A 115343-nucleotide genomic window follows, 5' to 3' on the forward strand; every position below is an offset into this window, starting at 1 on the left:
CGAATGGAATTCTTACATTAAACGCTCTTTTGTACACGATTTTTATCATACCTGGCATTATCATTCTTTAGACAATAGTGGTAATCCTATACTCTTGATTTATGAAGAAGGTGAAAATTTCATAGCCTTTCCGTTCCTCAAAAGAGTTATCCCTGATTCGCCATTTTTTGATCTAAGCTCTGTGTATGGATATCCTGGACCAATTGCAAGTAAAAAATTCGAACACCTGGATGAAGGATTGATCGATAATTTTAAAAAGTCATTTTTAAAATTTCTGAAAAACGAACAGATAGTCTCCGTATTCTCCCGATTGAACCCTTTTTTTGATCAGTATATTTTGATGAAAGAATTTGAGGGGGTTCATGAAAATGGACTTACTGTTGCACTCGATCTGAATTTACCTTTAGATGTTCAGCGTAAAAAGTACGATCGGTCTGCCAGTAGAGCGATCAAAAGGTGCCGGAATAAAGGATACTTCGTAAAGGAATCAAAACGACAGGAAGATATTGATACATTCATTGATATCTATACAGAAAACATGCGTCGAATCGGCTCCACTGAATACTATTTATTTGATAAACAATACTTTATAAACCTAATTCATTCAAAAGAGTTTGACTGCAGATTATTATTGGTTTATTTAGGTGATGAAATAACATGTGCAATGATTATCTCTTTTTCTCACGGTATTATTCAGGCACATTTGGTTGCTACTAAAACATCATATTTAAATCAATCTCCTGCAAAATTTCTAGTTGATGAAATTACTATTATTGGACGGGAAAGGGGAATGAAGTTTCTTCATCTAGGTGGGGGGCTCGGCTTTAAAGAAGATTCCCTGTTCCGATGGAAATCGGCTTTTTCAGATCTGTTCTTAAACTATAAAAGTTTCCGGTTCATTGCAAACCGCAAAGCATACAACTATTTGCTTGATAAGCGAGGAATTGATAAAAAAATAGCAATCGACTATTTCCCTTTATACAGAGCTTTCATTACCTTATTTTCCTCTCTATTATTTATCTAAAATTACGCTTATTATGAAAAAGTTATTATTTAGTAACAAAGTACATTCAAGATGGCTGATATTATTGATCGATCAGTTAATCGTAATCTGGACACTCTTTATGTCTTTATTGCTGACAAAAAAAATTGAATCTGCTGAATTGTTTTACACCAGCGATATCCTATATATAGGACTTTACAGTGTGATCTCTATTTACGTGTTTATCAACATGAGAATTCATACAGGAATCATAAGATATTCCAATACAGAAGATATCTTCCGCGTATTCATGGCGGTGCTAATAAGCAGTATTGGTTTTATGCTTATCAGTAATTTGTTTGTTGCTCCATATTTTAAACTTCCGTGGAAATGGTTTGACAAAGTACTGTTATTGAACTTTTTTATTTCTTCATCCTTGTTAATTATTTTGAGAATAGCCGTTAAACACATTTTTGGATATTTAAAAGATTTACAACCCGGAAATATAAAGGATAATATTTTAATTTATGGCACTGACAACACCTCAATTCTGGTGAAACAAGCATTGGATACCTGTCAGGAAACACCTATAAATGTGTTTGGTTTTATTGATGATGATCAGGATAAAATAAACAAACATATAGAACAAAAAAATGTATACCCGTCATTTTGCATAGAAACACTTAAGAAAAAATATGCTATCAATAAAGTTTTATTAGTTGGCAACGATCTAAATATTAATGGAAAAAAGAAAGCAATTGAAAAATGTATAGAACTGGGTATTAAAGTAGTTACAGTGCCGTCTTCTGATAAATGGCTATATGGTAAATTAAGTCCTAATCAGATACAGGACTTGAAAATTGAAGATCTTTTACAACGGGAACCTATTATCCTCAAAAAGAATAATGTATCAAAAGAGATAAGCGGAAAGAGAGTTTTGATTACCGGAGCAGCAGGCTCAATAGGCTCCGAAATTGTACGTCAGGTTTTAAACTATAATCCAGATTATATCATCCTCTGCGATCAGGCAGAAACACCTTTACACGAACTTCAGCTTGAAATTCAAGATTATTATCCCGAAGGTAAAACCAAAATATTCATGGCCAACATCCAGAACAAAAGCCGAATGAAAACACTGTTTGAAGAATTTAAACCACAGATTGTTTTTCACGCAGCGGCTTATAAACATGTTCCGATGATGGAAAATAATCCTGCAGAAGCTATATTAACCAACGTATTGGGTACGAAAAACATATCCGAGCTTTCGATAGATCATGAGGTAGAAAAGTTTATTATGATTTCTACAGACAAAGCTGTAAAACCCACTAATATTATGGGAGCTTCTAAACGTCTTGCAGAAATGTATATCCAATCGCTAAATAACAATAATATATTATCAGCTTCGGAGAATGTTAGAGCAAATTTTAAGAGTTTACTTAAACCAAAAACTAAATTTATTACGACCCGTTTCGGGAATGTTATGGGGTCAAGCGGATCTGTCATTCCGAGATTTAAAGCTCAGATAGAAAAGGGTGGCCCAATAACAGTTACCCATCCCGAAATAACCAGATATTTTATGACTATTCCTGAATCTGTACAATTGGTATTGGAAGCTGCAGCAATGGGAAATGGAGGTGAAATCTTTATTTTTGATATGGGAGACCCGGTTAAGATTGTTGATCTGGCAAAGAACATGATCAAACTTGCCGGCATGGCGCCTGATAAGGATATCAAAATTATTTTTACCGGACTACGCCCCGGAGAAAAGTTATATGAGGAGTTACTCCTTTTGGAAGAAGAAACTATTCCGACCCATCATCAAAAGATTAAAATATCTAAAATTATTGATTATAGCTTTAATTATGTTCATCAGGTTACAGAGGAATTATTGTGCTTAAATAGCATGAACAATGACTATGAAATGGTAAAAAAAATGAAAGAAATTCTACCAGATTTCATCAGTAATAATTCCAAATATGAAGAGCTAGACTTGTGTGGGGACTAATTAGATCAACTTTTACATTTTTTTATTATGGGCATACACTTAGGAAATATTCTAAAACAGGTTCTTCGAATGGAACGTATTGGGATTAGCGAATTATCCCGAAAGCTTAAAGTAAGTAGGAGAACAATATATAATTGGTTTGAACAAGAAAATTTGAATCTTCAAATTCTCTTAGAAGTTGGTAATATAATTGGACACGATTTCACGGCCGAACTACCTGAAACGTTAGTAAAAAACCATCGTCACGTGCTTAGTGCACAAGATGCTTCTTCTATAAAAAATACAGATGCCGATAATAATTCTGTTTATTTCTGGATGAATAAATATATTGGCTTGTTAGAAAAATATAATGATCTATTAAATCTCAATTCAGAGAACTCACCTTCAAATAAGAATTCAACAGGCAAAAATGGTTATTTTTTATTGTAAAGATGACCTGAAGCCTACCCTCCTATTGATAATTCTCTGCACGAATAATTATATTTTATGGGATTACTGATATTATCAATGTCCTATCTCAAAAATCATGTTATAAGCGAGAAGGAAAAAACAAACACTCAATAAAAAGGCCCCGAATCAATACTGATTGAGGGCCTCACATATAAAGCTAAACAAGTCGCCACCTAAGACTTTTCAGCTTTTATATCATTGCTTTATAGTTCCACAATCCGAATGGCAAAGCCACCACCAGGTGCAGACTTTTGCTTTAACTTACTTTTATTATTTATTTTAAGTTTTTTAATCACATAAGCCTGAGGATTGGTTTTATAATGGGCATCTGGAGCATCGGCGTAGATCGTAGCTTCATATTTTTTGCCTGCTGCTAAAAACCCAAAATCCAACATGGATTCATGTCCTTTCTCCCCGCTGACATTCCCGACAAACCATTCATTTTTACCTTTTGATTTACGGGCTATCGTTAGGTATTCTCCCGGTTCTGCTTCAAGATATAGGCTACTGTCCCAATCGACGGCGACATCTTTGATAAACTGAAAAGCATCCATAAAACGCTCATAATTCTCAGGGAGGTCGGCTGCCATCTGCAGAGGACTGTAAATGGTCACATACAAGGCCAGCTGGTTGGCTAAGGTAGAATTGACATAGGATGTATTCTTTGGATTGATTTTTTGGATGTCCATCTCAAAGATGCCCGGTGTATAGTCCATCGGTCCGCCGATAAGACGTGTAAAAGGTAAAATGGTAACATGGTTTGCACGGTTACCCCCGAATGCCTGATATTCTGTACCACGTGCAGATTCATTACCGATCAGATTTGGCCAGGTACGCGATAAGCCTGTCGGACGTACGGCCTCATGCGCATTGACCATGATCTTATACTTAGCAGCTTTCTCCAAGGCGTATTGATAATGGTTATTGATCCACTGACTATAATGATATTCGCCTCGGGGAATAATATTGCCTACATACCCACTTTTGACAGCATCATAACCATTGTCTTTCATAAATCTATAAGCGCTATCCAAATAACGCTCATAATTGCGGACTGCTCCCGAGGTCTCGTGATGCATAATCATCTTAACGCCCTTTTGCTTGGCATAATCCCGGATGCCTGCCAGATCAAAATCGGGATAAGGCGTCACAAAATCAAACACATGATCTTTGGCATTGCCAAACCAATCTTCCCAACCAATATTCCAGCCTTCAACTAATACGCCATCAAACCCGTGTTTTGCGGCGAAATCAATGTAACGTTTTACATTCGCCGTCGTAGCACCATGTTTGCCATGAGGCTTCACTTTGCTATAGTCCGTTTCACCTAGGTGTACACTAGGAAGATCATAGGTATAGGACCACTCGCTCTTTCCGGTAATCATCTCCCACCATACACCTATATATTTAGTAGGCTTTATCCACGAAGGATCTTTAATTTTAGTGGGCTCATTGAGGTTGAGCGTCATCCGGGACGCCAAAATATCGCTGGCATCATCACTCACCATAATTGTGCGCCAGGGGCTCCGAGCAGGTGTCTGCAAATTACCCTTGGTTCCATTGGCATCGGGTGTCAGCCAAGATTGAAACACAAAATTTTTGTCATCCAAATTAAGATGCATACAGGCATAATTGATTAAAGCCGCTTCGTGGATATTGATATATAGCCCGTCGTCACTTTTCATCATCAAAGCCGTCTGTACACCTGTCGGGGAAAATGGGGTCTGCGAGGCATTGGGAGTAATCGCTTTGGCCATCAATCCTCTGATCTCAGACAGACGAGACTTGGTATAATCATACTCTTGGGTATCGTAATCTCCGGGGATCCAAAAGGCTGTATGATCGCCATTCATCGCAAATTGTGTTTTTTCCTCCTTTATAACGAGATAGGCCATCTCCTTTTGTTCGGGGAATTCGTAGCGAAATCCCAAACCTTGGTCAAATAATCTGAAACGGACTACAAGTTTTCTGTTGGACGTTTTCTGTTGCAAGCTAATAACTAGTTCGTTGTAGTGGTTTCGAATCTCACTTTCTTCGCCCCAAACAGGATTCCAGCGCTCATCAACATGTTTGCTTTCTTGTGCCGTTTGTTCAAACTCGTCATACAGTGAACTGGATAACTGTTCTCTATTGCCTTCTCCCGCCGCTGAAAATTCAACTTTCTTGGTATTGCCGGTCAATTCTAGTCCCAACTTACTGGGTTTAATTACAGCTTTGCCTTTATAACTCAAGGTATACGTCGGTGCACCTGATGCATCCAGTGAAAACTGAAGACTCAATTTTCCCGAAGGCGAAAGCAGCTCTTGGGCCTGAAGTCCCAAAGTGATTAAAAATAAACTCATCAAGAGTGTAGTTTTCTTCATTTTTTATGATAATTAGTGGATTTTTATATTTTTCGGATTTCGATTATCCGTTAATTTAATGGTACAGCCCCCCTGCTGGGCATCCCATGTCCAGCTCGGCTCATTGTTCTTTAGTGTTGACGTTTGATTATTGTCCGCTAAGGCGTAGGATATGGTCTTACCATCAATGGTGACGCTATTGGGCCTGCTGTCAAGATGATAGCATAAGTAGAGCTGTCTTCCTTTGGCGGGTATGTATTCTTTATCCAGAGGCTGAATAGCTGTTTCAAAATCTCCTTCTGCTAGGGTTGTGCAGGTAAAGCGTGTCTTTGAACCAATACCTTTGAGGTAATCTTGTGTCTCACCATCGTCTTCATAAAGTTCAAATGTAGCGGACTCGCCTTCATAATTGGGGAAGATATGGATATAAAGCGGATGTAATGGATCCTGACCGATATATTGCATGATCGGCATCATGGGTACGATAGCACCTTTTTTGACAAACATTGGAATTCGATTTAGAGGTGCTCGGTACGCAATCTGTTGCCCGCCCAGATAGACCGTCTTTTTGTCATTGAAATCAATCCATTCGCCGTCGGGCAGATAGAGTTTTTTCACCCGTTCGCCTTTTTTCAGCACAGGTGCCACTAGGATTTCCTGACCAAACATAAACTGATCATTGATCCCGATAACTTGGTCGTCTTGTGGAAATTCCATAAACAACCCCCTTAATATAGGTAGACCTGTCTGATGCGCTTTGTGTGCATAGGAATAGAGATATGGAAACAATTGATATTTGAGTTCAATTGCTGTCTTGGCATTTTTTTCGGCGACCTCACCAAATAACCAGGGTTCGACTGCATTGTTGCCCTCGTGATGAGCACGGCTCAATGGATTAAAAACACCAAATTGCATCCAACGTGTATACAACTCTGCCATAGCAGGGTAATCAGTAATGTCTCCACAGTAACCTGAAATATCTGTTGTCCAGAAAGGAATACCGCCAAGACCCGCCGATAATCCGACCGCAACCTGATTGGCCAATTGGCTCCAGCCTTCGGTCACCTCGGTACCACTGCCACTATCGCCAGACCAACCAAAGGTATAGCGCTGAAGTCCGGCATAAGCTGCGCGTGTCATCTGAAAGATCCGCTTGTTGGGATTACGCTTGTCAAACTGCTCTTTCACCACCTTATCCCAAGTAAGGCCGTATACATTGTGGATCTCGGCGTGCGTGCCCAGCTGATGTTGCATATGAAGTCTATCAACATCTTCTTCATTGCTCCAGGCAGGCTCACCCATATCCGTCCAAAAACCACACACACCATCAGCCAGAGGCTTCTGCTGGAGCTGCCCCCACCAGTCGGCCACAGATGGATTTGTAAAATCAACGACACCACAATTACCGCCCCATGGCCAAGGCATATCATAAGATGTACCCGTACGACGGTCCTTGACAAAATATCCTTTTTGATGGGCCTCCTGCCACTGACTTTTATTTGCTTGCGACACCACTGGATCTTGTGAAAGAATCATCTTAAAGCCTTGTTCATTCAGCTTTTTGAGCATTCCTTTAGGATCTTTATAATTTCCTTTACGCCAGTTGAAATCTTGCAGCTCCTGTGTCCAGCCTATATCCTGATAGATGATATCACAGGGAATTTGGCGCTTTCGAAACTCGGAAGCAATCTCCAGGGCTTGATCTTCCTGTGTATAGAGTCCACGGCTCTGCGCAAAACCAAATGCCCAACTCGGCGGCATAATCGGCCTTCCGGTCAATGTGATATAGTGCTGCTGAATTTCCTTATAGTCTTTACCATAGATAAAATAGTAGATGAAGGGGCCATCCGGTGCTTCAAAGGAGTAGGATTCTGTATTGGTGGTTCCAAAGTCAAAAGCCGTTTTATAGGTATTGTCCAAAAAAATACCATAATGGTAGCTGCTCATGAAAAAAGGGATACTTTTATACAATGGATCTTCTTGACTGCTATAACAGGGTTTGTCGCTATTCCACATCTTGTAAGATCGGCCTCTTCGATTGAGTGGCCCAGTCTTTTCGCCTAGGCCAAAGAATTGTTCATCGGGACGCAGCACTTTGTGTGCCACGGTCTTGGTACCGCTCGTGCTGTGTCCAAGACTTTTATAATCACTGAAAACCAACTTTTGCCACTTATCGTAAATCAGCAATTGCATGGGATTCTTGTTGAGACGGACACGCAGCTTTCCGGTGAAAATTTCGAAGGTTGCCGGTTCGTTATTCACCTTGATTTCACCGATGTCTTCAAGCTGTTCGTGAACTACTGCAAAGGAAGAATTCTTCCTTTGCAGTTTGCCGCTGGCATCATACCAGATCCGAACAACAGAACTGCTGCAAAAATAAAGCTCCAACTTAGCACCATCGCTGCAATTGAAAATCACCTTTCGCCCCTCGATCTGATAATCTTGGCATTGTATCACTTTCGTCACCTGTCCTGATGCTCCATGAATGATGGAGATAAGGCAAAACAGCATCAAATAAAAAGAGTTTAGTTTATGCATAATAGATTTTTAATATTCGATCACAACCATGTCCCAATACTTGAGCCCCGGCAGATCGATGGTCAATTTATTTCCTGTCTGCGCTTTAGTAAGCGAAATAGCGACGCCCCCTTGCATATCGGGCGATGCCAACCATACTCGCTTGACAGTACGTATTACGTCGAGGTTGATCTGTAGGCCATTGATATTGGAGGGTTCCTGTTGAGTCCCGTTGGTATCGCGCCATTCCATTGTATTGGCATCCTTAAAATTGATTAAATGGATCACATCGCGGTTAGCAAAATGTCGTCCATAGCTGGTAATACTGCCTGAGATTGCTTTACCATTGCTGATAGTCAAAGCGTTTGTACCGGTGACACTAAAGACCGTGGCGGTACCACCGTCTCGCAATACGTTTTGGTAGGCGACCATAAAGTCATAATATTGGATCAGCTTTTCCTTTGTTGTTCCTTTAAGCTGCAGATTGTTATTTGCAAAATATTCATTGGTCAAATAATGTTCTCCCATTTCAAGGTGAGCCCCTCCATTGGCAAAAATGACCGCATTGGTCAGCAACACACCTGGCTCATTGACAAAGCCTGCCTGATTGGACTTAGCATAGTTCATATAAGCTGCTAGTACGGTGTTCTTATTGTAGTTGCCAAAACGGTCATTATCTTGGATAATTTTCACCAATTCATCGTATGATTTGTTGGGATCCCAAACTTCGGTATATAAAAAATCAACAGCAGAAGGTGCTATTCCATACTCCTGACCGTATTGATTAACTGCATTCATCACATGATACTTGCCCGGAAAAGCCTTCTTTGACGCTGCAATGAATGGGGCGTAGCTCTGGTCTAGTTTCACTTCTTTGCCACTATAGTCATATAGTTTTCCGCGGTCTCCCAACTGATCGATGTGATAGCCGTCAAAATTATAGACCGCAAATACATCTTGATGTCTTTTGTTAATATAGGTCTGCCAGACGGAGTTGCCGGGATCGACCAAATAGATATTGCTGCGAAAGGGTGCATTCAACGGATGCATATCTTTCTCTTGATGTTGATTATCCTTAAAAAGGTACCATTGTTCGGATACCCCATCACTTGCCGCATTGGACAAAGCGCCATACAACAGGTTGTAGAACATCGCTTTCATCCCTTTATCATGAGCGGCCTGAATATAGCCATCAACGGTAGATTTGTAATTGGTCCGACCGATAAGATCCAGCCAGGAATCAGCCGGATTGGATACAGAACCGGCCAAAGGTTTATGCTGATCCATCTGCCAGTCATAAAACTGGATTCCATTGATATGGAAACGGTTGAGCGTTTCGACATTGCGTTGTATTGCCTGCTGATCAAGACGTCCGTAATTGGATACAAATCCATACCGTGGAAACTTGCGCCAGTCGGAAGATACATCCACGGCTATGCTGTAGAGCGGCTTTTTAGTTATATCACCAGTTTTAAAAAGATAGACCATGTAGCCCCGAAAATCTGTCGTAGGTGGTATCCAGGTCCAGCTCGACTGTGAAAGCGGCTCCTCTTTGATCAATTCGCCCAGATAGGTATAGGCGACACTTAAATTATTGTCGGAGATAGCAGCTGTAAATGTAATCTTTTCCCCAGGTTTATAAACAGCCTTATCCGTATTGATGACAGGCTTAAAATAGGTCTGCCCATAGGTGATCGGGGCTTTGTCAATATCGTAATAGTTGTTGCAGCTCACGCTTAGAAGCATCCCGCCGGCAGCCAAAAGTCTGAATATTCGTTTCATCTGTAAATAATTATATCATGTACTCTTAAGCTTATTCCTCCATTTTGCTGATGAGGAACAAGCTTAAGATTGATTTATTGTTTGACAATTGTGACTGTTTCCTGTAGCTGATCCAGTGTGATACTGTAGGTACCCCCAGTGGTCACTTTCCACTTATTATCTGGATTGGAGCCCGATTTGCTAAAGATCATCTGCTCGGTCTGCCCTGACGGTGTCTTGCCATTTTGTGAGGCCAAAAACCATGCGCCATTCCAATCGGCCTGTTTATCGCAACTGAACTTTAATTCCCCAGCTTTGAGTGTTCCAGACCAGGTAAGTCTGTGGGGTGTATCACCGTTGACCATCGGGGTTGCTGTGGCAATATCCCAACCATTGGGCGTCGCATCGCCCACAAGATAAATAGCCGGAAACGGTGTAAAAGGAGCAATGGTAATTTTATTGGTCCGTAGATCCAACCTGATCTTATAGGTTCCTTTATTAATACGCCATTTATAATCATTCTTATTTTCACTTTCGGACCACTTGACAACAGGTAGGTCTGTTCCAACGCCTTGTTGATCTGTCTCTGGTCGCAAAAAGACAACGCTTGGATCAAAATCTGGTTTCGTTGCAATCTTAAACTCGTCTGTGCTATTACTAGAATTCAAGACGGCATGATACATAAAAATAAAGGGATCATTCGGGTCTTTCACCATAGGCTGAAAGGACCAGCCGGTAAAGCCACCCACAAACCACAATGCATCATACATGGCTCCTTCAATTTCGGTAATGGCAATAGATAGGTCGATCAGATTGACTTTGACTTGATATAAGCCAGATTTGGCAACAGTAAACGGAACATCATAAGGATCTGACTCCGACTCACGATAATAGAGCTTTTCATTGCTTGTTCCTTTATTGTACGAAGGAATAAAATTGCCCAAGGTGCTGATAAATTTAAATTCGCCCGGGCTCAATACGCCTTGCCATATAAAGGCTCCTGGTGTACCCTGTATTTGATTCATCTTACTTGCTTTATGCGCATCCCAGCCATTGCTGGTAGCATTGCCCAACATATAGAGGGTTTCGGTGATCGGCCTATAGGTTTTGACTTTTAAACTAAGTATTTGAGACAGCTGTGTTGCGCTTTGTCCGCCTTGGATCTCTGCAGTAACACGAGCTTCCAGCTCTGCTCCGCTTCCTGGTGTGATGCCAAGCTTTTCAATTAACAATTGATTAAAATCTTTGGTAACATATCGTTGAGACCGCAATCCTTTCTCAAAAGTAGTGCTAATGGAAGGCTTAAAATCCTTACCTTTTTCACCGATTTCAAGGGTATACTTGATGGCTGCATTCGTTCCAAAATTAGAACCCGATGTCCAGTCGAATACGACAGCTTCCTGCTCCGGGGCGGCAACATTCAATACAATATCTGATGTTGAGACACTGAGTTCTAAAGGACCATCGGGATAGATGACATTGCCAAAATCGTCTTTACAGGACTGACAGAACAAGGACGAAATCAAGATCAAATTGATAATATAATATAGTCTTTTCATCTTTTTAAATTTGTTAGTTGGTTAATTACCAAAGGGATTTAATAACCTGGATTCTGCTTCAAATTTGGATTGGCGTCAATCTCAACTTGAGGAATGGGTAACAACAAATGTTTTGCGGTCGCATTGAGCTTGCCGATGCTGTGCAGAAAGTTAAGCGCATACTGTCCATTGTCCCAGCGAATCATATCAAACCAGCGTTTTCCTTCAAAAGCAAGTTCTATTCTTCTTTCGTGACGGATCTTGTCACGCATATCAGCTTGGGAAAGTCCTGTAATTGACTTTTTGTCGGTCAAACCTGCTCGTTGGCGCACCAAATACAGGGGATCCACCGCTTGAGCCGTATTGCCAAGTTCATTGAGTGCCTCAGCCTTCATCAATAGCACGTCTGCATAACGTAACACAACGATATTGGCTGCATTGGTATTGTAATCGGGTGAAATGGACAATGGAACCAAAAATTTGCGCACGTTATATCCTGTGGACGACATATTGGATTTGTAGGCCTTACCGTCGAAAAGTGGTCCTCCTTCATACAAAACAGTTTTATCTTTGCGCAAGTCTCCAGTTTCGTATTGGGAGACAAACTCAGCCGTTGGCTGATTCCAACCGTAGCCACCGCCCACCCAGCCGGAATTGCGTGGTCCCATATAGGTACTCAGCCAGTTTGCCTGATTTTCATCATCCCAAAATCCGGCCTTGGTAAGTCCATAATATTGTACTTCAAAGAGCGATTCGGCTGTATTTTTATGACGAGGCTCAGCCCCAAAACAATCACTATAGTCTGCATTAAGCACATACCCCAGCGACTCGACTTGATTGCATTGATCAATGCACAACTGATATTGTTTTAGCGTGAGGTAAACTTTTGCCAAAAGGCCTGCCGCAGCTCCTTTACTGACGCGTCCCTTATCCTGATCGGCATATTCCTCACGACGTGGTAACAGTGTAATGGCTTCCTTAAGGTCTGGTACTATAACTTCCTTATAGATGCGTTCTTTGCTCACGCGAGCCGGTTTAAGATCATCTCCAGGTTTTGCAGGTACCAATGAAAGTGGCACATCGCCAAACAGCTGAACCAAAATAAAATAATAGTTCGCTCGGAGGAATTTGGCTTCACCGATCAATCTGTTTTTCAATTGGAGATCTATATCCATCGAAGGGACATTTTCCAAGACGGTATTACAATATAAAATACCAGGATTGGGTCCTCGCCAAAGATCAACCGCCGAGAAATTGTCGGGGCCAGTGGAAAAATTGGACAGTTGGATCGTTTCTATTCCGTCATCGCCACCACCTGCGCCCACGGCACTATTCCCGGCCATAATGTCTAATGACCATATCCGCATATTGTATAATTTGGGTCGTTGGAGTGGCTGATATGCCGCATTGATCATTGCAACGGCAGCGGAAGCATCCTTGACGGATTCGGCACTGGGATCCTCAAGAGGTTCTTTATCCAAAAATTTTGAACATGAGCCCAACAAAAGGGGCATCGCCGCAAGAGCCATATAAAATATTTTTTTCATCATCACGAGTCTAATTGGTTAAAATCTAAGGTCCAATCCCAAGCTAAAGTTTTTTGTGATCGGGTAATTACTATTATCAACACCTCCTATCACTTCAGGATCAAAGCCAGAATACTTGGTCCAGGTGAACAAATTCTGTCCTGAAAAATAAAACCGCAACCGTCCTGCATGCAGACGTTTGGCTACAGCCTCAGGCAAGGTATAACCTACGGTCAGATTTTTCAGACGCAGGTATTTTCCCTGCTCTATAAAACGATCTGAATTACGTGTATTTTTATTGGGGTCGCTGTAAATCGCTCTGGGCACCTCGTTACTTGTTCCCTCAGCGGTCCAACGATCAAGAACCTTAGTCGTCTGATTTCGTATGGTATACATACCCTCCAAGGTAACCCTATTGGCATTATAGATCTGGTTTCCGGATACCCCTTGAAAGAATACTTCAAGATCGATATTTTTATAGGACAACTTATTATTTATGGCAAAACTCCAACTTGGTGTTGGATTGCCCAAATAGGTACGATCATAGTCATTGACGACTCCATCTTTATTGATGTCCCTAAATTTGATATCGCCGGGTGCCGTACTATTGGCTGGATCAGCCCCTTGGTATTGATAAGCATAACTATTCACTTCGGCCCAGTTCTGAAAAATACCATTGGTCAAATAGCCATAAAATGATCCAACAGGCTGTCCAATGGTATGGGACTGATAACCATAGTAAATAGGTACATCGCCATCAAGTCTAACGACCTTATTTCTATTATAGGAGATATTGAAATCGGTATTCCAAACCAATTCTCCTTGTAGGTTTTGGCTACGTAAACTCAATTCCCAACCCTTGTTTTCTACCTCTCCGGCATTGATCATTGGGGTGTAGCTGTCTGAATATCCTGTCGTAATGGGTACGCTCATTTTGACGAGCATATCTGAGGTTTTTTTGATGTAAGCATCCATCGTTAACTGGATCCTGTTTTTGAAAAAACTTGCATCAATTCCAACATTCTGTTGTTTGATCGTTTCCCAGCGTATACCTGGGTTAGGCATAACGAGTGGGTACAATGTCGAAACGGGAATACCATTGAAAACATATTGACCAGTTTTTAAGCGGGCTGATGCAGCATAATTGTCCAACACGGCCTGATTACCGGTAACTCCATAACCGATACGGAGTTTAACATCGCTCCAAAAATCATTTTTGTTAAAAAAAGACTCTTCAGAGATACGCCAGGCGGCAGAAAAAGAAGGAAAAGTCCCCCAACGGTTGGCCGAAGCAATTCTTGATGTACCATCACGACGTATAGTGGCGGTAAGGAGATAGCGATTTTTAAATGTATAATTGGCGCGTCCAAAGAATGACAATAGCGCCCATTCATTGCGGCTCCCACCTACGGTTGGATCCAACAAACCATTGTTTAACTGGTTATTATTGTCGGAAAGAAATTCCTTGATACTTCCATTCATGTAATTATAATCATTGTTTTGCGCACTAGATCCTATCATCATATTGACTTCGTGTCCACCCTCGAAAGTATTTGCATAAGTGAGGGTATTGTCCCACAAATAGGTTAGGCTCTTGTTGAAGCTTTCACTCCGATAGGAATTGGGAACAGGGATGGGTTTCCAATTGTATTTAGGCGAAAAGGTCATATTGTCCCAAGCCTTATAATCAAGGCCAAGCAAAGTTTTGAAGGTGAAATGTTTAAAGAAACTTGCTTCCGCATAGATATTTCCAAGAAGATTATAGCCTTTCGTTGTATTTTGTTCGAGCATGGCGGTACCGATTGGATTGCGCAGGTCGCCATAGAATATAGCTTCATTTCCAGGGCCTGAATAGGTGCCATCTTCATTAAAAATTAGCTGTGTAGGCAATGAGGCCAGCGTATTCAATACACTATAGGAACCGTTGTGTTTTATATCATGGCTTAGCGTGAGTGTATTGCCCAATTTGAGCCATGCTGTCTGTTTAGCTTCATTGTTAAACTGAAAATTATACCGTTTGTATTCGGTGTTTTTCACGATGCCATCCTGATTGAGTATACCAGCAGAGACATAGTACGTATTCTTTTCGCCACCACCGGAATAACTAAGGGCATAATTAGCCAGTTTACCTGTCTGTAAAAGCGCATCCAACCAATCTGTTCCCTGGCCAAGCAATGTAGGATCGGCAAAATCCGGTCGTTGACGGTTATTGTTGTTGGCCATCATCTCATTGTGCAGCGATGCAAACTGTTGTGCATTAAGCATTTTGGGTAGGCTGGTTGCCTGCTGAATCGCGTAGTTAGCACTTGCTGTAATACTGCCTTTATTTTTATTACCCTTTTTTGTTGAAATCAATACAACACCATTGGCTCCTCTAGAACCATAAATGGCAGTAGCAGAGGCATCTTTGAGGATATCGATTGTCTCCAAATCATTCGGATTGAGCGCGTTGAGAGACAGATCCGTTGGAACGCCATCAATCACTAACAATGGTGCGCTATTGTTGATTGACCCCAGACCCCGGATCTGTATGGACACATTGCTTCCGGGCGCGCCTGAGTTAATAACTTGTACACCAGAGGCACGTCCTTGAAGTGCTTCGCCAACATTTGCCACAGGCTTATCTTTCATTGCCTCAGCACCCACAGATGCTAAAGAACCCGTCAGATCTTTCTTTTTAACGGTCCCATATCCGATAACAACCACTTCGTCGAGTGCTGTGTTATCCTTGACTAGTATAATATCATAAATTGATGCATTGTCGACTTTTACTTCTTGAGTCTTGTAGCCGATATAGGAAATACTCAAAACTGAACCATGTGCAATGGTCATTTTAAAATGGCCATTTCGATCTGTCTGTACTTGTTGGGTTGTCCCTTTGTTGCTGACGGAAACAGCTTCAATAGCTAGCCTGTTTTCGTCTTTTACAGTACCCTGAATCTCCCTTTGTTGTGCAAATGAATTTAAACTGATCAAAATCATTAAAAGCATGAGAATGGGATACGTAAAACGTAATCGCCCCTGGTTTTTCATAAAATTTGATTTTTACGTATTACTTATAATTGTTATTTAATTTCGACTTGGAAACTAATGTCAAATCGTCCCCTAACTGGTTTATCCAAAAATAGGAGGATCAGAGGGCAGATAAAAGGGCTGTGTCAGCGAATATAGAAACAACAAAAACGTAAAAACCTAAAAAACAAGTAATTATATAAAATATCGTAAAGAAATATATAGAAGATCAGCTTAATAATTTAGGGCTTTTCGACCTATTTTTGTGACCAATTCATCAAAATCTTCGCGCGGAACAGCAGCTTTATTTCTGAATTTGGTCCGATAGGTATAAATGGTATTGGTTGAATAGTGCAGAAAACGGGCTATCTTTGCACTATCTGTAATACCCAAACGAATCAATGCAAAAATACGGAGTTCGGGGCTCAGTACTTCATTTGGCTTCAAGACAACTTGCATATCTGCGACTAATAGTGCATTGAAATCTTCCACAAAGTTCGGATATAAATGCAAAAATACATGATCAAAAGTGGCATATAATTCTCTTACTTCATGGTCGATCATATCGCGTGATTTAAGCATCTGCTTGAGCTCTTCGATCTTCTTGGCCATGACCATTTTGTTGAGCGAAATCTGGAATTTTTCGAGCTTGTCAATATATAAGGAACATAAATTTAGGAACTCGCCGATATAGGCTTCTTTGATATGATTGGTTTCTGCTAACTCACTATTCATAGACAGCACTTCGCTATTGGTGGTATGAAGCTCGTCATTGGTTGTATTCAATTGCTGATTTAGCTCCTGCAATTTTTGATTGAGTTCGAAGAGTTCTCTACGGACGCGATTTACCCGCTTCATCTGTCTATATATCAAAATAACTGCTATGATGAGGCACAACGATAGGATACTGACAATCGCTAGAAAGATTGTCAATTTTGCCTTTTGTTGTAATTCGTTTTCCTGATAGGCTGAGTTTATAATCGGGAATATTTGTGAGGCCTCATACGTCCTAAAACGAGCATTGCAAAATATAGCATCCTCCATCGACGATTTGATACAACTATAGGCTTCTTCAATATGATTTGTTTTATACAATAAAGTCGCAAGTGCCTGCATCGAGGCGTTCTCTTTGATGGCATTTTTAATGTCACTAATAGCAGACAGCGTCAAATATTTGCGTTGAAGGTCAACATTTCCTTCCTTTTCGTAGATATTGGCCAGGGCATAACATAAGATAGCATGTTCATGATCTTCTTTTCGGGAAAGATCAAGCATATACATCAACGTCTTTTTCGCTTCCTCAAATTTCCCTTCATCATGGAGCTTTTCAGCATAAACAATACGGTATTGACTACTTGTCGTATCCAGTTCACTTAAAAGCGAATCGCGATAGCGGTCACTCCGAATGGCATACTGCCGATCATCAGTGTTTGAAAATGAATAAAATTTATAGAGCCTTTTCCACGCATCGTAATACTTGATCAATAGTTCTCTAGGAAGCTTATTTTTCTCTGCAGTAGCCAATATCTTATAGGCGTCAATATACATACCTGCTGTGAAATAAAATGAAGCAAGATCCAGATTACTATCATTGACTTGAAAGGAATCGCCACTCGTTTGCGCTAACTTTACATTTTCCCTAGCATATATAATCGCAGAATCTAGTTTATATGAAGCATATTCTTGGTAAAGGAGCTTGTTTAATTCGTATTGTCCGGAAGTGTTATTTGTTGATTTCTGAAGCTGTCGTACCAAATCGTCTATTCTGGCTTCTTTAATGGCCATAAATTCTTCCTTTTTGTCGATCACCTGAAGCAGTTGTATCAACGAAGTATCTTGTCCGATTCCTGCTTTACAGAGAATGAACGATATTGCAATCAACAACACACAAATGACACGTTTATACATGATAGCTTAAACAAAAGTGACGAAACGCAATAGTAACATTTTCTAGGCTTAAAACAAAACTAGTATATATTCTATATTTCAGAAAGAAAAAGTCAAAAAATCCAATATATAAGCTGGCATTGGCTAGATGATATTAAAATCTTTAATTGACTCAAGTCCATTATTAGTGAAAAACAGAGCTAATTTTATTTAAATTAGACATTAAACATTGCCGTCCCATTAAAGCTTAAAAAGTTTTCTGAAATACAGTTAGTTACAGAAATTTTTCGATTAAACGGATCATATTATGCTATATTTTAGCTCATATTACCATAAAAAGCCAGAAAGGATGGAGCAATTTTAATTTTAGTACCATGGATTCCCATTCCGCTTTATTTGAAGATATCCAAGTGATACGAACGGCATACCGCAACAGAGATGGATATTTTCTCAGAGCTGAAAGTTTTTATAATGTTGCCACGGCAGTAGATCAATATGAAGCCCAGAAATCCTATGGTGGATCGCTACACGAACGTTCTCACGGTGAAAGCTTTCTATCGTTATTGCATCATCGTCTAAACGGAAACGGACTCTATATTTTTGATGAGCCAGAATCAGTTCTGTCTATCATAAGCCAACTAAATATGCTAAGCCGAATAAAACAGCTTATAGAACTCAGATCGCAATTAATTATTGCAACACACTCCCCTATCCTAATGGCCTATCCCGAAGCAGATATCTATCAAGTATCTGAAAATGGAATAAAGCTGATTGCATACCAGGATACTGAACAGTATAAACTGATGAAGTATTTTATGAATAATCATGAACGGATGTTATCCGAACTAGGATTTGATCTGATCCTTTAACGCTGGACAAGAACCTACAAAGAACAATAGCCGAGGTGAATTACCATATCCATACGGGCCCACTCGATCAGATGCCAGTTTTAAATTAAACTGGGTTTTCAATTCATTGACCAACGTTTCGCTTGTCAATAAGCCCATCGGATTTCGGGACCTCACATCAGATAGCCCTTCAGATTTTTTCACTGAACCAGTGGCGTTAACAGCTGCTAAATTTTTTGATGCATGGGGAGTTTTTCGAACACATAATTGTTCCGAAGCCATTTTTTTATGATATCAGTTCGATTGAACGTAGTATTATTAAGTTTCTTTAATATTCGGAAAAATAAAGCGTTAAAAAAACTTTCAGATTCAAACTCTACTAGCGTATAAGCCCGATGTTATTGTTCATCGCTTATATAATCCCGAAAATTGATGACTGAAATCACTACGTTAAAAATTGCTAAATAATAGAGGGACAAGGCTATTGGTTTTATAATTTTAATTATATTGTAAGTTCATTAATATTCGAAAAATATGAAATGTCCAAACTGTAACGAAACACTACTGATGACGGAACGTCACCGAATTGAAATTGATTATTGCCCAAACTGCAGAGGAATATGGCTGGATAAAGGAGAACTGGATAAATTGCTGGAACAAGCCAGCAATAATATGGACAACAGTAGCCAAGCTCACAATAAAGATGTTAGCGATTACAATAAGTACGAAAGAGAAAACTATCAATCAAAGCAATCCTACCGCGAAAATGACCACTATACGGACAATCACAAATATCCACATGGGCGAAAGAAGAAATCTTTCCTCTCCGATCTCTTTGATTTTGACTAAAAAGAGTGTAAAAGAGTTTGCCATTAATAGATGATTCAGAACAAAGAAAGTAAGTACAAACATAACTGTCTGAATGATAAATACAGGGTAAAGTAGATCTCCTTCGGCATAGCGATATCCAAAACTTACAATCGGTACCGGAAATGTAAATACAAGTCCAACAACAAACCATTCGCTATAAAACGTATCGTCAAATGGGATAAATCTGGCAGGATAGTCATATCGGAAGCCCAGAAATAGATAAATCCACATCTTATTAAATGTGGATTTATTATTTATCCTAAGCCTGTTGTGGAGATTTTGATATCATTGACCAATTAGATCAGGCGATAGCGGCTTCAATTTCTCCCGTCGCCAATAACATATTTTCGTCCTTAAGCCCAGGCAACATCGTACCCTCTGTCTTGAAGACCTCTACATCTGATATCCCGATAAATCCAAAGAAAGTGCGAAGATACATTTCCATATTATCCACGATTCCATTGTCATAGATACCGCCAACCGCAAAGTTAAGATAGACCTTTTTATTTTTAAGAAGTCCTTTTACATGACCATCAGCATACGAAAATGTCTTTCCAGCGATCGAAATATGGTCAATCCAGGATTTCAATGTCGAAGGGATACTAAAATTAGTTGCAGTCACCAGTAGCTTTCCTTGTCAAACAACTAATTTGGCTTAATAAGCCATATATCCTCTCATCGGACGATTATTATATTTTCTTTTCAAAAATTTATTAATTTAGCTATGGCTCGTAGCATTGTCCAAGGTTTGTGCTAAATTGAACTTTTAGTCCAATTTAGCACAAACTATTGCCAAGCTGTGAACCGTTACCCATACTACTCAATCGACCGATATGACAAAATACTTTCCCGAAATACTAACCAATGAAAAAATTAACGACAGACACATTGAGTTTCGCAATGCGTTATTTGATTTAGACAAAAATGTAATCAGCGTAGAAAATTCACACTACCTGACAAATATTTACTACTCCACCAAACAACTTGACATTAGAAATAAGATTTTAAAACTTTTGTATGACTTTAATTTTGCGACATTGAAAGAATTCTTTGCAAATGCTTACAAGAAAGAACGATATTTAGATATGAAAATCTATGCTTTGCGTGGGCTTTCAAATTTTATGGAAGAGAAAGAGATTGCTAAACTGCTTGATAAGTTTAATCAAACATTAGCAAAAAGGCAAGAAACGACACCATATAATTACCAAGAATACGAATTATTAAGAGGGAAAAACGCTTTGCCTTTTTTAGTCGAAAAATTTGGATATAGCTGTTTCAAAGAAACCTTGGAACAAGTGAAGAAACAATATGATGCAATGCCAGATGCATTCAAAGGACATTTTACGACAGACGAAAACGGAGAAAGTGTCATGCTGAGAAAACCGGAAGAAACTAAAATTATGATGGATAAATTTTGGGAAAACGCAAGAAAGTAATACACAAAATGATACTGCTGATAGTAAAGGTTTGCTATCATCAATTAGAAAAGCTATTCCACAACTCAACTATTAATGCCTTTGCAAATATCTTTAATTCTATCTCGCTATAAAAACCTATATAGTACAACGATCGTCCAAAACTATCAAACTCAGCTAGCTCATTGCCATTTTCAAACCGACCTCGATACAACAGGTCAATAGTCCCAAATTCCTCAGAAACATCTTTGTCAAAAACAAATAGGCATGTATCCATAACGGCATCAATAAACACTACATCAACTAGATTATAGTTAACATCAGTTTCTAGATTGACACGTTTAAAAGTAAGGCGAAATTCGTTATATGCTGCATTGTATACCAATTTAATGCAGTCATAGTCGTTATGTAGATCAAGATGAGCATCATCCAAATCTACCGGTATAATATTTTTAAATAATTCAGATTTTGGTAAAATAATCTTCCTCTTTATTATTGCGCTAGCCATGTACTTACAAAGGATAATAAAACCTATCTCAACATCAATCCCAAAAGGTACATATTAGGTTTTCCATCATAGTGATCCCTGATACGTTGCTCAACATGGATCGCATTCCAAGTCGCCAATCTTTCAAGTCCAAAACATTCAGACTTAGTCACTTGATTTCTTATACCATTATAATCGATCCAACATAAGTCATCATTACCTATTTCCTGCACGAAAAAAGGAGTTGCAATTTTGAATTTCTCCTCCAGCGGCTTAATAGCCAAAACTTTCCATCTTTTAGAAGTTATAGCAGCCCAGCCAACATGAATGGAAAATAGAATATTCTTTTCTAATAGCACATCCAAGTCAATATCTTCCTTTGATGATTGGAAATCAAAGAAAACAAAAATATAATCTTCAATGATTCTTCCGAATACATAATAATCCTCTAAATCGACAACAAAATATGTTCCTAATTTAATTGGTATTTTCATTCTCTATTTTCAATAAATGAACGTTTCGATTACTTTTCGCTGACATCTCATTCTCCATTCGTTTTTTTAATTGTTCGAGTTCATTTTCAGAATAGTATCCGCCACAACTGACTGCTGATACACCATTGGGTATCGGCGCATTTACAAATGGAGCATCTAAAAGTACATTATCCACAATAAAAGCTATACGGTCTCTGTTTCGACTCGCTTTTTCTGTTGCCGCCGCCCATTTCAGAGTTCCAATTTCATCGAATTGCATAGCAATGGTTTTATCTTTTGTAGCATTTTCACTTATCGTGACAGATTCAAAATTTGAAACTGTCAGAATAGGAACGCGGTGTAGAAATAAGATTGCGGTGGATTTATCCAGCTGCTTTGCGATAGCATTCGGGGCACCTTCTTTCACAACAAAGTACCAACCAGTGGAAATAATTGTATCCTGATCACCGCTAGAAACCTCATTCTTTTCTTGATTTTGGGAATTAACATCCAATGACTGATTATTATTACCTGAGGCTGTCAATATTATCATCAGGTTTATCAAAAATACAAGGATACATTTCATAAATAGGCTTAACAATAATTTAAAAATAATAAATATTTTATGAATGAGTGAAAAGTATTATTGATGATGATCCCAAGTGGTGTTTTTGACTCACCTTTGAGCTATAGCATAACCTAAATCATCGATAGAAAGTCGAATGAAACTATTTCCAATCCGATGATCTATTCGTATTTTTTCCTTTTTTGGTTTTAGATGTAGATTTCGGATAAACTGGTTCTTCCCCACTTTTGGGTGTCAATATAAGCGTAACCTCCAGTAAACAAACACTATAGATTATTTACAATAATAAGATTAAAATTTCTTTTTGTTTAGCCGATAACGTATTTTTGTATAAATGAGCACAATAAAGGATATATCACAATTTCTACCCAAGTATTTATTTTGGGATGTCGATCCAAAGAATTTAGATATTGAGGATGATAAGGATTTTATTATCCCGAGAGCTCTTATGGCCACAACAGCTGAAACATTCGCAAAAGATATACAACCATTGGAGCAACTTTATAGTAAAACCCAAATTGTTGCTGAGCTTAAAAAAACAAAAGAACGCATTAGTAATGAAGTTTGTAAGCTAGTTGCCCATCGCTATCATGTAAAGCAATTTCTACGTTATAAGTAATGTCAGCCATTTCTTCTGGTCTTTTAAAGACTATTCATGAACTACAATCTTTCCAAAGCTTTCAAGGTTCGGCACTTGGCGGGGGTACTAATTTAGCTATTCGTTATGGTCACCGTATCTCAACAGATATAGACATTTTCTTCCCTTATATTATAGGCAAAGCTGGATATGAATCAATTGTAAAAGAGGTGAAAGAATATTATGACAGTCGAGTATTCGGTATTCAAACTGTATAGACAACGATGCGATCTCTTAAACGAGTTACTAAATGCATAATTGGGCGAGATAGTTAATATCAATAAGCCAAATGGAGGTATGGCCTTATGGGGCAATTTCGATTTTCCTTTGTCAAAAATCATAAATTTCGCATCTGCAAAAGGAATTAAATTTAATGGGACTATTTACAATCTAGAAGATGGCGGTCATTATAATGCCTTAAGATTTGGATTCGCGTCACTTCAAGAAGAAGAGATTATTAAGTCTATTGATATCATCAAAGATGCAATACGTACCTTAAAATAATTATTATCTAATTTAATATTTGTTGTACTGCAATTTAATAATTGGAGATTGAACAACGAATGATTTATATTTAAAAACTGATTATTTTGTGACATAAAATTAGCGTTCTATGAAACGTAGTATTGCTGTATGGCAATTTATATTGGGTGACCTCCGGATCAAGTGGTTGGGACCATCGCTACCGGTCAGTTAAAACAATTGTGCCAATCTTGCTGTTTAGCAACAGCAGTATAATAAAGAATAATCAATAGTAATTCTTAAAGTAGATGAACTAAATTTGAGTTTTAAATTGCGAAGCATGCCAAAAAGTGATTCTATTTTATTGAACAGAATGGATTCCAGCAGCAGTATTGCTGTGGGAATATGGGATGGTTCAACTCCTGGCATTGTAAAAGCGCAAAACCCCCACAGGCATGACCATTATACCTGTATGCTTGTTGAAGTTGGACAGTTGGAGGTCCTATTTGATCTTGACAATTTAACTATGCCTGCCGGAACACTTTTTGTCTGTCCTCCGCACCAGGTTCACCAGATCACCAAGTCTGTTGGGACATCTGGTTATTATATCTCTTTTGAAGGCCACCACCTTACGCAATCAGCAAAGGATATGCTTGATGCATCTTTAAATGAAACTATTATCTTATCACTCTCCGAGCTTGAGCACCAATGGTTCACGTCAATTCTGGAGTCCCTAAAAAATTTGGACAGTATAAATATTACTGCGAGCAGCGAGGTCCAACAGCCCTTGCTGTCAGCTTTTATAACTCAGACGGTAATTTGTCATGAGCGCACATTGACAGCTAGCTCCACAAGCCATAGCCTCAGGGTAATCAGCATAACCAAAGAATTCAGGAATTTCGTGCGGACCGATTACCGTAACCTCAAACGCCCCTCAGAATATGCCGAAAAGTTAAATATCTCGGTAGCACACCTGAACGATGTTGTTAAAAAGGTGACCGGCTTATCCGCATCAGCACTGATCCAGAAGGAAATACTGAGCGAAGCACAGCGCCTACTCTATTATTCGCAATTGAGCGTTAAAGAAATTTCGGACCAGCTAGGCTATAAAGATACAAAGTACTTCATCAGGCTTTTCACAAAAAAAGCTGGCCGGTCACCGGGTGATTACAGGAAGACACTACGTTCAAATCCGGAGCAGGATTAGACAAACCATCCTATTAAACTTAATTACTATTCCATTTTTTGTCCACCTTTTACCTTTGTTTGTCAGTTTTCCTGCATTTATTTTTTGATCAATTTTGTACTATAGTTAACTGTACAGTATAGTACATTTTTTAATATAAATTCTTAGGTCTTATGGAAGGTCATAATTTAATAGAATATCCAACTTACAAATTATCAACCACCCCTGAAGGTATTGTTGATTCTCTTTTGGATCATTTTAATTCCAGGAATATTGAAACTATGCTCGGCTTCTATGAGGATGATGCCGTCATTATCAGTAGCAATGGAGAACCCAGACGCGGAAAAAAAGAGATCGCCCGTGAGCTGCAGCAGTCATTCGGATTCAGCCTGCCAATAAAAATTACTGGTAGGAAGATCTATTCTACCGATAATTTGGCCTCATTGGTATTGGAGTGGAAAATCGTTGGGACAGGCAATAACGGCGAAAAAGTAGATATTACTGGAACTTCGAGCGATTACGCAAAGAAAGGATCTGACGGATATTGGAGATGCTGGTTTGGAAATCCATTCGGTGTACAGGTAAGCAGCTTATTTTAATCAATTTCACAATTTATATAATTCACAAATGAAAATCTTAGTAATCGGTGGTACAGGTCTTACTGGAAGGCTGGTCACAAAAAAACTGGCAAACCTTGGTCATCAGGTGGTCATTGGCTCGCCTTCACATGGAGTAGATATCATAACAGGAGCAGGTCTTTCCCAAGCATTGGAAAACACTGAAGTGGTTATAGATCTATCCAACTCTTCCTCTCCTGAAGAAGAAAATGCAATCCATTTTTTTCAGAACGCAGGAAAGAATCTGGTGCAAGCAGAGCTGGCTGCAAACATCAGACATCACCTAGTTCTTTCCATTGTCGGAACGGACGATGCACTACAGATCGGATATCTTCGCGCAAAGAAATATCAAGAAGATAATATCAAGAACTCAGGAATCCCATATACTATAATTCGTTCAACACAGTTTCACGAGCATACCGATGCGATAATCGCAGTACAGGGAAATGAGGAGGAAGTATTTGTTTCCAAGATCGACTATCAGCCCATTGCGCTGGAAGATGTAACAGATTACATTGTACAATTTGCACTCGAAGAGCCCAAAAATGGCACTGTCGAGATTGCGGGGCCTACCCGGGCAAATATGGATGATTTTGTTGCAAAATATATCGAGATAATCGGAAAGCCTATAAAGGTTGTTTCTGACGAAGAGAGCAAATATATGCATCTTGTTGTCCCTAGATCACTGCTTGTTCCTGCTGGACAATATAATGCAGGAAAGACTCATTTTGAGGATTGGGCACTGCGTACTTTGGAATTTAAGGAATAACAATTATCAGTTCTTTAAATGATTTTTGATAAGTATTTATCTTAAATGCAGGTCTGTAGCAACCTGCATTTATTTTTTGATTAACATTTGAATATTAGGGTTTGAATTTTAATATAAGAAAGGGCGGACAAGCCAAACCATATGATTTAGCTTATTTACTTCAAGTGTATTTTTTTGAAAGATCTTGTTTCTGCCAACAGATTAGCATGGACTATGGATAGAAAATATACCGTCTAAATTTCTCAAGTACATCTCTGGTTAAGGTAAAATGAAGTTCCCCTGAATATGCATGATCATCATTAAATGCCGTTTGAAATTTGTTTTGCTACTTCATTTGGAGTTTTCCCGAACTCCTTCTTGAACGCAAATGAAAAATGCGACAGATCTTCGAAACCTACCTCTAGGTACACTTCACTCGGCTTCCGGGATTGCTCAGCAAGCTGAAAATAGGCCTCCTGTAACCTTTTCTTCTTGAGCCAGATGCCGGGAGTGGTTCCAAAAGCTCTTTGAAAATCCCGCTTGAACGTTGATAAGCTTCTTCCCGTGAAAAATGCAAATTTCTCCAGACTGATGTTGAATCTGAAATTTTTGTTCATATATTCCTTTAAGTTGATTCTAAATGGCAAAGAGAAACTGAACAAAATATCGACTAGGTCAGGATCAGATTTCAATAAAATCAGGAGTAGTTCTTCTCTTTTAATATCAGCAAAATCCGCACTGATCTCAAGGTCTCCGGTGTAATAGGGTTCGAGCGATGTAATAAAATTCTTTATAAGCTTATTTTCTGGTATAAATATGTATGAATCTCCAATGACAGAGGGTTTTGCTTCATAAGCATGCCGTTCAAGGAACCTTTTCAGAAATGCTTCATCCAGGGTGATGATAATTTTTTCAAAGGCATCATTGTCCTTATATTTCGTATAACGTACCAAATGATTTTTCCGGGCGATACAATAATCGCCCGGTGTTATTGTGTAGCTTTTCTCGCCGTCATAAGCCTTCATGCTTCCTTTCAATAAGTATAGGAAATAATTTTCCGCTATGAAATTTTCGGGTGAAATCTCCGGACCGAGGTGACAGGATTGGATATTGTTAACTTTCATGCTTTACCAAATATACTAAGCCACAGATTAATTCTGGACATTACTGAGTTTAAAGCTGTCCACGCTTGCAAGAATTGCTTCTTCTTTTGGGCGGGGATGCCAACCCAGTGCTACCGTTGCTTTTTTGTTTGACATCACTGTATACTGATCTGTCGGAGTTGGCTGCATAGGGGCTATGTTTCCGGACAGCTGCGGTCGCTCCTTTCTGATCAGCTCAGCCACATCATAAAAACTCATCGCACCTGTCGATGTCGCAAGGAATCGCTCACCGGCAGCATCGGGGTGCAACATGGCCTTAATGTGGATATCGGCAACATCGCGTACATCCACCACTCCGAAGGTAAACGGTGCATTTTCCTTGATGGATCCCTCAACAATTCCTTTAACGACAGTATCCAGGGAGGCTGAAGAAATTCCACCCAAGATGGGGCCAAATATTCCGACTGGATTAATGACCGTCAATTCCATGTCAGAAGCATGATTCTTTATAAATTCCCATGCGGCCTTTTCCGCTATTGTTTTTGATTTTATATAAGGCTGTATAAGTGCATTTTCATCCGTCCAGTCAAGTTCCGTAAAAACATGATTTTTGGGATCAATGCTATAACCAATAGCCGCAAAAGAGGATGTAAGCACGACACGTTTAACCCCCGCCTTTTTCGCAGCTTTCAACGCGCGTAAAGTACCTTCCCTTGCGGGGATGATAAGTTCATTCTCATCTTTGGGCTGCTCCGCCACAAATGGTGATGCTACATGTAGGACGTAATCACAGCCTTTCGTAGCTTCATCCCAACCGTTATCCGATAGCAGATCGGCCTGATAAAATGAGACCTGATCAAAAGTACTAATCCCACCTTCGCTCAGGGCATCCAAGATTTCGTTCTTACGTGAAAGCGTTCGCAGCGTGGTTCTTACGTTAAATCCTCTCTTCAATAATGCAAGAATCGTATTTACGCCTAAAAATCCGGTACCACCGGTTACTAAAACTCTCGTATTGTTCATTTTGGATTGGATATTAAAATTTATAGGTTAACTGTGTGGCATTTTCAGCATAGACCCAGAGCTTATTTGCAAGAACTTCATCTTTCATGGCCGGGGTGCTGTGGACTGACAGCGCGGGATATCCTGCATATTCTTTTTCTCCGTCCGGGCCATAGAAATCCCCGCCCTTGACCGATGGATCAGTGGCTGCGAATAAGCTAGGAAGGGCTCCCTGCCAAGGTTCCATGACCTGGTCAAAGGAGGCAAACATCCCTTCTAGGTTCTCACCCGGGATATTCCGCTGTAGATCAGTTCGCGTAACGCCAGGATGTGCTGCCACTGAAATGGCTGAGATACCGGCATTTTTGAATCTTCTGTCCAGCTCGTAGCTAAACAGGATATCTGCCAGCTTGCTGATAGCATATTCACGCCATTCATCATAGTTTTTTTCAAGCCTGAGATTATCAAAATCTATCGTATTAACTAAAGTGGCTGCGCCGCTGGAAAGTGTTACCACCCTGGAATGCGATGTTTTTTTTAGTAGTTCCAGCAAATGTCCTGTCAAGGCAAAATGACCGATATAGTTTACCCCGAATTGCAGCTCAAATCCGTCAGCTGTTTTGGAAGCTGGCGGAACCATCACCCCGGCGTTGTTTATAAGCAGATCAAGGTTCGAGTGCTTTTGCATAAAGTTTTCTGCAAATTTTTTAACACTGCTTAGATTGCCAAGATCTAGCACTCCAAAGCCCAACTCACCTTTTTCCACTGTCCCGGACCGGATTTTTTGAATGGCCATTTGAACCTTCTCAGGATCTCTTGCTGCTATGGTCACGCGCGCGCCCGCTTCATACAGTGCTTTTGCCGTTTCAAATCCTATACCGGTATTTGATCCGGTAACAATGGCTACTTTTCCTGATAGATCAGGGATATCAGTTGTTGTCCACATAATCCTATATTTTATTTCTGTACAAAATTCGGGGAATTGCTTTTAAGAAGTTTTGTTGTGGAGTTCAATTTAACTTTGTTGTGAGGGTCATGTTATTTCGCTGTTTTCGCCATGGCCGCATGATTTAGGATTTAGGGAGCTAATGAACGACTTCTTGTCCTTTTCATTAGCTCCGCTGTGTGGTACACATTTAATCTTCTATTTCAAGATGGGTGCTCAAGGCGATCCTGTTCCAGCCATTGATGGTCACAATAAGCATAATGATCTGAGCGATCTGGTTTTCAGTGAAAAATTCTGATGCCTGGCGGTAGGTATCTTCACTCAGCCCGCTGTGGTGAATAAGCGTTATTTCTTCTGTCATGGCCAATATGATCTGCTCCTGTTGCGTGAAGAATTTGGTTGCTTCTCTCCATGCACTTATCAGGAAGATACGTTCAGGGGTCTCACCATTTTTGATGGCATCTTTGGTATGCATGCTGATACAGTAAGCACAGTTGTTGATCTGTGACGCACGGATTTTGACTAGCTCTTTTAGCGTTTGTGAAATATCAATTTTTGAAAGATAACCTTCTAATCCTAACATCGCTTTGAATGCCTGTGGTTCTACCGTGCTGATGTTGATTCGTTTTTCCATTTTTCTTTTGTTTTAATTTGATACTACAAAATTGGAAAATTGAAATCGGGAAAAACTTAAACGGGTTTAAGAAAAATTCTTTTTACGGATTTCGCTCAGATATTCGGGTGTGAAGCCGAGATAGGAAGCAATCAGATATTGTGGGACCCGTTGCAGAAAAGCCGGATAATTTTTGAGAAATTGACGGTATAATTCTTCCCTGGAATGTTCATAAAGCAACTTGACGCGCATCTGTGCGGCGGCGTAAGCTTTCTGATAAATGCAGCGGAAATACTTTTCCATGACCGGGTGTTTTTCCAATAGCTCATCGTAGGCCTTCTGGCGGATTACCAAAATCTTGGCCGGCAGTACGGCCTGGATGTAAAATTCTGTTGGTATCTGGTTGATGTAGGAGAAAGTCTCTGTCATCCACCAGTTTTCAACAGCAAATTCAGTGGTCTGCTCGACACCTTTTTCATTGATAAAAAATTTTCTTAAAATTCCATCCAGCACAAAATAACTTGCTTTGCAAAATTGGCCTTCTGTTAGCAGGTTTTCCTTTTTTTTGAAAGTCTCCACCTGAAAATATCCGGCTATTTCCACAAATTCCTCATCGGAGACACAAATAAACTTCTGAATGTGTTTTTTGAATTGTTCGAGCATTATCTTAAGTCGGTTTTCACTATGATCTGCGCCTTTAAGATAATAAAAAATAGTGATCAATTAACTATTTTTTATTGCTCTATATCAATGATATGACTATCCTAAAATTTATATTGCTTGCACTTATATCAGCTGTTTGGTCACTGCGTTCTGCTACTGCGCAAAACACACTTCCTAGAAATCTAAAAGAAACAGCTTTATTCTTAAATCTTAACGTTTCAGACAGTCTAAAAAATGTAATCAAGCATATTGATGAGGAAGAGTTACATGAATTAACCGACAACGAGCTCGAAAGTGCATTTGAATTGATTGACTCGCTCCTTTCGTTTGGTAAATCTCCATTATTTACATATTTGAATAATAAAGGAATCCACAACTTAAAAAAGATGTGATATTAAAATACTATAAACAGCTGCTCTCAGCTAGTTATTATGTAAAAGAAGATTCTCTCCTTAAGGCATTTAAACCTAAGGAAAACAAATTGAAAAAGGAAATTAAAGAGCGAATGAATGCGGACACAATTGCCGGTATTTATATTCCGATAAAATACAGATAGCAGTCAATGCAAAAACAAGCATTTGACTATGCTACTGTTGAAGATGATTATGCTGGAATCTTAGATTTTTGTAAAAACGACCCATTACCTATGTTTTAACTAACCTATGATTACAATCAATTAAAAACAACTTTTGATAAAATAGTTTTGATTTTTTTCATTACCAGCTATCGGTCCGAAACGGTGAGGCCAGCAGCTGTTCCCTGTTGATCAGATTAGCATTCTCCGGATTATCACTCCAGGCATAGCGTACCGCCAAAGGGTGGGGTATATCCCTATGACTGACCACCACGGTATTGCCCTTGATAACAGCGTCCGCCCAGACAAACTGGCGATCCTCCCCAGCGATGGCAAAGTGTCTCAGTACCTGCCCGTCTCTGCTTGCCAGTCCAGTGCCTGCATCCTTAAAAAAGAGTAATATCCTATTGTGCTTGATTTCCATGCGCTCATAGGCGGGTCCTGTGCTTACCAAGTTTTCACCGTACACTAGTTTGCGGGCAGCCAGCAGCAACCGGGCAGCAAGGTCTTTTTTATTCAGGGGATGGATATCGTTCCACTCGCCAATATCATAGTTGACCGTCAGCGCTGTATAGGGGACCTCACGGGATACCTTAAACTGCGCTTCACGTATACCGGCCCATCCCGATTCAGAAGGACGCTCCTGTTTGCGCATATAATTAGGCAGCTGCACCAGCAAAAAAGGTAGCCGCGGGCGCTCCAGCGTCAGGCGCCAGTCTTTGATCAGCAGACGGAGATACTGCTCGTAGGTCTGCGGATTGCCAGTATTAGCCTCTCCCTGGTACCAGATCACGCCGCTCACTGCGACATCTTTTATCGGATAGATCATACCGTTATACAGCTTTGATCCCACTTCATTTATATTTTGGAGCCGCGGCAGATAGCTTTTGACCAGATCGGAATCCATACCCACCTGATATTTCCATGCTCCAGCCAGATTGATCTCGTTGTCATTGACCTGCAGCTTATAGGACTTGCCTTCCACAAATCCCCCATGACCGGTGTTGGACCGCAGGCGTATCGTCACGGTATTGTAACCTGCACGCAGGATACCTGCGCGTACAGCGTACTTGCGAGGCGGATACATATAGCCGGTGGCACCTACAAAGTGGCCATTAACAAATACCGAATCACTGTCGATCAGCGTTCCCAGATACAACATGCCGTACCGGCCCGCCAGTTCGGCCGGCAATTCAAATGATTTTCTAAAATAGAGCACTCCTTTGCTATCCAGCTGTTGATCCCGCCACCAGCCCGGCACGGTAAAGGTAGGCCAGCTGCTGTCGTCCCAGTCTGGTTTTATCCAGTCCCGGATACCCCGGTCCTGCTGCGCCAGCTGCATGCTGTCCAGTGCGGAGCGGTCGAGCAGCAGCCTCGGAAATTCTTTGAGCTGATCCTGGCTGATCCAGCTTTCGATGTTCGAGCCGCCGAGGCTCGACACGAGCATGCCCACGGGTACGCCGGTATGGGTGTAGCTCTGCTGTGCATAGAAATAGGCCAACGCCGTCCAGTTCATGACTTCCGAAGCCACAGCGGAGTACCAGCGCCCGCCACCGGCTATTTCGCTGCGGCGTTCCAGCACGCTCTGTGTCGGCACCTTAAAATAACGGATCATATGGTTATTGGATGAATTGATCTCCGGAAACCGTTCCACCAGCCTTTCTATCGGTGTCTCCATATTGGACTGCCCTGAGCAAAGCCACACATCGCCGATCAGGACATCGCGGACAGCGATCTCATTGACCTGCAGCAGATAGGGGCCTCCGGCTTTTTGTGCCGGCAACCTGATGGCCCAGTTACCGGCCGCATCCGCCTCGGTCTGGTAGCTTTGGCCACGAAAACGTACCGTTATTTTTTCACCGTTGACGGCCCAGCCCCAGATTTTCAGTTCGGTATCACGCTGCAGCACCATGCGGTCCGCTATCAGCGCAGGCAACCGCACTGCTGCGGACGCTAATGCAGCGTAGAGGAGCAGAGCTAAGGTCAGGGTAAGAGCACAAGCTTTTCTTTTTTTCATCTTCATAGATTGCAAATTCCACAAATAGCGGTGCAGGACTGCTCATCCTGTACAGATGGCATGTCCTGCAGTCCTATTAGTTATATCCCGGATTCTGGTAAGCTGCTTTTTCGGCTGCCGACATATCCATGGCATCCAGCTGTCCCTGCGGGATAGGCCGCAGGTAGTGGAAGGGTTGTATCGACCGGGTGAAGGTTGCTGGCGTGTGGTCACCTACATTCGAACCGGCAATACGATAGGTTTTAGCGATGTCGGACCAAGTCTGTGTACGCACGAGGTCATACCAGCGGTAGCCCTCACCATAATACTCACGCGAACGTTCGGCCAAGATGTAATTGAGCGTGATCTGAGCCGGCGTCGCAGCCAGCATTTCGGCACGGTGGTTGGCTTGCTTGGCCGTGTTGCCGTTGTTGTCCCAGCGCCATACCCCCGCGCGGCCGCGGATCACGTTGACCAGGTCGCGTGCGCTCTTGCCGGCTTTGGCCGTCGCACCCTTCACTGCCGCCTCGGCAGCGATAAAGTACAGCTCGGAAAACTTGGCAATATTGAACGGCCGCGTACTGCCCGCATTAGGTTGTCCCAGACCATTGCCATTGTCGGTGCGGTAAGGGCCCAGTTTCCACAGTCCAGGATAGACACGTCGACTGATGCCCTCCGGAGAGATCACGTAGTCGGCCCGGCCGGGGACTACACCCGCACCGATACTGCTCTTGTAGGTTTTGTTGTCATAGTTGATCGGCGTCTGTGGCTCCTCATTCAAAAAAGTCAGGATGGCCTCTCCCGGTTTGACGGGCATGTTATTGGCGTTGAACAGCGAAGGGTTGCTGATATTTGCCTTGTTCCAGTTACCGCGGTACACCGTGGTAAAGGTGCCGTCGTAGCGCGAGTCGTTGGTTTTGTCGGCAAAAGTCTCGGTCACCACATTAATCGTCGGTGCCATCCGTGTCCATGGGCGTCCCAGTGCCTGTGCGGCCTCCCGCTGTACCGAGTTCACTAGATCGGCGGTATTCCAGGCCGTTGTTTTGGAACTCGTGATCGACGTGTAATTCCAGGTCATCATCCAGCCCGCAAAGTTGTCGGGTGCACCACCACTGCCATAGCTCAGGCTGCCGCCGTTGTACAGTTCGCTGTCTTCGGTATGGTCAGCAAAGAGCAGAATCTCGTTGTTGCGGTCATTGGTCCCGACGTTTACATCGTAAAAGGTGGGCTGCAGGCCATACGGTCCTGGGTTTTCAATAGCAGCCACGGCCATGTCGTAAGCCTGCTGAAAATACCAGGCGCTGGTCTTACCGTCGGGATCCGTCCGTGCAGTCTCCGGATAAGTCGGTATATTTTTCGGATTTTCCAACCACCAGGCGTAGGTCAGATAGGCCTTTGCTAGATATAAACGGGCGACCGTTTTGCTGACGGCTCCCTTTAAGCGCGGTGCATCGGGCAGATCGCTAATGGCCTTGATCAGGTCGGGAAAAACTGCCTGGGTATACACCTCGGCCACGGTATTGCGTTTGGACTTACGTTCCACGGACGTGCTGTACTTGAGTTCGCCCCCACCCAGGTCGAGCGGCACACCCCCGAAAGTCTGCAGCAGCAGGAAATAATCAAATGCGCGGAAAAAGTGTGCTTCGGCGATGATCGCGGGCGAAGTGCCTACTGCCGGCGCATTCTCGATGATGCCCGAGGCCATGTTGATGTTGGGCAGGGCGGCCTGCCATGCCACATCCGCCCTGCTATTTACAGCCGTCATCGTACTGAGACCTGTAAGGTCCATCACCTGAAAGTTTTCGTCCGCGCTCTGCGCATAGGTCACTTCATCGGTCCCCGTCAGGCAGGCATTGTAATAATAAGCCTGTCCATAGATGTTGCGCAGGTGGGCATAGAGTCCCACAATACTGTTGTTGATACCGTTTGGTGTCTTAAAATCCCCCGGCGTAAAGATTCCTCTGGGCTGTTCATCTAAAAATTTGGAGCAGCTGTTCATGCCGAGCATCAGTGAACCAACGCAGAGCCCTATGATAAGTTTTGAATTGAAAGTTTTCATGCCTGAATGTTTTAAAATGAAAGATTGAGCCCCAGAATATAACTTCTCATTGCCGGTGTATTTGTACCGACCACCAATATCCGTCTCAGGCCACCCACGGCGACATTCTCGTCGCCATAGGAATTGGGTTCCGGATCACCGCCTGATTCCTTGTGGTAGGGCGAGAATAGGACGAATGGATTTTCCACCGTTGCATAGAGGCGCAGACGGCCGATGCCCATACGTTCCACCCACTTTTGTTTAAAGTTGTATCCCATCGTGATCGTACGCACCTTCAGATAGGACGCATCGAAATAACCCAGCGTACTGCCGTATTTAGGGTTGTCACCGCTCTGTATGCCCCCCGGTTTCGGATATTTGGCGTCCGTACGATCTTCACGCCAATAATCGACGCTCACATTGTTGCCCGCGCGGGTATTCAGCTGGTTAAGGTAACCGGTACTTCCGTAGAGCGAACTGATCAGCGTGCCCCCAATCTGGAAGGTACCCACCACATTCAGGTCGACATTTTTGTAGGCCAGACGCGTATTGAAACCACCCAGAAAATTGGGCTGGATATTGATGATCTGTCGGTCCGCAGCACCGATCGCCCGTGTAGGCACGCCATTTTCGTCGTATTCACCGGTATACTCCACTTTGATCATCCCCGCATTGCCACCTGGCTCGAGGATATCCCTATACGGATCGTCAGCCTGCCACAACCCGATTTTCTTGTAGTCAAAGATCACGTCGATCGGATGGCCGACAAACCATTGGTTGCCTTCATCGCGCTGGCTTCCGGAGGTCAGTTCGACGAGCTTATTGCGGTTGGCATACAGGTTAACCCCCACATCCCATTTCCAGCCGTTTTCATTGTCGATCACCGCACCGTTTAGGGAGACTTCAAAGCCTTTGTTCTGCGTCTTTCCGATATTGGCCATGTAGCTGCCGCCGCCATTAGTAGGTGGCAGTCCCACGCGCAGCAATATATTGTCGGTATTCTGCACATAGTATTCCATGGTACCGCTGACCCTGTTGTTGAAGAGACCGAAGTCCAGACCGTAGTTATAGGTCTTGGAAAACTCCCAGCCCAGCGAAGGATTGGGCAGTTCGGACATATAGTAGCCTGTCAGGAACTGCGTATCGAAATTATATGGTCTTGTACTCAGCAGCCCCAAGGTCTTGTACGGATCAACTGCCTGATTGGACGTCTGACCATAGCCGAGGCGCAGCTTGAGCTGGTTTATCCACGGCAGGGCGGACATGAACTTCTCGTTGTGGATGTTCCATCCTGCCGAAATCGCCGGATAGGCGTGCCATTTATGCCCCGGTGCCAATCGCGAGGAGCCGTCGCGGCGCATGGTCATCGTTAGCATGTAGCGGTTGTCAAAGGTATACATGGCGCGCCCCATAAAAGACATCAGGCTGCTCTTGGCATAGCCCTGCTGGTCCGGGTTGACAATAATCTCCCCCTGTGCGCGGCCGATATTATAAAACTGGAATGCATCGATCGGAATATCGCGGGCCGATATCAGCGTACTGTTGGTAGTGTTCTGCTCGGCTGAATAAAGCGCCACCAAGTTGAGGTTATGCTTCTGCGCAAAAGTACGATCGTAGGTCAGCAGGTTTTCCATCACCCACTGTACCGTTCTGCCGTTTGCGACCGAAGCTGTGGACACATTGTCGGGGGTACCGCTGAATACGCCTTGTCCGGTATAGCTGCCATCATTGTTCTGACGGAAATTGAGACCAAGGTTGGTGCGGTAGGTCAGCCCCCCCACGCCGGGAATCCGTATCTCCCCGTACATGTTGTTGTACGAACCGAACACGCGCTGCTGGTTGATATAGCTGTCCCCCAGCGCCTCATAGGACTCGCGGGTATGCACCCACTGCTGACCCGATGTCTGCTGCTGGATACGGGATTTTAGTGTGCCATCCGTATTAAAGGGATTGGCTATCGGCGAAGCGCTCAACACACCATACAGGCCTAGGTTGTTGCCATTGGTAATGCTATAGTTCTGGTTGAGGTTGAAGCCAAATTTAAATATTTTGCCCACCTGCTGGTCCAGTGCAGCACGGAGATTGTAGCGGGTATAGTTCTGCAGGGGAATCACGCCTTCATCGCGGAAGTAACCGGCACCGAAGTTGTAATTTCCTTTTTCTGCCCCGCCGTTGACACTGATATCGTGGCTATTGACCATTCCATTTTTGTAGAAGAGGTCCTGCCAGTCCGTATTGGTGTCGTCCGACTCATCGAGAGTATTCTGGAACTGTCCCACATAGCGGCGCATTTCGGCAAACTCCGGCCCCGACATCATTGGATATTTGGCAAATACTGTACGCAATCCGGTAAAACCGTTGTACGCCAGCTGCGCTTGCTGCCCCATCCGTCCCTTGTTAGTGGTCACGAGGATCACGCCGTTGGCACCACGCGAACCGTAGATTGCCGTTGCCGAAGCATCTTTGAGCACATCCACACTCTTGATGTCCGCGGGGTTGATATCTGAGATGGAACCTGCAAACGGAATTCCGTCGAGCACGATCAGCGGATTGTTGTCGGCGGTCAGGGAGCGTGTACCGCGGATCCGGATCTGCATCGGAGAGCCCGGCTTGGACGAATTCTGCTGCATATTGACCCCCGCAATACGGCCCTGTAGGGCGCGGCTGATGTTGGCTGCTGGCACTTCGTTCATCGTCGAACCGCTCACCGAGGCCACCGAACCCGTCACGGCTTCTTTGCGCTGCGTACCATAACCAATGACCACCACCTCTTCCATGGCAATATCATCGGATTGCAGCGTCACCTGCACGCGGTTATTGGCGCCTACCGGCACTTCGGCTGTTTTGTAGCCGACATTGGTTAAGACCAGCACAGCGCCGTTGCCGGCCTCAATGGCAAATGTGCCCTTACTGTCTGTTGTCGTACTCTTGGTGCCGCCCTTGACGGATACGGTCACCCCCTCAATGGGCTGTTTCTGCTGGTCTGAGACCAGCCCATTGATCAGTTTATCCTGTGCAAAAGCCAGCTGCAGCGCTGCCAGCAAAAAGAGCAAAGACAGTATTCCATACTGTAGCCATCGTTGTCGTTGCACGGGAATCGTAAACTTCATTATTCTCATAACTTAGGGATTTAAGAAAATTTTGTTTTCAGTTGTGTTTATAATCGTCATTTCAATAGTCTTTACGCATTCAGCTGTCTATTGGATCCTGTTCGCTGTCGTGCTGTACAGGCCGATCAGCGCGCCCGTGAATCCACCGGCCACGTCCGTCGACAGAATGTCGCCTGACACAGTAGTGCCGATTTTCCGGAATGGCCCCTTCCCAACGGCATAGGCAAACTGATAGGCGTCGCCGGCGGCTTGTACCTTCAGCTGCACCTTCGCGTTTAGATTGATTTTCTCTTTGGCCAGGATCCGGATGCTGCCGTTTTCGTTTTTGGCAAGGACGATATGGTCCTCGTTATCGAGCTTGGTGACGCCGAGCACATAATGGTACTTTTCACTTTGCAGACAGGTGATGCCCGCCAGGTCCGAAGCCGAGGCCGGCATGTAGTCCAATGATACGCTACTCTCAAAATTTTTGTGCTGTTGCCGATAAAATAAGGCCGAAATTGGTTTTTGCTCACTGATATCCACGGCATACGATCTGAAGACGATGCCCTTGTCCGTGGCCTGCAAAAATTTCTCGCGGGCACCACGCAGGGCGACCCAGCGGTGATCTAGCGCTGCGGTGGTCAGCGGATCGGTGAACGTAAAATTGCCATTGGGAAAATAGCCCGGGGCATTGCTCCTGTTGTTGGCGCCCGCAGGCATCCGCACGCTCGGTTTGAGCGCTTCCATCCCCCCTTCAAAGATCGGCCATTCATCCGACCAGTCGACCGGTAGAATAAAGGTTTCGCGCCCCGTGTTGACCCGTTTCACTTCGTTGGGTCTGACGCCCAAAAATACGCCATACCAGGATCCATGCGGTCCTTCGACCAGATCCGCATGTCCTGCCCATTCTACTGGGTTGGGCCTATTTTTGTCCAGATGGCGCTGGGAGAGTATCGGATTTTTGGGTGCCGGGCTGTAAGGTCCGGCGACATGGTCACTCGAGAAGATCACTTCACTGTGATCACTGCCCGTGCCGCCCTCGGCACACATCAGGTAGTACCTGCCATCCTTTTTGTAAATATGCGGTCCTTCAATCCAAATGGGATTTTCATCCGGATGCACACCACCGTCCACGAGGATCCGGTCACTTCCTTGGATGACCTGATCCTTTTCGGTATCATATGCCCAGAGTTTAATCACGCGGTGGCCCTCATAGCGTTGTTTGCCTTTTTCCGGCGCATCGTTATGCACGACATAAGCTTTGCCGTCATCATCAAAAAACAGGGCCGGATCAATGCCGTCAAAATCCAGCTTGACCGGGTCGGACCAGCTTCCCGCTTTGGGGTCTTTGGTCTTGACGACCATATTCCCGATGCCCGAGGCGATCTGTGTCGTGATCATGTAAAACGTGTCGTTGTGCCGGTTGTACACGATATCTGGGGCATATATTCCCGCACTGATGCCTGCCGTCTGCACTTTCAGCTGCGATTCACGGTCCAAGACATGCCCCAGCTGGGTCCAGTTGACCAGATCCACAGAGTGGAAAATAGGCACCCCCGGAAACATCGAAAAGGAGGAATTCACCAGGTAATAGTCATTACCTTTGCGTGTAATGCTCGGATCGGGATAACATCCCTGTAGAATGGGCGAATAGAACTGCCCCGGTTTTAATGGATTTTCTTTGTAAACTGCATCTTCGCCTTTATAGACAAAATCCGAAAATACAGGTTCAGAGAGGCGATCTCCCTGCAATTTGCGTTTATGCTCTTGTGTACTGAATGCTGTTAATGTAGCCAATATCACTACAGACATGCCCAGCATCGTTTTCCCCTTCCGCTTTAACATGATTGGTTTATTTATAATTTGGTTTATTTGCCTACAAACATAGTTTTAAGTGTATAGGCAACAATTAAAATTTGTAACAAAAACATTTCAATTTGTTACCACATCCTTTCTTCTTTCTCCATTGCCCTTTTACGGCATTCTGGACGGTCTCTCGGTAAAAAAAAATGCGCCCGGGGCCAGCTAATTATGATGCTTGAGGTCCAGCCTGATTTTTTTCAGTTCGTCCAGTTCATGCACGGGGCGTTCCAGTGCAGCCGGAATCGGCATCTTGGAGAAGGTTTGAAAATACAGCAGGCAGGCATCACGCCACCATACTGCGTCCCGTGCCTGAATTTTTAGTTTGGACTGCACCTCTTTGAAGCGCTGTGCATCCATTTTCCCTTCCAGGCTATCCCATTCCCGCTGAAAATTCCGCACCTGATCAACGCCCAGCTGATAGGTATAGCAGAGGTTGTCCCATAGGGAGCGGCCGTTTTTCATGCGATGGTTCCAGGGCACATGGTGAAACCAGAGCAGGTATTGGTCGGGGCAGCTGCCGATCTGGCCAAACTGCTCCCTGAGCGGGCTGCGGTATTGTGCCACGGCATTGCTCCCTGTGGCCGTACGGTCAAATCCGATACCCAGCGAATCTGCGTTATGATAGTACCAAGGCATCCAGTCCGGCCTTCCGCCAGGAATATCGCCCCAGGGTTGCGGCCCATAATGATGCTCAAAAGCAAAAATATGGTGCAAGCCCAGCGGCATCATATAGTTGACCACAGCCTCTCGGGATTTCACCATCAGCTCCGACAGCGGATTGACTAGGGTCGGATCCGGTGAGAAGGTCATCGAGAGCCACTCCCGCGCCAGGCTATCGCTGGACAGGTCGGTATTCCAGGCTAGCCTTCCAAAGGCGTACCAGTTGGCCTGGGCAAAGTGATGGCCGCACCAGTTGCGGTCCTCCCCTATATTGGCCACACCCGCAATGGCCGATATCGGATGCGGCCCCCGCTGCGTTATCCCCGCTACCGTGCCTGCCTCGGGGCGGGAATAAGTCTGGGCATCCAGCGTTTCCTTAAACAGGGGCGCCAAGTAGACCAAGTGGTTGGAGAAGCCCAGGTATTCCTGTGTAATCTGGAATTCGACCATCTGACTGGTTCTAGGCATCGCACCGAACAGCGGGTTAAACGGTTCACGCGGCTGGAAATCGATGGGGCCATTTTTGATCTGAAGGATCACATTGTCGTCAAACTGGCCATCCAGGGGTACAAACTCCTGATATGCCTGTTTGGCCCGGTCTTCCGCCGAGGGGTTGTATACAAACGTCCGCCATAAAACGAGCCCCCGGTGCGGTCTGAGTGCTGCGGCTAGCATATTGGCTCCATCGGCATGCGTACGGCCATAATCCTGCGGTCCGGGCTGCCCCTCCGAATTGGCTTTGACCAGAAAGCCGCCAAAGTCCGGTATCAGCCGGTAGATCTCATCGGCCTTGTCCTTCCACCAGCCTGCCACCGCCGGACGGAGCGGATCCGAATCCGGCAGATTTCCCAGCAGTGCGGGAGCGGAAAAATTAATGGACAGAAACACACGGATCCCGTAGGGCCGGAAAATATCGGCCAATATCTTTACCTTCTGCAGGTAGTCGCCGCGCAAGATCAGCGGCGATGCATTGACATTGTTGAGCACAACGGCGTTGATCCCGATCGAGGCATTTGCCCGTGCATACTCGCGGTACCGCGGTGAAATTACACCGGGGAGCTCTTCCCATTTCCAGAGCGAATGCCCTGCATAGCCACGCTCGACCGTGCCATCCAGATTATCCCAGTGGTTGAGCATCCGTAGTGCATAGCTGGGCTTTTCGCTGATGTCGAGTCCCTGCAGCGCCGCGCCCTGCTGCTGTAGCCGCAGCAGGTGAAAAGCCCCGTACAGGAGCCCAGTGCTGCTGCCCGCACTGATCACCGTTTTGCTGCCCAGCGAGCGGATCCGGTACCCGTCCGGCTGGCGCTTTGGCCACTTTTTGTTCAGCTGCAGATCCACATCTCCCTGGCGCCAGTAATTCTGCAGCTCCGCCGCTGCCGTACTGGCCACCGCATCGTGGTACGGGCAATGGATCTTGCGGAGTGCAGCCTCATTGGCGGTTACCCTAGCATAGCACAACCAAAGCTGGCTGCCGTCCTCGGCCTGACACAGTTGATGGCAGAGAACCCCCAGTAGACATACGATATACCAGATGACATTCCCCATCAGCTGCCCTCCACAGTTAGGATACGACCATCCGCGTCGTAGTCGATCTCCACCACTTTCATGCTACGCAGCCATGTCCGCCCGTCCGAAGGCACCGAATCGTGATGAAACAGATACCAACGCCCCTCAAACTCGAGGATACTGTGGTGAGTGGTCCAGCCCACTACCGGCGTCAGAATAACACCCTGATAGGTAAAGGGACCATAAGGGTTGTCCCCTATCGCGTAGCACAGCAGGTGGCTGTCGCCCGTGGAATAAGAAAAATAATATTTACCCTGATAGCAGTGCATCCACGAAGCCTCAAAAAAACGGCGGTCGATATCCCCCTGCAACAGGGGCTGGCCCCTTTCATCGAGGATCAGCAGGTCCCGAGGCTCCTCGGCGAACTGCAGCATATCGTCCGACAGACGCACAACCTTGGGACATAGCGCCGGTTGCCCTACCTCCGGTAGCTGCCCGGGCATAGTCAGCTTGTTGTTGCGGTAATACTGCAGCTGCCCACCCCAGATGCCACCAAAATACAGATAGTGCTGTCCATTGTCCTCAAAAGCACAGGGATCGATGCTGTAGCTGCCGCGTATGGGATCCGGGCAAGGTACAAACGGCCCCTCCGGCCGATCACCGACGGCCACGCCAAGGCGGAAAACATCATTCTTGTCCTTTAGCGAGTAGTAGAGGTAGTACTTCCCGTCCTTATGGGCCACATCCGAATCCCAGAGCTGCCTTCCCGCCCAAGGGATGTCGCCCACGGACAGGATACACCCGTGGTCGGTCGCCTCGGCATCTACCGAGCTCAGTGAAAAGGCATGGTAATCCTGCATGTCAAAATGGTCGCCATTATCGTTTTCGGCGATCCCACTTTCACGGTCGTGGGACGGATAAATATAGATTTTACCCTCAAATACATGCGCTGACGGATCAGCCATATAGTCTTTAGGAAATAAGTAACGTGCTTGCTTTTTCATGTTTATATCTGTTCAGTTCATTTATATTTATTTGGTGGCCATGTTTATCAAGTCCTGCACAAAAGACTTGGGCTGATAGTTGCGGTCAAACAGCAAGGGATAATCCGTACGTCCGGGCACCGGCCAGTTGTTTTTCCAGGAGTCGCCATCTGTGACACCCCAGACCGTGACGCGGTCGATTTTGTCACGATGTTTGAGAAACAGCGTAAAGAAATCCTTGTAGCGATGCGCTAGCTGCTGTTCCTTATCCGCGGGTAGTCCCTTGGCGTATGGGTTCAGCTGTTTATCGTATTTGAAATGGGTGCTGACCTCGGCTCCCATGGTCTGTCGCGGCGAGGGAAGCACCGAGATATCCATTTCAGTAATCATGACCTTCACACCAAGGGCGGCAAAAGCCAGAAGGCTATCTTCAAAGTCGGACACCATGGGATAATCGATATTCAGATGGCCCTGCATGCCGATGCCATCGACCTTGACCCCTTGCTGCTGCAGCTGGCGAACCATACTGACCACGCCTTTGCGCTTTCCTTCCAGGAACATGGAGTAATCGTTGTAATAGAGCTGTGCCTGAGGGTCTGCTTCGTGGGCAAACTGGAAGGCCAGCCGCACAAAGTCCTCGCCGATGATGTCATAAAACTTGCTCCTGCGCCATTCACCGTTGTCGAGAATGGCTTCGTTGACCACATCCCAGCCCTTGATCCGTCCCTTGTAGCGGGACACAACGGTATGGATATGCTTGCGCATGCGTTCGATCAGCACCTCGCGGGATACGTCCCGGCCGTCTTCGCCTTTAAAAAACCAGGCCGGTGCCTGCGAATGCCAGATCAGCGTATGGCCGATCAGGCGCATGCCATGCTTTTCGCCATATTCCACAAAGCGGTCGGCATCCTTGAAGTTAAACTCGCCCTCACGGGGCTGCAGGTACATGGCCTTCATGCAATTTTCGGCGGTAAGCGCGTTAAACTGACTTTCGATCAGTGGCATAACCATCTTGTCCCGCTCATAAATCTGTTTGAGGCTGAGCGCTGTGCCGATGTCAAACTTGTCAGCAAAAGCAGCTTTTAGCGTACCACGCTGCGCGGCCTGCTGTGCCAACAGGCCCGGACCCGACAACAGCATACATCCCGCGATCAGCATCGCCAGCTTTTTTGTTGTATTCATACGTAAATTAGTTATTTGATCAGGTGTCCGCCTTCATGTGTATTCATGAAACGTTCACCCTGTTATTCAATTCAGTTCATTTCAAATGTTTGTCTGAGCGCAGAGCCCAGCTATTTTTTAAGATTGTTCAGGGCTTTTGCTGGCTGATGTGCGCCGCAGATGAAGCTCCGCCTGTAAATCTTCATTCACCTGCTTGGTAATCGGATAAAACAGCAGGGCCACCACCCCGACCAGAAAGGTCATCGCGGGAATCACGCTGGCACTCAGCCGGATGCCCAGTATCGCCTGTTCATTCTGAACCGTGTTTGCCACAAAGCCGAATGCGTCGATAAACGAGCCGCAGAGCGCCCCGCCAATACCCAGTCCGGCTTTTAGCGCAAAGACAATTCCGGCAAACACGAATCCCGTTGCTCGGCGGTGGTTTTTCCACTCCGAGAAATCCGCCACGTCCCCCATCATCGCCCAGAGCAGTGGAATGGTCGGTGCATAGGCCAGGCTTTTCAGGATATTGATCACAAACAGGCTGCCGATAGCATCAGCCGGCACCAGAAAGAGCATAGCCGTAAAAATGGCGGTCAATGCCAGGCAGACGATAAAGACATTGCGTTTCCCGAAGATACCCGACAGCCAGCGGGACAAGAAGATCACGCCCAGCAGCGTGACCAGCTGGCCCGCCATATTGAAAAAGCTAAAGCCTACAGCAAATACCTGTCCGGGACTATAGACAATCAACCCGAAGGCATCCAATATGCGGTGTCCAAACCCCGTTTCAGCAGCCGCATCCCTGGCCAGACCAACCTGTGCCATAAAGGCAAACAGCGCTTCCTTATCCACATAATAATTGAAGAAGTAAGACATGCTGCTTCCCCAGAGCGCCAGGGTGATGAACAGGAATAAAGTCAGCACAAACATCGCTTTCCAGGGGCGGCAGGAGAAGATATCGCGAAAGTCCTGACGGACCGAACTTGTCTGTCCCGCTGGCGGGGTGATGCGTTCGCGTGCCGACAAAAAGGCCAGCAGCAGCAGGACAAAGGCCACTGCTGCGTAGATCATGATGGTATACATCCAGCCACTGGCCACGTCGCCATCACCGAGCTTGGCCACCAGAGGCAGGGTGAGTCCCTGGACCACAAAGGTCGCGATGGTCGCCGTCACAAAACGTATGGACGATATGCTCGTACGCTCCTTGATATCGCTGGTCATCACGCCACCAAGCGAGGCATACGGCGTATTGTTGAACGAATAGATCGACATCAGCAGCGTGTAGGTAATGCCCGCATACCATATTTTTCCACGTTCCTCCAAGTCAGGTGTTGTAAAAGAAAGGACAAAAAACACCGCAAAAGGCAGCGCAGTCCAGAGCACCCAGGGGCGGTACTTGCCCCAGCGGGTATGCGTGCGGTCGGCGAGAATACCCGCCAGTGGGTCCACAAAGGCATCGAAGACTCTTGCAAACAGCAGTATAAATCCAGCTGTGGTCGCTTTTATGCCGAATACATCGGTATAAAAAAACAGCTGAAACATCATCATCATCTGGAAGACAAGGTTGGCTGAGCCGTCTCCCATGCTGTAACCTACCTTTTCCCAGAAACCAACCTTTTGTGTTTTTGCATTCATATCTTAAGTCATGTATATAATCATTCATTTTTAACAGGCATTTGCGCTGCCTGTGCTGTTTATCCCTATCTGTCCCTAGTTCTCGGGACTTTGCGCCGCACTCTCCCGCGGTCCCAGGTAGGAAGGCTTGAGCCCGCCCAGGTCGATAAGGATGCGCTGCAGGACAATGCCCTGATCCAGGAAGCGGATTTTAAGCGAATGCTCCCCCGGAAGCAGGCTGTGGGTCGAAACACTTTCAATGATGCGGCGCGCCTGCCACTGCCCCAGTTCCCCCTTGTAGTGGCCGTTAAAGTTGACCAGCGTTTCGGGGCCACCGTCTATTGAGATGGCATAGCGCAGCCCGCGGTTTCCATTGAAATTCAGCGTGGGCGACAGCAATGCGATGACTTTTGCTTCGCGCTTTTCTTTCACGCGTATCCTGTATTCCAAGGCCGTATTGCCCCCCAAGTTGGCCGTGACCGGCAGCGTTGTCATAGCCGATACGGTCTTTCCGAGATCAGGGATCTCCGTCCATATGACGCCCGGAGCGCTGCTTGATGCTGCATAGCTTGCCGCTTCCATGGCGATATAGCCATCCGCCTCGACAAATACCCTTGGTACAGAGGCGGTAGCGGGTTCCGGCAGATAGCGTACTGTGGGCATGACCGCCCGTGGTGGCTCGTTCCAGCTGCTGTAGCCGATACGCACCTGGTCCATCATGTGTTGCCATTTGCCGCCGGCAATCTTATGGTTGTAGTGGTCGCTGAACAATGAATCTCGGCGGAAGCAGGCTTTTACCTTGTCGGCCCAGTCATTTGCCTTGCGGTCATTTCTTACATAGCAGTACTCGTTCATGGCTTTGGCATGGTACATTTCATACAGGTTGGCGCAGGCATTGATCGGAAATACCACAAGCTGGTCAAATGCATCCTTCAGGGAATCCGGTAGCAGGTAATAAAGGCGCGAGGCTTCCATTGCCAGCGTTTTATAGTCGTTGACGACGCTGTCAAACTCGCTATAATGTGTCAGACTAAATGTCTTTTCGTTCAGCAGTTCGGGTGTGACCCGATGGTTGTATTTGCTATAGCGATTGATCAGTCCGGCGGCTTCGGCCGCATAAGCCTCGCCAAACTGCTGCCGGCACCACTGCTCGGTATAGGCCATCAGGTTGCCGGCGTCAAAGCGATCAGGATCCCATGCCATGTCCAGAAAAAATGAGATAGGAAATTCCATCGGCTTGAGATCGCCGACGTTGACGATCCAGATGCGGTCCACGCCGTGCCGGTACGTCAGGTTCATCTGCTCCCAGACACGCTGTATCTGCGATACATTGATCCATTTGGAATTGCGGGGGCCGCCTACGTAATCAAAGTGGTAATACATACCATAACCGCCTGGGCGTGGCTTAGCATCCCGTTCGGGTAACTTGCGGACATTGCCCCAGTTGTCGTCACAGAGCAGCAGCGTCACATCGTCCGGTACGCGCATTCCTTTGTCATAATAGTCCTGCACTTCTTTGTAAAGGGCCCATAGCTGCGGTGTTTCAGCAGCCGGCCGGCCCGTTGCCTTGCCGATCAGGCGGCGCTGGTCCCTGACGATCTGCTCGAGCAGTCCAACATTCTGCTCTTCGCTCATGGGCTCATCCCCGTCGCCGCGCATGGCGATGGTAATGATGGACTCCCAGCCCCGCGCGCGTTGCATACCGCCGCGCCAGAACTCCTGCAGGCCCGCTTTATTTTTGGTATAATCCCAGCTGCCACCATTTCCGTAGCGTTTCCATTCGGCCTGAGCCCTTGCCATCGGTTCGTGGTGCGAGGTTCCCATCACGATACCCATCTCATCTGCCAGCGTTCCATTGCGGGGATCATCATCGTAAAAGGCGCTCCCCCACATGGCCGGCCAAAGGTAATTGGCTTTGAGCCGTAGCAGCAGTTCGAACACCTTTTCATAGAAATCCGCGTTAAACCCACCGAATGTAGCTTTAGACCAACCACTTAGTGCCGGAGCCTCATCGTTCAGGAAAATACCGCGGTACCTGACCTTTGGCTCCCCCTGTGTATAGACTCCGGGCTTGATATACAACTGTGCCGCTTTTCGGACCGGTACATCCGCCCAGTAATACCAGGGCGACACGCCAATCTGAGCCGACAGTTCGTAAATGCCGTAGATGGTGCCGCGCTTGTCGCTGCCGGCGATGACCAGGGCCGATTCAACCCCGTCCAGGGGCTGCCTGACCACTGTCATCACAAACTTTTCCCGCTTTCCAGCCAGCTCTTTGCTGTTCAGAAGGCCTTTACGGACAAGGCTGTCGATCAGCGCCGATTTGCCATAGGTGCCGATAATTATTTTGGAGCGGCTCTGTTGCTGCTGACCGGGATTATGGCCCGTGACGCGCAAAAAGTCTTTTTTCAGATTATCGAAGGCCCGATGTACCCCCTTATGGTCCTGGGGATCGACGAGCATGGGCAACGGCAGGCCATCCCTGACCAGCGGCAGATAACCCGGCTGGGCATCCCGGACCACCAAGCCTGTCGTTACCGTATCCGCTGCATTATGTGACATAGCCCGGGTATTGCCTGCACAGCAAAGCAGCACCGTCGCTGCCAACAATGCCTTGCCGTAGCGGTACCCAGTCAAAAGACCGGTACAGATCCGTGTAGCGGATAACTTCATTTTATTCAATAATAACATGATGACCTTATTTACAATTGGTATTTTTCCCTTTCCTGGGCAGCACAGACAGCAACCTATCCCTGCACAAGGCGGATCCCTGGGTTGCAGTACATTCCCCTATTCTGGAAAATCTAAAATTAGTAGTCCCGGGCAGTAGCGACATTCGTATCTGTTACATTCCCTTTGGCGTTTGTTGCAATAGCACCCAGTCATGTTTCATATTTATTTCAATTTGTTTCATCAGCGCCAAAAACAGCGTTTACTGGGCCGCAAACGTTTTTTTCTTTTCAAGGTTGCGCAATAATATGTATCTTCAACACCTAAACCAATAAAACCAATGCGGAGGGATTTTTTTTCGACAGTCATCCTATTATTTGCTTTTGTACTCAATGCACATGGACAGGCCACGCGTATTTATGACAATCGGGACTATGGCTTTGGCGAACTTTCTTCTAACCTGACCAGCAGTATCAGTCAGGACAAGCACGGTTACATCTGGACCGGCACCGAATATGGGCTCAACAAATTTGACGGCACCCGTTTTGTGCAGTATCTGCATGACGTGCAGGACAGCACCTCCATATCCAGCAACAATATTATCATTCTTTATCTGGACCATGACAAAAGGCTGTGGGTAGGTTGCAACAACGGTTTGCAGTACTATGATGAAAACAGCGATCAGTTTGTGCGCATCCGTTTTCCCAACCAGATCGCGCCACACATCACGGATATCATCCATAAAAAAGACGGAAACATCTGGGTGGCCACTTCGGGTTGGGGCATCTTCGATATCCAGGCCAGCCGCAGACAGGCTGTATCGCTGCCGAGAATCAATGCACAGGTAGGTGGCATGTTTGCCCGCAGCATCTTTGAAGACCAGCACCGCGCGACCTGGGTAGCGGTGGACCGCGTGGGCGTATCGCGTATCTCGGCCGACCAGAAACAGGCCAAGCGACTTTTTTCCGACCTATTGCCACAGCCCAAGGGTGGCAATTACGACATCGTCGAGCAGACCGACGGCAGGCTCGTATTTGCCTCACCCTCCAAAATATGCCGTTATGATGCGGTGAAAAACAGTTTTGAAGCCGTGGACTTCAAGGAAAAATTCCGGTCTACCGTGACAGGGATCCAGCTTTCCAAAACCGTAAAAAACCATTTGCTGATCAGTACCGAGGAGGACGGCCTCTGGTATCTGGATCTAGGACGGGCGCCGTTGATCGCAGCACCTGCCGAACTGCCCAATCTGGACAACGACTACCGGCGGGGGCGTATCCGTACGATTCTGCAGGACCGCGAAAACAACCTCTGGCTCGGCTGGTTTCAGCGGGGGCTGGTCTTTATTCCGGGGCAGAGCAAGCAGTTTGAATTCTGGCGCATTCTGAGCCGTGAAAAAACTGATCAAAAGAACATCACCGCGATCACCCGGGATCGGGACGGCAACATCTGGTATGCCCTGGAGCACGGCGGCATATTCAAAACTGATCCACAAGGCAGCTCACATCAACAAATAAATACCATTCAGGATGTCACCAAACTCGAAACTGGGGCAGACGGCACGATCTGGTTCAGCTCGTACGAAAAAGGCTTAGGACGCATTGATCCGCATACCGGTAACACTGATAATCTAAATATCTGTTCCAACAAACAGGTCAAAGCATTTGCCCTGGGCAGAAACAACAAAATCTACATCGCTACTTTCGGTACCGGATTTGTCGAGTACGACAGCCATACCGGAGTATCTCGAATTTTCAGCATGAACACCGCCAATTCGACAAAAGGTGCACTGGCCAATGACTGGATCTCGGCTGTCCTGTGCGATCAGGATGGCCTCGTGTGGTTGGGTCACCATAAAGGTATCAGCTGCTATGATCCTGTCCGTAACAGCTTCTCCGGACAATTTACCGACCATAGGCTCTCCGAGCAGATCACGATCTCACTCCTCGAGGACCGAGCCGGCCATATCTGGGCGGGAACCTACAATGGGCTCTATCAAATTAACAAAAAAAACGGCAAGATCCGTAGTTATACCAGCAACAATGGCTTGTCCAGCAACGTGATATCAGGTCTGGGCTGGGACCGCAGGGGCCATATCTGGTGCAGCACCTTCAAGGGAATCAACTGTCTGAATCCAACGTCGGGAAAAATCGTAAGCTATTATACGGGGGATGGGCTAGTTGATCGGTCCTACAACCGCAGCGTTTTCTTTCAGGATAATGATGGAAAAATATACTATGGCGGCAGACAGGGCATCACATCTTTTTTTCCCGAAGAGATTCAGTTGCAGACCTACTCCTACCCGGTGCTGATTACCAACCTCTATGTCAAAAATCAGCCGATCAAACCGGGTATGTCTCCCAGCGGCAGCGTCATCTATCAGGGCGACCTGATGGCTGCCAATGCGTTCTTTTTTCACAACAACGACGACAGTTTTACCTTTGAACTGTCCACTATGGACTTCAACAGCCCCGAAAACGTCCATTACGAGTACCGCATCAAGGGCATCAACAAAAGCTGGAACGCCACGCTGCCCGGAGTCAATCTGATTACCTACAACAACCTGTCTTCGGGGGAACATGAGCTCGAAATACGGGCCTGTAAATTTGGCGCCTATTCGCCGAGCCGTACGGTGTTACTGCATATCCTGCCGCCTTGGTACCTCAGCGGTATGGCCTATTTTGTGTATTTCCTGCTGATTGCCGGTCTCGTCTTCCTGATCAACAAATACCTGCGCGAGCGGCGGCTCGAACGCCTGCATGCTTTCAGGTTGCAGCTCTTTACGGATATCTCCCATGAAATCCGCTCTCCGCTGACCCTTGTGATGAGTCCGATCGACAAGCTGATCAGACATGCTCCAGATCCCCAGACGAGTTCGACGCTGCAGAATATGAACCGCAATGCACAGCGGATCCTCGGTTTGGTCAATCAGCTGCTCGACATCCGCAAGCTCGAAAGCGGACACCTGAACCTCAAGTTTGCCCCTGTCAATGCTGTGAACTATGTGAAGCAGGTCATCAGGGCCTTCGAGGATCAGGCGCTGGCCCATCAGATCGAGCTGTTGGTACACAGCGAAGCCGATGAGATCCCGTTATGGATCGATGCGGGCAGCTTTGAAAAGATCATCCACAATATCGTGTCCAATGCGTTTAAGTTTACGCCTGACGGCGGAAAGATCAGCCTTTCGCTGGCTGTCCAAGCAGGGAAAAACGGGGGCGAAAGTTTCCAGCTTGTCGTCAGCGATACGGGGACCGGTATACCCGAGAACGATATCCGTCATGTGTTCAAGCGGTATTACCAGTCCACTGCGGACGGTGCCGCCCAGCGTAAGGGATCCGGCATCGGCCTCCACCTGACCAAAGTACTGGTCGAACTACATGGTGGAAGGGTACATGCCGAAAATAGAAAGGACAGCAGTGGCTGCTGCTTTGTGATCAGCCTTCCGATGGGCCATAGACACCTACGCAAGGAAGACTTGGTCGCCTTTCAGCCACTGCATACGCCTATCGATCAACAACCTGAAAAAGCCGTCGTTAGTGATCAGCAGCCGCCCAAAAACGGCTACCAGAAGACAGGTTATAAGGTTCTGGTGATCGATGACGACTGGGACATCCTGCAGTTTTTGCGTCAGGAGCTGGCCTGTGGCTATAAGGTTCTGGTTGCACAAAATGGCAGTGAGGGATTTCAACTGGCCCTGGCCGAGCAGCCCGACCTGATTATTTCTGACGTCGCCATGCCGGACATGGACGGCTATACCCTGGTCAAGAAAATTAAGAGCAACAGTACCACCAACCATATACCGGTAATCCTGCTGACAGCGCGCACCACTACAGAAGACCGTATGGAAGGCATCGGCCTGGGTGCAGATGCCTATCTGACCAAGCCTTTTATGGTTGACGAACTGCATCTGATGGTCGGCAACCTAATCAAAAACCGCATGAAAGTGAAAGGGAAATTTTCGGGGGCGCAGCAACAGGATGGCAAGGTAAAGACGATCAGCTTCAAGTCCAGTGATGAACAGTTGATGGAACGTATCCTCAGAACGGTCAACCAATATCTGGAAAATCCAGAGTTCAATGTGCAGTTTCTGGCTGACGAAGTCGGGCTGAGCCGCGTACAGCTGCACCGCAAGGTAAAGTCCCTGACCGGCATTTCAACAGGAGAGTTTATCCGAAATATCAGGCTGCAGCAGGCTGAAAAACTGCTGCTGGAGAAAAAGATGAATATTTCGCAGGTGGCCTATGCACTTGGCTTCACTAATCAGACGCATTTCACCACGTTATTCAAGAAGATGTACGGACTAAGTCCGACCGATTATATCCAGCGGCACAGCTACAGGAAAAGTTGAAGTGTTATAGGATTGCCATCCTTGGTGCGTAAAAAATAATTTGAACTGCATTTCTCGCACAATGATCATCGTTAATTTGGCTATCAGAAAACACCTATGTAATTCGTATCTTATTTACTCATCCCTCAAGCTATTCACTGGATTTGCCAAAGCCGCTTTTATGGACTGATAACTAACTGATAGGAAGGCTATAAAAATTGCGCTTAACCCTGTAAGAAAAAATATATTCCAACTTATGTTTGTCTTATAATCAAACTTTGATAAAAATTTATCCATCAACCAATAAGCAATTGGAAAGGCTACAACACAAGAAATCAGAATTAAATAAATAAATTCTTTGGACAATAGGTTAGTTACAGATAATATAGAGGCTCCTAATACCTTTCGGATTCCAATTTCTTTGGTTCTATTTTCAGCCATATATGCCGATAAACCAAATAATCCTAAACAGGAAATAAATATTGTTAATCCTGTGAATAGATTTGCTAATAATCCTAACGTTTTCGTCTCCTCAAATTTCTGCGCATAGGCTTCATCAACAAATTTGAATTCAAAAGGGTAATCAGGGTTATATTTTTTAAATATTTCTTCTGTTTTCTTCAAAGCCTCTTGCGTAGGTAGCTGAGGATGGAACCTAATATTAGTAAATGCTGACCAACCATATGCTCCTTCAATAACCATAGGTGTTATTGAACCAAATGGGGATTCTTGAATATAATCCTTAATGACACCGATGATATGCCAATCTCTGCCTTCGTCGTGAACAATCTGTCCAATGGGATCCTTAAAATTCATTTCTTTTGCCGCAGATTCATTAAGTATCATCGCAGAGGAGTCAGTTGGGAATTTTTGAAGATCAAAATCCCGCCCATTAATTAAGGTAAGACCAAAGGTTGTTATGAAATCTTCATCCGTAGAAATTCGATTAAATTGGGTTGTATTGTCAATTGGTTTGCCTTCCCACTCCATTATATTTCCACTCCAATTTTCAGTAATTGGGCTTTTACTCCGAGATACAGATGTAGCTATGCCTTGATCTAATAACTCCTTTTTTATTTTGGAATAGTTCTTTTTCAAATCTCCATCATCATTGATGTAAATAAGTTTTTCTTTGTCAAATCCTGATTCTCGATGTAGGCCGTGTTGGATTTGTTTTGCTGCAATAATTGAAATCAGGATGAAAACGATGGCCATAGTAAATTGGAAAACCACTAATATTTTTCGAGCATTCATCCCTCCAGCAATTTTTTGTAAACCTCCCTTTAAAATCCGAGTAGGTTTAAAAGAAGAAAGAAAAAATGCTGGGTAACTACCAGCGAGTACCCCAGTGAATAATGAGAATAAAAAAATAGAAATCCATAAATAAGGGGATTTTAAATTAAAACTCAGTTGAGTGCCAATCAAGTCATTAAAATATGGAAGTATTATTAGAAGTAGGATTACTGCTATAAAACTTGCAATAAAAGACATGATTAAAGCCTCAACTAAAAATTGGGTTATCAAACTGCTTTTAGTCGCTCCCACTACCTTCCTTACCCCTACTTCTTTTGCTCTTTTCTCACTCTGAGCAGTACTCAGATTCATGAAATTAATACATGCAATTAGTAGGATAATGCCTGCTATAGATAAAAAAATAATGACTAGATCAACCCTCCCTCCGATTGCAATTCCATTTTCAAATTTATTATATAACCAGCTTTGGGAAATTGCTTGCAGATAAACCTCATTTTTAGTATCTCCGTGTTGCTGGTAAAACCCCTTTATTTTGTTTTGAAAGTCTATAAAATTTACACCTTCGTTAAGTTCGATAAAGGTTTGTGTCGAATTGTTTCCCCAATTCTGGTCTGACCAGCCTATTTTTTCAAGAAATTTCCATGACAGAAAATAATTATGATTTCTAAATCTTGAATTAGATGGAATATCCTTTAAAACTCCTGAAACTGAAAGCATCTCTGTACTATCAATTCTAATCATTTTACCTACAACATCGGTGGATCCAAATATTGATTTTGCTAGTTTTTCGGTAAGCACAATTTCAGAAGGACTTTTTAATATAGTTGTTTTATCTCCTGATAAAAGAGGAAGCTCAAACATCTCAATAAACGACTGATCAACAAATGCACCATTCCCCGGCTTCAATTTCTTGTCACCGACAGTCATCAAAAAATTCTTGCTAAATTCTAGTCGTGAAATACTAGCAATCTCTGGAAATGCCCCCGAAGCTGCAGGACCAAAAGGCTTAGGAGTAGAAAAATAGACTCTTGTAATGCCATCTAATATGCCTTTATTCCCAACAACGTAAAGCTGATCCGTTTTTTTATAAATACGATCATAACTTATTTGATTGTATGCCCAAAGCATAATGAGAAAAGATGAAGCCATTCCAATGGCCAATCCTATAATATTTATCGCGGTAAAGCCCTTATTCTTCTGAAGATTACGGAAGGCAATTTTTATGTAGTTGGTCAACATAAGGTGAAATTGAAATTCTAGTACTAATTATGATGTTTCAATTCGTCTGCCAATCCTATAAACAGTTTAATATCAATACAATAAAAATTTTAAAGTTAAATAGAATTGTTCAATTTCGAACATTTTTTTGTTCAAAACTGAACAGAAACCTATAGCGTTCCTTTTTCAGCTCGTGTAAAAGTAAGTATGAAAAACACATAATTGGAAAGACGGAGACTTTTTCATTTCTGGTTCGCTTCGAAATAGAAATACAGTTGAATACCTAGGTATTTGGAAAAGCATTTATACCCCACTTTCTATTTATGGCGAATTCGCCATGAATAAAAGTCAGGCAAGACTTACCGGTTATAAAATCAGTATTTAAAAATTGGGTTGAGCAGACAAATGCCATCGGCTTAAAAGCGACCGTAGGACGTTAGAAACAAGGAAACAGTATACGGAAATACGGGCTATAACCATTTAATCTGTCTCAAAAATAAACGCAGAGGTAAATAACGAAATCATTTGCATCTGTACCACCGATTATCGTGTGGCATAGCCCCCATTTGCAAAAATAGTCTGTGAATAATATAAGTAATCCGTAAAGATGATTACGACAGAAAATGTTCAGTAATAAATTTTACTGACGAACTCAATTTTAATAATTAGGTATTAAGTTATGGCAAGATAAAATAAAAATGATATATTTGATCAAAGCAACCGATTGCATAAAACTAAATTATTGTACAATGAAGCCTCATATCTTTTTAATTGTGATGCTGCTGACCTTGTCTGGGATCACGTTAGGGCAGAAACCTACTCCCATAAAGCCCCCTGTTCTTATTAGTACAGACATTGGTGGCACAGATCCAGATGACAATCAGTCCATCATTCATCTATTTATGTATAGCGATAGATTTAATCTTTAAGGCTTGGTCTCCTCACCCTCATACGGAGAGGGAAGTAAAGAGGAGATATTACGAATGATCAATCTCTATGAGAAAGACTTCCCTAAATTAATCAAGCATCAGAAAAACTTGGCTACTCCACAATTGCTGAGATCAATCACAAAACAAGGGGCAAAGGGCGCTACGGCCTTTAAGGGTTATTTATCTTCCACCGAAGGTTCCAACTGGATTATAAAAAGAGCAAAAAAGAAAAGTAAAGATCCACTATGGGTACTAGTTTGGGGTGGCTTGGATGATCTGGCTCAAGCCTTGCACGATGCACCCGAAATTCAGAAAAATATTAAAGTATTTTGGATCGGCGGTCCTAATAAAAAATGGAGCGCAAATAGTTATGCCTATATCGTAGCTAATTTTCCAGATCTTTGGTTTATTGAAAGTAATTCCTCTTATAATGGATTCTTCTCGAAGAATACTGAAAACGATATTTCTAACAAAAATTATTATAATAATTTTATTAAAGAGGCAGGTTTTTTGGGCAAAGACTTTCGTGCAAATCGTTATAATGGAAATGTAAAAATGGGTGATACTCCATCTCTCCTTTACATGATGGATGGAGATCCCAATAATCCGCAGAAAGAAAGCTGGGGTGGCAGCTATGAAAAATTCACACGAAGTCCTCGTGAAGTATTTGAAAGAAATCTAACGATTAATGATACAGTCGCAGTTTTCTCAATTGTAGAATTAAGGTTTAAAGGGTCCAAAACCGACATTAACAAAGACAAGCCATGCTTCAAAATGGTTGTAAAAGCAAAAATCGGAGAGCAAAGCTGGGATGGCTTCTATATTGGAGATGGTAATTATGCAGTACGTTATATCCCTAAACAAACTGAAACTATAAACTATGAGATAAGATCCGATATCCAAGATTTAAAAGGTCACTCCGGACAGTTTTTCGTCAGCAATATTTGGCCAGGAAAGAAAAATGATACGGATTATTTATTAGGTTCCAATTATTACACAGATAAGCAAGCCCCTGATTTGTACGACGAAAAATGGCAGGGCGGTAAAACTGTCCTGAAATGGCGTTGTGATGTCCTGAGAGACTGGGCAGAGAGATGGAAATGGTTGCAGTAGGCCTCTTGAACAGGAGATCAACCTCTATCGCTGAACGAGTATTTACATGAATTACTTGTAGTCGAACTAAAAGATATTCTAGAGGCGGAAACAACTTTTAAAAAGTTAAAAAATAAGCAAAGCAGCCAACGAACAACAAGCATTAGTCGCTGGCGTGCTATTGGTATTACCAGAAATGGTTCTTGATACGTTCGTTATTCAATTTTTTGAACAGATCTACACCAACATGCCGTCAAGCCAAGCTGCAACAAAACTCACCGCTATGATGATGACAATAACAATCGTATTTTTATAGTTTTTCTTTTGCTTTTAAGTTCCTGATTTGTCCCAACCTTTATGCTGTTCGAGCTTGGGATTTAACTGAAGTTCTTGTCTCGGAATTGGATAGTAGTAATCTTTTTCCTCTGTCCATTTTTTAAGGATATCCGGCAAATTGACAATACGGTCCCCGCTCTTTCCTTTTTCTAAAACGAGCTCACCTAATTTCTGATATTGGACACCGGGCTTTTTGACTGGTGCAGTGCCTTCATAAATAACCAGATCTAATTTGCTATCCCGATCTAGGTCATACTCCCCGTCCCCGGAAAATACATACCGTAAAAAGGCCTGGCAACTTGCGCTCCTATCTATTTTAACATTTTGCGATAATAAACAACTTTCCCTGTTTCTGTTAGACCTTGTATGGTCAGCCACACACTTCTACTAAGACTACTATTATAAAAAACAAATTCTTTAACATTTTCATTCTGTGTAAAATCGAAAAATGGATCCCAATAAAGTGTCAAACGTGTATCAAGTCCTGACGATAACTGCGATGCACTAGAAGGATATATTTTATTGCTATATTTTTCAATGGGCATATATCCAGCAATAGTATCTAAGTATTCTGCAGCTCCTAGATCACGATTTATCTCCGCTGGGCTATAGCTGAAAATAACAAGCACATTTTTACCAGCCCCACTTTCAGCAGAATTATATGTACGATAGAATTTCATACAAGGATAGTTAGAAACATCTTCTTCCAAAAAAGACAATTCAAGCTCATGATCCAACTGAGATAGCTTATCCTTATTATTACCGCGAAAAGAATTGACAGCTTTACCATTTAAAATGATACTGACATCTTTAGCCATAATATTTCTATTAATATATTCTTTCAATGACTGACTTTGCTTAATAACGACACTGTCCATTAAAGGCAATAAAATAAGATCCGGCTCGTGCACTGTGAGAGGTTCCATCGATTTGAACCTCTTTTGCAGCCGGTCTATCTCGCGCTGCCTTTTGGTCCGCGAGACCTCAACTACTTGCAAAACACGGTTGCCTAGAGCGTCTATGTTAAAATAATCTGAGCGTATCCCTCTCCTATTATTAACCTCCTTTATCCTTCTTTCCGTATTGCCTAGAGAAATTAGGGCTGGGTAGCAAAAATTACGCTGATTCGCAAATTGATACTGAACGGTAAAGGGTGTAAACTTTAACTTACGATAAACTTGCATCACTTTGGTTAGTAAAGAATCAAATACAATCAGGCCTGGAACCTCAAACTTTCCATCCCTATCAAATTTCAATTCACTGTATTGCATTCGGTTTGCGTCAGGATCCTGATAACCAAATGAAATCCCTCTAGCTGGAAGGTTACGTTTCCTGCCTTTCTTGACCTCTTCTTCATAATCTGCATAGAACTTTCTCCAAGATCTATCCTTCAACTTGATCTGACCACGGATCGTTAATAACGAGTCCGAAATAGCCAACCCTGAGGTTGGGCAATAACTATAATCCCAGTCTTGACTCTGTACAAAGAGATTTTTATCTTTAGTATGTTTCCATAAAACCTGTGGATATAACATCTGTTGTGGACTTAATGGCTGGAAATAAATATCGCTAAGAATATTATTTGATGAATCCACCTCAATTTGCGCATCAATTACCGCAACCGAAAGTTTGGCAATTCTTTCGCCACCGGGCAATGTTACACGAACTCGGCCTTCAGACTTTTCTTTAAATGTACTGCTGATGGTGACAATAGGACTAATCTGAATCTCTTTTCCCCCAACAAGTAAACTATTCCGGGATATCACTTGCTGTTGGTCGTTTAAAACATGCGCTCTTAAAATACCGTATTCCAGATCCGTTTTCTTTAAGGGTATATTGACTTTCTTATTCTTTATGAGCGTAAGCGCCTGATCAAACAAATGCCTCTTTCCTAGGCCTGCTACTACTCGGATAGTCTGCGAAGCCAGATTGGTCTGGAGCTGAACAAGTATCTGAGAACCCTGTTCTATTAGTCTAACTTTTGTTCCCATTATGCTCCGTTGGATTTCATTTTGGTGATTTGCCCCACCAGCATCTGTCCAGTGAAGAGTATATCGTCGTTCTCCGCTAAAAGTACATTCAATTGATGCTAATCCAGCCGAATCTGTTTCAAAATTACTTAACAAGCTTCCCTTATCATCTACCAATTTACCTTTGGCCATTGAAGGATATCCCCAGCTATCTGAGCTTCGGATAATTAGCTTATTTTCCAAATTAGATAATAGACATCCTCCTTCGGCATAGATGGATATATTAAATACAGCTGAGTTATGCAATATAGACTGCGTTATAATATCAGAACTATGAAATCCAGATTGTGACAAGTGCAATATCCCAATTTTTTTAAAATATGGTCGACCATCGGGACAGGAATCTAAAAGCGTGTTGGCATTGATAAAGATCTCCGAACCACTATATTCTGGAGGTATCCGAAAATAACTTGCTGTTACACCATCGTTAATCAGGGCCACAGAGCGCCACATTTCATTGCCTTCATCGTTAATTAACTTGATATACATATTATGTAGGTCCCTAGCTATAGCGCCTTCTTTTAGGAAATATCCTTTAAACCAAACAGTATCCCCAGGTAAATAATAATCTCGATCTGTATGGAGGTAAATATTACTGGATTGAGCATAACAATTGTCCAATCTCATTAATAAGAAACATAAACATAGCAGAACATTAAATATATTTCCTTTCATTGGATAATCTTTATCGTTTCAACTGTGGTAAATATTGCAAATTAGGTTTTTAACCAAAAAATGGCTAATCTCATCGGCTAAAAAAAATACATTTATAAATTATATTAACTAAAGCATTTTTTCAACATATCCTCTACAAGGATGATCTCATAAATCGCGTAAGTTTTATAACTTATAATAACTGGTTGTACCCTAAAATTAGGGATAAAAAAAATAAACGAAAAGTGTAATTTTATAACAATCGATTGCGTAATCTAAAAAATTTACTGGCCCTAAGCTGGTACTCCTTACAGAATACAACGGTTAACACCCGAAATTATTCCCAGGCATTTAGGTCTGAAACTGTTTGAATTTATTGAAGCTTAGTGATCAAAGGGAAAATAGAGCTTTCAACATGAGCTTTTTCGATCAGACTACGTAATTCCATTACCTTTTTTGGATTGTCGATAGCAATATTATGCTGCTCTTTTGGATCTTTCTTGAGATTGTACAATTCCATTGTTGGTGAACCGCTCATAACTTTCTGCAAAATAAGTTTCCAATCACCTTTACGGACGGCCTGACGTCCTCCATCCTCATGGAACTCCCAATAGAGATAGTCATGCTGCTTTTGCTTTTTACTATTACCCAACAATGTCGGCACAAAAGAAATTCCATCCGTATACCTTGGATGGTCTGTTTTTGCTAGATCAGCCAACGTTGGCATAATATCCCAAAAAGCACCTAAATAATTTGACGTTTTTCCTTTGGCAATTTTACCTGGCCAATAAGCAATAAACGGCGTCTTTATCCCACCCTCATAAAGATCCCGCTTCGTCCCCCGCAATCCACCCGAGCTATTGAAAAACTTTGGATCTGCTCCGCCCTCTTTATGTGCCCCATTATCACTAGTGAATATAATAATTGTATTATCAAGCAGGTTATTTCGACGTAATCGTTCAACAATTTGTCCTACATATGCGTCCATCCGACTTACCATACTGGCATACATCGCATGGGGCTTTTCGACACTGTTGTACCCCGGGACTGTTGCTTTGGGACCATAATCGTTTCCTCGGTAAGGCTTTTCATCAAACTTTTGAGCGTATTGCTTATAGTACTCATCCTCAGGCCCTGCGAGTTCGGCATGCGGTAGTACCGTGGGCACATAAAGAAAGAAAGGTTTATCTTTGTTGGCATCGATAAAAGCGAGGGTTCTCTCCTGAATCAATGCCGGGGCATATTCACCCTGTGCCATCAACCCATTGCCATCAAGCTCTATGCGCTTTGTATTGTGCCAAAGATGAGTAGGATAATAACGATGGGATTGACGTTGACAATTGTATCCATAAAATTCATCAAATCCTTTCTGGTCAGGTGCAGCAGAGGTACCTACCATGCCCAATCCCCATTTACCAAAGGCTCCAGTGGTATAACCGGCCTTTTGTAGTAACATGGCGATGGTCTGCACTGAATCGGCCAATGGCTCTTGACCCTCTGGTTCAATCTCTTTATTGCCCCTGACGTAGGTGTGCCCTGTATGTTGACCGGTCATCAAAGACGAACGTGATGGCGCACAGACGGAAGTGCCTGCATAAAAGTTGTCAAACTTCATACCTGAGCTGGCCAATGAATCTATATGTTTGGTTTCAATCCTAACCTGCCCATAGGCCCCGAGATCGCCGTAGCCAAGATCATCGGCCATAATAAAGACAATATTCGGTCTTTTACTTCCATTTTGTGCAAAAATACTACTTGTTGTTGTTACCAATAATATAGCTAGGAACGCTTTCTTCAGTGCAATAAATGTTAGTGCTTTCATGTGTTCTAAATGAGTGCTAAAATATGAAGGTTAGGATATTATTTACCAAACCTCGTTCTGTTTTAAATTTTTATTCTGTACCAATTGACCTTGACCAATAGTTCTCTTGGAAGCTTGCTCTTCTCTGCGGTGGCCAATATCTTATAACCGTCAATATATATACCTACTCCAGCTTATAGGAAGTATATTCTTGATAAAGTAGCTTGTTTAATTCATATAGCCGAGAAATAGTCTTATTCCCATCTCTTCTTTATTTTTGAAATGATAGTAAAAGGCCCCCTTGGTCACATGTGGCGTAGCCAAGATGTCATCAATACTTGTGGATTGAAAACCTTGCCTGTATATTAATTTCATTGCTCTTCTGAGAATATCTGATCTTATTGCCTGTGTTTTTGACATAAACATACCAATTAGTAAAGCGAAATTCAAATCTGGATAAACAATTACAGCAAAATGGTAGAGCGGGCATTACACTTTCTGCCAGTGAAAAAAGCAAAATTACAGTCTTCTTAACAACCTTAACATATAAAGATTTTTTAACTGATCCAAGATTTCAATGGCCATGAAAGCGTAGAGCAAGATTGCCGCAATTTAATATAATAAATTATCTAAATACCATAGCACTCCTTCCTTCTAAATGTATAATGATTACTTACCTGTTACTCCGCATATTTAATGAACTAGAAATTCCCTGAATTATCCGCTTGGATGGAGACGGACAGGTTCAGGAAAGATCATTGCTAATTTGTAAAAAAGAAAAAGCTTATGATCAACTTAAAAACTTTCTATATCGCGATACTCATTGCGGTAAGTTATTTCAACGCAGCAGCACAGGTAAACTCCAAAACAAATTCCAATACCACCATTGCGCAACTGCATAAACAGCTCGAAACCGTTATACAAAAGGAAAACATCCCGGGTCTGATGGTCGCGATTGTTAAAAATGATAGCATTCTTTATTCTGGCGGACTGGGCTATGCAGACCTTCAGAAACACCGTCCCGTAGATCAGCTCACCCAATTTCACTTTGCCTCCGTTACCAAATTTTTCGTGGCTATGGGCATACAACAATTGATTGCTAAAGGAAAGCTTAAACTCAGCGACCATATTCGCGATATAGCACCTGAAATTCCATTCAGCAATCGTTGGGAAGATACAGATCCAGTTAGGGTGGTTCACCTCCTAGAACATACAGCAGGCTTTGATGATGTGCAGCTCAATAGTATGATAAACATAAGCGAAAAACCTCTACTTGGTATTGACGCGATCAAGGCTGTCAGCAATTCACTGACCGTTCGCTGGAAGCCCGGAACGATGATGTCCTACTCAAACCCGGGTTACAATGTACTGGGCTATATCATTGAAAAAGTGACGGACATGCCTTGGGATAAGTATCTACACGAGCAGATTTTTTTGCCACTGAATATGCACAATAGCTTATTTGATCGGAATGGAGCACGCAGGCCTAACTTCGCCATAGGTTATGATTTTCAAGATGGTGAATTCAGGCCAATGCCATTCTATCAGCCAGGTAGCAATGGAGCTGGAAGTGCACTGGTATCAAATGCCCATGATATGGCCAAATTTATGCTTTATCTGCTCAATGGCAATGCCGACAGCACACTACTAAATAATGCTTATTTAAAGGAGATGGAGACTATCCACAGTACTTTAGCCAGCCAGGCGGGATTACAGACTGGCTATGCCCAGGGAAATGATCTATTTCCGAATAATAAAAAGGTTAGCCTGCGAGGCCACAACGGCAAAGGGGAAGGTTTTGTATCCTGGCTATTTTTTAACCGTGAAGCTGGTTTAGCCTATGCCATAGCAGCCAATAGTGTCGTCAATATGTGGCCAATCTCACAGGCTATCGAAGAATTTCTGACAAAGGACATTGCCGCTCGGAAACCAGTCAGTCTACCAATAGATAAGCAAAAAATAAAACCGCTATTAGGTTACTACCAATTTATGAATCCCAAAAATGACCGTTGGGAATTCTATCGGCGGATCTTTGGCGGCATTGAATTAAGGGAGATCAACAAAGATCGACTCCTCGTCAAAAAAGAGAATGGACAGATAGATTCTCTTGTCCATCTGGGCAATGGCATATTTCGCGCAAAAGATGATATTCTCCCTTCTTTTGTATTAGCCAAAGATTCCAATGGTCAACCTTTCTTTCAAGGTTATGGCAATAGTTTCTATCGAAAAGTGTCCCGGACTTCCCTTTTAATACAAAAGATTCCTATCTATCTAGGTTTTTGTGCCATTTCGATTTATATGATCTTTAGTCTGGTGGGAATAGTGCTTACACTTTTTCGAAAAATGAACCTGATGGACCTCGGAATTCCTTTATTGCCAACAGTAGGGACCTGTTGTTTTATTGCAGCCTATCGTCTCATGGGATTGACAGATGCCAGTCACAAGGAATTGTTTACCTTTTGTAATGCAACAAGTTTTTCCATTTTCCTGGGCATGCTCTTATTTGCAATATTAGTTATCGTCAGTAGTTTACTCCTCTATAAGCGTTGGTTTCAACTAAGCCCGAAATGGTTGCGTCTGCTCTTAGCGCTTTGTAATTTCTTTTTATGCTACCTGGTTGCACTACTTTCTGTAAATGGTTGGATTGGTGTGCCGATCTGGATGATGTAGTTCCTTTTGATTAATTATATTTAAATTCACGGTACAAAGATAGGTTAATACAAACCATGGTCAACATACTCTATACTTTTCACGCTTTTTCAGCGGGTGCGCTTTGGTTGCTCGGAACTTTAATCTTTATGGGGGTCAACAAAACAGGTATCCGGGCCGATCGCTGGCTGGGCACATACTATTTTCTGTTGGCATGTTTATTTACCCAGCTCTTTCTCGAAGGTTTTCACATCGACAACGAAGCGTTGATCCATGTCCTTGAACTACCCCGCTGGGCCACCCTCCCCTGCTTTTATCTTGCGGTTCATTACATGGTCAAACCGACGAAACCGATTCGGTATTGGGGATTACATTTTGTTCCTTTCCTGGCTTTTCTGCTTCTTTCTGTTATTTACTTAATACCGGGGCTTTTTAATAGTCACATCCATCCGCCTCAATTACCGCAGTGGATCATATTTGCCGTTAAATATTTCTTCTTTGCTCAATGTATCTTTTACTGGCTTGCTTGCTACAGACTCTTCAAAATACATCAGAATAACATTCGACAGTTATCTTCTTACACGGAAAAGATCAACATGATCTGGTTGAAATATCTATTGATCGCTCTATTATTTATGATCGTTGTCCGCTTACTGGCGTTGGCTCATTTCGCCTTTAACTCCTTTGCGCCAATCCTATATTTTATGGGCACAGTGGCACTTGGGTACGCAACTTTAACACAACGGTCAATATATACTGTTGAATCTACCGATAATCTGATTGATGAAAGTGATACAACAGAGAAAATTAAAACCGAAGAGCGGTTGACAGAACAACAGGTAGACACATTAAAAGAAAAACTCGTGCAGAAAACAACAGCTGAAAAGCTATATCTCGATCCGGGATTAACCCTCTCATCCCTCGCAGATCATATCGGCATCAATCCGCATGATCTTTCCTATATTATAAACAATGGATTGAAAAAAAACTTCTATCAATTTATTAATGAACTCCGTACGGAGGAAGCCAAAACACTGCTATTATCAGCAGAGTCAAAGCGCCTCGATATGTTTGGGATCGCGATAAGCGCAGGCTTTAATTCAAGAACAACTTTTTATAGCAGCTTTAAAAAGGCGACCGGTATTACGCCGACAGAATATATGAAAGTCCATGGTAAAAAATTAACTTAACGCATGGCAAAGTGAAGTTTGTTCGATTGCATCCATTCGGACGTTTAGCCTATCAAAAAGACTTATTCTTGTATCATATCAACAAAAAAAATTATGATACAACAAATTAAACCACGTATTCGCTCGAAAGCGATACGCCAAATTTCTAAAGCAACCTTCGGTCTACTAGTGGGAGCATGTTGCTTTTTAGCCTCCAATGATACGTTTGCACAGATCAGCTCCACAAGTGCCTCCTACCAGCAACATCAGACTCCACTGAAATCATTTCAGGGCTACTACCAGCTACCCAATAAAGTAGCTTTCATTGCTTTCAACGAGCAAGATAATACGCTACATGCGACACAGCTATGGGATCAGAAAAAAAGATATCAGCTCGTCCGTAAAGATGATACGCATTTTGAATCCAAAAATGAAGGCTATGCGATAGAGTTCTTAAAAAATAGCGCTGGAGATTTTAGACAAGCCAAGATCCTTGGCAGAATTGTATGTGAGCGTGTACCGTTTGACCCCAATAAAATTGTAAGTCTAACCGCATCTCAACTGAAACAGCTTACCGGAACTTACCTTATGGCCAACGACAACAATTTAAAAATTACCATAGAACCTTCAGCACAAGGCATAGTCCTTAAACAATTGTGGGACAACAAAACAATTTCATTTACCCCACGTTCGGAACTTTTCTTCCTCAACGAAGATGGTACCTTTCCTTTGACATTTTCTGTTTCTAATGGAAAGGTGGAGCAGATGACATGCTTTGAAAAAGATCTTTGGCTGAGGGCTGATTAATAATCCCAATAAAAAAATCGTATGAAAAGGATGATTGGCTGCTTATCCATTATACTGATGGGTATAGCACAACTAAAGGCGCAACAGGTAGCTGATGAACAGTTTCATTATCCCATTACCGATCCGCACCATCAGGTCGGGAATGGGCCTCTGCTTCTGTTTGACGAAGCGCACAACAATCCGGTTACTTTGCGAGGAGCTTATGCTGCCTTTTCAGATCTCTTAAAAGCTGACGGGTATAGCCTCCGAAGTACCAAAGAGAAAGTTAATTTTGAGAGCCTGAAGGAGGCAAAAGTATTCATCAGCGTAAATGCGCTATATGATCCAGAAAACTGGAGCCTACCAGCCCGTTCGGCTTTTACTGATAAGGAAATCGATCTCCTTCGTCAATGGGTATCTGACGGCGGAAACTTATTTTTGGTCACAGACCATATGCCCTGTGGTGGTTCAATACAAGCTCTTGCCGCCGCATTCGGCATTCATGTTATCAATGGTTTTGCGCTACGCAAAGATGAGCAGCCCGAAATTTTTTCAAGAGATAGAAAAACACTTTTGCCCAATGAAATCACAGCTGGATCAGGTAAAGAAATAGACAGTATAATGTGCTGGGGCGGTACGGGATTTACAGTCCCTTCAACCGCACATATTATCTCGTTGTTGAACGAAGAATATGAGATTTATCTACCGAGCGACGCTAATCAGATAAAAAGACCCATTCCAGATGATATCCCCCGGATATCGGGCAAGGGATTTGCCAATGGTGCTTATCTTAGGTTTGGGAAAGGAAGAATCGTGCTATTCGGGGACGGCGCTCCTTTTTCGGCACAACTCCATGGCATCAAAAGTAAAAAAAGGGGTATGAATCATCCTTATGCTTACCAAAATGCACAATTGCTACTTAATATCGTTCATTGGCTTGACCAATGAACGATCAATCAATCCCAGTAACACGATATTGAAAAATTTCATGTCAGTTCCTATATTGACAGGCTTATTTTCATCTTTTATTCCGGAAGTTCAGGCATAGCAATCCGACGTTGCGTTGATGTACTTAAAGCCTGTAGAAAAGCTATCACAGCATCAACTTCCTGTCGCGATAAGTTCAATTTTTTTAATAATGGTGAATGTATAGGTCTTGTCTTTTCATCAATTTTCACATGCCTTTGTATAGGTGCCGGATTGCCCAGATTATAGAGTTCGACCACATCACGCAAGGTTGGAAAGTTGCCGTGATGCATCCAGGGACCTGTCAGACCTGTATTTCGAAGCGATGGTGTACGGAATGCGCCAATATCTTTCTGATCTCCGGTGAGCTGGTAGTGGCCAAAATCCTGTTGTTTGCTTCCGTACAGTGTCTGTCCATCATTATGAAAAAGATTATCCGAGAACAAAGGTGTGTTGTGGCAATTTATACACCGTGCCTTTGTACGAAATAAATGCAGGCCGGTAAGTTCCTGATCGTTCAGCGCATCGGCCTGCCCCTGCACAAATCGGTCAAACTTTGTTGGATAGCTTACAATACCACGTTCAAAGGTTGCTAGTGCTTGTTGTATTCGGAACAGGGTAATCTGTTTATCCCCAAAAGCCTGTTCGAAGTATGCCGCATAGCCAGGCACAGCTTTTACATGCGCTATTAAAGTATCTAACGGCGTATTCATTTCCAAATGGTCCTGTGTCGGCAACAAAACCTGATCTTCCAGACTCTTAGCACGGCCATCCCACATAAAAGATTTGTAAAATGCGACATTGTATAGCGTCATCGCATTTCTTTTTCCCTCTCGCCTTCCATGACCGTGCGCAAGGCTTTTTCCATCTCCAAATCCCAATTGCGGGTCATGACAACTTGCGCATGATATTTGCTTCGATGCCGAAAGTCTGGGGTCAAAAAACAATAACTTTCCGAGCAATGATTTTTCCTTGCTATAAGGATTATCTGCCGGATAGCTTACCTCGGGCAATACCCCGATATCCACAAAATTAGGTCTCACAGCTGAGTCGATATGTGGTTTGGGCCATAGTTCCTGGCGGCCGCTACTGTAGCGTTGGCGCAATGCCTGTAGATCTTCCTGCTCGTCAGTACGATTTGCAAATGCCGAAATCAACAAAGGTGCAATAAAGATGGCGATAACAATCAGTGTATTCTTCTTCATCAAGGTCCACTTCCTAAAATCCATATGCTACCATTAAATTCACTTGTTTCCGGGTGGTCCCTATAGGGGCAAGATTCTCGCGATTCAGATCAGATAAACGTCCCACTTTTTGATAATTGTAGTCTGCTATCAAGTGAATGAAATTCCCCTTTCTTAAGCGCTGTTTGAAACCCAATTTTACTTTACCTCCATATAAATTTGCACGACTGTAAAGGACATCATGATAAAAAACATATTGGTGGAATACATTTTCATTGATTTGTGGTAACGACCAGGATGTTCCTATATTTTGGCGAAGAGAACCTGTGAGACCAAATTCTATTTCTTGATTCGTAGCGGTTATATAGGTCCACGCTCCATTGAGTTGATAGTTTAAATGCTCGTAGTCCAGACTTGTACCAGTGCCACCATCCCTTCTGATTTCATTCAATATACTAATTTTGCCGCCGTAATAGTGTTGCCACTTCTTCTTCGCTAGCATATAAGATAAATTCAATGCGCCATTATCATTCTGGTAAACATAATTCTGTGCGTTGCCACTTTCCGTTACCTGATCCTTTCCACGTGTGCTCGACCAATCAAACGATGCCATATAGGAATGAACTCCTTTGGACAGCTGCCATACCAAATTATAGTCTAGTCGATTTAAATTATACTGACTGAGTTCATTGATGCGGGACTCGTTGCGCAGCGTTTGTCGATACTTCTGTTCTTCACGCAAATAAGCTGCATTGCCATAAAAGTCACCTATTGAAGAAGTCCATGAAAAGTAAACCTTACCACCAAAGCGCTTCATGTCATTCTGATAGAACATCTTCTGCTCCAGGAGCCAGTCACTGACCTTCCATCCGTAACCTCTGATAATATAGTTCATATAGGGTGACTCCACAGCGCTTGTGGCCGTATTCCCATTTTTATAAGCTATTTCAAAATCCTCCTGTCCATAACCATACTTCCCTTCGATACCAATATCAAAATCTTTGGCTATACGCATGCTACCACCCGCTGTACCGTTAAGTTGCGCTACGCGGATGCTACCTCTCGGATCATTATTGCTAAAATGATTGCCTACCTGGTAATCGAATCCACCAAAAACAGCATATTTTCTGTCTGCAAAATAACGCTGTCCGCGTGTCTGGATACGATAGGTCGTTCGTTCATAATGATTGTAACCATAGGAGCCAAAATACCAGGGGGAAGAAGTGTTTTCTCTGGTCTGATGGGCAAACCTCGTACTGTCCTCGACAGATCTCGTATAATTGAAACGCCCCCACAAGCGTACATCTTTAATAGTAACAGCTCCCTCCGAACTAAAATTCAGCGTATTTACCCGCTGTGCGTCCTGGGCGCGGTGATAATCGCCCGAGGTGGAATTGTATCCCATACTAATCAAACTGTAACGCTGCAGCACCTTCTTTTCCAGCCACATCGGGTTATCGACAGCATACTGTCGTAAACGCAATTGCATGCTATCCTGGTCAATATATTGAATATAGGGTATGGTATCTTGTCTTGCTATCGCTTTGGCCGGAAGCTGGGACAACGCCCCAACAATTAGGCATAAGGTAACTTGAATATAATTTTTCATTTTTTTTTCGCTTAATCAATAAATCCCTTTGGATTTGCCTTCATTGACACAAAATCATCACTTGAGTTATTAGAATCCTCCAGTATTCTTCTTCCATTGATAATCTCTTTTGTTTTCCTAATCACTGAATTTGAGGAACGCGCACCTCCGTCTACAGCGATAGACCCTGCATCGATTTTTGCCGTAAATCGTTTAGGATATTGTGTAGAGGTTGAGGACTGAATTTCCACACCATCCAAAATATTTACTATCGGAATCTGGAGGTAATCTGTGCCCAAATTTTCCCGTCCATCAGCATATGGCGGCATATAGCCCTTCCAACTGATTACCGGTCCCATGTTCTGATCACGGAAAATGATCCAGCTTCGTTGGCCCGCTTGGTTCATAATCATGTCAGCACCAACACCCCGGTTGATCAGCCTTATATTGGGAACATTTGGATTATCGATGTCAGATGCCAAAGGTTTGGTACTTCCAAGATAGGGTACATAATAAGCTTCAAAATCTGCCTTGCTGAGGTCGATGGTGAGGCTCGGATTCTTTACGGAGATCGCGACCCCGTCAGCTCCTATATAGGGCGACTGATGGTTAGCTGCTGTTGAGGCGACAACAATACTCTCGCCCGGCANNAATCATACTGTCCACTATTGGGCTGGTACACATAGGTCGTACTCGCATTTGTCGTACCAAAAGCTTCGGCTATATAGAGACTGTCTGCATAACGGACCTGATCGGAATTATTATAGATTTCGATAAATTGATCCCTAAAACTAGCGCCTTGATTGGCGTCTGAACCTGCGTAATAAATCTGTTTGATAACCAAGCCCTCCTCATTACTATTACCGGTCAGGAGAGAAAGGTCCCAATGTGTCGCCGCCGACCCTTTGACGACTTCGATCCGACGAATCACCGAACTAAAGGTAACCTCACTGTCTTCACGCTGCCCTGTTAACTGGTTGAATTCTGCAGCACTGAATTTTTTCACGACCTGAACATTATACGTATTAGGCGCCAGATCCACGAACTCAATTACACCATTTTCATCAGATTTTACCGTCAACAACAGTTTGCCTTTCAAGGTGTAAAGGTTTAAAGTAATATCATCCAACGGCAATTTATTGGCATAGGTTTCACTTTCGTAGGACGCACTCAACGAGATGTCTACCGATCCATTTTCGGCATAGCTATCTTTTTGACAGCCGCTAAAAAGATAGCTGGAGCCAAAGATTAAAAGTATAAGTTTAATGATGATTTTCATGGCGTTATAGTTTAAGTCTGAGTTGCGCACCGTAAGTAGGTTTGCCATTCGGAATGATCATGGAATTATCAGAACGTTTGTACTGTGGACGATAATTAAATACGTTATAGACATGAAAAGCCAAGCTTAGCCGTTTACTGATTTCCTTCGATACATTTAAGTGGAAATTTGTATAGACAGCAGGCTGGTTCTGATTGTTGATTTCTTCTATTGGCTTTAGCGTATGCGCATAATTGACATTGTCACGATCAAAATTGTCTATGGCATGGTAGGCTCCATCCTGCGTATAATAACCGATAGGTATGCCGTCGGACGCATCGGTATTCGTTTTATTCATGAGGTTAAATTCGGTCGTAAAATTGATCAACAGTTTAGCCTTAGGAATATGCGTACTTGAAGTAATTGCCGCATTGCTTACCGTAGTCGTCCTGCGCTGTGTTGGATATATTGCAGATTCTGCACGATTGGGATTGTCGGTGTTGTTGGGAAATGTCGCCATATTCTGCAAGGGTCTATAGGTTGATTTGGTCAATCCCGCCCTTAGATTAAATGAGGTAGCGATGGCCATCCATTTTGGGGTCGATAGCATGAATTCGATCCCCTGAGTTCTTTTGTCGTCAGCATTCATAAATTCAAATCGCGATAGCCTATATTGTTTTGTCCCATCAATAATATAGGGAACTTCCGCATTGGGATCGGGATTATCGTTGTATTTGTCCAGCACGATTTTCTCAAAACTGTTGACGGTAACGACATCTCTGTAATTCCTTTTATGATAAAGGTTCACCCCCCATTTAAAATCTTTATATTCATAGGTGGCTGAAAATTCGAGCTGTTCGGACAACGAAGGCTTAAGCTTACTATTATCCGGTGTAAATTTATCTACATACATCAGGTAAAGGCTATTTGCCTCATCGACACTTCCCCCATTAAAAGCGGTATGCTGAAATAAAGGAATCTCATAAAATACCGGGCCCGGATACAATTGCGCCAATGCGGGCGCTTTACTTGCCCAGCCATATGCTACCCCCACTGTCAGCGCAGGGGTAATTGCATAGTTAATATTCGTACGTGGTGAAAATGTAATATATTTTTCAAATTTGTCCAACCGTGTACCAATACGGACGTTCAGGTCACGCTCAGCGATTTTCGCCGTAAAGAGGTCTTCCGCATAAAATCCCAGCTGTTGTTGTCCATGGATACGTGAGACATCATAATAGCGTTCTTTGCGAATATCAGCATTTGCTGCGATGGTATTATTGCGTGGTCTGGACGGGTCGACAATCTGTCCCTTTCCTATATTTTTTGAGTAATTAAAAAATGAACCAAAATTCACTTGATGCAGTAGGTCGCCGGTCTGGAATGTGCCCGTCAGATCCAGGCGTGCTGTTAAATCGATGGGTTTACCCTCAATATTGGTTACCGCCTGATAAATCCCGCTTGCATATTGGCCTTGATGAACTCCTATTTCTGTGGCATCTGAGTAGATGATATAAGTACCGTTGACGTCCTGTTCTTTATATGTATTCTGATAAGTTTCGCTGTAACGGACATTCAACCCGATATTGGAAAGAAAACCTCGGTCAATCCGATAATTGGCGCGGCTTCCGATAGCGAAATTATATGATTTGAAGCGCATGACCGCAGCCGTTGGATCATCACTATCACGACGGACTTTATCCATGTTGCGGCCATAATCTATGGATAAGGTATTGGTGAAAGCTTTTTCTTTTCCGGCGAAAGTGCTCCACATGATATTTCCGCCAACACGATCGTAGGATTTCATCTTATCCCTGTTGTCTTCAAAGGAGCGCGTGAAATTTCCACCAACAGTGAAAGCTCCAAACTTACGGGTATCAATACCTTTACTAACTCCGTAAACGGTTGCATTATCGCGAAGTTGAACATTAAAATTGAGCGGCGTTTTTCCTGCAATACGATTGATGATAATCGCACCATTTGTCATATCCCCATACTTCACGGAGGGTACGCCGGCAGCAATTTCTATACTTTCGATATTGTCTGTGGCAATCTGGCGGAGATCGGTACCTCCAAAAGTATAATCACCGGTATAATTATCTGTACTGGCATCACTGCCACTCAGCCCAGATATCTTGCCACTGACGTAGGAATTACCCATACCATAGATTCCCGCATTTAAGGTCTGCATATTGGCGTTGTTGGACAATGCGATACCATCCATGATTAGGGCTACACCAAAAGAATTATTGAGTGCAAATGGATCTTTGTTGGAAAAAGAATTTGTGCCTAATGTTGCACTTCTTAAATTAGCTTGCTGGACCTGTTGTAAAGAGGGTGCGGCAATCTTTTGTCCAGGAATAAGGCTCAATAAATCATTGATACTTAATGCGCCCGACTGTTCGATCACTTCGCGGTTGATATAAAGTGAACTATTGCTTTCCAGTCGCCTGTTAGTCCGGGGAGTGACGGCTATTTCTTCCAGCCCTACACTCAATGTTGGTAATATGATGTCGGCAATAGCATTATTTGTTCCATTTAAAACAGTTGTAATGGAAGTCCCTTGTCTTCCGATCATGGAAAACTGCAAATTTGCTGACTTCAGCCGATGGGCCGGAAACTGGAATTTAAACGAGCCATTATTATCCGTAAAATAGTACTGGTTCAGTTCTTTAAGATGTACGGTTACCAATGGTATTCCTTGCCCATTCTCATCGACAACTCTACCCGATAGCACACCCAAAGAAGCCTTACTGATCAAAATATTCTTACCTGAGACCTGCAATTTGAGATAAGTTAACTGTTCCAGCTGATTTAAAACCTGTGGAAGGGCCCCATTTACCTCGATATTGATACGGCGCTCCACATTGATCTGAGATTCGTCATAGAGAAAGCTATAACCCGATTTTTCTTCAATCTGCTTCAAAACAGACCTTAGTGGTTGATTTTTGCTTTCAATCTTCAGTTGTTGTGCATCTACAACTAACACCTGAAAAGAAAGAAGTACACCAAGAAGCAGGGCGCTTCTATTGATGGATTTAGAAGACATAGATATATGATGTTATTTTTTGCGAACGATAAGTGTATTGGATTCGATGTTGAACCGGTAGTCTGTTGTCATGGAAAGTTTTTCAAGCACCATTTCCAATGGCTCGTGTCCTATGGTCCCTGAATACATCAGTTTGATATCTGGTCGGTCCTGCACGATGATTCCATATTTTCGGTTCAGCTGTCTGGCTATTTCGCTGAAAGTGGCCCTCTCAAAATGCAAAACACCCGCCATATTTTCCTTTTCTTTCGCTGGATCAAAGGATTCTACCGCAAAGGTCGCTTTGTTTTTATTATATACAATAGCCTGACCTGGATTTAGCTGTAATCTCTGGGCTCCCTTTAAAACCTCCACCTTCCCCGTAAACAAAGCTATTTTTGACAGTTCATCATCTTCAAAAGCGTGTACATTAAAAGAAGTTCCCAACACTTTGATTTCAAGTTCACCTGTTTGAATAATAAAAGGCTTATGGCTGTTATGAGTAACTTCAAAATAGCCTTCCCCATTCAGGCTAACTATCCGCTTATCTCCCGTGAAATGCTTCGGATATCGCAGTGTAGACGTTGGGCCGAGCTTCACTTTGGTACTATCGCTCAAAAGTACATTCATATACTTACCGGTCGGTACCAGCTGGCTGACAAGCTCAATTTGACTGGCATTTTCCGCTAGCGGCAATTGTCTTTTCAAAAATAGCAAACCCATGGATACGAATAAAAGACTGACAGCGGCATAGCCGATCCACCTGTAGTTTCGTAAACGATGTACTGGAGTGTTATTTTTATGGATAAAGGCCTGAAGTCGGGCACGCTCCTCAGCTATCTCGACCGGACTTGGACCAGCCTGCATCAGTTCGACTAATCCTTTCGCATCTTCTATAAGCTGCCGATGCTGCGGATTTGCCTCAACCCATTGTTTCCAATATTCCATATCCTCAAGCCCTGCTTGCAGACAATAATTGATAAAGGATTCATCACAGATCAGTTTTTCCAAAGTAGGTTGTTCCATTGCTTGATGTTGCGTTTATACAATAGTGCAGCAAAGTCTCTTTTTTTACCTATTTTTATTTGGAAAAATTTAAAATAACAACAATAATAACTGATAGTGAGCCTTTTAATTTTTTAATCGCTTCATGAACAACGTTGTAAACTGTTCTTAGTGCGGCATTTTCCATGTCCGCGATTTCCTCATAACTCTTATTTTGAAAAAACTTTAGATCAATATAGCGATGCTGTTTTTTCGTCAGGTTGTCCATCGCTGCACGCAGCGCCTGATCCCGTTCCAACGTTTCTTCAATTATGATTTTTTGCGATTCGATAGAATCCTCTATCGGTGTGTGCAACAGGTCTTCCAGTGGTATATTTTGGTAAGTATGCTGTTTGTAGATCACGCGTTTTAGCCATACAAAGAGATAATATTTTGGATCTGTAGTTAGCATGGGTAATTTTTCCCGTTTTTCCCATAGGTCACAGAATAAGATATGGATNNTAGTGCATCCAAGTGCGCAAAATAAACAATTATTTAGATCTATTCCAAATAATATTAAATCTTTAGTATTCCATCTTTTTCACTTAGAATATGACCTCTCCAAAAGAACTGGATTATTTAAAAGACACCATCACTACCCAACGATTCATAAATCTCATCTTGCGAATTGTAAGTCCATTCATAAACAAATACAAACCTCTATATATTTAAAATTTAATTAAAGATGACTATGTTGAGCAAATACAAATTCAGTAAAAATCCACTGCATTATATTTATGCCCTGATCTGGTTGGGGGTGTTCGCTACTTTTGCTTTTTATCTCTTCACTGGGGAGATGTTCAGGCCGGAAAACGGCAAGATCCATATTGTAGCAATTCTTATCGCTTGGGTTGTACAATATCTTGGCCTTACACTGACATGCCTGATCATCCTATTTTTAGGGGTATACAAAGCATTACGAACCGTTTTAGACAAGAAAGAAATTGAATCTTAATTAGTTGATACGCATGGTCAAAAATACTAAAGGCAAACTGTCTCTTCAGCAAGTCACAGCATTACCATTTGTTAAGACATACGGTCATGAAATTTTTTGTGATTATTTGCGTTACCGTTTTTTTTCCAAAAACTTTTGAAATAAATACGCTGTATGTCAAAATCGGGATTGTCTTTCAAAAATTTATATATGGCAGTGGCGTTTTCCGAATCGCCCAACACATAGGCGACTGTATTTTTGCTATCTTTTGGAAAATAAATGTTGATTAGGTCTAAAATACTTTCGGAATCTATTGGCCTTAAAATATAATATTTTAAAGGAAAACTATGGTCAATATCCGGGAATACATCCTCTTTGCTCCCTGCATAAATCAGACTGTAGACCTCTTTACTGACTGCAAGTGCCCGGTTGATCTCGTACAGATGCGATAAAGCTGTGATGTCACCAATTAAAAAATAATTTTCTCCGGATTGATCTATAACTAAGTCGCCTGAAGGTTCTTTGAAAAATATCGTATCCCCCTCCTGTATGCCTTTTACCCAGTCTGTACCTTCGCCGTTTGAGAATGTATTAATGGCAAGATCAGCTATGTTATGGACCGGTTCGTAATTCCAGAAAGAATATTCGCGGGAAACGCTGTGTGGATTATAATAAGGGTTGGAAAGAAATACATCCGTAGTAAAGCCTGCAACATATTTAATTTTGGAAAAATCAGCACTCTGGATTTTGATATGAATAGTATGTTCGGCTATCTTACTTTTTTGAAGAATAATGCCGGTAAAGATTTCTGAAGTTGTACCCTGATTGCTCATTGTCTGAAAATTAATGATGTAAATTTGCTAAGACCTGTATCCTAAAACATTGACTTGAGTCAAAAAATGAAAATCAAAGCTTAGATTTCAACCGACTGAGTGTTTCCTGTGATATATTAAGATAAGACGCTACCATTTTGTTGGACAGCCGGCGCACTATAATAGGACTTTCGTCCAATAACTGACGGTATTTTTCCAATGCATCCTGAATAAGAAATGACATCAGTCGTTTGGTATTGTTAACGTAAGCAATTTCAAGATAAATTCGGTAAAACTTTTCCCATTGTGGTACAATCTCCAAAAGTTGGTAAAAATTTTTGTGCGTGATATAATAGACTTCTGAATCTTCTACTGCCTGAATAAATTCCTCGGAAGGTTCCGAAGTTATAAAACTGACTAAAGCAGTGGCAAACTGATTTTCAAAAGCAAAATACCGTGTAGAATCCTGTCCTTCTTCATTAATAAAGAAAATACGCACGCAGCCCTTTACCACGAAAAACGTCCGTTGGCTGGATTGTCCGTGCGTAAGAAGCAACTCATTCTTCTTCGCTTTCATCGGTTTGAAATAAGAAAGAATAGTCGCTAATTCCTCATTTGTTACGGATATTTTGCTTTTGATATAGGAAATTAAAAGTTCTTCCATTCCATTGAAATCAGTCTCAGTCAAATTTACCATTAATTGATAAAACGTAATATTGCCTCGATTTAAAATTTATCGTTCAGATGGTATTTCATCTTCTGATGCTCCGGCTTTCCAATAACTGCATGTGTAAATGAGATGCGGATTCCATTCCATTTCCTTTCGGAAATAGTTACGCAGTTCTTTTACCGTTTTATATTCCGCAGCAACATAAATGTAAGTATCTTTTTCATTATCTGAAAAACTATTCAATAATGCCTTTTCTGCTAAATGACTTCCGTTTTCAGGATTGGTGTTATGCAACCATTCCACTTCAACATTCGCAGCCGAACACAGCAAAATTTCATCTTCTTTGCTGTGGACTTCCAATATAGCCTTTGCTGACACTTGCCAAGGCAGCTGTTCTAAAATTACTGTTATCACAGGGACAGCAGTGGCATCACCCACAAAAAAATAAGCATCTGCTTTAGGAACTAATGCTCTTTTGCTTTCTTTCATCCCGATTCCCAAAGGGTCGCCTATTTTTGCATTGATTGCCCAGGCAGAAGCTGGGCCATTTTCCCCGTGAGCTACAAAATCAATCGTCAATTCTTTGTTTTTCAAATCGATTTTGCGGTTGGTATAGGTTCTAGTAACAGCGGAAAATTCCGTTTTTATTTGCGAACCACCTTCTAGAAAATAGATAATGTCCACATTCGCCGGTGGTATAAAAATTTTATTATTAGAACCTTCCTGCACATTGGACAATAATGGCATTTGTTCATCTGAAATTCCGAACACCACGCGGATAAAGTGCGGCGTAAGGAACTCTTTTCTTTTGACGGTAAATACAGAGCGTATTTTCCGTGTATTGGTCTGATTTATCATTACACATTTGTTTTATAAAAACATCTCAGTTTTCAGTGGGAATTCCACTGTATGGTATTTTCTGTACGCAATAATATCCTCAATAGATAAAACCATCAAGTTATTTTTACCGGCGAATTCTATAATCTCTGGCAGGCGTGACATTGTGCCATCATCATTCATTAATTCGCATAAGACAGAGATCGGTTTTAATCCAGCCAGTTTCATCAAATCAATACTCCCTTCAGTATGTCCGTTTCTGGCCAAAACACCGTTATCACTGGATCTTAGCGGAAATATATGTCCGGGACGTACCAAATCGCCGGGTTGGGCATTGTCTGCGCATGCTGCCTTGATGCTTGCAATTCTGTCGGAAGCAGAAAGGCCGGTTGTAGTTCCTTTTTTCGCATCAATAGAAACCGTAAATGGTGTATGAAACGGACTGGAATTATCATTCACCATAAAAGGTAACTCTAATTCATCTGCTTTTTCATTGGTAAGGCAAAGGCATACGACACCACTACAATGCCGAATCATCTGTACCATATCTTTTGTATTCATTTTTTCGGCGGAAAAAATAAGGTCGCCTTCATTTTCCCGATCTTCATCATCAATTAATAATACGCCCTTGCCAAATTGCAATTCTTTTATAGCGTTTTCAACTCGTTCTTTTGCGTTTGCACCGAATATTTCTAAGGTGTTTTTCATTCTTAGATTTTTTTACTTTTTGTTAAACATTAAAATTATAATCGACAAGACACAGCTTATACCCCCGAATAAATATACTGCCTGATAATTGAACCATCCTGCTATCAGCCCCGCCATCGGACCGGCAATACCCAACGATAAATCAACAAATGCAACATAAGCTCCAAGAGCCGTTCCTCTCATTTGAGGTTTCACCTTTTTGATGGCTAATACACCCAAGGCTGGAAATACCAAAGAAAAACCGATACCGGTCAATCCGCATCCGATAATAGCAGCGGTTTTGGAAACAGAAGTCCAGATGAATACCTGCCCCACAACTTCTATAAACAAGGATATTAATGCAATTTTGTAACCTCCAAATCTGTCGGGAAAAGATGCAAAGAATATCCGCGTCAGTACATAGCACGCTCCAAAAACCATAAATGCTGGAGAGGCATCTCCCCAGTTTTTCTCAGTAAAGAACAAGGCGATAAATGAAGCAATACACCCAAATGCCAAAGAAGAAAATGCAAGACTTAATCCCTGACCAGATATTGCTCCGATTACTTTGTAAAAAGGTGTTCTGATATGGTCTTTGTCTATCGGGATTGCAGGAAGTTTTGCCGTGGCCAGCCAGCTCACAAATGGCAATACTATAATCAGCAAAAATGCCGGTAAATCCGCGAAAGATCTTTCTAACCAAATACTTAGTGGCGCTCCGATTGCGATACCCGCATACATTGCAATACCATTCCAAGTCATTACTTTGCCGGAATTAGAATGACCAACCAAACCGATACCCCAAGTTAAAGCACCGGTTACTAAAAAACTTTCCCCAACACCGTGAATAATCCGCGCTAAAAGTAGTAATACCAGAGCAAGAGCTCTGTTAACCTGAAAATAAACAGCCAAAACGTAAACAACCCCGGCAATGACAGCCAAAACAACACCTGACATTTTGCTTTTCTTCGCACCTTGGGTATCTGTAATTTTACCCGAATATGCCCGGGTTATTAAGGTTGAAACAAACTGTAAACCGATAACGAGACCGACAATGATACTGTCGTAACCGAGATTGCTCTGCACAAACTTTGGAAGTATACCTAATGCAATCCCTATGGTAAGGTACACCCCAAATACAGCTATAATAATCGGTGTGGTAGCCTGATAAAAATTAATTGTTTTCCCTTTTTCTAATGTTACACTCATAAAATTTTGTTTTAAAAAATAATTCAAGTGCAAATATGCAATTGCCGGAAAGGGTAAACATTGACTTGAGTCAAAAAAGGAAAATAGTTTAAAAAGATTGCATTAGATGAAAAACAGTATAAACAATCATTTGATGGTATTTTATCAAATCCGCCCCCGTTCGGTTCAAAAGGAGACCTGCAGATCTAGCCGCTAGGCTTACAGGGGAGAAAGTCTAGAAATTTTTTGGAGCAGTCAAAGAGTTATCCAACATGTATTTGATCATGAGCATTCAATTGATACAAATGTAGTAGCACAATTGCAAAAAAAATATTCAGAAATATGACTAATGAGATTAAATTGATGATTTAATTAACACAAAATACTAAAAAAACTTATTCAACATCAATATTTACAATAAAAACAAAAGATTCACAAGAAAAACAAGGTTCTTACCACTTAAAATAACAATAAAACAAACATAAAAATAAAAATACATAGACAATAAAACAAAAACATCATAAAAAAAACACAAAACAACATAAGAAATAAAAATAAAAACCTCTAAAAACATGTTTTATATAATATTATTATTAAATTTGATATAAATAATTTAAAAATAATATGATAAAAATCATAAAAACTCTTATTGTGAATGATTTTTTAAAAATTAAAGCTATTCATTACAAATAAAAAAGAATAAAACATGTTTTTTTTATAGAAAATAAGATAAAAAACATTTTTATGAGATTTATTTCAACAAAAATTGATTCTAAAAAAAAATAAAAAACAATCAACATGAAAATTTAGATAATTATTTCAATCATCGTCCCATAAACTTATTAAATCATGAACCTACAAGATCAACCTCTTAACAAGCTCCGTATCTTTTCTTTTAAGGGGGTACAGATGCGTACCTTTCACATCACATGGATCACCTTTTTCTTTTGTTTCTTTGGCTGGTTTGGCGTTGCCCCGCTTATGCCACTGGTGCGAGAGGAACTCGGATTAACTAAAAATGAAATCGGAAATATCATTATTGCATCTGTTTCAGCAACCATTATCGCGCGATTATTTGTCGGGAAGATGTGCGATACACTGGGGCCACGAATTTCATACACCATCCTCTTAGTTGCAGGCTCCATCCCTGTTTTACTTATCGGATTAAGCAATAGTTACGAGTCATTTTTGTTATTCCGTTTTTTCATCGGTATTATCGGCGCATCTTTTGTGATCACGCAATTTCACACGTCAATGATGTTTGCGCCCAACATTATTGGCACGGCAAATGCCGTAACCGGAGGCTGGGGTAATCTTGGCGGTGGGGTCACCAACCTAGTGATGCCGCTTATTGCCGCAGCGTTCGTTGGCATGGGCTTCGTTAGTCAATCTGATTCTTGGCGGATCGCTATGGTTGTTCCGGGTGCTATCCTACTCATTATGGCATATATCTATTATAAATACACACAAGACACACCACAAGGTAATTTCAACAAACTGTCCGCAGGTCAGGCAACAAACAAAAAGAAAAATGGTTCTTTTTTGCTCGCATTAAAGGACTATCGCGTTTGGATCCTCACACTCGCCTATGCAGCTTGTTTTGGAATAGAGATCACCGTAGACAACGTCGCTGCAACATTCTTCATGGATCGTTTTGATACAGGAATTATCCTGGCTGGAGCTCTGGCCAGTATCTTCGGCGGCATGAACCTTTTCGCCCGCGCACTTGGCGGAATTGTAAGTGATAAAGTAGGGCGAAGTTACGGTATTAAAGGCAAAGGCTTGATTTTGGGCATACTGTTGCTTCTGGAAGGAATTGGCATCAGCCTGTTCGCCACTTCCAATACCTTACTTCTTGCTATAATTACGATGTTGCTCTTTGCGCTCTTCCTTAAGATGGCGAACGGCTGTACGTATGGTATCGTTCCATTCATTAACAAGGATAACATTGGCAGTGTGAGTGGAATCGTCGGTGCCGGAGGGAATATAGGAGCCATGTTAGTCGGATTTCTTTTCAAATCTGAAACGCTCAGTTATGCTGATGCCTTTCAGTACATTGGTATCGGTGTTTTTGTTATAGGTTTCACTGTCCTCTTCGTACGCTTTCATCCCCGAACTGAAACTGTTGTTCAGAATGTATCATTAGAAGTGTAAAATTAGTATCCTTTCACTATGAATAAAGAGTCGAACAGTGTGTATAAAAGTACCTGCTGCTACTGTGGTGTGGGTTGCGGGGTGAAGATTTCGGTCGAGAAAAACCAGCTGATTTCAGTGACCGGTGATACCGAACATCCTGTCAACCAAGGCAAATTATGTAGTAAAGGCATGAACTTGCAATATACAGTCAACGATCGTTCAGACAGACTCCTCTATCCGCAGATGCGCCATCACAGATCCAGTCCGCTTCAACGTGTTTCATGGGATGAGGCGTTAGATCGTGCTGAAGCCGTCTTTCGTACATTGATTGCAAAATATGGTCCTGACGCAGTGGCATTTTATGCTTCCGGACAATGCCTTACGGAGGAGTATTATATCCTCAACAAACTGGTCAAGGGATTTATTGGCACAAATAATATTGATACCAACTCTCGTCTTTGTATGAGCAGTGCTGTTGCTGCTTACAAAAAATCGCTGGGAGAAGATAGCGTGCCGATATGTTACGATGATATCGAGCTTGCTGATTGCTTTCTGGTCGCAGGAGCCAATCCCGCCTGGTGCCATCCGATCCTTTGGCGACGTATTGAGGCGCACAAAGCTAAAAATCCAGAAACCAAAATTATCGTTGTAGACCCTCGTATTACGGATACCTGTGCATTGGCTGATCTGCATTTACAGATTAATCCGGGAACGGACATTGTGCTCAATTATGCGCTAGGAAGATTGCTTATAGAACAGGGAGATATAGACCTTGATTTTATAAACGATCATACCGAAGGGTATGAAGCGTACAAAGAGCGGGTGTTCGAACGCTCTTTATTGGAATCTGCTATAATATGCGGTGTCCCAGCGGAGGACATTGAACGTGCAGCCAGCTATATTGGCGAATCTAAAGGCTTTTTGAGTTTGTGGACAATGGGCCTGAATCAGAGTGTGGTAGGCGTTAACAAAAACCTGAGCCTAATTGACCTCAACCTGATCACAGGGAAAATCGGAAAACCAGGAAGCGGTCCTTTTTCACTAACCGGGCAGCCCAATGCCATGGGTGGCAGAGAAGTTGGCGGACTGGCCAATCTCCTGCCCGCTCACCGTGATATGGATAATAAAAAACATCGCGATGAACTTCAACAGTTCTGGTCGGGAACTATTGTGAGCGGCAAACCGGGGCTAACAGCTACTGAAATGTTCGAAGCATTAGCCGATGGACGATTGAAAGCAATTTGGATTCTTTGCACCAATCCCCTCACCAGCCTTCCCAACGCACGGCTTGTGGAAAAAGCATTGCAAATGGCTAAATTCGTCATCGTTCAGGAGATATCCAATAAGCCCCAGACCCTGGACTTTGCGGATATTATTCTTCCCGCTGCTGGATGGGCTGAAAAAGAAGGCACAATGACGAATTCAGAACGCAGGATCAGTCACCTGCACAAGGCTATCCCTCCCCCGGGCGAAGCTCTTCCGGATGCAGAAATCTTTTCACGATTTGCACAGAAAATGGGTTTTAAAGGATTTTCATATCCTACACCTGAGGATATCTATAAAGAACATGCCCAGTTAACCTCCGGGACAAGTATTGACATTTCTGGCTTAGATTATACACTTATTGACAGCCTGAAAACCGTACAATGGCCTTTTGATTTGAAAAAGAAACAAGGAACAACACGTCTTTTTCAGGATAAAAAATTCCTTACACCGAGCGGTCGTGCACAATTACATAGCCCTCCTGATCAGCATCACAGCGAACTGCCTGATCAAAATTTTCCATTTATCTTGACAACAGGACGGGTCCGTGACCAATGGCATACAATGTCGAAAACAGGTAAGGTAAGTAAGCTTAATCAGCATATTCAGGCTGCATTTTTGGAAATTCACCCAAACGATGCAGCAACGCTGAACCTGGCTGATGGACAATTGGCAAATGTTTATTCCATACGAGGAGAAGTTCGTGTCAGGACACGGGTTAGTAAGACGATTAAGCCCGGAGTGGTTTTTCTGCCCATGCATTGGGGCAAGCTATTGGGATCTGATCTTCATAGAGCCAATAACCTGACCAACGATTTAGTGGATCCTATTTCCAAGGAGCCCGACTTTAAATTTTGTGCTGTACGTGTTGAAGCACATGTGAAGAAGAAAGAACGTATTGTTATTATTGGTGCTGGTGCTGGAGCACATGGCTTTGTTCGCTCCTTTCGGGAGTTAAACAAGACCGATGAAATTGTCATTTTTAGCAATGAAGATCTGCCCTTCTACAATCGTGTTATGTTGCCACATTATGTGAGCGGAGAGCTTCAATGGGAGCAATTGGTCAAGATGAAAGATGCCGAGGAGCCCTTACTGGATATACAACATATACGTGGTGTGCAGGTTAACACGATTGACCGAGACAATAAGTGCGTCTGGGATTCCCGGGGAATCAAGACACAGTATGATGTCTTGATTCTTGCGACAGGCAGCCGTCCCAGTCTACCAAAGCATGTACCGCAATTGCCCGGTATTTTTACAATGCGCCGTCGTACAGATGCTGATCTTTTGAAACGGTACCTTCCCGAACAGGCGCATGTCGTTATTGTGGGAGGAGGTCTATTGGGGCTTGAAATGGCAGCTTCACTCCGCGAGAATGGAACGAAAATCACCATTGTGCAACGCGTTTCGCGTTTTCTGAACCGGCAGCTTGATTCTCTGGGAAGCCAATTGCTTCATGAACAAATGGTAGATCTCGGTTGTGATATATTCTACAATGATGAAGTTCAGCTATACTGTGGCCGCAATAAGCTGACAAAGATCGAATTAAAAAGCGGGCGACAGATAAAATGCGATGCTGTTATCCTGGCAATTGGCACTACCCCCAATATTGAGTTGGCTAAAGAGGCTAATCTCATATGCCAGCGCGGCGTGGTTGTGGATCATCATATGCAAACCAGCGACCCCACAATCTATGCTATTGGTGAGATTGCCGAATTTGAGGGAACACTCTATGGTATTACTGCAGCGGCCGAAGAACAGGCAGCTATTGTAGCGCATTACCATCAAGGTGATATCAGTAGTCATTACAAGGGAAGCCTATTTATGAATATTATCAAAATACAAGGTTTTGACCTCTGTAGCATTGGTTTGACGGAAGCACCAAATGAAGACTATGAAGAGATTATCTTTATCGACAAGGCTAAACGTTATTATAAAAAATGTATTATCTATCAGGATAGACTTGTCGGTGCCATTTTAATTGGAGACAAAAATGAATTTCTCGAATTTAAAAACCTGATAGCAAACAAGATTGAATTAAGCGAGAAACGTCTACAGTTGCTACGAAGTGGTGCCGCAAAAGAAGATGTCATTGGCCGTTTGGTATGTTCATGCAGTCAGGTTGGAGAAGGAAACCTACAGCGACGTATGAGCGATGGATGTATCGATCTCCAGGAGTTATGTACATTAACTGGAGCCGGGACGGGTTGTGGATCTTGTAAACCCGAGGTTAAGCGCATTCTGGAAAACTATAGAATAGAAAAGGATCAGGAGGTAAAATCCTATGCAAAGTAAAACAATGAAAAACGAACAGTTCGTTAAGATTAACCTCTCGGGTGGTGCAATCTCCCCAGGAGAACTTACCAACCTATTGATCCCTCTGGAAGAAGCGGGTATAACGGAGGTTAAATTCGGTAGTAGGCAGCAAATGTATTTTAGGATAAATGATGTACAACTTGAAGAATTGGAGTACACATTGCTCAATCAGGAGTTTGCTTATGAAATTTGTCAGGAGGTATATCCAAATATTGTGAGTTCTTACGTCTCAGACGGGCTTTTCAATCAGAGTTCATGGATACGTGAAGGGGTATATAAGGATGTGCTGGATAGTTTTGATTTCAACCCGAGGTTAAAAGTGAATATTGTGGATTCTACTCAATCTCTTGTACCCTACTATACTGGAAATCTAAATTTCATCACTTCCGAACTTAGTAATTATTGGCATCTGCAGCTTCGATTTCCAAAAAGCACATTATTTCATTCCTGGTCAACTTTAGTAAATACTGACGATATTGCTGGACTCAGTCAGTTTTTGGAACCGATGATGATTGAAACAATGATTACAACAGCAAATGAAGGACAACAACTTGGTCAAAAATTGGAGGGATTAGCTGCTGCCTCAGGAAGATTTCTTTTTCAGCCCATTGGGCAACCCTTTCCGGAAACCGCATTCAAACTCCCTTATTATGAAGGATTTAATTCTTATCAAGATAGGCTTTGGCTAGGGGTATATCGGCGCTCTGAAACTTTCCCAATCACTTTTCTACGCGATATATGCACCCTCTGTATGCAACACAGGATTGGCCAACTCTATACTACACCATGGAAGTCGATCATTATCAAAGATATTCAAATCAGTACAAGACCATCCTGGGATGTTGTATTGGATCGACATCGGATTAACTTGCGTCACGCCCTCAATGAGCTCAATTGGATGACGGAAGATTTTGATCCCACAGCATTAGCCCTTAAGCAGGAATTGGTGCACCATCTGAACTGGTTGGACATTCGTACCTACAAACTGTGTTTTGGAATTAAAATGCATCCCAAGAGCGGGATTTGGGGCTCTGTAATTTTGCGTTTCATTGACTCCAGCGATAATAAATCCTGGTTCCAAGTTGAACATACGCACGATTTTAACCCCAATTCAAGAGACTTTGTCACTTACCGTAAACGTGTGGAGCGCGGAGAGCTCATGGGTGTAATTTTGGCGCTGTGTGAAGATTTCTACCAGCTTCAAAGTCGAGAAGCAGTTCGTGAATTTTCTAATATCCCTATTCCGGCTACCACGGAAAAATCTGATCTAATCAGTATTACCTATCAATGCCCAGCCTGTCAGACAATCTACGACCCCATTTGGGGGGACAGTACACAGGATATCGCCGCAGGGACCTCATTTGAAGATCTGCCTGCGACATATTGCTGTAGTATTTGTGAAAACGAAAAGTTAACTTTCAGCAAATTGATAAAATAGTACTGATTAGACTTTCCGTTTTGATATATTTTCTTCTAGATATTGTTTGAGAAAAGGTTGCCGATTCTCTGTGGAAACATCGCGTGTAAATGGTCATCCTCGTCCAGTAAAGGCACATTGTCTTCCTGACGAACGTTTACACATCGCCGATCAATCGATACACCGTAAACTTTAGAAGATGATGCTACGGATTTCACGCCATCAAGTTTAACAAAATCATTAAGCGCCTCGTTGATGGAAGCGTTTCAAATTTGCGGTGAAAATATGTAACTTCAATAAGATTGATCCATTAAAAACAGTAATGATAGTTCCTAATGATAATAGAGCATGTCCTTTAAATGGCCTGGTGCTTATCGGCGGCAGAAGTCGACGTATGGGGAGTCCAAAAGAAAAGATCAATTGGCACGGTAAAGAACAAGTGTATTATTTAGCTGATTTATTACAGAATTATTGTAAAGACGTATACATTTCTTGTCGTCCAGAACAGTTAGATGAAATAGACTACGGTAAAAAGACGGCGTCAAACTACGCATGGCTTTCTGATCGTTATAAAGATATAGGTCCTATGGGCGGTATTTTGACCGCTCTTGAATTTCAGTCAGAGCAAGCATGGCTTGTCGTCGCTTGTGATTTACCCCTATTGGGGCCAGAAGCAGTCGATTACTTAGTCCAAAAACGTGATCCTCGAAGGATTGCCACTGCATTTACAAGCTCAAAGGACAATTTGCCCGAGCCATTGTTTGCAATTTGGGAACCCGATAGTTTGCCCATAATCCAGCAAATGTTTGCGCAAAATAGATTATCTCCACGCCGGGTTCTGATAGAACATCATGCATTGTGCGTTCAAGTGCCCGATCTGCAAATACTTACCAACGTAAATACACCTGCTGAAGCCAAAATTGCAGCGGCAATGATAACCAACAAAGGTCAAAGCCGCTGAAGTGCATCACAGTGAAGCATTTTGTCTACCTTTTTGTATACCTCAGGATTGTGTTTTTTTAATTTTGATCTTCACATATTTAGACGCCGGCATATTGCTTTCTTTTACTACATTGTTGATCGAAACAAATCCATTCGTCTCCGGAAAATATGTCAATGTATTTTCGATATGCTCAGCATTTGAGATTTGGATTCGGAAAGTTGTCACTCTGATCCTCCATGGTATTGTCGAGGCAAGCAAAATCCTTTTCGACGAGTATTTTAACTGGTCCTGACTGACCTTCGAAACCTATTCTTTCTGTGTCCACCAATTCCTTTATCATATTGGTAGGTAATCCGATCACAATTTCATTTTCAACAAAAGAGGCAATGATTTGTGCAGTATCCGTTTGCACAATACGATATACAAAGGGCTGGTTGATAAATTCAGTTCGACAGTCAACCTCCCCAACATTGCCCAGTTTATTGATTTCAGACATGGTCAATCGTAGTCTAACGGAATTATCTTTAATCCTTATTTTCATTTTTATATTTTTTGTTCAAATTCTTTTTTAACTACTTAGATCAATTGGCAAGGTGTAGATCCGCTTCCCTGTTGCAGCATAAATCGCATTACAGAGTGCAGGTGTAAATGGCGGTACTGGAGGCTCTCCTACTCCGGTCGGTTTTGCGTCGCTATCGATAATATCCACATGGATCTGTTTCGGGGAATCAGGCATTCGAATGATCTGATAACCGTCAAAATTACCCTGCTCTACCTGACCATCTTTTACCGTGATCGTGCTTTTGAGTGCCAGACTTGCCGAAAATTGTGCACCACCTTCAAATTGAGATTTGATACGGTCCACATTGACAGCCAGCCCACAGTCGACCACATAGTAAACATTGGGAATACTGATTTTCTTGTTCTGATCCACATTTACCTCCACCACGCAGGCAACGTAAGTTAAGAAGCTTTTATGTGCAGCAAAGCCCAGTGCACTCCCTGCTGGCATGGATTTCCCCCACCCGGAAAGCTTGGCTACCCGCTCGATCACCTTTTTCATGCGTGCTGTATCCCAAGGGTAATCTTCGATCTTCTCTCCATAATTGGGATAGCTTGTCTTGATCAGTTCCTGCTCAAAGGTAATGTGGCGGTCTTCACCGAGTAGCTCCAGGGCATTCGAAACAGCATCAATACCTCTTGCTTCAGCAATTTCGTCGAGCATTGTCGCAGCGGCAAAAACCTGTGGAATATTGCGCACAGACCTCAACCAGCCAATCCGCAGATGGGCTTTCGCATCATGCGTAGCAATATTGATCGCTGGAACATTGTAAGGGAAATCCGAGGCTCCCAACATTAATTCGCCATCACTGGGTTGTACCACCGATAAATCCTCTGTTGCAGAGATAGATGGATTGGCAATATGATGGGCCCAGCCGCTCAATTTATTTTGATTGTCGATAGTAGCGACAATACGCTGTACGCTCATGGCATGGTAGTAGTCATGACGGATATCATCCTCACGCGTCCACTGCACCTTGATCGGTAGACCAGATTCTTTGGCTAATATTGCTGCCTCCAAGATAAAATCAGGCTTTGACTTTCTACCAAAACCGCCGCCCAAGAGGGTTACGTTCATTTTCACCTTGTCCACTGCAATCCCCAGTTCGGTGGCTACCGCATCCCGTGCTCCCTGCGGATTTTGTGTACAGGCCCACACTTCGCAACTTCCGTTTTTCACGACAGCCAAAGCACAAGGCGGTTCAATGGTGGCATGCGCCAGGTAAGGTGCGATGTAAGTGTGTTCAATAATTTTTTTTGCATTCGCTTTTGCGGCATTGAAATCGCCACGCTTACGTCGGAGCGTTCCCTCCTGTGCCACCACCTGCTTAAGTTCTTCGATTTGCCTGGCTGAATCGTAGCCGGCATTGGGTCCCATTTCCCATTCTACCTCCAGCAAGTCGCGGGCTTTTATGGCGGCCCAGGTATTTTCAGCGATGATAGCTACCCCACTCAATGGCTTGGATAAGGTGGCTGGCAGTCCGGCACCTTTGATCGTAATCACCTTGAGAACGCCAGGGACAGCCAGGGCTTTACTGTCGTTTACGGCTTTTACTTTTCCTCCCACCACCGGGCAACGCTTAATGACCGCAATTTTCATCCCTTCGACAACAGCATCAATTCCAAACACAGCTTTCCCAGTTACAATATTGTGTAGATCAATGATCGGTGTTTCTTTGCCGATCATATTGAATTGCTGTCTGTCTTTTAGTTTAACTTCGCTAGCTTTCGGAATAGGAAGGGTTTTTGCAGTTTCCACCAGGTCTCCAAAATCTTTTTTCTTGCCGGATTCCCGTTGGATGACCTGTCCATTTTTGGTGTCCAATTGGTCTACACCAACGTTCCATTCTTTGGCTGCAGCACGAATAAGGAGTAATCGCGCTATAGCACCGGCTTCCCGCATAGGTTTATAGAACATCCGTACTGAAAAGGAACCGTCCGTGTTTTGGTTACCATATTTTTTTTCATCACCTTCAGCCTGGATGATTTCCACCTTAGTCCAGTCGGCCCCCAATTCATCGGCAACAATTAGAGGAAGAGAGGTGCGGATACCTTGCCCCATCTCTGAACGATGTGCGACAATGGTGACTTTACCATCTGAACCAATCGTTAAATACACATTTGGAGCCACAGTGGCCACTTTTTTACCTTTGTCATCACAGCTAAAGAAGCTTACACCAAGAACCAAGCCACCAGTAAGCAAGCCGCTAGCTTTTAAAAAGTCGCGTCTAGAAACAGTAAAAATCTCCGAATTGACCTTGTCGGTTTTTCTTTTTTGAAAAGGAGCTAATATTTTCATCTTGTTTATATTTTTGATCAATACCTAACCGTTTGTAACTGGTGTACCGGCTGCTTCTAAAATGGCTGCTTTGATTCTATTATATGTGCCACAGCGACAGAGATTGCCCTGCATAGCTTGCTCGATCTCCGCTACCGAAGGTTTCGCATTTTTCTTCAAAAGAGCAGCTGCATTCATGATCTGTCCGGTCTGGCAATAGCCGCACTGAGGTACGACATATTTTTCCCATGCCTCCTGAACAGGGTGATCACCCTCCTCCGAGAGCCCTTCGATTGTTGTAATTTTGCCCTCGCCGATCGCAGAGACCGGAAATGAACAGGATCGGATTGCAGTATCGTTGAGATGTACAGTACAGGCACCACATAGCGCTTTCCCACAACCAAACTTGGTCCCTTTAAGACCAATGATATCACGGAGTACCCAAAGCAAGGGCATATCCTCAAGCACATCAATTTCGTGCTTTTTGCCATTTACTAAAATTGAATATTTTGCCATAATCGTTATTTTTTCTTGTTTATGTAAGCGATATTTATCGGTCCATATGGGATGAGCTCTCTCACTTATACACTAGCATTCAGTTATACAAAATCGTTAATTAAATTAATCAAATAATTATACATTTCACGGATGTTTTTACCATTATTACAGTTTTGGTGTTTTTTAACGCGTAATTCACTAAATTTGATAAACGGCATTGTATCATATCGCTGTTGATTTAATCATTATATCCGAGTTTCAATGCCTTGCCCGTATTTGCATGAAAGAGATTAAAGACATTGTTTTAGCTGCAGGTGTAGCTGCTTCCGAAAATATCAGGATGGTGCTTGCCACTGTGGTTAAGGTTGAAGGTTCCTCCTATCGAAGACCCGGGGCCCGCATGCTGGTAACAGAAGACGGGCAAATGACGGGAGCCATCAGCGGCGGATGTCTGGAAGGAGATGCCCTAAAAAAGGCTCTCTTAACTATCCATCAACAGAAAAATCGACTGGTGAGTTATGATACGAATACTGAGGAAGGTTCGTCAATCGGATTACAACTTGGATGCAACGGAATAGTTCATATTCTTTTCGAATATGTAGACCTTCAACGAACGGATCATCCAATCGCGTTACTGCAGCACTTGCTCCAACAGCGTGAAGAAAGCTTGTTGATTACATTCTTTTCTACGGACAAACAGGGAGAACAAAAAGGAACCCGTTTACTTATTAAAGATTTGACGGAGCAGGTTTTTGCCGTAGATTCTCACTATTCGGCACTGCATGCACATATTCAATTCGCAAAAAAAGAACGGAAATCGGTCCTCACTTCCTTTCAGGAGAAAGGGGAAAGCAGCGAAGTGCTCATTGAATACCTCGTTCCTACCGTGCACTTGGTTATTGCCGGTGCTGGTAATGATGCACAACCTCTCGTGGAGATGGCGCATGTGCTCGGCTGGGAAATTACGGTGATCGATGGACGTGCCAGCCATGTCAATGCCTCGCGCTTCCCAAAAGCCGCCCAGCTTCTTGTATCTCCGGCACATGAGATCGCGACTAATCTAAGCATAGACCCATGGACTGTTTTTGTGTTAATGACACATAACTATGCTTACGATCTCACACTCCTTAAAGATTTGATGCACACGTCGACACGTTACATTGGCTCATTGGGCCCGAAGATCAAATTACTACGTATGTTCGACGATATGCAAGAGGCCGGTATAACCATTACTGAAAGTCAACGAAGCATTATCTACGGCCCAGTAGGACTCGATATCGGTGCTGAAACTTCCGAAGAGATCGCCATAGCAATCGTTGCAGAGATTAAAGCTGTGCTGAACAGTAGGCCAGCAACTTCATTAAAGTTCCTCAAAACGAAAATACATACTGAATACCCTACAATAATTTAGAGATCATGCTAACGGATACATTTGGACGGATACACAACTACCTGAGAATATCGCTTACCGATAATTGCAACCTCCGTTGTTTCTATTGCATGCCGGAGGAAGAGTACAGCTTTACACCGAATGACAAATTGATGCAGGTGGATGAAATTGAGCAATTAGCTCGATTGTTTGTCGATCAAGGAATCAGCAAAATACGCTTAACAGGGGGGGAACCATTGGTCCGCAAGGATGCAGCCAATATTATAGCCTGTCTGTCCAAACTTCCGGTTGAACTCCATATGACCACCAACGGAATCCGTATCAACGACATGTTGTCTCAGATTGTAGACGCAAAATTCAAAAGCATCAATATCAGTCTGGACACCTTGCAACCCGGAAGATTTTTTCAGATCACCCGAAGAGATTATTTTGACCGTGTGCGTGCCAATATAGACCTTTTGCTTGAACATGGAATCCATACCAAGATCAATATGGTGGTCATGAAAGGCGTTAATGACGATGAGATTTTAGATTTTGTTGCATGGACAGCGATGAAGCCAATAGAAATCCGTTTTATCGAGTTTATGCCATTCAGTGGTAACAAATGGACCAGCAACCAAGTATATACACAGGCCGACATTTTAGCGACTATCAAGCGGAGCTATCCCATAGAACCGATCACTGCAGGTCCACACGATACCGCTAAAGCATTTTCGATTGTAGGACATACTGGGCGTATTGCTATTATAAGTACAATGACCGCCCCTTTTTGTGCAGGATGTAACCGGATACGGCTTACAGCGGACGGGAAACTTAAAAATTGCCTATTTTCTTCAAGTGAAACCGATCTATTGAAAGCATTACGGACCGGCGAAGAAGTGCTTCCATTGATCCGAGCTACGATTAGCGCCAAAGCAAAAGAATTGGGGGGACAATTAACAACAGATTTTGAACATATTGACACCGATTTTCTCAAGAATCGAAGTATGATAACCATTGGCGGATGACAAAGCAAACAGGTATAGTGATATTGGCGGCCGGAAATTCTTCGCGGCTCGGCCTACCTAAGCAACTGCTCGAATTTGAGGGTGAGACTTTATTGAAACGTATCAGCAGGGAGGCTCTTGCAATACCCGATGTTAAGGTGTCTGTCGTGATAGGTGCTTATCCTGACCCAATCAATACGGCATTGAAGGAAAGTAATGTCTCTGTGGCAATCAATCCGCATTGGACAACAGGGATGTCTACCTCTATTGTTGTGGGCTTAAGCGATCTGCTAAAACATCATCCCAATCTAGACCGTTGTATAATCAGTCTATGTGATCAACCTTTTGTTGACCGCCATGTCTTTCAGCAACTTATTCAATTGGCAAATAGTACTGATAAAGGTATTGTAGCAACCGGTTTTTCCGGAATATGGGGAGCCCCGGTACTTTTTGACAAAAAATACTTTGAACATCTGATGCGCCTGGAGGGACAACAGGGGGCTAAAAAAGTCGCCGAACAATTTTCCGACGATCGGGCCATATTCTCTTATGAGCCCGCAAAGTATGATATCGATACGCAAGAAGATTATTTCAATCTACCTCATCAGTTTATCAGTGTTCAGCAGGCCAAAGATATTATCCATCATCATCTGCCTAATCCAAAACAAATACGGCTTCCCTTAGCGGAAGCGTTGGGCTACACGCTGGCCCAAACCGTTGTTGCCGAGCAGTCAATCCCTGCTTTTCCGCAGTCATCGATGGATGGTTACGCTATTCGATATAGCGACAAAGATCGTGGACTTCCTGTCGTAGACAAAATTCCCGCAGGTACCACGGTTGAAAAAATATTGAAAGAGGGACAGGCGATGCGCATTTATACTGGAGCTCCGTTGCCTCGAGGAGCAGATACGGTAGTGATGCAGGAAAAAGTAGTTTTGAGTGACGCAAATACAATCCGGATTAGCGATGAAACCCTCCAGTTGGGGGACAATGTACGCCCTACAGGGTCAGAAGTTCTGGCAGACAGTATCGCCATGCTCACAGGAACAGCATTGACCCCGGCGGCTATTGGCTATCTCGCAGGCATCGGATGCAGGGATGTTCTTGTTACTGCGCCACCGCGGATACAACTTATTTTAACCGGAGATGAACTGAAACCTATTGGTACAATACTTGGATATGGGGAAGTTTACGAATCTAACTCCTATCAGCTAAAAGCCGCACTGCAGCAGCTAGGCATACTGCATGTCGAAAGTCGGCATGTACCGGATGACAGAAGCCAACTTCGGGCAGCTTTGGAGAATGCATTGGATGAAGCTGATATTGTTCTTTTAGTTGGCGGTGTCAGCGTAGGTGACTACGATTACGTGGTGGATGTGGCTAAGGACTGCGGTATTAAACAGCGTTTTCATCGTATCCGACAAAAACCGGGAAAACCCCTCTTTTTTGGCACACAAAATGAAAAGCTGGTGTTTGGGCTACCCGGCAATCCGTCCTCTGCCCTAACCTGTTTTTACCTCTACGTCGCTCCTGCATTAGAGCGTATCATGCAACTTCTGGAGCGAACACGTTCCATCAAAACCCATACAACACATGCTTATAGTAAAAAGCCAGGTTTAACTCATTTCCTTAAGGCACGATACGACGGACTTACTGTTGAACCTTTACACGCGCAAGAGTCTTATCGCCTCCAATCCTACGCACAGGCCAATTGCCTGCTGATTCTCGAGGAGGAGAGCAATGGTTGTGCTGCTGGAGACGAAGTTTTTATCCATCTTTTAACGTAATCGCGCCATGCAATTTGAGCTTTTTTATTTTTTCCTTTTTATTCTGGCTTTTCTTTACGCATCAGTAGGGCACGGTGGTGCAAGTGGCTATTTAGCATTGATGGCAATCTATGGGATCGCACCGCAGGAGATGAAACCTACAGCACTGGTACTTAACCTCTTTGTTTCTTTAACATCCTTTATACAATATTACAGGGGTCATTATTTCAAACGAAATTTGTTTTTGATGGTAGCCATCACCTCTGTTCCCATGGCATTTATAGGCGGTATGATTACCTTGGAAGATCATTTGTACAAGAGGTTGCTGGGGCTACTGCTACTCTTTCCGATTTTTCGTTTTTTCTTTTTCAGAAGTCCAGCCGAAGATGAGCTCAAACCGTACAACAGTTATGGTGCACTGGCAATTGGTGGCATTGTAGGACTACTTTCAGGCATGATTGGTATTGGCGGTGGAATTATCCTCTCCCCTTTTCTGATCCTGCTTAAATGGACAGATCAAAAACAAACTGCAGCTATCAGTGCTGCATTTATTTTCGTAAATTCATTGTCGGGACTTGGGGGTATGCTGACAAAAGGTGTATCGTTCAATGCCCATATGTGGGGGTATATTGCAGTTGCATTCCTTGGTAGCCTGTTAGGAGCCTATCTCGGATCGAAAAAACTAAAACAGGATGCTTTAAAATACGTACTTGCCACAGTACTGTTTGTTGCAGCCTATAAATTGCTATTTACCTCGGCTTAATAAATTTAAAAAACAATATGACTCTATTTCTCCGAATTGGATAAAATAAGCATAGATAACACGTCTTTCGATTGTGGGATGGGGCAAAGCTGAATGAAAGAGGTGAAAATTTAAAAAAAATGAATTAAAATATGAAAGTTCAAGTAAAGACCTTTGGCTCCTTGACAGATATATTGGCAAAGGAGTTTTATATAACAGCCAACGATACGACAGAGTTATTGGCAACATTAACGCACGACCATGCTGAATTAGCACAGCGTAGCCTATTGATAGCCGTGAACAATACCATTGTTAAGACACCAGTGACATTTCAAGAAAATGATATCGTTGCCTTAATGCCACCCTATTCAGGAGGATAAGCGATGCGAAATGAACGGTATTCGAGGCATTATATCCTCCCGGGTTTTGGTGAATTAGGCCAACAAAAGCTGCAAGCTGCCCGCGTACTCGTCGTTGGTGCCGGAGGACTAGGTTGCCCTGTACTCCAATATCTGGCAGCGGCAGGGGTTGGAACACTTGGTATCATAGACCATGATCATGTCGGATTGAGCAACCTGCACCGCCAGGTTCTGTATGATACCAACGACATCGGTCGAGCTAAAGCTGAGGTAGCGGCTAATAAGCTCAGGCAGCAGAATCCTGAAATTGAGATCCGCTATTGGGTAGAACAATTGTATTCAAATAATGTCGCCGACTTGATCCGTTCGTACGACCTGATCATGGATTGTACAGATAATTTTGCTGCGCGATATCTACTTTGCGATGCTTGCCGCTTATTAGATAAACCATTGATTTTTGCTGCAATCTACCAATATGAGGGACAAGTAGCTGTATTCAATGTGGCCGATAAAGAAGGAATCAAGACAAACTATCGGCATTTGTTTCCTACAGCTCCAACACCCTTGGAAGCTCCCGATTGTAATGTAGCAGGGGTATTGGGTGTATTGCCCGGTATGATCGGAATATTACAAGCAACCGAAGCCATCAAGTTGTTAACCGGTATTGGTATCGCTTTGATTAATAAATTAATGACGGTCAATATGCTTGATAATAGCAGCTTTATCTTTGAAATACCCTTAACGGCATCCGCAGAAACTGTTTACCCACAAACTTTAGCTGAGTTGAGTACGTTTAATTATGAACAATACTGTGCATCGGAGAGCCAACTAATACAGGCGATAGATGTAAAAGAGTTCGTTGAAATGTGGTCTGCAGAAGATGTTGTCCTTGTCGATGTGCGCGATCCAAATGAACTTCCGCGCCTGTCACATCCACATCTATCCATTCCGCTTTCTACATTATCAGCACAAATCAAAAAAATAGATAGTACACGTGTTATTTTTATCTGTCAGAGCGGAAAACGAAGCCTGATAGCTGCCCGGTATTTTTATGAGCAGGCGGATGCCGGACAACAAATATTCCATTTGGACGGCGGCATGATTGCCTTAGAAAACTATATAAATGACTAAACAAAAAAACGACATATTTTTTCAAGGACCCATTCCGGCCACTTTGGTTGCTGAAGCTATCTCACAGCATCACAATAAACCTAAAATAGGTGCACATAGTATCTTTCTTGGACAGATTAGAGCAGATCAGATCGATGGAAAGGCTGTAAAATCCATCGATTATACGACAAATCGAGAACTGGCCCTGCTTAAAATGGCAGAGATTCGCGAAGCGGTATTTGATAAGTATCCATTAGCCTGTATGCATGTTTATCATAGTGAAGGTGAAGTACGGGTTGGCGAAATTTGTTTCTTTGTATTCACATCTTCAGCACATAGACGCGTAGCGATGGATGCTTGTGACGAACTTGTTGAACGTATAAAAAAGGAAATGCCCATCTGGGGGAAAGAACTATTTGAAGACGATACGCATCAATGGAAAATTAATAAATAATATGGTTGATATTACACATAAAAGTGCGACTTTAAGGAAAGCAACAGCAATGGCCACGGTACTTGTTTCTTCTGAAAATACCATCAAGCTTATTGAACAACGACAGGTTCCGAAAGGCGACATATTTGAATTTGCACGTGCCTCCGCATTACTCGCAATCAAGAAAACTGGCGATATGATTCCAGATTGTCACCCTTTACCAGTAGAATATGCAGCTATCCGGTATACCCTATCGGACTTGCAAATTCATATTGAGGTTGAAGTACATACGGTCTATAAGACTGGTGTTGAGGTTGAAGCCATGCACGGAGCATCTGTTGCAGCTCTTGTTATTTATGATATGCTAAAACCCATAGACAAACAGGTGGAGATTGGTGGTATCCGATTACTTGAGAAACGAGGGGGGAAGAGCAATGATTCCCAACCTTGGATCACGGATCTTAAAGCTGCAGTCGTAGTTTGTAGCGATTCGGTAGCTCGAGGAGATAAAGAAGATATCTCAGGCAGGCTCCTTTGCGATCTTTTGGAGCAACAAGGCTTACACGATATTGCCTATGCGGTAATTGCTGACGAAACGAATGCGATACAAGAACGTCTGGAACACTATGGACAAGCCGGCATAGATATTCTGGTCTTCACGGGTGGTACAGGACTCTCGGATCGAGATATTACACCAGATGCTGTGATGCCATATATTACCAAAAATATTCCCGGAATTATGGAAACAGCAAGACAATACGGACAGCAGCGTGTTAAAACGGCTATGTTGTCCAGAGGTATTTCAGGATTTGTTGATCGCATGTTGGTGCTTACCCTGCCGGGGTCACCTAACGGTGTACGCGAAAGTGTAAGCGCATTATTTCCACAGGTGTTGCATGTCTTTCAAGTGAGAGCAAACGTTGGACATTAAGTCCTCAGCTTTTCGATAAGCTGTTTGACCCGCATAATGGTCTGGCTGATTTCCGCTTCACGCGTAAATCGGCCCAGACTAAATCGAATGGATGATAAGGCATCCAAATCTGACAGCCCCATAGCCTTGAGCACATGTGAGGGTCTTGAGGTCACCGCAGAACAGGCCGAACCACTGGATACCGAAATTGTACCCAATCGCGTAATCAGCTGGTCTGACAGTACACCTTTAAAGCAGATGTTTGTCGTGTTGAATAACCGATGGGACGTACTTCCATTTATGAATGTATCTGGAATAGTGAGGAGTTCGCTCTCGATGTGATCTCGAAGCTGTTTTATATGGTGTTGATCTACTTCTAAGTCTTCCAGCGCAATTCGCAAAGCTGCAGCCATCCCAATGATGCCGGTGGTATTGACAGTGCCGCTACGCCAGCCTTGTTGTTGTCCGCCTCCATGGATTTGAGGTATCACCTGCTCTTTAACCCGACTGGCGATATACAGCCCCCCTATCCCTTTCGGTCCGTAAAATTTGTGTGCTGAAAAAGCCATAAAATCCACATCTAGATGCTGAAGACTTATATTCATTTTCCCAACTGCCTGTGTTGCATCACATAAAACAAGTGCATGGCTTTGATGCGCTATTTCACAGATCTGTTTTATCGGTAAGATAATACCCGTTTCATTATTCACGAGCATGGTACAAATCAACAGCGTATCCTCGCGAATGCTTTCTTTAAGCAATCTGAGATCGAGCATACCTTGATGATCTACCTTTAGAAAGGAAACTTCAAATCCCAATCGCTCCATAAAAGTGCAGCTTTCCAAAACAGCTTTGTGCTCTGTGGAAATGCTGACAATATGTTTTTTTGGCGAAAATTGGAGTCCCTTTAGGACCAAGTTAATTGATTCAGTCGCACCCGAAGTAAAAATGATATTTTGGGGCAGTGTACTCAGTCTATCAGCAATGTTTTCGCTCGCCTGGTCTATGGCATCCTGTATGGTTAAACTAAATAGATGCGAACCACTTGGATTAGCATATCCCGTCCTAAAAAATGGAAGCATCTCATTCAAAACACGCTCATCTACCGGGGTGGTCGCATTGTAGTCGAGATAGATAAAGTTTGAGTTTATATTGTCCATTTAATTATCCTATAGTATCTTTCTATCAAAAGTTTTTCGTTCTCATTTTCAATAGCTATTTTAGTTCGTTTTTACCTTCAATAAAGGACTCAGGATAAAAAAAGTAAGCGCAAACATAATCACCTGAATGATAAATATTGGGCAAAGTAGATCTGCTTCGGCATAGCGGTATCCAAAACTTACAATAGTTACCGGCAATGTAAATACCAGACCAAAAAGAGACCATTCTCCGTAAAAGGGATCTTCAGGAAAAAGTGAATATACGGATAAAGTACCTAATCCTACATAGATCAAAGCGATAAAAAAAGCAAGTAAAATTAATGTCAGCCTATCATATTGATAATCACCCTATCAAAATGATCGTTTTTTGTATATATTATCTACCTAAAAACAATATAACACATTTATATACAAAAACTTAAATAAAAAAACTCCAGAATGGAATAGATTTTGGCATAGTGGATAGAAAAGAAACTAGAAATGAAAAAAGAAAATGTAAAATGGCGACAACGGAAAAAACCTCCCCAGTTTCCAAAATGGCTAAAATCATATCATCTTTTGTTTTTCGCATTTATAGTGGTGTTGATTTTCGGGGCAATTTTCAAACAGTTAAGTGAGGCATAATTTAATAACATGATGACAATAATTTTGGCGCTAGCGGGTTTAGCCCATTTCGGTCTATTTACAAATGCAATTGATTTTTTTGAAAAAATATAGTATGTAGACTGAAATCTTATCAGCCAATAAAAAAGGAATAATTAAATGAAAACAAAAATTATAAATACCATATGCCAGTGGGCTCCTGAAGCCAATGACCTTATGTCGGATATCGAACGCATAGATGATACCCTCGCAGACTATGAACTACTTCATAAATTGGCGGAAGTATGTATGCAAAAGATCCACTCAGGATCGGAAAATGAAATCGAACGCGTGCAGGAAATAGCAAAGGTTGTTAATCTGCTTTATCAGGGAGGGAACCAGTATACCCGCAACGCCATTGAGAATGAATTTTTAACAGTAATGTCGTTTGATGAAAGTCCAGGAAGTCTAAAAAGACATCTTGATCTATTTCCTGCTGAATTGCGAAAAGGATATATCAAGACAATCCTGGAAAATTAGCTTTCTTCCTGTATCGTTAACGAAAGACCAGTTAGCGAATATCCTAACATATTTGAGCGTTGAGTCAATAAAGAGGAACGAGCGAGTGCTATTTCAAATCGTTTTTTTAACAAAAGCTGCCTACGTCTTTATTTTCGCGACGACGAGATATCTACCGCAGCTCGCTGTATGGCTTTTGAGCAGACATTTTTAACCGCTATTGTGAGCTTTATCTTAAAAAAAACCGATACAGCCTCATTCATGAATTCCAATATCTAATTAATTCATAAATTGAGAAGTGAAAAGTAAAAAATTTACCCCGCTGTCGTTATTCCCCCCTCAAATTGTCGTATATATAGACTAAGATGAATACAGCTGTGTCTATATATTTGTAATATACAATTTAATAAATCAAGAATATGAAAAGAATAACGCTAATGTGGTTTGCAACGACCATCTTCCTTGGACTTTTAGTATCCTGCGTGCAAACGCCTGTGAAACAGGCACAGGAATCAGGTCGAAAAGATTCATTGAGTGGAAAAGCTCTCCAGGCGTCGGCAACCGGATATGCAGATATCAATGGGCTGAAAATGTACTACGAAGTTTATGGTAAGGGTAAACCTTTGGTGCTACTGCACGGCTCCTATATGACGATTCCGTTAAATTGGTCAAATATAATTCCGTATTTCACCGACCGGAAGGTTATTGTCGCCGAAATGCAGGGGCATGGCCGTACGAGGGATATCTCTCGCAAAATCAGCTACGAAAGTATGGCAGACGATGTCTCCAGCTTGTTAAAACATCTGAAAATTGACAGTGCAGACATCCTGGGTTACAGCATGGGTGGTGGAATTGCCTATCAGCTAGCAATAAGACATCCCGATCAGGTTCGCCGCCTCATTGTTCTATCAGGGAGCTATAAACATGATGGCTGGTGGCCGGAGGTAGAGAAAATGTATTCCACTATAAATGCCGATATGTTCAAGGGATCTCCGATCGAGAAACAATACGATAGCCTCGGCAATGATCCCAAACACTTTCCGGAATTTGTAAAAAAGGTAATCCAAATTGATCTCGAGCCTTATGACTGGTCTAAAGAAGTAAAAGCGATAAAGGCACCGTTATTTCAAGTTATTGGCGACGCCGATGGAATACGGTATGAGCATGCACTGGAATTATATACAGCATTGGGAGGTGGTAAAATGGGCGATATACATGGTCTACCAAAGTCCAGACTAGCGATTGTGCCCGGTACAACACATATTGGCATAATGTATAGAATGGATTGGCTTAAGCCTATGATCAATGACTTTTTGGATTCGGATCTAAGCACAGCACCGCCTACTTTTTAAATGCGAGCAACATCATCCATCTACTCAACAGATAAATCTTCCAAGATTGACATGATCGCAATACTTTCGGATCGAGAGGAAGATTAACAAATAATAAACCCGTCCCTCATTACGGGCTTATTATTTGTTAGCACTTGCCTGTTGATGAAATAGGATTTTAAAATTTATGAGCTATCTCTGCCGTTTTAATAGGCGTTTTTCACCGTTAAATTATAAGTGCTTGGTGCTCCTGGGATTCCACCTCCAGTTACTACCGTTTTTACTAGCGTAACTGGAGTCGTAATGTTGACATGGTATTTGCCATTGGCATCTATCGTAACATCGGCCGTTCCACCTGAGGTAGCAGTTGCTACATAACCAACAGCACCGCTTGATACTGCAGTTCCCACGGTGCAGGTGAGCGCCATATAGCGTACGTTGGGATTAGCCAACATAACACTACTGGTCGTTAAAGTATATTTCCCTGCTCCCAAAGAAGATCGAAAAATAACATTTAATGCACTGCCCGAATAGGCACCATAATTACCCCCGTCTCCGGAAGTTGTAACTGATATCCCCGCTAAACCACTGGTATTAGTTTGGGCAGAGGCTCCTCTGTTATAGGAATAGGTGCCGAGTTTCCAGCTAGATTCGGATGCATGTGGCTCGGGAGCCGGATCATCATCTTTGCTTCCACAGCAAAGTAGTGTGGTCGAGCTGATAAGTAAAATGTAAAGAAGTGATTTTTTCATGTTGTTTTATATTAAATATTAAAGATCGAATTAGACAATATTTTGGTTAAAAAATTTCACAGTAAATTACCTTACTATGGATTGCGCGATTATTGTAAATCCGTATTGCCCTGAATCTCGCTATTCGAAACTGAATGATTGAAATGTTGATAAACTCGTTTTCTTTGCTGTTCCAATTTCATAATGGCCTGTTCTGGACTTATCGTACCATCGACGGAAAAATAACTGATATCTACTATTCCAATTTGATTTAGGATACGCGCTACATGTGTTTCAATGAGATTCTTTTCTTCTACATGGGGCTGAGGCATACCCAATGCAGTAATGAGATATGCTTTTTTATCGGTCAATAGACCTCTCATTCCATTACTGTCATTTGTAAAAGTCTTTTCTGTCCGGACGATGAGATCAAAATAAGCCTTTAAAGATGATGGTATGCCATAATTATACATTGGACAGGTAATAAGCAGTTCATCGTTGCTATAAAGCTCTTCGATCAACTGATCCGATAGAGCAAGAATTTTGGATGATACAGCACTATCAAAAAAGCCATTTAGCGTATCCTGAGTGAGGTGGGGAATCATTTGCAAATGTATATCCCGTTCGATGATCTTTCCATTTGGATGTTTTATTTTCCATAATTCAGCAAAATAATCACCCATCTTCCGAGAATAAGAACCTTTTATCCGAAGGCTGCTATCAATGCGAAGTATTGTTTTCATATATTTTTTTTCTAAAGACATAATTGTTATTAAATGTGTGGTCCAAACCACCCTCGCAGTCTGGATCAACTCCAGTGGGAGCGCAATTAATTCTAAGTTGGGAGGCGGTCCTTTTGTTCTTTTTTTCTATTGAAACGATAGGTGGCCGTAGCATTGACAACCCGACCAATACCAAAATTTTTTGACTCCAGGCGATAAGTTGATCCGTTGAGTATCTGCTTTTCAATAAGTGAATTGAATACATTATTAAAAGCCATGCTAACAGTCATTCTTTCATTTAAAATATCTTTGCTGAGCGCAATGTTCAATTTATATACAGGACTGTTAAGAGACTGTACTTCCTTAAATTGACTTGTATAAGTAAATACAGATTCTATCAATAGACTTGTGGGCAATCTGAGCCGAGAATTCAATTGAGCAGTCCAGCGATTGCTTTTTACAAAATAGCGTTCACCGTTAAATTCGCCTTGTTGATTAAAACCATAGTAATTAAAATTGAGGGCTATTCGCCAGATTGGCAACGGATTATATAAACTATTCAATTCTAATCCGTAACGCTTTTCATAATTCATGTTAACAGGTGAACGCAAGAGGTAGTCCGCGCCAGTCTCCTGCACGAAATATTGAAAAAAGCCATTCGTATGCTTGTAATAAATTGTGGGATTGAAGGTAAACTGTGAAAGTTTCTGCAAGAATGTAAATTCTACGGCATGTGTGTAAGCCGGATTTAGATCCGCATTCCCAACAATAAGATTACGTAAGTCAGAAAGGCCACCAAAGGGATTCAATTGTGGGAATTCTGGGCGGTCAATTCTTCTGCTATAGCCAAGTTGCAAATTGGAATTATCCTGGAGCCTATAGCTCAAATGGATAGTAGGAAAAATATCAATATAACGCTTATTTTTATTAAAATCCCCTTTTCCATCTGCTATCTCAATCAATGAAAGCTCTGTTCTTAAACCGAGTTGATAACTCCATTTCTTTATCGTATTGCTCCACTGAAAATAGCCGGCGACAAGACGTTCATTATATTTAAGTTTGTTATCGTATTCTTCCAATAAAACACCGTTGGCAGTTGCCCAATAGTCACTTCTAATTGCGCGGAGATCGACACGGCTCCCTGCTTCAAATTTGCCCCTACTCCCAACTGTGTTTACATAGTCGCTCTGGATATAGATGTCATTGCTACTTTCTATGTTTTGAGTGACCAAATTTGCTGTCTCTACTGGTGTCGGGAAAACAGACGATTGCCGAATATCTTGATTTTCATCGTCATGCCAAAAATCATAACGCAGGCTGGTCGTCCAGTTTTTGTCTTTTTTCTCAAATGCCTTAACATAACTAACTTCCAGCTGATTATATTTTTTAGGCTCGCTGTATAGCTCAAAGCGCTGTATAGTACTATCCAGTTTGACCGCAGAGCTGAAATAATCATATCGGTTGTCTACCCTATTGTCAACGAGTAGTGTACTATGATAAAAACTGGCGGTCAGTGTATTTAGGCTATCGATGTAATAGTCGCCACCGATGTAAAAATTATGACCTCTCCCCCCCCAATCTGTACTGGTTTCCTGCTTCAAAAAGTGTTGTTTACCTTCACCCAACAAAATTCGTTTCGATTCGCTTTTGACAGTCAGATCGCGGTAACGAAATCCAATATCGCCAAAAAGATTAACCTTAGCCGTTTTATAACTCAAATTAATATTTCCATTATGATTTGCAGGAGTAGCCCAGGTGGCCTGAACACTTCCATTCAGGCCCGTTAACATATTTTTTTTCAGTACAATATTGATTATTCCCGCAGTTCCTTGGGCTTCATATTTCGCTGACGGGTTATTAATCACCTCTATTTTCTCAATAGAGCTAGCCGACAGCTGCTCCAATCCGTTATTGGCGGAGATAACCGAAGGCTTTCCATTGATCAGTATACGGACATCCGATTGTCCACGAAGGCTAATATTTCCTTTACTGTCGACGTTGACAGATGGCACATTGTTTAAAACATCATTGGCCGTACCTCCTTTGGCTGAAAGATCCGATCCTACATAAAATATTCTCCTATCCAGCTCAAGTGACAGACTTGGCTTCATTCCTAAGACCTCAACATCGTCCAATAACTTGGTTTCGGGTTGGAGCATCAAAACACCGAGGTTTTTATTGCTATCTATTTGTTGACCAGGAAGCAAGAATACCTGGAACGAAACAAAACTTATTGTGATATCGTAATAGCCTTTCTCAACAGAAACTTTAAATTCTCCTTTTGCTGAGGCCATCGCATTCGTAAGCCCTTGTGCCTTTGATATAGCGCGTAAGGTGATACTGGCTCCTTCCAAGGATAGCTTAGTTTGCCCATTGCGAACACTTCCTTTGACCACGACTTTCTCAATCTCCTGTCCCAGAACATAATCAGTCAGAAGGCTCACCAATAAAATAATTAATATTACTTTTATTGTCTTCATATCATTGAATTTGCTACGAAAATGTGGGTTTCTTTGCTATTAAAAGTGGCTAGATGTTATATAAAGTGATTAAAGCAGATTATAATACGCTATAGCAGGCAAATGGATTTCGTCGACAGATTAAACTCATTTATAGGACTATTTATGCTATCCGCCGTTCATTGACACCATTTTTTAATTGAAATGCTATCTTTGATATAAACATGTCAATTGTAGAAAAAGCTATTAGGTATAGCATGATTTATCGGGTTTCGAGCCACATACTATTCTGGCTGGTCGTTTTTATTGTCCCTCAATATCAAACGGATATGAGCATCCGTGATATGCTGATCCAGAATCTGTTTTACGTTTCTTTTTATATGATGGCTTCTTATTTTGTCGCTTATTTTATTATTCCTAAGTTTCAAAAAGGAGAACATTATTTGATTGTTATTTTTTATTTTATAATGGGGAGCTATTTAATTAGTGCCACTTCAAGAATCATGGTTGTCTATATGCTGGAACCCTTGATACGCACCCCCCCATATAGCCAGGAGCCGATCGTAGAAATTCTTACGGATCTCAGAAAACTCATCACGGTTTATTTCATTCAAAACTTTTCGTTGGCATGGATTTTCGGTTTTATTAAACTTGCTAAAAACCAGTATCTGACAAAACAACATACATTACAGTTAGAAAAGGAAAAGGCCGAAGCTGAATTAAATGCTTTAAAAGCACAATTAAATCCACATTTTCTATTTAATACTTTAAATAACATCTATAGTCTTTCATTGGTCAATTCTCCAATCACTTCTTCATCTATAGCGGGATTGGCCGAAATCCTAGATCATATATTATATCGCTGCAACAGCAATTATGTTCCGATATCTACCGAGGTCAATCTGCTGGAGAATTACATTGCATTGGAAAAAATTAGATACGACAAGCGCTTAAACGTCAGTTTTGATCATACAATCGAACAAGACGTGCAGGTCGTCCCACTAATCCTATTATCTATCCTGGAGAATGCATTCAAACATGGTGCTGGAGAGGATATCGGCGAACCACGCATCGCTATTGATCTGACAGTGCAGGCAGGCACTTTAAAGTTTAAAGTAGAGAATACATTTGTTGGTCAAAAAGAACATGAATACACGAAAAAGATAGGGATGAGCAATATAAGCAAACAATTAGCGTTGGCCTACACTAAAAATCATGAATTTAGAACTTACATTTCAGATGGCAGATTTGTAACTTTACTCACCATATCAAATTTGACTAGTGATGATACTCGATTCAAAGGTAAAGATACGATGTCTTTTAGTTGATGATGAACCGTTGGCAATTCAGTTGCTCCAGACTCATCTAAAAAGAATGGAGATATTCGAAGTGACAGCAACTTCGAGCAATGCCTTAAAAGCGCTGGAAATCATACGGAATCAAGCAATTGACCTTATGTTTTTGGACATAAAAATGCCACAGCTAAATGGAATAGATTTTTTAAAAACGCTGAGACATCCCCCAGCTGTTATTATTACGACTGCTTTCAGGGAATATGCCGTAGAGGGATATGATCTGGATGTTGTAGACTATTTATTAAAGCCGATTACTTTTGAGCGTTTTTTTAAAGCAATAGACCGTTATCTTAGAAACCGAGAAATTCAGCCTCAAAACATATTGCCAACATCAAAAGATCAAGCGATCACGATTAGGTCCGGTGGGAAATTTCATAGGTTGGAGATTACAGATATTCTTTACATTGAAAGCAACAAGGATTATATAACCATCCATTGTAGCCAGCGAAAAGTGACTACAAAATATAGGATCACCGTAATTGAACAAGAATTAAGGCAATTCAATTTTTTACGTATTCACCGGTCATTCCTCATTAATATCAATAAAATTACAGCTTTTACAGTAAACGATGTCGAAATCAATAAACAGGTGATTCCAATTGGTACCAATTACAAAGAACTTGTCCAACAAGCGTTAAAACATCATTAATTCATGTGACTTACCAAAAACGGACATCCAAAGAAAATTAAATAAAGTCGGGATAACCAGCACGGCAACTACAAATTCACGAATGGTGCGCCCCTTGGAAATTTTGCCAATTCTACGATCGAATAATTACGAAGCCAACTTCCGAAAGCTACAAAACACAAAATTCTGTGTCGTGTCAGATGGTGTCCGATGGTTTACGCTATGGCAATTGATCTTACTAAAATAATCCTTGAACTGATTTGTTAAACTTATTTCGGAATACTGTTTGATCTCAATGCCGCTGCATTTTTTTGGACCTTGCTCAGAAAATGTGCCTATAACTAAAATACCATCTGGATTTATATTTTCTTTTACCTTCGCTAGATAACCTGCAATATCATCTTCGCTTGTTAAAAAATGAAAAGCTGCCCGGTCATGCCAGAAATCATAGCATTCTGTAGGTGCAAAATGAGTAATATCCTCAACGATCCACTTTACCTTATCAGCTTTATCGCCTAACCGTTGTCTTGCTCTGTCAATTGCTTTTTCCGAAATATCCAAGACCGTAATATCTTCATATCCCAAATCTAATAGATAGTCTACCAGCAAGCTATCGCCACCACCAACGTCAATAATTTTTGCAGAGACAGGTACATTGAAAGCACTTAAATAATCCAAGGATGTTTGCGGTATTTGCTGATACCAGCTTGTCTCTTTAAGCTCCTTGGTTCGGTAAATATTTTCCCAGTGATTTTTACGATCGAATCTTTCCATATATGTTTTTACGTTATGAACTTACTTAATTTTTATAGCCTGTTGCACCTGCCCTATTCCGTTCGGGCTGTTGGCCTACTTAGCTACGAAGACTTTAATTTACAAAAAAGAGTCTATAAGCTCTTGCAATAAATCCATTTGTGATTTATTGCAGTTTACTTTAGGTAAAAGCTTTTAAATACAAAAGACGACTGTTTCGAACAGGGAAGTTATTTCATAAAAATAAAAGCGATTTTTCTTAAATTTGAACTTATACGCTGCTACTGATGCTGACCCAATCGGAAATATTAAAACATTTAGAGTGCCTTCAACAACTGAATGATGAAGAACGGCTCGAATTGTCTAAAATATGCAAACCGCTATTTCTTCCAAAAAAAACGAAACTTGTAGAAACGGACGATAAGTTTGATTCGGTTTTTGTGCTCACGACAGGCCTGCTGCGCTGGTATTTCTATTCAGATGACGGTACCGAGAACAATGTTTTTTTCTCCTCAGAGGCCGACCACGCATTTATTGCCGGAATTCCAGAATATTATGCTGATCAGAAGGAAACGAAATACACCATCGAAGCAGCTGTCGACACGCAATTGTTACTCTTTCCCAAAGATCCATTTGAAGACTTGGCTTTCCGATACAAAGGAATATTTCAGTTCTATATAAAATCATTGAAAATTGTCATTGATACACTACGCATACGTACCGAACAATTGTGCAGTGATTCTCCGAGTGCCCGCTATGAGGTTTTCCTTGAAAACCGTTCTTACATCACCAGAAATACAAACCGAAAACATATCGCCAATTTTCTGGGCATCACCCCCAATTCACTGTCTAGACTAACGGCACGTATACAAAAAAAACGGCCACCAAAAAACTAACTTAAGAATACTTTTCCCAGGCTTATTCGTTCTAATTTTGCTGTGTCAAAAAAAGCTGTGAAACAGCATTTTGCACAAATAGTATGATTTAAAACGAAAAGAAAATGAACAATTTTTTTGTAAGAATAGGTGTGCTAAGCTTATTCGTACTTTTACAAACCAATGCCGTAAATGCACAATCATCGAATGTAGAAAAGGTTGGCGCTTACATGACCCAAGAAATGTCATTTTTAAACATGACAGCAACGCAGGCCGAGCAGATTTATCAAATAAACTTTCAAGCGGCTAATGCAATGGAAAGGCTAGGGGCGCTAAAGAAAACGGACCAAACATTTGACCAGGTTCTAAGCCCTCAACAAGTTACAGTTTACCATGAAAATGTTGATTTTTTGCGAAACCTAATTCGCGAAGAATATGGAACTAACGATTCGTTTTAAATCATGTTTTCGTGATGCTCGGCTTTATCTTAATTGATATTGCCGAGATTTTTAACACCAAATTTACTTTATCATGCAAAAATTATTGGCAACACTGCCCTTACTACTGTTCTGCGGTGTTTCGCATGCGTCTACCGGCGGAGCAGAGGACGCCATCGCTGACGTCGCATCATGGCTTATTATATTCATTTTACCGCTGGCGGGAATTTTTCTATTTTGGAAAGTACACATCTATCCCGAAAAAGTTGCGGAGAAGAAAAATCATCCGCAATTGAGCGCCATAAAAAGCATGTGTTTGCTGTCGCTAATATTTGGCGGACTTCTTTGGCCGGTTGCTTTAATATGGGCCAACTATAATTACAAAAAAGATAACACATCTTCTTCAGATTTAGAAGAAACAGATTCTTCGTCAGCAAAGAACGAGGAATCTGCCGAAGACAAGAAATAAATTCCGTGAATACGGAATCATCAAAAACAAAAAATTATGTTAGAACTACTCATAGGAATATATGCTGGTATTTGCTGGCTTCTTATCAAAAAATTAAAACTGATCCCCTGGAATTTCAATACGCAGGTCGTGGTATTTTCATTGCCAATTTTTGGGTCTATTGCCCTTATATTGAGCCTTAACTATTTTTGTCCAATAACATCGGACGTCAAAGTAGGTAACCGAAGTGTGGACATTACGACCCAAACATTGGGCAAAGTAAAGAAAGTATATGTAAAGACAAATCAGGAAGTAAAAAAAGGAGATACGCTATTTACCATAGATCCGGTACCCTACGAACAGGAGATAAAATCATTGGAAGCCCAGCTAAGCAATATGAAATCCACCGTATCCTCCTACAATTCGGATATTGAGGCCTCCCGCAAAAACGTTTTGAGTTTACAATCCCAGCTTGAATTAAGCAATAAAAGAATAAAACAATACCAGGAGCTCGTAGCTGCTGGTGCTGCGAACAGATTTGACCTTGAACAAGCTGTCGCTACTTCGAAGGATCTACAATCGCGAATTAGTGCTGCACAGGCACAAAAGTCATCTTTAGAAGCCAAATACCATTCAACACATCATGGCGAAAACGCTTCCATCGCAGAAATAAAAGCAAAATTGGATCAGGCGAAATGGAATCTTTCACAAACAGTGGTTTTAGCACCTACTGACGGGTTAATACCGAACGTACAGCTGAACGAAGGAGCCATGATGGCGCCTTTTAAATCGGCTTTTGTATTGATTCAAAAACAGCAATCCATTGTTGCCTTCTTCTCCCAAAATGAACTAGAAACGGTAAAAATTGGAAATGAAGTGGAACTTGCCCTAAAAACTGCTCCCGGAAAAGTGGTAAAAGCCAAATTGGAATACGTGGTTGATGCGACGAGCCAAGGAATCATGAACAATGCCGGTGGAATGCTTGGCGGCAATGGAACAACTTCGGGAATTCCGGAAACGGCACGTCTACAGCCCGAAACGGATGGAAAACTCATCGCTAAATTTGTGCTGGATGAAAACGAACAACCGCTGACCGTGGGTGCAAGAGGAACAGCAGTCATCTATTCCGACCATATCAAACCCTTACATCTTATCCGGAAAGTGATGGTACGTGTAAGCAGCAAACTCAACTTCTTAATTCCAAAACTGCATTAAAATGATAAAAAAAATAGGTATTGGAATTCTCTTGTTCGTAAACTTGACTTCTTGTATCGGTTACAAAAATGCAACACCAGAAACGGTTGAAAATTTAAAAAACTCGAGCGTGGTAAAGGCGAATATTGAAATTTCTGATAAATGGATCCAAGATAAAGCTCAAAATCAATCTGCTTTTTCCTATGAGTGGATGAACGAACTACTGACACCGGAACTCAAACGCTTGATCAAGGAAGGGCTTACCCACAATGCGGATATTATCATTTCCAAAGAAACATTGGATCAAGTTGAATTGACGATGGATATTGCCGGAAGTAACCTTTATCCCAGCGTCAATGCCCTGGCGAATACGGGCAACAATCTTATCAGCGGGAGTCATATCGGCAAGCTGCAGCTTAAAGCAAGCTGGGAGCTTGACCTCTGGGGAAAAAATAAGTCTGCGGAAATGGCAAGTGTAAGTCGATATTTCTCCGCGCAGTTTCAACAAAAAATGCTGGAGCAGTCTATCGCCGGAATGATCGCAAAGGCTTATTACCTAAATATTGCGGGACAATATCAAGAACAAAAAATCAGCGAATACATAGCGAAAACCGAAGAATTGAAAAAAATCTTGATCATTCAAAATAAAGTAGGAACCGCAAACGCACTGGACATATCTAATATTGAAAGCGAATCTATTCTCTTGAATTCGTATCTTGAAAAAATTAGGAATGCGAATACGCAATCAAGCAGGAGTATAGAGATCCTTTGTGGGAAATATCCAGCAGGTTTGACAAAAGTAAATGCTAAATTTTCAGCGTTGGCACAGCATATTCCCACAGATTTCCCGCTCAATATATTAGAAAAGAGGGCCGATATTATGGCCAAGCAATTTCACATAGAATCCAATTTCTATCAGGTTCAGGAAACCAAAGCAGCGAGACTGCCCGCCCTTAATATCGGAGCAGGTTTTGGCGCAGCAGAAACCAATGTCGCTGGTATCAGTAATTTATTTTCTAATCCTTTGATCAAAGTTGGCGGTGGTATAACGACCCCTATTTTTAATAATGGAAAACTAAAAAAGAATGTAGAGATAAAAACCTCACAACAAAAGCAAGCGGTAGAAGAGTATGCGAAATCGGTCCTAATAGCTTTCAATGAAGTGGAATCTGCTTTAGCAAATTTGGGTTCTATCGATAAACAGGAGATTTACCAACAACAGGCAATCTCATCGTTGGAGAAAAATATAGATTTAACAAAAAAACAAATAAAAATAGGTAGTAACAACAGCTTTATTCTACTCCAAAAGCAAAGAGACCTCATAAAAAGGGAGATGAACACCATAGATCTTGACCTCCAACAGCGGATCGAAAGAATCAATCTTTACATGGCGCTGGGCGCAAATGGTCTTGTGAATTTTTAAATTTCACAAACTTCCATAAAAAAAANNTTTTTTTTATGGAAGTTTGTGAGAAAGCGCGATACGGTCAGCGTACCAGACAAGTACAAGAAAGGGTCTTGTAACTATCATTATATCCGGCACGCCTTTAAATATGTCGGTGCGATCAATTCGTCGGGCGAAGCAATTATATGTGCAACGTAAATGATTTTTAGGACACTTAATGTCCTCTTTTCGACCAAAAATCTTGAAATAGAAGAAATACGATTATGGCATGGTTTCAATTAGTTGCTAACGGTGATGCCACAGATCCTAACAATTGCATTATAACAAGCCTGCCAACACCTGTACTCAACACTTCATTGCGG

General features: G+C 42.5%; 94 protein-coding genes and 1 pseudogene (1 of these 95 cut by a window edge). 43 read left to right on the plus strand and 52 right to left on the minus strand.

The annotated features are described in order from the left end of the window. The 3 genes from B4G94_RS23910 to B4G94_RS23920 form a co-directional block, all read left to right on the plus strand. The coding region (locus tag B4G94_RS23910; protein ID WP_286862509.1) for a GNAT family N-acetyltransferase at nucleotides 1–1024 on the plus strand (1024 nt) is incomplete at its 5' end. 13 nt (nucleotides 1025–1037) lie between these two features. Beyond that, a complete protein-coding gene (locus B4G94_RS23915; RefSeq protein ID WP_286862511.1) occupies nucleotides 1038–2987 on the plus strand; it encodes a nucleoside-diphosphate sugar epimerase/dehydratase in 1950 nt (649 codons plus the stop codon). A 69-nt stretch (nucleotides 2988–3056) separates the two neighbouring features. Further along, complete coding sequence (locus tag B4G94_RS23920) at nucleotides 3057–3416, plus strand: hypothetical protein (protein WP_286862512.1); 360 nt, start codon at nucleotides 3057–3059, stop codon at nucleotides 3414–3416. Nucleotides 3417–3640: 224 nt separating this feature from the next. On the opposite strand, the gene B4G94_RS23925 is transcribed toward B4G94_RS23920, so the two are convergent. The 7 genes from B4G94_RS23925 to B4G94_RS23955 form a co-directional block, all read right to left on the minus strand. Next, a complete protein-coding gene (locus B4G94_RS23925) occupies nucleotides 3641–5800 on the minus strand; it encodes a glycoside hydrolase family 97 protein (RefSeq protein WP_286862514.1) in 2160 nt (719 codons plus the stop codon). 12 nt (nucleotides 5801–5812) lie between these two features. Continuing rightward, entirely contained in the window at nucleotides 5813–8317 is a 2505-nt protein-coding gene (locus B4G94_RS23930) for a glycoside hydrolase family 31 protein (protein ID WP_286862515.1), read from the minus strand. Nucleotides 8318–8326: 9 nt separating this feature from the next. After that, the gene (locus B4G94_RS23935; RefSeq protein ID WP_286862516.1) at nucleotides 8327–10078 is read right to left on the minus strand and encodes a glycoside hydrolase family 66 protein; all 1752 of its coding nucleotides are present in this window, start codon (nucleotides 10076–10078) and stop codon (nucleotides 8327–8329) included. A 74-nt stretch (nucleotides 10079–10152) separates the two neighbouring features. Further along, nucleotides 10153–11616: a SusF/SusE family outer membrane protein gene (locus B4G94_RS23940; RefSeq protein WP_286862518.1), complete on the minus strand. Its 1464-nt coding sequence runs from the start codon at nucleotides 11614–11616 to the stop codon at nucleotides 10153–10155. Between the two features lie 38 nt (nucleotides 11617–11654). After that, nucleotides 11655–13145, minus strand: a complete 1491-nt coding sequence (locus B4G94_RS23945; RefSeq protein WP_286862519.1) for a RagB/SusD family nutrient uptake outer membrane protein — start codon at nucleotides 13143–13145, stop codon at nucleotides 11655–11657. 15 nt (nucleotides 13146–13160) lie between these two features. After that, entirely contained in the window at nucleotides 13161–16154 is a 2994-nt protein-coding gene (locus B4G94_RS23950) for a SusC/RagA family TonB-linked outer membrane protein (RefSeq protein WP_286862520.1), read from the minus strand. A gap of 213 nt (nucleotides 16155–16367) precedes the next feature. Then, entirely contained in the window at nucleotides 16368–18041 is a 1674-nt protein-coding gene (locus B4G94_RS23955; RefSeq protein ID WP_286862521.1) for a DUF6377 domain-containing protein, read from the minus strand. A 353-nt stretch (nucleotides 18042–18394) separates the two neighbouring features. Here B4G94_RS23955 and B4G94_RS23960 point away from each other — a divergent pair, with 353 nt between their 5' ends. Beyond that, complete coding sequence (locus B4G94_RS23960) at nucleotides 18395–18889, plus strand: hypothetical protein (protein WP_286862523.1); 495 nt, start codon at nucleotides 18395–18397, stop codon at nucleotides 18887–18889. On the opposite strand, the gene B4G94_RS23965 is transcribed toward B4G94_RS23960, so the two are convergent. Continuing rightward, entirely contained in the window at nucleotides 18866–19150 is a 285-nt protein-coding gene (locus tag B4G94_RS23965; RefSeq protein WP_286862525.1) for a hypothetical protein, read from the minus strand. The genes B4G94_RS23960 and B4G94_RS23965 overlap by 24 nt on opposite strands. Nucleotides 19151–19402: 252 nt before the next feature. Between B4G94_RS23965 and B4G94_RS23970 the strand changes: the two genes are divergently transcribed. Further along, entirely contained in the window at nucleotides 19403–19717 is a 315-nt protein-coding gene (locus B4G94_RS23970) for a zf-TFIIB domain-containing protein (RefSeq protein ID WP_108632628.1), read from the plus strand. 322 nt (nucleotides 19718–20039) lie between these two features. Here the strand turns inward: B4G94_RS23970 and B4G94_RS23975 are convergent, their stop codons facing one another. Next, nucleotides 20040–20360, minus strand: a complete 321-nt coding sequence (locus tag B4G94_RS23975; protein ID WP_165306051.1) for an NAD(P)H-dependent oxidoreductase — start codon at nucleotides 20358–20360, stop codon at nucleotides 20040–20042. 211 nt (nucleotides 20361–20571) lie between these two features. Here B4G94_RS23975 and B4G94_RS23980 point away from each other — a divergent pair, with 211 nt between their 5' ends. Continuing rightward, complete coding sequence (locus B4G94_RS23980; protein WP_286862527.1) at nucleotides 20572–21174, plus strand: hypothetical protein; 603 nt, start codon at nucleotides 20572–20574, stop codon at nucleotides 21172–21174. Between the two features lie 40 nt (nucleotides 21175–21214). Here the strand turns inward: B4G94_RS23980 and B4G94_RS23985 are convergent, their stop codons facing one another. Genes B4G94_RS23985 through B4G94_RS23995 form a run of 3 tightly spaced genes read right to left on the minus strand, consistent with a single transcriptional unit; the run spans nucleotide 21215 to nucleotide 22666 of the window. Beyond that, nucleotides 21215–21661: a hypothetical protein gene (locus B4G94_RS23985; RefSeq protein ID WP_286862529.1), complete on the minus strand. Its 447-nt coding sequence runs from the start codon at nucleotides 21659–21661 to the stop codon at nucleotides 21215–21217. A 23-nt stretch (nucleotides 21662–21684) separates the two neighbouring features. Then, the gene (locus B4G94_RS23990) at nucleotides 21685–22134 is read right to left on the minus strand and encodes an Imm26 family immunity protein (RefSeq protein ID WP_165306049.1); all 450 of its coding nucleotides are present in this window, start codon (nucleotides 22132–22134) and stop codon (nucleotides 21685–21687) included. Then, nucleotides 22118–22666: a SecDF P1 head subdomain-containing protein gene (locus B4G94_RS23995; RefSeq protein ID WP_286862530.1), complete on the minus strand. Its 549-nt coding sequence runs from the start codon at nucleotides 22664–22666 to the stop codon at nucleotides 22118–22120. Before B4G94_RS23995 ends, B4G94_RS23990 begins: the two co-directional genes overlap by 17 nt. 367 nt (nucleotides 22667–23033) lie before the next feature. Here B4G94_RS23995 and B4G94_RS24000 point away from each other — a divergent pair, with 367 nt between their 5' ends. From B4G94_RS24000 to B4G94_RS24025, 6 genes are all read left to right on the plus strand, one after another. Next, nucleotides 23034–23318, plus strand: a complete 285-nt coding sequence (locus tag B4G94_RS24000) for a DUF6922 domain-containing protein (RefSeq protein WP_286862531.1) — start codon at nucleotides 23034–23036, stop codon at nucleotides 23316–23318. Next, on the plus strand, nucleotides 23318–23554 hold the full coding sequence (locus tag B4G94_RS24005; protein WP_286862532.1) for a nucleotidyl transferase AbiEii/AbiGii toxin family protein: 237 nt from the start codon (nucleotides 23318–23320) through the stop codon (nucleotides 23552–23554). Before B4G94_RS24000 ends, B4G94_RS24005 begins: the two co-directional genes overlap by 1 nt. A 40-nt stretch (nucleotides 23555–23594) precedes the next feature. Continuing rightward, a complete protein-coding gene (locus tag B4G94_RS24010; RefSeq protein ID WP_286862534.1) occupies nucleotides 23595–23840 on the plus strand; it encodes a hypothetical protein in 246 nt (81 codons plus the stop codon). A gap of 298 nt (nucleotides 23841–24138) precedes the next feature. Continuing rightward, entirely contained in the window at nucleotides 24139–25005 is an 867-nt protein-coding gene (locus B4G94_RS24015; protein WP_286862536.1) for an AraC family transcriptional regulator, read from the plus strand. Between the two features lie 152 nt (nucleotides 25006–25157). Next, nucleotides 25158–25583: a YybH family protein gene (locus B4G94_RS24020; protein ID WP_286862537.1), complete on the plus strand. Its 426-nt coding sequence runs from the start codon at nucleotides 25158–25160 to the stop codon at nucleotides 25581–25583. A 28-nt stretch (nucleotides 25584–25611) separates the two neighbouring features. Next, nucleotides 25612–26370 (plus strand): SDR family oxidoreductase, encoded by a 759-nt coding sequence (locus tag B4G94_RS24025; RefSeq protein ID WP_286862538.1) that lies wholly within the window; start codon nucleotides 25612–25614, stop codon nucleotides 26368–26370. Between the two features lie 299 nt (nucleotides 26371–26669). Here the strand turns inward: B4G94_RS24025 and B4G94_RS24030 are convergent, their stop codons facing one another. The 5 genes from B4G94_RS24030 to B4G94_RS24050 form a co-directional block, all read right to left on the minus strand. Next, on the minus strand, nucleotides 26670–27473 hold the full coding sequence (locus B4G94_RS24030) for a helix-turn-helix domain-containing protein (RefSeq protein WP_108632638.1): 804 nt from the start codon (nucleotides 27471–27473) through the stop codon (nucleotides 26670–26672). 27 nt (nucleotides 27474–27500) lie between these two features. Further along, entirely contained in the window at nucleotides 27501–28475 is a 975-nt protein-coding gene (locus B4G94_RS24035) for an SDR family oxidoreductase (RefSeq protein WP_286862541.1), read from the minus strand. Nucleotides 28476–28488: 13 nt separating this feature from the next. Next, the gene (locus B4G94_RS24040) at nucleotides 28489–29400 is read right to left on the minus strand and encodes an oxidoreductase (protein ID WP_286862543.1); all 912 of its coding nucleotides are present in this window, start codon (nucleotides 29398–29400) and stop codon (nucleotides 28489–28491) included. A 190-nt stretch (nucleotides 29401–29590) separates the two neighbouring features. Further along, nucleotides 29591–30034, minus strand: coding sequence for a carboxymuconolactone decarboxylase family protein (locus B4G94_RS24045; protein WP_108632641.1), 444 nt, complete (start codon nucleotides 30032–30034; stop codon nucleotides 29591–29593). A 66-nt stretch (nucleotides 30035–30100) separates the two neighbouring features. Beyond that, the gene (locus B4G94_RS24050; RefSeq protein ID WP_313533393.1) at nucleotides 30101–30736 is read right to left on the minus strand and encodes a Crp/Fnr family transcriptional regulator; all 636 of its coding nucleotides are present in this window, start codon (nucleotides 30734–30736) and stop codon (nucleotides 30101–30103) included. 32 nt (nucleotides 30737–30768) lie between these two features. Here B4G94_RS24050 and B4G94_RS24055 point away from each other — a divergent pair, with 32 nt between their 5' ends. Then, entirely contained in the window at nucleotides 30769–31068 is a 300-nt protein-coding gene (locus B4G94_RS24055; protein WP_108632643.1) for a hypothetical protein, read from the plus strand. A 324-nt stretch (nucleotides 31069–31392) separates the two neighbouring features. Here the strand turns inward: B4G94_RS24055 and B4G94_RS24060 are convergent, their stop codons facing one another. From B4G94_RS24060 to B4G94_RS24100, 9 genes are all read right to left on the minus strand, one after another. After that, on the minus strand, nucleotides 31393–32592 hold the full coding sequence (locus B4G94_RS24060) for a sialate O-acetylesterase (protein ID WP_286862545.1): 1200 nt from the start codon (nucleotides 32590–32592) through the stop codon (nucleotides 31393–31395). A 751-nt stretch (nucleotides 32593–33343) separates the two neighbouring features. Next, the gene (locus B4G94_RS24065) at nucleotides 33344–35305 is read right to left on the minus strand and encodes a RagB/SusD family nutrient uptake outer membrane protein (protein ID WP_286862547.1); all 1962 of its coding nucleotides are present in this window, start codon (nucleotides 35303–35305) and stop codon (nucleotides 33344–33346) included. 11 nt (nucleotides 35306–35316) lie between these two features. Further along, the gene (locus tag B4G94_RS24070) at nucleotides 35317–38403 is read right to left on the minus strand and encodes a SusC/RagA family TonB-linked outer membrane protein (protein ID WP_286862549.1); all 3087 of its coding nucleotides are present in this window, start codon (nucleotides 38401–38403) and stop codon (nucleotides 35317–35319) included. A 78-nt stretch (nucleotides 38404–38481) separates the two neighbouring features. Next, nucleotides 38482–40221, minus strand: coding sequence for a glycoside hydrolase family 43 protein (locus tag B4G94_RS24075; RefSeq protein WP_286862550.1), 1740 nt, complete (start codon nucleotides 40219–40221; stop codon nucleotides 38482–38484). Between the two features lie 180 nt (nucleotides 40222–40401). Then, nucleotides 40402–42444 carry an alpha-glucuronidase gene (locus B4G94_RS24080; protein WP_286862551.1) on the minus strand — a complete coding sequence of 681 codons (2043 nt, stop codon included), beginning with the start codon at nucleotides 42442–42444 and terminating at the stop codon, nucleotides 40402–40404. Beyond that, nucleotides 42444–43409 carry a glycoside hydrolase family 43 protein gene (locus tag B4G94_RS24085; protein WP_286862552.1) on the minus strand — a complete coding sequence of 322 codons (966 nt, stop codon included), beginning with the start codon at nucleotides 43407–43409 and terminating at the stop codon, nucleotides 42444–42446. The genes B4G94_RS24080 and B4G94_RS24085 overlap by 1 nt, the downstream gene beginning before the upstream one ends. A 27-nt stretch (nucleotides 43410–43436) precedes the next feature. Further along, nucleotides 43437–44570, minus strand: coding sequence for an endo-1,4-beta-xylanase (locus B4G94_RS24090; protein ID WP_286862554.1), 1134 nt, complete (start codon nucleotides 44568–44570; stop codon nucleotides 43437–43439). A gap of 117 nt (nucleotides 44571–44687) precedes the next feature. After that, complete coding sequence (locus B4G94_RS24095; protein WP_286862555.1) at nucleotides 44688–46187, minus strand: MFS transporter; 1500 nt, start codon at nucleotides 46185–46187, stop codon at nucleotides 44688–44690. A 75-nt stretch (nucleotides 46188–46262) separates the two neighbouring features. After that, the gene (locus tag B4G94_RS24100) at nucleotides 46263–48857 is read right to left on the minus strand and encodes a glycosyl hydrolase 115 family protein (RefSeq protein ID WP_286862557.1); all 2595 of its coding nucleotides are present in this window, start codon (nucleotides 48855–48857) and stop codon (nucleotides 46263–46265) included. A 319-nt stretch (nucleotides 48858–49176) separates the two neighbouring features. On the opposite strand from B4G94_RS24100, the gene B4G94_RS24105 reads away from it, so the two are divergent. Further along, nucleotides 49177–53181: a hybrid sensor histidine kinase/response regulator transcription factor gene (locus B4G94_RS24105; RefSeq protein ID WP_286862559.1), complete on the plus strand. Its 4005-nt coding sequence runs from the start codon at nucleotides 49177–49179 to the stop codon at nucleotides 53179–53181. A 114-nt stretch (nucleotides 53182–53295) separates the two neighbouring features. Here B4G94_RS24105 and B4G94_RS24110 read toward each other — a convergent pair whose 3' ends face one another. After that, the gene (locus B4G94_RS24110; RefSeq protein ID WP_286862561.1) at nucleotides 53296–55653 is read right to left on the minus strand and encodes an ABC transporter permease; all 2358 of its coding nucleotides are present in this window, start codon (nucleotides 55651–55653) and stop codon (nucleotides 53296–53298) included. A 911-nt stretch (nucleotides 55654–56564) separates the two neighbouring features. Here B4G94_RS24110 and B4G94_RS24115 point away from each other — a divergent pair. Next, the gene (locus tag B4G94_RS24115) at nucleotides 56565–57674 is read left to right on the plus strand and encodes a nucleoside hydrolase-like domain-containing protein (protein WP_286862563.1); all 1110 of its coding nucleotides are present in this window, start codon (nucleotides 56565–56567) and stop codon (nucleotides 57672–57674) included. A 112-nt stretch (nucleotides 57675–57786) separates the two neighbouring features. Continuing rightward, entirely contained in the window at nucleotides 57787–57969 is a 183-nt protein-coding gene (locus B4G94_RS28165) for a DUF5367 family protein (protein WP_376786663.1), read from the plus strand. A 14-nt stretch (nucleotides 57970–57983) separates the two neighbouring features. On the opposite strand, the gene B4G94_RS24120 is transcribed toward B4G94_RS28165, so the two are convergent. The 4 genes from B4G94_RS24120 to B4G94_RS24135 form a co-directional block, all read right to left on the minus strand. Next, entirely contained in the window at nucleotides 57984–58367 is a 384-nt protein-coding gene (locus B4G94_RS24120) for a RagB/SusD family nutrient uptake outer membrane protein (protein WP_286862565.1), read from the minus strand. Further along, entirely contained in the window at nucleotides 58301–60508 is a 2208-nt protein-coding gene (locus B4G94_RS24125; RefSeq protein WP_286862567.1) for a hypothetical protein, read from the minus strand. The genes B4G94_RS24120 and B4G94_RS24125 overlap by 67 nt, the downstream gene beginning before the upstream one ends. A 538-nt stretch (nucleotides 60509–61046) precedes the next feature. After that, nucleotides 61047–62495, minus strand: coding sequence for an arylsulfatase (locus B4G94_RS24130; protein ID WP_286862568.1), 1449 nt, complete (start codon nucleotides 62493–62495; stop codon nucleotides 61047–61049). A 207-nt stretch (nucleotides 62496–62702) separates the two neighbouring features. Beyond that, nucleotides 62703–62900 carry a helix-turn-helix domain-containing protein gene (locus B4G94_RS24135; RefSeq protein WP_349681872.1) on the minus strand — a complete coding sequence of 66 codons (198 nt, stop codon included), beginning with the start codon at nucleotides 62898–62900 and terminating at the stop codon, nucleotides 62703–62705. A gap of 360 nt (nucleotides 62901–63260) precedes the next feature. Between B4G94_RS24135 and B4G94_RS24140 the strand changes: the two genes are divergently transcribed. The 4 genes from B4G94_RS24140 to B4G94_RS24155 all read left to right on the plus strand — a co-directional run bounded on the left by B4G94_RS24140 (nucleotide 63261) and on the right by B4G94_RS24155 (nucleotide 68026). Further along, complete coding sequence (locus B4G94_RS24140) at nucleotides 63261–65144, plus strand: serine hydrolase domain-containing protein (protein ID WP_286862571.1); 1884 nt, start codon at nucleotides 63261–63263, stop codon at nucleotides 65142–65144. Nucleotides 65145–65200: 56 nt separating this feature from the next. After that, the gene (locus B4G94_RS24145; protein ID WP_286862573.1) at nucleotides 65201–66313 is read left to right on the plus strand and encodes a helix-turn-helix domain-containing protein; all 1113 of its coding nucleotides are present in this window, start codon (nucleotides 65201–65203) and stop codon (nucleotides 66311–66313) included. Nucleotides 66314–66406: 93 nt separating this feature from the next. Next, nucleotides 66407–67099 (plus strand): hypothetical protein, encoded by a 693-nt coding sequence (locus B4G94_RS24150; RefSeq protein ID WP_286862574.1) that lies wholly within the window; start codon nucleotides 66407–66409, stop codon nucleotides 67097–67099. 21 nt (nucleotides 67100–67120) lie between these two features. Next, nucleotides 67121–68026 (plus strand): hypothetical protein, encoded by a 906-nt coding sequence (locus tag B4G94_RS24155; protein WP_286862575.1) that lies wholly within the window; start codon nucleotides 67121–67123, stop codon nucleotides 68024–68026. Between the two features lie 77 nt (nucleotides 68027–68103). On the opposite strand, the gene B4G94_RS24160 is transcribed toward B4G94_RS24155, so the two are convergent. The 7 genes from B4G94_RS24160 to B4G94_RS24185 all read right to left on the minus strand — a co-directional run bounded on the left by B4G94_RS24160 (nucleotide 68104) and on the right by B4G94_RS24185 (nucleotide 76663). Continuing rightward, nucleotides 68104–69273 (minus strand): cytochrome-c peroxidase, encoded by a 1170-nt coding sequence (locus tag B4G94_RS24160; protein WP_286862576.1) that lies wholly within the window; start codon nucleotides 69271–69273, stop codon nucleotides 68104–68106. Then, nucleotides 69263–70837 carry a DUF6850 family outer membrane beta-barrel protein gene (locus B4G94_RS24165; protein ID WP_286862577.1) on the minus strand — a complete coding sequence of 525 codons (1575 nt, stop codon included), beginning with the start codon at nucleotides 70835–70837 and terminating at the stop codon, nucleotides 69263–69265. The genes B4G94_RS24160 and B4G94_RS24165 overlap by 11 nt, the downstream gene beginning before the upstream one ends. An 11-nt stretch (nucleotides 70838–70848) precedes the next feature. Continuing rightward, complete coding sequence (locus B4G94_RS24170) at nucleotides 70849–71466, minus strand: DUF4876 domain-containing protein (RefSeq protein WP_349681874.1); 618 nt, start codon at nucleotides 71464–71466, stop codon at nucleotides 70849–70851. After that, nucleotides 71406–72143 (minus strand): SdrD B-like domain-containing protein, encoded by a 738-nt coding sequence (locus B4G94_RS28020; RefSeq protein WP_422663714.1) that lies wholly within the window; start codon nucleotides 72141–72143, stop codon nucleotides 71406–71408. The genes B4G94_RS24170 and B4G94_RS28020 overlap by 61 nt, the downstream gene beginning before the upstream one ends. After that, entirely contained in the window at nucleotides 72100–75123 is a 3024-nt protein-coding gene (locus B4G94_RS24175) for a TonB-dependent receptor domain-containing protein (protein WP_286862578.1), read from the minus strand. Before B4G94_RS24175 ends, B4G94_RS28020 begins: the two co-directional genes overlap by 44 nt. Before the next feature lie 12 nt (nucleotides 75124–75135). Beyond that, on the minus strand, nucleotides 75136–76128 hold the full coding sequence (locus tag B4G94_RS24180; protein WP_108632673.1) for a FecR family protein: 993 nt from the start codon (nucleotides 76126–76128) through the stop codon (nucleotides 75136–75138). Nucleotides 76129–76183: 55 nt separating this feature from the next. Continuing rightward, the gene (locus B4G94_RS24185; protein ID WP_349681875.1) at nucleotides 76184–76663 is read right to left on the minus strand and encodes a sigma-70 family RNA polymerase sigma factor; all 480 of its coding nucleotides are present in this window, start codon (nucleotides 76661–76663) and stop codon (nucleotides 76184–76186) included. Nucleotides 76664–76837: 174 nt separating this feature from the next. On the opposite strand from B4G94_RS24185, the gene B4G94_RS24190 reads away from it, so the two are divergent. Further along, nucleotides 76838–77101 carry a hypothetical protein gene (locus B4G94_RS24190; RefSeq protein ID WP_286862579.1) on the plus strand — a complete coding sequence of 88 codons (264 nt, stop codon included), beginning with the start codon at nucleotides 76838–76840 and terminating at the stop codon, nucleotides 77099–77101. 71 nt (nucleotides 77102–77172) lie between these two features. On the opposite strand, the gene B4G94_RS24195 is transcribed toward B4G94_RS24190, so the two are convergent. The 5 genes from B4G94_RS24195 to B4G94_RS24215 all read right to left on the minus strand — a co-directional run bounded on the left by B4G94_RS24195 (nucleotide 77173) and on the right by B4G94_RS24215 (nucleotide 81295). Further along, entirely contained in the window at nucleotides 77173–77913 is a 741-nt protein-coding gene (locus tag B4G94_RS24195) for an FAD-binding oxidoreductase (RefSeq protein ID WP_286862580.1), read from the minus strand. A gap of 73 nt (nucleotides 77914–77986) precedes the next feature. Further along, nucleotides 77987–78589 (minus strand): Crp/Fnr family transcriptional regulator, encoded by a 603-nt coding sequence (locus tag B4G94_RS24200; RefSeq protein WP_241254945.1) that lies wholly within the window; start codon nucleotides 78587–78589, stop codon nucleotides 77987–77989. A gap of 36 nt (nucleotides 78590–78625) precedes the next feature. Next, entirely contained in the window at nucleotides 78626–79420 is a 795-nt protein-coding gene (locus B4G94_RS24205) for a siderophore-interacting protein (protein WP_286862581.1), read from the minus strand. 12 nt (nucleotides 79421–79432) lie between these two features. Continuing rightward, entirely contained in the window at nucleotides 79433–80107 is a 675-nt protein-coding gene (gene ribB, locus B4G94_RS24210) for a 3,4-dihydroxy-2-butanone-4-phosphate synthase (protein WP_165306017.1), read from the minus strand. Between the two features lie 12 nt (nucleotides 80108–80119). After that, nucleotides 80120–81295: an MFS transporter gene (locus B4G94_RS24215; RefSeq protein ID WP_286862583.1), complete on the minus strand. Its 1176-nt coding sequence runs from the start codon at nucleotides 81293–81295 to the stop codon at nucleotides 80120–80122. 828 nt (nucleotides 81296–82123) lie between these two features. On the opposite strand from B4G94_RS24215, the gene B4G94_RS24220 reads away from it, so the two are divergent. From B4G94_RS24220 to B4G94_RS24235, 4 genes are all read left to right on the plus strand, one after another. Next, complete coding sequence (locus B4G94_RS24220) at nucleotides 82124–83428, plus strand: MFS transporter (protein WP_108632680.1); 1305 nt, start codon at nucleotides 82124–82126, stop codon at nucleotides 83426–83428. Between the two features lie 18 nt (nucleotides 83429–83446). After that, nucleotides 83447–86968, plus strand: a complete 3522-nt coding sequence (locus tag B4G94_RS24225) for a nitrate reductase (RefSeq protein ID WP_286862587.1) — start codon at nucleotides 83447–83449, stop codon at nucleotides 86966–86968. Nucleotides 86969–86972: 4 nt separating this feature from the next. Beyond that, nucleotides 86973–88427: a rubredoxin gene (locus B4G94_RS24230; protein WP_286862590.1), complete on the plus strand. Its 1455-nt coding sequence runs from the start codon at nucleotides 86973–86975 to the stop codon at nucleotides 88425–88427. Between the two features lie 256 nt (nucleotides 88428–88683). Continuing rightward, entirely contained in the window at nucleotides 88684–89367 is a 684-nt protein-coding gene (locus B4G94_RS24235) for an NTP transferase domain-containing protein (protein ID WP_286862592.1), read from the plus strand. Between the two features lie 172 nt (nucleotides 89368–89539). On the opposite strand, the gene B4G94_RS24240 is transcribed toward B4G94_RS24235, so the two are convergent. Genes B4G94_RS24240 through B4G94_RS24250 form a run of 3 tightly spaced genes read right to left on the minus strand, consistent with a single transcriptional unit; the run spans nucleotide 89540 to nucleotide 92704 of the window. Further along, nucleotides 89540–89890 (minus strand): DUF7009 family protein, encoded by a 351-nt coding sequence (locus B4G94_RS24240; protein ID WP_108632684.1) that lies wholly within the window; start codon nucleotides 89888–89890, stop codon nucleotides 89540–89542. A 27-nt stretch (nucleotides 89891–89917) separates the two neighbouring features. After that, nucleotides 89918–92209, minus strand: a complete 2292-nt coding sequence (locus B4G94_RS24245; RefSeq protein WP_108632685.1) for a xanthine dehydrogenase family protein molybdopterin-binding subunit — start codon at nucleotides 92207–92209, stop codon at nucleotides 89918–89920. Nucleotides 92210–92233: 24 nt separating this feature from the next. Further along, nucleotides 92234–92704 carry a (2Fe-2S)-binding protein gene (locus B4G94_RS24250; RefSeq protein WP_108632686.1) on the minus strand — a complete coding sequence of 157 codons (471 nt, stop codon included), beginning with the start codon at nucleotides 92702–92704 and terminating at the stop codon, nucleotides 92234–92236. A gap of 262 nt (nucleotides 92705–92966) precedes the next feature. Between B4G94_RS24250 and B4G94_RS24255 the strand changes: the two genes are divergently transcribed. The 8 genes from B4G94_RS24255 (at nucleotide 92967) to moaCB (ending at nucleotide 100403) form a co-directional block, all read left to right on the plus strand. Continuing rightward, on the plus strand, nucleotides 92967–94097 hold the full coding sequence (locus B4G94_RS24255) for an XdhC family protein (RefSeq protein WP_286862594.1): 1131 nt from the start codon (nucleotides 92967–92969) through the stop codon (nucleotides 94095–94097). A gap of 5 nt (nucleotides 94098–94102) precedes the next feature. Then, the gene (gene moaA, locus B4G94_RS24260; RefSeq protein ID WP_286862597.1) at nucleotides 94103–95083 is read left to right on the plus strand and encodes a GTP 3',8-cyclase MoaA; all 981 of its coding nucleotides are present in this window, start codon (nucleotides 94103–94105) and stop codon (nucleotides 95081–95083) included. Further along, complete coding sequence (glp, locus tag B4G94_RS24265; protein WP_286862599.1) at nucleotides 95080–96849, plus strand: gephyrin-like molybdotransferase Glp; 1770 nt, start codon at nucleotides 95080–95082, stop codon at nucleotides 96847–96849. Before moaA ends, glp begins: the two co-directional genes overlap by 4 nt. Nucleotides 96850–96856: 7 nt before the next feature. Next, nucleotides 96857–97591, plus strand: coding sequence for a sulfite exporter TauE/SafE family protein (locus B4G94_RS24270; RefSeq protein ID WP_286862601.1), 735 nt, complete (start codon nucleotides 96857–96859; stop codon nucleotides 97589–97591). Nucleotides 97592–97722: 131 nt separating this feature from the next. Next, nucleotides 97723–97950: a MoaD/ThiS family protein gene (locus tag B4G94_RS24275; RefSeq protein ID WP_286862602.1), complete on the plus strand. Its 228-nt coding sequence runs from the start codon at nucleotides 97723–97725 to the stop codon at nucleotides 97948–97950. 3 nt (nucleotides 97951–97953) lie between these two features. Next, on the plus strand, nucleotides 97954–99060 hold the full coding sequence (locus tag B4G94_RS24280) for a HesA/MoeB/ThiF family protein (RefSeq protein WP_286862604.1): 1107 nt from the start codon (nucleotides 97954–97956) through the stop codon (nucleotides 99058–99060). Further along, a complete protein-coding gene (locus tag B4G94_RS24285) occupies nucleotides 99053–99493 on the plus strand; it encodes a molybdenum cofactor biosynthesis protein MoaE (RefSeq protein WP_286862606.1) in 441 nt (146 codons plus the stop codon). Before B4G94_RS24280 ends, B4G94_RS24285 begins: the two co-directional genes overlap by 8 nt. Nucleotide 99494: 1 nt before the next feature. Then, nucleotides 99495–100403 (plus strand): bifunctional molybdenum cofactor biosynthesis protein MoaC/MoaB, encoded by a 909-nt coding sequence (gene moaCB, locus B4G94_RS24290; protein ID WP_286862607.1) that lies wholly within the window; start codon nucleotides 99495–99497, stop codon nucleotides 100401–100403. On the opposite strand, the gene B4G94_RS24295 is transcribed toward moaCB, so the two are convergent. Continuing rightward, entirely contained in the window at nucleotides 100400–101542 is a 1143-nt protein-coding gene (locus tag B4G94_RS24295; protein ID WP_286862608.1) for a cysteine desulfurase family protein, read from the minus strand. The genes moaCB and B4G94_RS24295 overlap by 4 nt on opposite strands. A gap of 762 nt (nucleotides 101543–102304) precedes the next feature. On the opposite strand from B4G94_RS24295, the gene B4G94_RS24300 reads away from it, so the two are divergent. Continuing rightward, nucleotides 102305–102664 (plus strand): DUF7674 family protein, encoded by a 360-nt coding sequence (locus B4G94_RS24300; RefSeq protein ID WP_108632697.1) that lies wholly within the window; start codon nucleotides 102305–102307, stop codon nucleotides 102662–102664. A 398-nt stretch (nucleotides 102665–103062) separates the two neighbouring features. Continuing rightward, on the plus strand, nucleotides 103063–103995 hold the full coding sequence (locus B4G94_RS24305) for an alpha/beta fold hydrolase (RefSeq protein WP_286862610.1): 933 nt from the start codon (nucleotides 103063–103065) through the stop codon (nucleotides 103993–103995). Nucleotides 103996–104180: 185 nt separating this feature from the next. On the opposite strand, the gene B4G94_RS24310 is transcribed toward B4G94_RS24305, so the two are convergent. The 3 genes from B4G94_RS24310 to B4G94_RS24320 all read right to left on the minus strand — a co-directional run bounded on the left by B4G94_RS24310 (nucleotide 104181) and on the right by B4G94_RS24320 (nucleotide 107907). Next, nucleotides 104181–104726: a hypothetical protein gene (locus tag B4G94_RS24310; protein ID WP_286862613.1), complete on the minus strand. Its 546-nt coding sequence runs from the start codon at nucleotides 104724–104726 to the stop codon at nucleotides 104181–104183. Between the two features lie 89 nt (nucleotides 104727–104815). After that, a complete protein-coding gene (locus tag B4G94_RS24315; protein WP_286862616.1) occupies nucleotides 104816–105448 on the minus strand; it encodes an FMN-dependent NADH-azoreductase in 633 nt (210 codons plus the stop codon). 92 nt (nucleotides 105449–105540) lie between these two features. Continuing rightward, nucleotides 105541–107907 (minus strand): outer membrane beta-barrel protein, encoded by a 2367-nt coding sequence (locus B4G94_RS24320; protein WP_286862618.1) that lies wholly within the window; start codon nucleotides 107905–107907, stop codon nucleotides 105541–105543. A 203-nt stretch (nucleotides 107908–108110) separates the two neighbouring features. Between B4G94_RS24320 and B4G94_RS24325 the strand changes: the two genes are divergently transcribed. Both B4G94_RS24325 and B4G94_RS24330 read left to right on the plus strand, forming a co-directional pair. After that, nucleotides 108111–109214: a sensor histidine kinase gene (locus B4G94_RS24325; RefSeq protein ID WP_286862620.1), complete on the plus strand. Its 1104-nt coding sequence runs from the start codon at nucleotides 108111–108113 to the stop codon at nucleotides 109212–109214. A 46-nt stretch (nucleotides 109215–109260) separates the two neighbouring features. Then, the gene (locus B4G94_RS24330) at nucleotides 109261–109890 is read left to right on the plus strand and encodes a LytR/AlgR family response regulator transcription factor (protein ID WP_286862622.1); all 630 of its coding nucleotides are present in this window, start codon (nucleotides 109261–109263) and stop codon (nucleotides 109888–109890) included. 6 nt (nucleotides 109891–109896) lie between these two features. Here the strand turns inward: B4G94_RS24330 and B4G94_RS24335 are convergent. Together B4G94_RS24335 and B4G94_RS24340 are read right to left on the minus strand one after the other, a co-directional pair. After that, nucleotides 109897–110001, minus strand: a pseudogene (locus B4G94_RS24335) (BCCT family transporter); the annotation flags it as partial. 15 nt (nucleotides 110002–110016) lie between these two features. Then, nucleotides 110017–110643, minus strand: a complete 627-nt coding sequence (locus B4G94_RS24340) for a class I SAM-dependent methyltransferase (RefSeq protein WP_286862624.1) — start codon at nucleotides 110641–110643, stop codon at nucleotides 110017–110019. 266 nt (nucleotides 110644–110909) lie between these two features. Between B4G94_RS24340 and B4G94_RS24345 the strand changes: the two genes are divergently transcribed. The 6 genes from B4G94_RS24345 to B4G94_RS24370 form a co-directional block, all read left to right on the plus strand. Beyond that, nucleotides 110910–111518, plus strand: coding sequence for a Crp/Fnr family transcriptional regulator (locus B4G94_RS24345; RefSeq protein WP_286862626.1), 609 nt, complete (start codon nucleotides 110910–110912; stop codon nucleotides 111516–111518). Nucleotides 111519–111622: 104 nt separating this feature from the next. Then, complete coding sequence (locus B4G94_RS24350) at nucleotides 111623–111955, plus strand: hypothetical protein (RefSeq protein ID WP_286862628.1); 333 nt, start codon at nucleotides 111623–111625, stop codon at nucleotides 111953–111955. A gap of 73 nt (nucleotides 111956–112028) precedes the next feature. Further along, the gene (locus B4G94_RS24355) at nucleotides 112029–112403 is read left to right on the plus strand and encodes a DUF3302 domain-containing protein (RefSeq protein WP_286862630.1); all 375 of its coding nucleotides are present in this window, start codon (nucleotides 112029–112031) and stop codon (nucleotides 112401–112403) included. A gap of 36 nt (nucleotides 112404–112439) precedes the next feature. Further along, complete coding sequence (locus B4G94_RS24360; protein ID WP_286862633.1) at nucleotides 112440–113597, plus strand: HlyD family secretion protein; 1158 nt, start codon at nucleotides 112440–112442, stop codon at nucleotides 113595–113597. Nucleotide 113598: 1 nt separating this feature from the next. Beyond that, nucleotides 113599–114999 carry a TolC family protein gene (locus B4G94_RS24365; protein WP_286862634.1) on the plus strand — a complete coding sequence of 467 codons (1401 nt, stop codon included), beginning with the start codon at nucleotides 113599–113601 and terminating at the stop codon, nucleotides 114997–114999. A 245-nt stretch (nucleotides 115000–115244) separates the two neighbouring features. Then, nucleotides 115245–115343: the 5' portion of a hypothetical protein gene (locus B4G94_RS24370; protein ID WP_286862636.1), read on the plus strand. The gene runs 57 nt beyond the window's last position; only the first 99 of its 156 coding nucleotides appear in the window; its start codon is at nucleotides 115245–115247; the stop codon falls past the right edge of the window.

Source organism: Sphingobacterium sp. UBA7625 (assembly GCF_002484085.1).
GTDB lineage: Bacteria > Bacteroidota > Bacteroidia > Sphingobacteriales > Sphingobacteriaceae > Sphingobacterium > Sphingobacterium athyrii.

What these genes read in the sequence shown, in the direction of transcription:
- B4G94_RS23980 (WP_286862527.1), top strand. Translation starts at nt 20,572, where the DNA reads ATGACAAAATACTTTCCCGAAATACTAACCAATGAAAAAATTAACGAC.
- B4G94_RS24295 (WP_286862608.1), bottom strand. Translation starts at nt 101,542, where the DNA reads ATGGACAATATAAACTCAAACTTTATCTATCTCGACTACAATGCGACC.
- B4G94_RS24085 (WP_286862552.1), bottom strand. Translation starts at nt 43,409, where the DNA reads ATGAAAAAGCAAGCACGTTACTTATTTCCTAAAGACTATATGGCTGAT.
- B4G94_RS24015 (WP_286862536.1), top strand. Translation starts at nt 24,139, where the DNA reads ATGCCAAAAAGTGATTCTATTTTATTGAACAGAATGGATTCCAGCAGC.
- B4G94_RS24150 (WP_286862574.1), top strand. Translation starts at nt 66,407, where the DNA reads ATGATACAACAAATTAAACCACGTATTCGCTCGAAAGCGATACGCCAA.
- B4G94_RS24110 (WP_286862561.1), bottom strand. Translation starts at nt 55,653, where the DNA reads ATGTTGACCAACTACATAAAAATTGCCTTCCGTAATCTTCAGAAGAAT.
- B4G94_RS24270 (WP_286862601.1), top strand. Translation starts at nt 96,857, where the DNA reads ATGCAATTTGAGCTTTTTTATTTTTTCCTTTTTATTCTGGCTTTTCTT.
- B4G94_RS23985 (WP_286862529.1), bottom strand. Translation starts at nt 21,661, where the DNA reads ATGGCTAGCGCAATAATAAAGAGGAAGATTATTTTACCAAAATCTGAA.
- B4G94_RS24315 (WP_286862616.1), bottom strand. Translation starts at nt 105,448, where the DNA reads ATGAAAACAATACTTCGCATTGATAGCAGCCTTCGGATAAAAGGTTCT.
- B4G94_RS23960 (WP_286862523.1), top strand. Translation starts at nt 18,395, where the DNA reads ATGGATTCCCATTCCGCTTTATTTGAAGATATCCAAGTGATACGAACG.
- B4G94_RS23970 (WP_108632628.1), top strand. Translation starts at nt 19,403, where the DNA reads ATGAAATGTCCAAACTGTAACGAAACACTACTGATGACGGAACGTCAC.
- B4G94_RS23990 (WP_165306049.1), bottom strand. Translation starts at nt 22,134, where the DNA reads ATGAAAATACCAATTAAATTAGGAACATATTTTGTTGTCGATTTAGAG.
- B4G94_RS24135 (WP_349681872.1), bottom strand. Translation starts at nt 62,900, where the DNA reads ATGTTTATGTCAAAAACACAGGCAATAAGATCAGATATTCTCAGAAGA.
- B4G94_RS24035 (WP_286862541.1), bottom strand. Translation starts at nt 28,475, where the DNA reads ATGAACAATACGAGAGTTTTAGTAACCGGTGGTACCGGATTTTTAGGC.
- B4G94_RS24125 (WP_286862567.1), bottom strand. Translation starts at nt 60,508, where the DNA reads ATGTATATCAAGTTAATTAACGATGAAGGCAATGAAATGTGGCGCTCT.
- B4G94_RS24230 (WP_286862590.1), top strand. Translation starts at nt 86,973, where the DNA reads ATGAAAAACGAACAGTTCGTTAAGATTAACCTCTCGGGTGGTGCAATC.
- B4G94_RS24195 (WP_286862580.1), bottom strand. Translation starts at nt 77,913, where the DNA reads ATGAGCAATCAGGGTACAACTTCAGAAATCTTTACCGGCATTATTCTT.
- B4G94_RS24250 (WP_108632686.1), bottom strand. Translation starts at nt 92,704, where the DNA reads ATGGCAAAATATTCAATTTTAGTAAATGGCAAAAAGCACGAAATTGAT.
- B4G94_RS24300 (WP_108632697.1), top strand. Translation starts at nt 102,305, where the DNA reads ATGAAAACAAAAATTATAAATACCATATGCCAGTGGGCTCCTGAAGCC.
- glp (WP_286862599.1), top strand. Translation starts at nt 95,080, where the DNA reads ATGACAAAGCAAACAGGTATAGTGATATTGGCGGCCGGAAATTCTTCG.
- B4G94_RS24030 (WP_108632638.1), bottom strand. Translation starts at nt 27,473, where the DNA reads ATGAAAGTTAACAATATCCAATCCTGTCACCTCGGTCCGGAGATTTCA.
- B4G94_RS24155 (WP_286862575.1), top strand. Translation starts at nt 67,121, where the DNA reads ATGAAAAGGATGATTGGCTGCTTATCCATTATACTGATGGGTATAGCA.
- B4G94_RS24325 (WP_286862620.1), top strand. Translation starts at nt 108,111, where the DNA reads ATGTCAATTGTAGAAAAAGCTATTAGGTATAGCATGATTTATCGGGTT.
- B4G94_RS24225 (WP_286862587.1), top strand. Translation starts at nt 83,447, where the DNA reads ATGAATAAAGAGTCGAACAGTGTGTATAAAAGTACCTGCTGCTACTGT.
- moaA (WP_286862597.1), top strand. Translation starts at nt 94,103, where the DNA reads ATGCTAACGGATACATTTGGACGGATACACAACTACCTGAGAATATCG.
- B4G94_RS23965 (WP_286862525.1), bottom strand. Translation starts at nt 19,150, where the DNA reads ATGGCTTCGGAACAATTATGTGTTCGAAAAACTCCCCATGCATCAAAA.
- B4G94_RS23995 (WP_286862530.1), bottom strand. Translation starts at nt 22,666, where the DNA reads ATGATAATATTGACAGCCTCAGGTAATAATAATCAGTCATTGGATGTT.
- B4G94_RS23950 (WP_286862520.1), bottom strand. Translation starts at nt 16,154, where the DNA reads ATGAAAAACCAGGGGCGATTACGTTTTACGTATCCCATTCTCATGCTT.
- B4G94_RS24040 (WP_286862543.1), bottom strand. Translation starts at nt 29,400, where the DNA reads ATGTGGACAACAACTGATATCCCTGATCTATCAGGAAAAGTAGCCATT.
- B4G94_RS24145 (WP_286862573.1), top strand. Translation starts at nt 65,201, where the DNA reads ATGGTCAACATACTCTATACTTTTCACGCTTTTTCAGCGGGTGCGCTT.
- B4G94_RS24060 (WP_286862545.1), bottom strand. Translation starts at nt 32,592, where the DNA reads ATGCAGCTGGCGCAGCAGGACCGGGGTATCCGGGACTGGATAAAACCA.
- B4G94_RS24080 (WP_286862551.1), bottom strand. Translation starts at nt 42,444, where the DNA reads ATGGGGAATGTCATCTGGTATATCGTATGTCTACTGGGGGTTCTCTGC.
- B4G94_RS24140 (WP_286862571.1), top strand. Translation starts at nt 63,261, where the DNA reads ATGATCAACTTAAAAACTTTCTATATCGCGATACTCATTGCGGTAAGT.
- B4G94_RS24365 (WP_286862634.1), top strand. Translation starts at nt 113,599, where the DNA reads ATGATAAAAAAAATAGGTATTGGAATTCTCTTGTTCGTAAACTTGACT.
- B4G94_RS24330 (WP_286862622.1), top strand. Translation starts at nt 109,261, where the DNA reads ATGGAGATATTCGAAGTGACAGCAACTTCGAGCAATGCCTTAAAAGCG.
- B4G94_RS24130 (WP_286862568.1), bottom strand. Translation starts at nt 62,495, where the DNA reads ATGAAAGCACTAACATTTATTGCACTGAAGAAAGCGTTCCTAGCTATA.
- B4G94_RS24245 (WP_108632685.1), bottom strand. Translation starts at nt 92,209, where the DNA reads ATGAAAATATTAGCTCCTTTTCAAAAAAGAAAAACCGACAAGGTCAAT.
- B4G94_RS23940 (WP_286862518.1), bottom strand. Translation starts at nt 11,616, where the DNA reads ATGAAAAGACTATATTATATTATCAATTTGATCTTGATTTCGTCCTTG.
- B4G94_RS24075 (WP_286862550.1), bottom strand. Translation starts at nt 40,221, where the DNA reads ATGTTAAAGCGGAAGGGGAAAACGATGCTGGGCATGTCTGTAGTGATA.
- B4G94_RS23955 (WP_286862521.1), bottom strand. Translation starts at nt 18,041, where the DNA reads ATGTATAAACGTGTCATTTGTGTGTTGTTGATTGCAATATCGTTCATT.
- B4G94_RS24340 (WP_286862624.1), bottom strand. Translation starts at nt 110,643, where the DNA reads ATGGAAAGATTCGATCGTAAAAATCACTGGGAAAATATTTACCGAACC.
- B4G94_RS24100 (WP_286862557.1), bottom strand. Translation starts at nt 48,857, where the DNA reads ATGTTATTATTGAATAAAATGAAGTTATCCGCTACACGGATCTGTACC.
- B4G94_RS24305 (WP_286862610.1), top strand. Translation starts at nt 103,063, where the DNA reads ATGAAAAGAATAACGCTAATGTGGTTTGCAACGACCATCTTCCTTGGA.
- B4G94_RS24055 (WP_108632643.1), top strand. Translation starts at nt 30,769, where the DNA reads ATGACTATCCTAAAATTTATATTGCTTGCACTTATATCAGCTGTTTGG.
- B4G94_RS24255 (WP_286862594.1), top strand. Translation starts at nt 92,967, where the DNA reads ATGAAAGAGATTAAAGACATTGTTTTAGCTGCAGGTGTAGCTGCTTCC.
- ribB (WP_165306017.1), bottom strand. Translation starts at nt 80,107, where the DNA reads ATGAAAAACACCTTAGAAATATTCGGTGCAAACGCAAAAGAACGAGTT.
- B4G94_RS23925 (WP_286862514.1), bottom strand. Translation starts at nt 5,800, where the DNA reads ATGAAGAAAACTACACTCTTGATGAGTTTATTTTTAATCACTTTGGGA.
- B4G94_RS24025 (WP_286862538.1), top strand. Translation starts at nt 25,612, where the DNA reads ATGAAAATCTTAGTAATCGGTGGTACAGGTCTTACTGGAAGGCTGGTC.
- B4G94_RS23935 (WP_286862516.1), bottom strand. Translation starts at nt 10,078, where the DNA reads ATGAAACGAATATTCAGACTTTTGGCTGCCGGCGGGATGCTTCTAAGC.
- B4G94_RS24310 (WP_286862613.1), bottom strand. Translation starts at nt 104,726, where the DNA reads ATGAAAAAATCACTTCTTTACATTTTACTTATCAGCTCGACCACACTA.
- B4G94_RS24285 (WP_286862606.1), top strand. Translation starts at nt 99,053, where the DNA reads ATGACTAAACAAAAAAACGACATATTTTTTCAAGGACCCATTCCGGCC.
- B4G94_RS24355 (WP_286862630.1), top strand. Translation starts at nt 112,029, where the DNA reads ATGCAAAAATTATTGGCAACACTGCCCTTACTACTGTTCTGCGGTGTT.
- B4G94_RS24020 (WP_286862537.1), top strand. Translation starts at nt 25,158, where the DNA reads ATGGAAGGTCATAATTTAATAGAATATCCAACTTACAAATTATCAACC.
- B4G94_RS24200 (WP_241254945.1), bottom strand. Translation starts at nt 78,589, where the DNA reads ATGGTAAATTTGACTGAGACTGATTTCAATGGAATGGAAGAACTTTTA.
- B4G94_RS24180 (WP_108632673.1), bottom strand. Translation starts at nt 76,128, where the DNA reads ATGGAACAACCTACTTTGGAAAAACTGATCTGTGATGAATCCTTTATC.
- B4G94_RS24160 (WP_286862576.1), bottom strand. Translation starts at nt 69,273, where the DNA reads ATGGATTTTAGGAAGTGGACCTTGATGAAGAAGAATACACTGATTGTT.
- B4G94_RS24345 (WP_286862626.1), top strand. Translation starts at nt 110,910, where the DNA reads ATGCTGACCCAATCGGAAATATTAAAACATTTAGAGTGCCTTCAACAA.
- B4G94_RS24240 (WP_108632684.1), bottom strand. Translation starts at nt 89,890, where the DNA reads ATGAAAATAAGGATTAAAGATAATTCCGTTAGACTACGATTGACCATG.
- B4G94_RS24275 (WP_286862602.1), top strand. Translation starts at nt 97,723, where the DNA reads ATGAAAGTTCAAGTAAAGACCTTTGGCTCCTTGACAGATATATTGGCA.
- B4G94_RS24280 (WP_286862604.1), top strand. Translation starts at nt 97,954, where the DNA reads ATGCGAAATGAACGGTATTCGAGGCATTATATCCTCCCGGGTTTTGGT.
- B4G94_RS24105 (WP_286862559.1), top strand. Translation starts at nt 49,177, where the DNA reads ATGCGGAGGGATTTTTTTTCGACAGTCATCCTATTATTTGCTTTTGTA.
- moaCB (WP_286862607.1), top strand. Translation starts at nt 99,495, where the DNA reads ATGGTTGATATTACACATAAAAGTGCGACTTTAAGGAAAGCAACAGCA.
- B4G94_RS24065 (WP_286862547.1), bottom strand. Translation starts at nt 35,305, where the DNA reads ATGAAAACTTTCAATTCAAAACTTATCATAGGGCTCTGCGTTGGTTCA.
- B4G94_RS23945 (WP_286862519.1), bottom strand. Translation starts at nt 13,145, where the DNA reads ATGATGAAAAAAATATTTTATATGGCTCTTGCGGCGATGCCCCTTTTG.
- B4G94_RS23920 (WP_286862512.1), top strand. Translation starts at nt 3,057, where the DNA reads ATGGAACGTATTGGGATTAGCGAATTATCCCGAAAGCTTAAAGTAAGT.
- B4G94_RS24175 (WP_286862578.1), bottom strand. Translation starts at nt 75,123, where the DNA reads ATGTCTTCTAAATCCATCAATAGAAGCGCCCTGCTTCTTGGTGTACTT.
- B4G94_RS24000 (WP_286862531.1), top strand. Translation starts at nt 23,034, where the DNA reads ATGAGCACAATAAAGGATATATCACAATTTCTACCCAAGTATTTATTT.
- B4G94_RS24090 (WP_286862554.1), bottom strand. Translation starts at nt 44,570, where the DNA reads ATGAATACAACAAAAAAGCTGGCGATGCTGATCGCGGGATGTATGCTG.
- B4G94_RS24205 (WP_286862581.1), bottom strand. Translation starts at nt 79,420, where the DNA reads ATGATAAATCAGACCAATACACGGAAAATACGCTCTGTATTTACCGTC.
- B4G94_RS24360 (WP_286862633.1), top strand. Translation starts at nt 112,440, where the DNA reads ATGTTAGAACTACTCATAGGAATATATGCTGGTATTTGCTGGCTTCTT.
- B4G94_RS24070 (WP_286862549.1), bottom strand. Translation starts at nt 38,403, where the DNA reads ATGAGAATAATGAAGTTTACGATTCCCGTGCAACGACAACGATGGCTA.
- B4G94_RS24320 (WP_286862618.1), bottom strand. Translation starts at nt 107,907, where the DNA reads ATGAAGACAATAAAAGTAATATTAATTATTTTATTGGTGAGCCTTCTG.
- B4G94_RS24165 (WP_286862577.1), bottom strand. Translation starts at nt 70,837, where the DNA reads ATGAAAAATTATATTCAAGTTACCTTATGCCTAATTGTTGGGGCGTTG.
- B4G94_RS24045 (WP_108632641.1), bottom strand. Translation starts at nt 30,034, where the DNA reads ATGGAAAAACGAATCAACATCAGCACGGTAGAACCACAGGCATTCAAA.
- B4G94_RS23930 (WP_286862515.1), bottom strand. Translation starts at nt 8,317, where the DNA reads ATGCATAAACTAAACTCTTTTTATTTGATGCTGTTTTGCCTTATCTCC.
- B4G94_RS23915 (WP_286862511.1), top strand. Translation starts at nt 1,038, where the DNA reads ATGAAAAAGTTATTATTTAGTAACAAAGTACATTCAAGATGGCTGATA.
- B4G94_RS24350 (WP_286862628.1), top strand. Translation starts at nt 111,623, where the DNA reads ATGAACAATTTTTTTGTAAGAATAGGTGTGCTAAGCTTATTCGTACTT.
- B4G94_RS24215 (WP_286862583.1), bottom strand. Translation starts at nt 81,295, where the DNA reads ATGAGTGTAACATTAGAAAAAGGGAAAACAATTAATTTTTATCAGGCT.
- B4G94_RS24220 (WP_108632680.1), top strand. Translation starts at nt 82,124, where the DNA reads ATGAACCTACAAGATCAACCTCTTAACAAGCTCCGTATCTTTTCTTTT.
- B4G94_RS24190 (WP_286862579.1), top strand. Translation starts at nt 76,838, where the DNA reads ATGTTGAGCAAATACAAATTCAGTAAAAATCCACTGCATTATATTTAT.
- B4G94_RS24095 (WP_286862555.1), bottom strand. Translation starts at nt 46,187, where the DNA reads ATGAATGCAAAAACACAAAAGGTTGGTTTCTGGGAAAAGGTAGGTTAC.
- B4G94_RS24005 (WP_286862532.1), top strand. Translation starts at nt 23,318, where the DNA reads ATGTCAGCCATTTCTTCTGGTCTTTTAAAGACTATTCATGAACTACAA.